Here is a 115,343-nt window from a genome sequence, read left to right as displayed (position 1 = left end):
ACTTAAGAGCATATTCTAAATTACCCTCTATAGCTTCAAGTACATCAAGTAACATTTCATGATATTTTTTAAAATTAATAAAATCTATTTCTACTCCACTATCTAAGCTTCTAAGCATCTCATTAGCATTATGAATACCAAAACCTTGTGACATAACTTGGTTATAGAATATTAAACTTCCTTTACAATCACCATTTATTATCTTGAACCATATAGATAACATTGGATCACCTTTTTTAGACTTCTTAAGCTCTAACTTATTCACTTCTACTTCATAAGTTCCAAGTGGCACTTCTTTAAAGTCTCCACCACCATTAGCTGCAGCTTCTTCAGCATCCTTTTTTAATCCTTCAGTATCAATTTTCTCATCAAATTCATCCCATATTTCTTTAGCCATATTTTTAATCCTCCGTTTATTATAATTTTTACTTGAGGGATTATGGCTCCCTCGTGCCCTAATTAACTATTCTTGTGTTCTTCTTGACCTTCTACTTCTTTTAGGCTTGTCTTTATTTACTTGAGCATCTATAACTTCACCAGCGGGTGGATTAACTTCAACTATCTCAGCATCTACTTTTGGAGTAATATCTGTTGGCACCTCATCCTTTTTAGTTTCTTCAGAAGGAGTTTTTTCTTTTCTACCTCTCCTTCTATGTTTATCTTCTGATTCACCTTGGGTACTTTCTTCAACTGAAGTTTCGTCCTTAACTTCTTCTGATTTTTTAGACCTTCTTGAAGATTTTTCTTCTATTTTAGGAACATCTTTCTTACCTGCATTAGCTTCATCATAAACTTTCATTAATTCATCCCATGATAACGGTATACTTGTCTTACTAATACCTTTCAGTCTTCCTCCACCAAAAATCACTTCATCTGATTTAAAGTTTAATGTTCTTTCATCACCATCAACTATTACTCTTGCAACTATATCAACCATTCCAGCTACCTTATTAGATATGGCTTCTTGAATATTAGGTGCTATTCTAGTAACATTTTGACCATTCTTTTTAGTAATATCCTTAGATACATCCTCATGTGATAATACAACTATATTTTCATAATCTAAGTTAAATAATCTTCTAATTGTTGATAGATATTCAGTTTTAATAATGTCCCAACCTTTACCGAAACCTCCATCTGATTCGTGAGTAATTCCCATTTCGTTATACTTATAAAGTCTACACATCTCTCTAGTATCTTCCAATAAATCGACTATAATGGTATTGAAGTTATTTTGTTTCTTCTCAAGTTCAGATATAGTATCTTTAAATACTTCCCAAGCGTATTTACGATTAGTAATTCTTCCATTAACAGTTACCTCATCCTTAATAGCAATGTATGGCATGGTAACAAATTGAACATTTCCATCAGTATTTAAATTTAATGGGTTAGGTGCGTCATCTAGCATAGTTGTTTTACCACTAAACGCCGGTCCATAAATCCATATCTTTCTTTTCTTAGCCTTCTTAATATCTCTTCTTTCAGTACTTGGTAATTGCATATCTTTTATCTCCTTTAAATTTAAAATTTCGTAGTCAATACCACGTAAACAATAATTTTCATAGTCACACCAGTGACATAAATTAGTTGGTATTTTCTTAAACTCTGTATCTTCAGTAATATTTATTATGCTATCCATATACTCAATTACCTTAGATGCGTCATACTTAACTTCCATGATTTTAATCTTGCTACTATTTAGTTCTTCTTGTATCCTTTTTCTAAACTGATATAATGATTCTTGTTTCTTTTGTTTAATACTTATTTTAGGAATAAATATAAATCCTAATTTTCTAACCTTAAATCCTATTTGCTCTAAAAAGTACTTATAAAGATGTAATTGAGGTGATTTTGAATACTTTTCATAATTGTTACTGTACTTATAATCAAATACATCAACTGTACCATCTTCATTTTTAGTTATAAGGTCCACTATTCCAATAAACCTAGAAGTATTTATTTTGAACTCTTTCTTATATACATTTATTCCATCTAGTAACTCATGTATCTTAGGTATTAAATACTCGAATTTTATTACTTCTTCAATGTGTCTATCATTAATTATTGGATAGTTGCTATGATACCAGCTAATAGCTTCTTGTAAGTTTTTTTCAGCTCCTAAATGAATTGTGTTACCACATATTAAAGCATTATCAGCTTCAGGTGCTGGAATAGTTTTAAGCTTGTCTACATATCTTAGTTTGTATTTGTAAGGGCAACTAATATGACATTCTACCCTTGAATGTGAGTATTGCATATCTAGTCACCTACTTCTTATCATTTGCATCATTAAGAACTTTCTTAGCTTGTTGTAACCCCATTACAAATTGTGGCATACCACATCCTTTAGCAAATTCTATTTCTTTATCTAATAATTCATTTATTTTCTTGATATCCATAGCTCTTACCCCTCCACACTGAAATTAACTTCTAACATCTTACGACTAGCTAAGTAATCACATAAGTGAGTAAATTTCTCCATTTCAGTTTCAGGCTTAGGAAGTATTTCTTCGCCTGATTTATAATCAGTGTTCCATTGGCCCATATGAGATTTTATACAAGATTCTATATTATCCCATAAATCTGATTCCATAATTTCTATTACTTCAACTGGAAGTTCATCCTCATCAACGTCATAATATCTATCTACTAAATAATCAACAACTACTAATGGATGTGTATCTACTGTATGACTAGAGCCATCTAACCCATGTTTAACTCCATCATGTAGCAATAATGAAACCCTTATAATATCTTTTTCAGTATCATCAAAGTGTTGTATAGTTTCACATTTAAATAACTCATTTGCTATTCTTAAAGCTGCTTGAGTATGTCTTATTAATCCACCTTCCCCTAATGCATATGCTGGATGATATTTTCCTGTAGAACTTGCTGCAACTTCATAAAAATATTCTGGTAATTGTTCTAATCCCCACTTAGCAAATTTTTTTAATGGTTCATATTTAATATTGTCTAATTCAGCTTTAAAATCATATTTAGGAGCTACATAATCTTGATCTACATCTTCTGATATATTTAAATCGCTAAATAAGTCTTTTAATTTATGAATAGCTTGTAATGGCATGTCCCATGATTTATTACTTGGATTGTATTTTCTTCCTGGTATTGTTTTAATTTTAGCTACTGTTCCAGCATCATAATCAAAGCTAACATTTAAAGTATCATTTATTTTAATAACTTTAATCACACAAATACCCCCCCCTAACATTTATGAAGTGAACTTTAATTTCTTTCGTTAAGTCCTTCATATTAATGCTTTTAATTTTTCCTTTATTAACTCCATCTACAGTTTCAACTACATTGTCTTTAACCAAGCCTTCTCTTTCAAAATCAACAAAGTTTACTTTTCCATTTTTACCTATATACTCTGTTACATTATGCTGCTCAAGTAAGCTTGCTAATTCACATTTGGCACTATCTAAATCCTCCTGAGTACGTTTTGACTTTTCTTTAAAGTCAAGTATAGTGTCGATTAACTCTTCAGCTTCTTCATTCCATTTTTCCTTAGTCATTTGCCATTATTCCTCCTTCTTATTTTGTTTATATTTTCAAAAATATGATTATCAGCACCTTTAAGCTTTTCTCTTTCAGTATGTTGTTTATCATATTTATCATTTATAACCTTATGCATAAACTGGCTTTTACTTAGCTTTCGCATAACTCCATAAGCTCCTTTTTAAGCCTTTCAAAATCTTTAGGATAAACTATACGAGCAAATCCACCACACTGTTCTATAAGCCTAATATTACGTTTCTGTAACTCACTAGCTCGTCCACTATCTGCTTTAACTTCTAGTGCTATAAATCTTCCATTAACTACTCCAATAATATCTGGAATACCTGATTTACTATAAGGCCCTGCCCAAAATTTAAAGTACCAAGTCTTAGGTAGTTTATCTAAAAATTTTTTAATCTCATTTTCAAACTGTTTTTCTGGTCCTACTGTCATTATTCTTCTTCACTTTCAACTGGCATAAATCCATCTTCTAATGGTGATGTATAAATAACCTCATTATTTTCTTTAACATCCACTGTATATAAAGTTTCCATAATTACTTATCCCCCTTTAATTTAATTCTTATAGAGCTCTTAACGTTTGATGTTTTACTATATTTTGCAAACACATCTGGTAATTCTTCCTTAAGTTTTTTGCTATCTATTGATGTTTTAGTAGTTGGAGCTGTATAAGTTACTGTCATAACCTCGTTATCCCACTTCTTAACTCCATGAGTTTCCATAGCTTTAATTAAATCCACTCTAAGTTTTTCTTGTTGTTCTTTAATGTTTTTAGATTGAATTTCTAACTCTTCAAGTTTCTTTAATACTGGCATAGTTTCAATTGGTAATGATGGTACTGCCGCTTTAAATGTAATACCTACTAAAGCTTTATCCCAACACTTTATACAATTCTCTATATCACATTCTTCTGAACCTATATCCATCAACCCTAAGTTGCCAGGACACAACTCTTCAACCTCTGTGAATTTATCAAATTCCCCTCTAGTCATTTCTTTTGAATACTCTTCCACTGTTTTTAATTCCATTAATTTATCCTCCTTAGATTTTTATAATTATAAATTTAATTAGTTATCATCCAGTTCTTCAAATAACTTATTAGTAAAATCCCTACGTTGTCCTAATACTTCATATATCTTTTCTTCAATACTACCTTTAGTAATTAAGTAGTAATAAAAGCAGCTCTTCTTTTGCCCTATCCTGTGAATACGCTTTTTACTCTGCTCGAATAACTCACTAGATAGAGGTAAACTAAAATATATAATCTTATTAGCTTTCTGTAGATTTAATCCCATGGCTCCTGCCTGGTATTGAATAAGAGTTACTGAGTCATTATCTTCTTCATAACACCTTAAGTCTTTACGCTGACCATTAACTACTGATACTGTTCTTTCCATCCTTATACACATATCTTCTATCTTTTCTAACTCATCATTGAAGTTATAGAATATTATCACCCTATCATTTGTAGACTCTAATAAATCTCTTAACATAGTTGTCTTATTACTGTTGTATTGTGAACTAAGCTGTCTTTGATATAAGAGTTTAGTTAAACTTGTATCTCCTACTAACTCTTTGTCTTCAATCTCAATGAGTCTATTTTTAACAAACTTCTTATATTCTTTAGTTGACTCTATTTTTATTATGTTATCTAATTGTTCTGGAAGATCTATAACTTCTTCAGTTTTCATAAATACAGCTCCATACTCACGTAATTTTGCTTTAAGCCTGTCTATATTTTTATATCCAATTACTATTGGTACACTAAATCCGTTAATATCCATCTTTTTAGTAACTATATAAGTTTCCCAAAAAGCTTTTTTACTAATTTTCCACCCTAGTAATTTACATTGGCTATATAGCTCTTCATATTTCCCTCCGGTAGGCGTTCCACTTAATAAAATCACACTACTAGGTTTCATTTTAAGTATGAACTTAGTTCTATTAGACTTTTCATTTTTAATACATGAACTCTCATCTAACATTAATGTGAATTCTGATAACTCTAATAATTCTGGTCTACGCCATACTAAATCATAATTTATAATTATTATTGTTTTATCAGTTATATTTTTCATTGGCTTAGAATATATAATAGTGGTATAATCTTCATAGTAAGTTTTACAATGCTCATACCAATCTTGTATTTTTGATTTTTGGCAGATTATCAAATTTACTTTGGTATTGAGCTCTTTCATTTTTTCAGAACCAGTGAAAGTTTTTCCTAATCCCATGTCCAAATAATAAGCACATCTATTAAATTCTTTAGTGGCAGCTAAAGCTTTATTTTGATGTGGTAATAATTTAACTTCTATTTTAATCAACTCCTTTATAATCTTTCACATCTTCTAGCAATTCTTTTTAACCCTTGTTTTTTAGTAAAATCTATAGCTTGCTTAGTCGTATTAAACTTATCTCCAATTTCTTTTAAAGTTAAATCTTCAAAATAATATAATTCTATATATTTTCTTTGTAATTTAGTTGTTTCTTTTAAAAGTTCATTGACCAAGATCATGTTCTCTACTTTTTCAAAGCTGTTATCATCAACTAGATAAAATTCAATTAATCTTGTATTTTCATTAATTAAATCATCTAGTGATACTGTCTCTGCATTTTTCAAACTATCTTTTATATATTTAAGGATTATTCCCCATATATTCATAAAAGCATAGCTTGAAAATACTCCTCTTTTCTCATCATAAGTATTGCAAGCTTTTATTAACCCAACACATCCCATTTGAAACAAATCATCATATTCAAAATTACCTAAATAATTACTGAATTTTTTTCCTATAACATAACTCACTAACTTAAGATGATCTTCAGGTCTAATCATTTTCACACCTTCTTACAATTAAAATTGATGTTTCAACCAAGCTTATAACTTGATCTATATTTGTTCTTTTACCGAACCTGATATTATTAAATTTAATATAATCCATTGTCATATCTAATGCTTCATTAAATTCATCTTTAGTACAGCTAATTTTTAATTGTTCTCTTATGCTGCACTTCATTTTATTTAAACCTCCCCTAAATAGTTTCATCTATATATGCATAAACTGCATTATATTTACTAGAAGGAACATCCTCCCACTTTGTAACCTTAAACTCTTTAAAAACCTTATTCTTAGCATTTATATACTGTAAGCTTGATGCAGTTATATATTTTCCATGCGCTTCTGATAATCTTTCTTTTAATTTATCTGTTAATTTTTTTGTATTAACAGCTCTTAATCCTATCAATGCTTTTAAGTCTTCTCTATCTTGATCATATATGATAGATTGATCATACATTAATTTAGTCATTGTATTTACTTGATTTTTAGTTTCTACTATTATTGGTGCAAATTGCTTTGTTATTTCAGTAACTAATGTTGGTACTATAGATTTAACAGTTTGTCCAACTAAACTTGCCACTTCATTATTACTAACTATTAATTCACTACGCTCTCTTTTCTCATCTAATGTAACCAAGAAATTTTTAAATTTATTAGCTTTTTCACTATGACACTCTACTGCTAATCTCTTAGCTAACCAACTACTTATATAAATACTGTTACGGTCATCTGTATTTTCTATTTCATCTAGAATGTAATTTATTTCTTCTAAATATTGTTTCGGAATATCTTCCGAAATTATCTTTTTAAACTTTTTAACTACTCCACCTGCCTGTTTCCAATTTACATATTCCTTATTTCCCTTTACTTCAAATAACCCACAAGACTTAGCTACGTGAACTAAATTTATTAATTTTTGACCTTTATCAGTAATAACTGATATTTCTTGTCCCTCAAACACTGTAATATCGTTCATTTTTTCTCCTTTCTAGTTACAAAATTTATAGAGTATAATGTAGAGTGTTTAGTTTTTGCCTACTAAATTAATTATTTTAGAACTTTCAACTAGTATATTACCTAATACTTTTCTAAGATTTGCATTTTGCATTTTTAATTCTTCTAATTCTTTTTCTAGTCTTTTCTTTTCAATAGGCGAAAATCTTTCTAATTCGACACCCTCTAGCTGTTCTATATATCTAGGGTGAAACATCATCCCAGGAACACCTTTACAAGGAGTCAATATTCCATCCCTGACATATCTTCTTACTGTACCTTCATCTTTCCGCCATCTAATAGATAAATCTTTAATAGAAAACAATTTTAATTCCATATTTCATCCTCCTTTCCTTATCTAGTGTATGTTATCTTTTCATACATCAAATCTTATTTTGATATTAAATTTTAAAAAATAAATTAGATTTATTTTTTTATTTATCTCAACACTCATAAAATTTAACAGTTGGCTTCATTTTTATAACTATTACTGATTTAAATATTCCATTGTACATTTGAGTTTGAATACACTTCCCAAACATTGTAGTTTGAATTAAATTTTGTTCTTTTAAATCCACAATATCTATCCCATCTTTAAACCTAATTCTATTTCCTTCAATATTTTGGTTTATAACTTTTAACTCTCTTCCATGTATATTAGAAATCTCTTTACCAAGAATTGCATTTCTACTTTCTCCAAATTCCCCTTATATATCATGAAATTTCATTCCATCAATATTTTTAATTTCTTTGACTAATAATTGATTATTCATTTTTACTTTTCTCCCTATTTTTCAATTTGTCCCAATTCTTCAACTTTCTTTATTAAATGAGAAACAGGTACTCCAATCCCTTTTGCTATCTTTTCTAAAGTTTCAATTGTAGGATTTGAATTTTTTCCATTTGTAATTTCACTTAATGTTGTTTGTGACATATTAGCGTTTTTAGCAATTCTATATTTTGTAATTTGTTTTTCTTGTGCTAAAACATTAATTGCTTCTCCAATTGACATATTAATTTAACCTCCCTCATTGGTTTTTTATTACGAAGTACTTCGTTGAATTTATAATACTACGTAATTAAGTTTCTATCAAACGTAGTATTCCGTTATAATTGATTACTTATCTAAACTAACCTCCACTTTCTTAAAATTACTTCGTTTTACTTGACATATCGTTTAAACCGTTGTATACTTCGTTATATAGAAATACATATAAAGGAGCTAATTTTATGTTTAATAAAGACTTAATTTTAAAATCTATTAACAATAAAGGGTGGAGTAAATATAGATTATGTAAAGAAGCTAACTTGGCACAATCTACATTGAGTGATATTATTAACGGAAAAAATTCAAATCCTAGAATGGACACAATACAAAAAATTGCAACTGCTTTAAATATGGACGTACATGAATTTTTTGATGAAAGCTTCTCATTAAAGAATGGAGATATAGAGAAATTTGACTCTACAATAGATACTAATAAATTAGCAAATGAAGGTAAATTAATAGATTCAATTCAAAAAACTTATGGTAAACAATCAGTTGAACTTTTAGAAAACTTTTTAAAATTAAATGATTTAGGAAAAAAGGAAGCTACTAAAAGAGTTTCTGAATTAAATTGTATTCCAATGTATTCAAATCAGAATGAACTATCTGCTACATTAGAAGATATGTTTACAACAGTTGCTGCACATAATGATAATTTGACAAATGAAGAGGCAGAAGAAATGGATAGAAGAATACTGACTGAAATAAAGAGACTTAAATAACTGGGGTTGATTACATTGACTAGATATGAAAAACTATTAATTGAAGCTGAAAAACAGACTGTTATAGTATTAGAACTTGATCTTGGTACAAATAAAAAATGTGGAAAGTATATTAGCAATAAAGAAAAAAATATTATCATTATCAATTCTAATATGACTGAAATTGATAAATACGAAGTATTGGCAGAAGAATTAGGTCATCATCATACTACTTTTGGTCATATAACTAATCAAAAAGATATTAGAAATAAAAAATTAGAACTTATTGCTCGTAAAGATAGTTTTAAAATTTTAGTTGAGCCTAATGATGTGGTTGAAGCTATGAGGTATGGTGTTACTACTATATATGAAATGGCTGAATATCTTAACATTACTATAGACACTCTTTTAAATATTCTAAATGAGTGGAAAAAACAATATGGAATGGGGATTTTTGTTGGTAATTATTATTTACAATTAGAACCCTCTTTTGGAATCATTAGGGACTTCGGTGGATTATTTAATTATAATAATTTTTAAATATATTATAAACTTGCTAGATACCTAAAGGTCACTAGCAAAAAAGAAAGGAGGATTTAGTGAGAATTGGTGCTTATTAATATATTTCTCACTAAAAATATATTATGGAATATAATGTTACTTATAGAAAAAAGGATAATGGTATTCAAGTAATTATAAGTTACAAAGATAAGTTGAGTAAATGGAAGCAAAAAAGTAAACAAGGATTTCCAGATACAAGAGAAGGTACTAAAAAAGCTAAAATTGCTGCTGATAAAATGTTACAGGAATTGAAAGAAAAACAATCTCTCAATATCGTTGAAGGTAGTGAAAATTTAACTATTGGTGAGTTAAAGAAAGACTATTTAAATCATATTAAAACACACAGGGAATATAATACTTTTAAAAATTATGAGCAATCTCTAAATTATTTTTCTTTAGATGATATAGAAGTTGCAAAACTTAAATTAGCTGATGTACAAAAATGTGTAAATGCATTAGCTAATAAATATTCTTTGGCAACAATACAGAGAAGAACTACTATTTTTAAATGTATGCTTAACTTTGCACATAGACAATATAATATTCCAGTAGCTAGTATTGTTAATTTAACTTTACCATCCACTAAAAGCTCTACTGACAAGAAAGCCTTAACAAACGAAGAACAAATTAAATTATTGAACTTTTACGAAACAAAAGGTAATGATTACTATCTCGTAACATTATTGGCTCTGAAATGTGGCCTAAGGGTAGGTGAGATATTAGGACTTACATGGCGGGATATTGATTTTGAAAAATCAATAATTGACATTAATAAGCAATGGAAAATTGATAAATTGACAGAAAAATATAATTTTGGAGATTTAAAATCCAAGAATTCATACAGAATTGTACCTATCCCTCCAAAAACATTAAATCAACTAAAAGAAATTAAATTAAAACTAGAGAATGATAAGGTTGTTGATTTTAATTTAAATAATTCCCGTCTAATAGAATCCACTAGCACTTATAGCATGAGTTCTAATTTAGGTAGACAATTACAAAGAAAATTCGGTATCTGCATACATGAATTAAGGCACACTTATGCTACTAATTTAATTAGCAACGGGATTGATTTTAAAACAGCTGCTAAATTGTTAGGTCACGATATAGAACAGACTATGAAAACTTATTCTCATGTAACTGATGATATGATGAAAAAAGCTACTGATTTAATCAGTAAAATTTTTTAATTTGAATTTTTGACGAATTTTTGACGAATTCATTTTTCGACAAAAACAAAAGTCCTCGCAACTTAGTAATTGCAAGGACTCAAAGGCTTAATGCCAATTATTCATAACGTTATCCCACATCATCTTACCACACTTAGCTAATGTAACCGTACCATAGACTGAGTTTGGTATACCTGTAGACATCACACTAAATGTAAAATTTCCTTTGTGTAGATGTATAAGTGCTGTATCATTTTCAACACCTTGCTTATCACCTGTTTTACTAGATATATCATATTTCAAATCATCTGGTATATATAGAGCTAATTTGTTCTTAATTTGTTGCCTACTTAAAATATCAATAAGCATAGTACTATTTTTTTCATTTAAATATGTTGTTTTATAAAGATGCCTCCAAATTCTAGCTAAATCACTAGCTGATGTAAGATTCTCAACTTCTGGTTTAACATTTCTTTCATCTGTAGTTTTTCTATTTAAAACTGTATTAGTTAAACCCATTTCTTTTATAATTTCATTTATTCTTTCTATAGAAACTATATCTATAATTTTATTAGCAGCAGTATTATCGCTTTGTATAAGCATCGCAACTAATAATTCAAATATAGTATATTCCCTTTCATCAAATTCGTGAATTATTCCTGTTCCATAAACCTTATCTTTACCTTCTATTTTTACTTTATCTAAAAAGTTTATCTTTCCTTCTTCTTCATTTTTTATTAAAGCTATTGCTATGGGGAGTTTCATACAGCCTGCCGCAACCATTGGAACGTTTTCATTGTAGCCATATATAAAACCGCTTTTAAGATCTTCAAAGAAAAAACTATATGACCCAATTCTTGTTTCTAAATATTTCTTTATCTCTTTCATAATACCCTCCAGCTTTCTTTTATAATCTATACCTCTGATAAAATTATATCATATTTTCAGAATATTTTGAAGTGTTTCGCATATTAATTTGAAAATTTTTCTTATATATACCATCAATGGTCTTTTAATTATATTTTATCAAATATAACTTATTTTATTAAATATAACTTATTTTATAATAACATTATTATAAACATATTTTTAATTATTTATTAAAAAGTAATTTTACAATATTCCAATGTTTGCTTTACAACTTACAAAAAATTCATTCTTATATATATTTACACAAAACATATAACCTATGCTTAAGTTAATTCTTAAACATAGGTTATTACAATCTATATTATTCAGCAAATGATATTCCTATCTTCTTAGCAGTTTGAACTATTTCTCCATCTGGATCTACACACTTAGTTTGACCTATAACATCTTCTAAACTTACATAACTAGTTGTGTCTCCCTTTAGGCAAACCATATTACCAAATTTGCCTTCATGAATTAATTCAACAGCTTTAACACCATATCTTGTAGATAAAATTCTATCATATGTTGAAGTATTTCCACCTCTTTGTAAATGTCCAAGAACTGTAGCTCTTACTTCATGATTTTTAATTAATTTTTCTAAATCATCTGCTAGCTTGTGAGCAATCCCACCTAATCTAATAGGATCTGGACTATCTTCAACTATTTTTGAAACTACAACTTCTCCATTTTTTGGCTTAGCTCCTTCGGCAACAACTATAATTGAATATTCCTTGCCTAATGCTTCTCTCTGTCTTATTTTGTCAACTATTTTGTTAATATCATAAGGAATTTCTGGAAGTAAAATTACATTAGCAGAACCTGCAATACCTGCTTCCAAAGCAATCCAACCTGCATTTCTTCCCATAACCTCTAAAAGCATAACTCTATGATGAGATGCTGCTGTTGTTTGAAGTCTATCCAATGCTTCTGTTGCAATATCTATAGCAGTATTAAATCCAAAAGTTACATCAGTTGCTAAAAGGTCATTATCTATTGTTTTAGGAACTCCTATAACATTTACTCCCTTTCTAGCAAAATCTCTAGCTGAAGTTAGTGTACCATCTCCACCTATAACAACTAAAGTATCTACACCTTCTCTTTTTAGGTTCTCAACTGCTACATCTGAAACATCCTTCTTAATAATTTTCCCATTTTCCTCTACTTGATAATCAAATAAATTATCTTTATTAGAACTATGAAGTATAGTTCCACCTCTGTGTAGGATTCCAGATACAGTATCAAGGGTTAGAGGAATAAAATCATTATTATATAGTCCTCTATATCCAAATTTGTAACCTATAACTTCATATCCATATTGTAGAATTGCTGTTTTAGTTACCGCCCTAATTACTGCGTTTAATCCTGGACAATCTCCACCTCCAGTAAGTAATGCTATTTTTTTTGTTTTCTCTGCCATCTCACATTTCCCCCTCTACCATCAATGGTTTTTAATATTATTTGAAGTTTTTAAAGTTAAATTACGACAAAATACTGCAAATGTTTTCAAATAATCTTAATAGGATTAGTACTATTTAATAGTAGCATAATTTTTTAATAAAGAAAAGTAGTATTTTGCTAATATTTAAAATTTTATATAATATTCTAAATATTGCTTTAATTTCACAGTATTTTCTAAATAACTATCTAATCTTTCATTATAACTAATATAAAGTCAAGTAAATCTCTAAAACTTGATTGTCCAAACTGGCTTCATAAAAGCACTTCTAAAATAAAAGTTTTTTCTAATACAAAAGAGCAATGAAGTTATTTCATTACTCTTATCTTTCGTAAAATTTATTTAATTATTCCTGCAAATATAAACCCTACTAGGATTAATCCTGCAATTACTCTATATATTGCAAATATTCTCATAGGTTTTTTCTTTAAATAACTTATAAATCCATCAATTACTAACATTGATACTATAAATGCCACTATAAAACCTATAATTAAGGCTAACCAGTAATTAAGTGTCATTTGATTGTAATATTGAAATTTTTTAAGATCAAGTCCTGAAGCTCCAACCATAGCTGGTATAGCTAAAAAGAATGAAAACTCAGCTGCTATAGTTGTATTTAATCCTGATACCCATCCACCCATTATAGTAGATGCACTTCTCGACATTCCAGGCCACATTGATATACATTGAAAAAATCCTACTTTTAATGCTTGAGCTGGAGTTATTTTATCAATATCTCTAACTACTTTAGATGATTTAGCATTTTTTCTAAAATTATTTTCTATTACTATTAATAATATACCTCCAACTATAAAACCTATTGCAACTGTTTTTACTGAAAAAAGATACTGTTTTATATATTTATGTAATCCTAAACCAAATACCATAGCTGGTAAAGTTCCAACAATTACATTTATACCAAATCTAAATCCTATCTTTGTATTTTGTGTTTTCTTACCAAAAATAAATTGAAAAAATTCCACTACTGAATCTTTTATTTTTTTCCAATATAAAACTACAACTGCAAGTATAGCTCCTAGCTGTATTACAACTTCAAATAAATCTGCAAAAGCTTTTGTAAACTCTGTATTTCCGTCAAACCCTATAAGTTGACCTACAAGTATCATATGTCCTGTTGAAGATATAGGGATAAATTCCGTAAGACCTTCAACTATAGCTATTATAATAGCTTTTAAAATATAGAAAAAATCAATTCCCATTTTTTACACTCACTTTCTGTTATTAAATTATATACCTTATCTATTATAAAATTTAATAGAAATATTGTCCAGTCCATTAATATTAATATTATGTAACTAACCTAGTTAAAATTCATAAAACAAATTTTTTGAAATTATATTATAAAAAAATAAAGAGGCAATTTGTTGCCTCTTTAAAACTTTAGTAGAACAATGTAAAATCAGGTATTTTTATAGAATTACCTTGTTCTTTATTATATTCATCATATAAAGTCTTTGCTTTTTGATAATTTTCAGTAATAGTCTTCTTAGTATATTCATCAGTTGTATCTGTAAGTCCAGTATATGCAGCCTTTAAATTTACCATACCACGTTCAACTTCACCTTCTACTGAAATATAATAGCACCCTGCATTATTTAATGTTAAAATATCATTTTTATCAACTGCATAGGCTGCCCTTATTTCTTTCAGCCCATCAACCTTTTTATCTGCTTGAACATATATAGTTCCAAGTGTTCTATGATATTTAGGTATAGCTTCATCAATACTTATACATTTTTTTAGAAGCTCTACCGCTTCATCGTTTTTATTTTCTTTAAGTTTAATTAATGCCATATTATATACAACTTCTGCATCTTTAGGTTTTATAAGCGACGCTAAGCCAAAATATTCTAATGCTTTATCAGAGCTTTCAGTTGTATACCAATAATAGTTTGCGATTCCTATCATTATATTATAATTAAATGGCTCTTTTAATAGTGCAGTTCTAAAATAAGGTTCTGCCTCACTACTCTTATTAGTTGCTTGCATAATTTCTGGCATTAAGAATCCATAGTTATCAGGATATTCCTTATTCTTTAATATACTTTTATCACAATATTCTAAAGCTTTTTTATAATCTTTTTTATTAAAATAATACCATGCTGCTGTATGATATACTCTATAATCATCCTTATTTTTTTCTATTATACTTTGCAAAAGTTCTTCTGATTCTTTAATTTTACCTGTATTTTTAAGTGCTGAAGCTCTTATAAGTTCTGTTGCAAATTTACCTAAATCCTTTCCTTTTAAGCTATCTAAAATATTTAGCGCTTCTTCTGAAGATTCTTCATTCATAGAATGTATTTTTGCAATCCATATTTTATACGCTATATTCTTATCATCTTTTTGTGATAATACATAAAGTTTTTCTAAAACAAAATTTCTATTATAAGCTGAAGTTTGAGCTATAACATCATAAACTTTATATTCATCTTTATCTAAATTATAAGCTTTTTCTAAAAGCTTATATCCTTCATCCCAATTATCAACTAACATATTCATTCTAGCATAGACAGCTAAATCATATGCTGTATTATCAACCTTATACTCCTTTAAAAGTTTCATTGCCTTATCTGCTTGTCCATTAGCCATATAAACTGTAAACATAGTTCTTATTAATGGCTTATTAGTAGGATATTCTTTTAAATATTCCTCTCCATCTTTAAGAGCCTTATTAAAATTTTTATTCATAAACTCAGTAAATACTATATAATTTGTCAGTTCTTCATCCTTAATTTTTATATCATTGCCGTTATTTTTCTTTTTATAATTTTCTCTGTCTTTTATAACTTCATCTATTATATCATTAGACTTAACAATATTACTTTTTACAGAATACACTTCAGCTTCTTTAATCTTCCAAATTGGCCAACTTTCATCTTTTGCAAGCTTTGAGTATTCATTTATAGCATCATCGTATTTATTCTTATAAAAGCATTCTTCTGCTTTGTTATTAGTTATTTTTATCGTATTTATTTTATGTATATATCCCCCAATACAAATAGCTATAACTATTACGCCTAAACCTATCCCCGTTCCAATTATAAATTTCTTTTTCTTACTTTTGTCCCATTTTTTAACCTCTGAAGGTGAAAAATTCTTTAATTTTATATTTTTGAAATCTATTTTTAGACTCTTATTTTTAACAACTTGTAAAACGTTATCAATTATCCCTTTAATTTTCTCTCTATTTTTTTTCATAATTCCTCCTAATTATTCTCTCCTATTTTAATATTAACAAATATTTTGATATAAATCTACATTTTTTATCATAAGAAGAATTCTAAATTTTAATTTTTTTATTAAAACCTATTTCTATGAAAATATGATGGTATTACCTCACTTACAGGCATAATATTATAAACTCAAACAAATAATATTTTTAAATTTTTATAAAATCATATTGCTTATTCTAACCTTTGGAAGCTGTCACATTTCTTACTTTATTGGTAGTTTTATCACTTTATGATATAATAGTTTTTATAAATTATGTAGTCACTAGCTAGGAGGGCTAAAATTGAAAACTATAGATATCTCAAAAAAAGTATTGATATTATGTATAATATTCATAATAGCTTTAATTTCAAGTACACTATTAATGCTTTTTAATAAAAATGTATTTATTCGTGTAAACTACGAATTTTATTCTATTACTTCAAAACTAAATAAAGCGCCTAAAAAAGCTACTCCAAAAGTAGCTTCTGAAATATATATATCTGCTATAGGAGAAAATCTAAATCGAGATAATTTCAAATCATCTTTAATTGAGCAAGATTTTATTTTTATACCTCAAGCTACTAAAGCTTTAAAATCACAAAATAATTTAAATCTAGTAATGGGTGATTTAAATGATACTGATAAAAAATCCTTAGGTAAAATTCCTTTAGCAAATACTAATACAATGTATTCCTCAGATTTTAAAAAAAATAAAATAGCTTATTTATATTATGGAGGAAATTTTGAACCCAAAGAATTAGCAGCACTTATTAATTCTATAAAAACCTTGAAAAAGGAGAATTTTTCCATAATGCTTAGTTTGAAAAACTTTCATAGTAAAGAATCCTTATATTTATTTGCAGATCTTGGTGTTAACGTAATATTTACAAATTATAATTCTGGGTTAAGCCTTGAAAGGTATGAAAATTCATTAATAGTCTATAATTTAAATAACGATGATACTATGATGTTAAACTTAAATTTTGTTTTTTCAGAGGATTTATTAGCTGCTATAGGTATAAAAATAACACCTTCTACAGCAATTCAAAATAAAACTGAGCTTTTAGCTAATATAAATAAGAATTCAAAAGGTTTTTTATTTGAAATAAAAGAAACTTTCAATTTTATAAGCTTATAAAATTTGCCTTAATTTAAAATTTAGTGTATAAAATTTAATGATAACAATTTAGTAAGGTGGTGTCTAAAATAAAATTCAAATCAATTATAAGTATCTTATGTTCAAAGCTTACACAATTTCTTTCTAAAAAGTTTTTGAAAGGTGGTAGCAACTTCCCTGGAAAAATTGCTTTGAAGATAGATAAAGATATTTTAAAAGTAATTGCTAAAAATTACAAAGTCATATTAGTTACTGGTACAAATGGTAAGACCACCACGACTTCTATGATATATAATGTTTTAAAAGAGCAAGGTTTAAATGTAATTACAAATAATACTGGTGCAAATATGTTTCCTGGTATTGTTAGCTCTTTTATCTCTAACTTCAAATTTTCTGATAAAAATTTAAAATATGCTGTTATAGAAGTTGACGAAGCTAATGTTAAATTTATTACGGAATATATAAATCCTGAAATAATAACAATAACAAATCTTTTCAGAGATCAACTTGATAGATTCGGAGAAGTTTATACAACATTAAATAAAATATTAGAAGGGATTAATAAAGTTCCAAACTCTAAGCTATTATTAAACGGAGATGAGTCTTTACTTGGAGGTTTATCACTTCCTAATCCTATTCTATATTATGGGTTTAATGATTTAGAAAACAAGAATACAACTATAGAAGTAAATGCAGACGCAAAATTTTGTAAATTCTGTAAGGCCCCATATAGTTATGAGTTTATAACTTATAATCATTTAGGTAAATTCTATTGTCCTAATTGCGGATTTAAACGTGCTGATTTAAAATATGCTGTAAATAAAGTTTTAGAAACTACATCTGAAGGTTCTAAGGTTATATTTAATGATGCTACATTTACTATTACTCAAGCTGGTAGCTATAATATTTATAATGCATTATGTGCATATTCTATAGCTAAAGAATTTAATATAAGTGATGATGTTATAGAAACCTCTTTCTTAAAACAGACTTCTACATTTGGTAGACAAGAAATACTAAATATAGAAGGAAAAGAAGTTAAAATAATTTTAGTTAAAAATCCAGCAGGTTATAATCAAGCATTAGATATGCTATGTTTAAATAAGGAAACTTTTTCAGCAGCCTTTTTATTAAATGATAACTATGCTGATGGAACAGATGTCTCTTGGATATGGGATGTAGATTTTGAAAAACTACAAAAAATGCCTATGAACAATATATATATATCTGGTAAAAGACTTTATGATATGGCTGTTCGTCTAAAGATAGCCAACTTAAATGAAGAGAACTTTATTATTTCTGAAAACTATGACAGCCTAACTAAAAATATTATTTCCTCAAGCTCTAAAAAAGTTTATGTTCTTGCTACTTATACTGCTATGATAAATTATAGAAAGCACCTACATAATAAGGGCTATATAAACAAACTTTGGTAAAATAAAGGAGATTATTTCATGGAATTAAATATATGTCATCTTTACCCTGATCTTTTAAATGTATATGGCGATATGGGAAATATTCTTATACTTAAACATAGGGCAGAAAAAAGAAATATAAAAGTTAATATTATAAATGTATCAATTGGAGATGAATTTAAACCAGCATTATATGATATAGTATTCTTTGGTGGCGGTCAAGACTATGAACAATCAATAGTATCTCCTGACCTAATAGGCACCAAAAGAGATGCTATTAAACAGTATATTGAAGAAAGCAAAGTATTCCTAGCAATTTGTGGTGGTTATCAACTATTAGGTAAATACTATACAACTCCAACAGGTGAAAAACTCGATGGGTTAGATATTCTAAATATTTACTCTGAAGGTGGACAAAAAAGGTTCATAGGAAATACTGTAATTCATAATGAAGATTTTAATGAAACTTACGTTGGTTTTGAAAACCATGCTGGAAGAACTTATATAAATGATCTAAAGCCACTAGGAAAGTGCATTAATGGTTTTGGAAATAATGGTGAAGATGGCTATGAAGGTTGTATCTATAAAAATACATTTGGTAGTTACTTTCACGGTTCATTATTATCAAAAAATCCTGAACTTGCCGATAGACTATTAATTCTAGCGCTTAAAAATAAATATGCTATTGAAAAATTAGAACCTTTAAATGATGATTTCGAGTTAAAAGCTAAAGAAGCTATTATAAAAACTTTAAATAATTAAAAAACAAACACCATTATTTAAAATTTTATTTAAGTTAATGGTGTTTATTTTTCTAATTTGCATTTATAACCTTTGCTTTAACTAAATAATTATATTCAACGTCATTCATTTCCCCTAAACTTTTAAATTTATATCCCCTAGCTTTATAATAATCTATAATTCCTTGAAGTGCATCTACACTACTTTCTTTACCATAAGCATCATGAATAAGTACCACCGAGATATTATAAACATCTCCATGACTTTCTATATTCTTTATTATGTTTTCTTTAGAACATTTCTTTGAACTGGCATCACCAGTTGAAACATTCCAATCGATATAGCTAATACCTTTAGCTTTTATCATCTTTCTTATATTGCTTATAATTGTATGAGAAGCATTTCTATTATTAGAACCTCCTGGCATTCTTAAAAATCTATTAAATTTATTGCTATTTAAACTATTATTTATAGTATTTTCACAAAACTCTAAATCCTTAATATATTCTGCTTCACTTCTATATATTTTATTATATACATGACTTTCACTATGTGGATATATATCTACTCCATAGTTATAAGCCTCCTTTAGTATTTCACCATTTCCCCTTGCCATATTTAATTTAACATTATTTCCTACTACAAAAAAACTAGCTTTAACCTTATTATTCTTAAGTATATCAAGAATCTTTCTTGTATTTGTTGTCGTAGGTCCATCATCAAACGTTAAAAAAACCACTTTTTCCTTCAATTTAGAAGAAGAATTCGTTCCCTCTCCCATATCATTTATTACAAAAGGTCTTGAAATACTATTCGCAAATACCATGGTGTTAAAAAATATAATAAAAACAATAAAATTAAAGCCAACTTTTACCAACAATTTTCATATTAACCATCCCCTTTCTATTTAATATTAATTTGTCCATATATAGAATCAATATTACAGTAAACTGTTGGTAATTTAAAAGTATTTTATGTAAATTAAGTACCCAATTATACTATTTAACATAATAGTATAATTGGGTACTTATGTATTATTCATCAAAATATATTACATTATTTCCCAGTAAATATTTACAAGTAATTATAAATCTATTTTATCTATTATCTCTAAATTAAATCTTTTAGCAAAATCTAATCCCATATCTAAATCCCTCATATCAGAAGGTTTATGAGCATCAATTCCTATAATAACCTTAACTTTATATCTTCTTACTAAATTCCAAAAATCATCCATTGGATATTTATATCTTTCACCATTATTATATTTAACTCTAGGTTTTCTTAATCCATTTACATTTATTTCTACAGGCATATCTAACTCTTCAGCTACTTCCAATATTCTTTTAGAAGCTTTAATAGACTCTTCATCCCAATCTACATATTTAAGTCCAAAAAGATCTGGGTGTGCAATATATTTAAATAGTCCTGTCTTCATAGATTCTATAACATAATCTACATAACTTTCTAATTTCTCCCCTGTTAAATTAGTACCACCTACATAATACCATTCACCTTTATATGGAAAAAAGTGAACTCCTAATATAAGATAGTCTACATTATGTTTATTAATTAATTCTTCATAAAGCCATCCATAATCTCTAAAATATTCACACTCAATTCCTTTTCTTATAGAAATTTTATTTCCATATTTCCTAATAGCATTATCTATATCATTAAAATATTCTGGTAACTCTTCATATTTCATTCTAGATAAATTATCAATATCTTTTCCAGGATGAGGCATATGATCTGAAAATCCTATTTCATCAAATCCTTCCTTTATAGCTTCCTTCACATAATCTTCAATTGTTCCTACTGCATGATTACATCTATAATTATGTGTATGATAATTACTCTTCATAACTTTCCTCCTAAGTAATATTGTAAAAATAAGTTTAAAACCGTACATCAAGTCTATGATGCACGGTCTTTTACCTTAAATATATTATATCACAAATTTAAAATTTTTTCTAATTCAACTTTTCAACTTTTCTTTGTATTTCTTGCATTTTCCTATCAGTACTAGCAATAACATCCGCACATTCCTTCAAATCACTTGTTATACTTATAGGAACATCTTCAAATGTTTTATAATATAATTTATGTTCTAAGCTTGCCCAAAAATCCATCGCTATTGTTCTTATTTGCACTTCTACAGGTACATATTCAACATGCTCTGAGAAAAACACAGGTATTTCTAGAACTAGATGCAAACTTCTATATCCATTTGGTTTAGGATGCTTTATATAATCCTTTTCTGCAATAACTGTAATATCATCCTGACTTTTAAGCATTTCCGCAATTTCATATATGTCACTTAAAAATGAACATACCACTCTTACTCCTGCTATATCATTTAAATTGCTACGTGCTGATTCGCAACTAACTTCTAAGTCCAACCTCTCAAGTTTTCCTATGATACTTTTTAAGGATTTAACTCTAGACTTTATATATTCTATAGGGTTTCTTTTTCTCTTTACTTTAAATTCTCCATCTAATACTTCAAGCTTTGTAGTAATTTCCTTTATAGCCGATCTGTATATCATTGACATCTCTTGTACTTTTTCCATCTTTGTCTCTACTTCATTTGAAGTTATAATTATATCATTCGTCTTAACTATTTTATTCTCTATTTCTCTCTCTTTTATCATAAATCCTTCCTCTTTACTCTTTCTATACTTAATAATAAAATTTATCCCTTACACACTCCAATATAATAACATAAATATAATTGTTTTTCAAAGCTCATAAACGTAGTAAAAAGTAAGTATATATTTTTTTAATACATACTTACTTTTTATACTATAACAATGCTATTATTTCATTTTTATCTAGTTCTTGATTATTTTTAAACTCTTTTATAACCTTAGTAGGTGTTCCCCCTAGAACATATATTTTTCCTTTTAAGAAAAATGCCTCATCTATATCATGTGTTACAAATAAAACAGTTCTATTTTCTTTTTGAAGCACCTTATTAAAAGCCAACATTATATCAACTTTATTTTTTATATCTATAGATTTAAATGGCTCATCCATTATAATAATCTTTGATGGTTTAGCAAAAGCTCTTGCAATGTTTACCCTTTGTCTCATGCCTCCACTAAGCTTTTGAGGATAATAATTTGCACAATCTTCAATACCTACTAATGTCAAGTATTTTTCACATATTCCATCTAATTCATTTTTCTTATAATCATTTTTAATTACTAACTTTATATTTTCTTTTACAGTTAGCCACTCTACAAGTCTATCTTCTTGAAAGATATAGCTTATTTCATTACTATCTCCAATAAAAATTTCGCCACTATCTTTTTTTATGATTCCACTTATTATCTTAAGTAACGTAGTTTTACCACAGCCTGACTTTCCTAGGATTATATTAACTGCATCTTTATTAAAAGAAATATTGAAATTTTCAAAAATCACCTTTTTTTCAAACTTTTTATATAGATTGTTTATTTTTATCTCCATACTAAGCTTTCCACCCAAACATCGTTTTACTAATTATTCTTTGCACTATTTGCAATAAAAATGAAATTATAGCTATAATTATTATCCATGCAAATATTGCGTCTGTATTAAAGTTCATTTTTTCGTATTGTATTACAGTACCTATACCATATTGTGGCTGACCGTGAACCTCACCTGCTATTACAACCTTAAAAGCTAAAGAAAAAGTAGACACAAGCAAATTTAATATTTGAAACTTTATAGCTGGAAAATATACTTTTAATAACTTATCCCTTAATTTAACCTTAAAAACATCTGTCATCTCTATTATATTTTTATCTATATTTAAGATACCACTTAGAACTCCATCATAAAGTATAGGGAATACTATAAAAAAGCCAACTATTAAAGGTGCCTTATCTTTATTAAACCATATAAGTGCCAATACTACCAAAACCATAGTTGGGATTGAAGTTGCTAATGCATTTATAGGTCTTAACATATTTCTAATTATCTTATTTAAAGAAGCAACTAGCCCTAATACAAGAGCTATAATTAATGCTAGCAGAAAACTTATTATTGTTCTATTTAATGAATTATATACATTCAAAAAAAAGTCTCCACTTTTAATTATGGTATTTAAATTCTTAAAAACAGAATCTACTGTCGGTAAATATATAGGATTATCTAATTTTAAAGCTACTATCTGCCAAACTATAACTAGTATTATGCTTGATAAAAGTACCTGAATTTTATTTTTCCATGAAGATTCCTTCATCTGGCATAGTTCCTCCTACTGACTTAGGGTTAAAATCAAATAACTTTTTATAATATTTCTTATATTCTTCTATTGTATTTTTTACAAATGCATATTTTATATTAGCTCTATCTAACGAATTTTCAATTATACCTTTTTCAGTAGATACTCCTATGTTTTCACAATAAGCAGCTAAATCTTTTTTATTTTTATTAGCCCAAATAACACTCTTCTCTACATTTGATAAAAAGCTATTTACAAATTCTTTGTTCTCAGCTAAAAAACTCTTCTTTACTATTAATGTAGCTTGAGGATATCCGTATTCTGAATTATTTAATGTTTTGTATTCATCATTCAAGCTTTTAAATATTTTAACATCTTTCTTCTTTTCCATAAGTGCAGTTAGAGCTGGTTCTGGTACTACAGCTATTTTTTCTTTTCCTGATACTACCATAGGAACTAATTCAGGAACTCCATTTACATAGTTAAATGTAACATCGGATGTTATATTTATGCCTCTGTCTTTAAGAATTGATTGTGCTGTTATATCAGGAGTTAGCCCTTTTCCCATATTTAATATTGTCTTCCCTTTTAAATCATTATAACTTTTTAAATCTTCAGTTGAAATTATATAAAATGATCCAAATCCAGTTGTTGCTGCTATTTGGTAATTCTTAGTTTTATTATAAGCAATCGATGCCATATTTGACGGTACTATTGCTATATCTGGTTCTTCTTTCATAACACTTGTTGAAAGAGTTTCTGGCGTTTTTTCAATAGAATATTTAACTTCATAGTCTTTACTTATTTCTGGGTTTTCTTTTATTAGCTTAGCTACAGACATTGCAGGTAATCCGTCTGGAACTGTTACTTTTACAGTTTTATTTTCTTCTTTCACTTTAGTATCGTTTGTCTTATTGGAACTACATCCAGTTAATAAACCTAAAGACAATATAATTATTAAAAAAATACTACTAATTTTTTTCATTATGTTACCTCCAAAAATTCATTTTTGTCTTTTAAAATACTATATTTGCATTTCCTTTATAGCACTACCTTCTACAAATTTAAAACTACCCCATATAATCTACAAAAATCCTCCATATTCTTTGTTTATTAAAATAATAATATGCGCTCAAAAAAAGATATGCAATTTAAGTATACACCTAAATCGCATATCTTTCCAATCTAATTTAGAATAATTATCAATTATATCACTATATATTTTACAGGTAATTCTGTCTTATGCCTATTATATTCATTCTTTAATTTTATTTTTTTATCTATTTCTATATCACCACAAGAACCTTGTTCTATATATTTATTTATTTGTTCATAAGAAAAACCTAACTTTTCTTCATCTGATTGTCCTGTTAACCCATCACTTGGGGTTTTATGAACTAATTCATATGGCAAACCTAAACTATCCCCAACAGCTATAACCTCTTCTGTTGTTAAATCCCCTATAGGATTAAAGTCAAAAGCATTATCTCCCCATTTCGTTGTATATCCTACAAAGCCTTCTGACTTATTTCCTGTTCCACATACTCTATAGTGAATATTAGATCCTAGTGCATATAAAGTAGCCATTCTTAACCTCGGTGGGATATTTATTTTAGCATCAATTGATAAATCCTCTTCATTTATTCCTTCTAATAATCCATTATAAGCCTTTTCTATATTAACTATTTTATATTTAATTTCAAGAAGTTTTACTACCCTTAAACTATCACTTATATCCTTTTGATCTCCATTAGGCATTAGAACACCAAACACTCTATCTTTCCCTAAAGCTTCTACTAATAATTTTGCTACTATTGTACTATCTTTTCCACCACTAATTCCAATAATAGCTCCCTTTGCATTAGGTTGATTATCAAAATATTCTTTAATCCAATTTATAATATTTTTACTTTCTTTATTTACATCAAAATTATCTCTCATTTTATAACACCTCTTACATTTTAGAAATTTTCATGTAGTCTATTTCTTATTTCCGCTAAAGAATAATCTTTTATTAATTTTCCATCCTTAAAAACAACTTCTAATAGATTATCTTTACGCTCCTCTTGCTCTTTTATAGTTAGTTCATCCTTATATAAAATATCTTGCCCCTCTTTATATACATAGCACATTCCCTTTTGTGACTTTTTAAAGTTTCCTGTATCAGTTTTAGGATCTTTAAAAATGAATCTTTCCTCACCATTTATTACAGCATGTGTCGCTTTTAGAGCAAAGCCAAAAGTATCCCTAGTATTATATTGATATGTGTATGAACCTATTCCAAATACACAATTACTTACTGCAAATCCCTTTTCCTCTAACCCCTTGCAAATCTCTTCACATCTTTCTACAGTTATACTATCACCATAAATAGTGCCTACTTTACTATTTAGAACCTTGTATCCCTTTGAATTAATTTTCCCTCCAAATATATACCATAATAGTTCAACAGTTCCCTTATATTCTGGACTATCTTTTTTAGCGTACTTATCACCACAAATTATTTTTACTGGGTCTCCACTATCTCCCCTAATAACAACTTTTCCATCTCTATTTAATATTTCTTCTTTTAATCTTGGAAGAAGACTTGTTATAACATTAAAGTAATCATAAGTATCAGATACTATACTTATAACTCCACTTGGAAACACTTCAGTTATTAACCTTTTATATGCTTTAAATTCATCAGTTCCATAGCTACACATTACACTGTGTTCTGTAGATGGGGTTCCAAGTCCAACTATTTCATCATCTATATTACAATTATAATATTTCTCTAAATAAACAATTGAAGGTATTGTGGCAGTTCCTACAAAAGAAAGTAAATGTGCGGCACTACTAATCTCTGCACTTTCTACAGAACTAAACCCCCTCATACTAAAATCTCCACAAGCTTTTTTTAACTCTCCATTTTCTACAGTAAGTTCAAAATACTTATCCACTATTTCTCTATATCTATATGCAATAGTTGCACTTGTCATTGGTTGCCATATATTACAACTCATAAAAGTTTCTAAATAATTTACAAGCCAAGCAAAATCTTCATGAGTATTAGTAATCTCAATCATAGGTGTTTTTATATTTACTCTTAACCCCTCTTCTACTGCTTTAATTTGTATCGGTAAATATCCTAAATCATGAAGAGCTTCAATATGCTTTGTATCAGCTGCTATATTTCCCATAGTTCTAGAAATAACTCTTTTATATTCAGTAACTACTTCTTCCTTAGATTTATTGAAAAAGTGTTCATTAAAATAATTAATTAGATTTTTCTTTATAAAAGGTTGTAATCCAAACATAACAACCTTATTCATATCTTCTTTTCTAGACATTCTTGGAGTCCAATAACTTACTAACTTTGTCATCCCTTCTGCATAACACATATGATGAATTGTTTTGTAAAAATCAGTTAATAATAATGGATTTGTCATTATTTATCCCTCCCTAAATGTTATAAACCTTAATTTTTTCATGTTCTCTATTTAAAATACTATTAGTTGTATATACTTTTTTTATTAAATCAGTTTTTAATATATCACCTTCAAAAATTGTATTTTCGCAATGTGTTATTACAAGATATATTTCTGTTGCACCCATTTCCTTTAACTTAGAAGCTGTTAATATAAATGTTCCACCCTTTGAACATAAATCATCTATTATAATAGCCTTAAAACTCTTACCTTGAACATTACCATTAATCTCAAGATTCTTTATAAAGCCAGTTTTAAAATCACGTTCCTTATTAGCAGTTAAAATTTTTTCATAATTAATTTGTTTTGAATATCTCTTTGCAGCACCAGCATCTGGATAAACTAAATACACTTCCTCTTTTCCACCATTTACCTTTACCAAAAGCTCTTTTGCTAAATTTCTTGACATATCTATAACTTTGACTCTGTTCAATAATGCAACAGAAACCTCTGAGTGTGGTTCATAAATTGTTACACTCTCAAAATTCAAATTATTAATTATTCTACATAACTGTTTTAGTGTAAAAACAGTAATACCTTCTGTTCTATCCATTCTGCTATATGGCATATATGGTAGAACTAAATTACATTTTAATCTTAATTCATCTAAATGCCCCTTTAAGAATATTAAATGAGTTATATCTTCATCATTTTCAAACTTAAGCTTAATTTCATTAGTAGTATCCTTTAAGATAAAGCTCTCACTATTCATTAGAACTTCTCCATTTGGAAATCTTTTAATCTCAACAATTCCTTCATTTAAAAAAATCATTTTTTTACCTCCTTAGTGGCTTTATTTATATTTTAAAATTTATAGCCCACATATATTATCTTTCCGATATTATTAATTAGATATTATCTATTTAATACTATGTCTTTATAATACACCCTTCACTATTAATTGTCAACATGTATTTAGTTTTTTTAGTATTTTTTTACATACGTGATATTAAAATAAAGTATATAAATTGGTATTTATGTATTAAACCAATTTATATACTTTTTATAATTATAAAAAATCCAAGTCCAATAAAAATTATAGGGACAAGAATGTGACTATATCTATCTATACTTTTTTGTATGAATAATTTTCCTGTTAGTTTAATAGCTAATAAACACCATAACGCAACAAGTATTATAAATACTATAAGCATTATTAAAATTTCAATTAGACTCTTACATACAAAAAGAGGTATATAAATTCCTATATTATCTCCACCACCTGCAATAGTTAAAGTTGCTACTGCTAAAATACCTGTACTAACTTGATTTTTAGTAAATTTATCTGTTTCCTTTTCTTCATCAACATTTTCTTTAATATCTCTATATGATAAATTAACATCGTTTGTTTTTTTTCTTTTATAATCAATATAAGTCTTTATCCCTAAATATATCGGTACTAACCCTAGAAATCCCACATATCTACTGTTAATACTTGCTACACCTAGCGCTCCTATGATACTTATTATAATCAAAATAGCAACTCCTAAATATTGTCCAATAATAATATTCCTCTTTTTAATATCACTATCAGCTTGTGAAAAAAGTAGTATAAGTACTACTATATCATCAATATTTGTACTTACAAATGCAATAAATGCTGTTATTAATGTACCAATCAATAATTTATCCTCCACAATATACTCTTTTTACTTTCAAGAAATATTAAAATCGTAATCTCCACCCAATATCAAAATACCCATCAACCTCTTCATAAATCATTGGCAGACATATATCTATAATTTCCTCTTCATCTAATAATGTCCAATTTTCAAATTCACTCCAGTCTTTATTCCATTTTGTTTCATCAAATTCATTACCTTCATTAAGAGATTCCACTAATTCATAAAAAAATGGCTTAAATATTTCAAAATTATCATTTGCTTTCAACTTACCACACAACCATGGAAAATCACTATCTGTGTATATAACCTCTCCAAGGCAAATATTCTTATAAACCAACTTTAATTTACTTTCATTTTGAATTAACATTTTACACTTCCTTTAATATTATAATTTACATACTAATCCATTCTTCTATATAATGATAATCCTATATTATCAAATTCATCCATATTTCCTTTTCTATAAACACCAAGTTCTTTTAATATCATATTAATAGCCCTCTCTCCTTTAGGCGTAGTAATATAAGAATTACTTTTTCCATCCCATAAAGTTTTACTTATATTAGGTCCTATTTTAATTAATCCTTTCTCAAATAAAATTGCTGCCTGTACACCATCCCCTCCAAAATAATCCGTCTCTATATATGCTATTTTGCCATGTGAAGATTTAATTTCTAGTAAATTATAAATAGCTGGTGAAAAATACCCAAACTCATCATCAAATTCTATCTTATAATTACTATTAACTAATTCATTAATATCATCATAAAGTTTATCAACTAAAAAAATCATTGAAAAGCCTTGATTTAATAGTGTAACATCTGCATATACAAAATCATTTGCCAAACTTTTTATAATTTTATTTTTAGCAATAAAACCTCTTATATTATGCATACTTCATTCTCCTATCTTTTTAAAATTACTCACACCAAATATTAATAAGTTTTCTTATATAACACGAATTCTCATCTTCATCCATATATTCAATTCCTTCATCTCTTATAATATTATTTTTAATTAAATCAATAATTACTTCTTCAGTTACATCTTTATAATTTTTAAATTTATCATTTTCTTTAAAATACTCTTCATCTGAAACAAATTTAATTTCATCTCCACTATTGTTTAACAAATACCAAGTCGTTATGGATGCTGAAATAGTATTTCCAGCAAGCTCTCTTTTTTTACTTGCTGGTATATGAATATACGTTATTATTTCTTTTTTTGTCTTATTTACTAATTGATACTCTATCCCCATAAAAAACCTCTCTAATTTTAGTATTATCAAAAAAACTTTATATTCTAATTATATATCACACAATAATTTACATCCATATTTTTTAGAACAAATAAAGGTGCATAAGCTTTTAAATTACATAAAATCTTATACACCTAAATTATTTATTAGCTAATCATACTTATTCATAAAGCACTTATTTAAACTTTATTTGATACTTTAGCCAATTTTCTTTTATACACATAACTATTTTCATAAAAAAATGTAAACCACCCATAATTTAAAAAGAATATAAGCCAAAGATGACTTCCTCCATTAAATCCTTTTAATCCTATTAGTGATAATAAACCTAAAAAACCTATGTACTTGTGTTTATTGAAATCCATATTCTCGCCCCTCTTCTTTATACATAAAATCCTTTATAGCTATATATTACCACCTGGCATACTATTTTACAACTTTTTCCCGTTCTTAAATCTCTAGATTAAAAGTGTACTTATGTTCAGGCCTTCCAATATTTCCACTTGTAAGAGTAACATTAACCTTATTAGTTTCCTCTAAGTAATCCATATATTTTTTTATAGTTACATTACTTATTTTAAGCTCATAAGCAATTTCTCTTAAAGTCCATACCCTCTGTGGTCTTTCCCTTAAAAATTCTACAACCTTCTTAAGCGTTCTTTCATTAAGACCTTTTGGTAATGTAATGGTCATATCACTATCCTTTATAAAAGTATTGTCAATATCCTCCTGACTTATAACATCCTTTTTATTAAATATAGAATGTCTTGTTTTATATTTGTTAATAGCCTCTTCAAATCTATCTGCTTCGAAAGGTTTAACCAAATAATCTACTACTCCATAAGAAAAAGCTTTCTTTAACTCTTCAACTGTATTAGCTGCTGTAATCATAATTACATATTGTAAATATTGTTTTTCCCTTATTGTTTTAAGAATTTCTATACCGCTTTCTTTAGGTAAATATACATCTAGTAATATTAAATTCACAGCCTCTTTTTCCAATATACTTAAAACTTCTTCTTCTGTAGTTACAGGACCTAATATATCAGTATATCCTAAATTCTCTAAATATCTTCTATGAATCATGGCTACCATTGGGTCATCTTCTACTATTAATATCTTTATCATATGTTTTCTACTCCCTTAAAAATAGTTATAACAAATATCTTTTCTTCTTCAAATTCTTCTATTTCTATATTCCCATCATATAGTTCTACCCTACTTTTAACCAAGTGTAAGCCTGTGCCTCTATTACTTCCTTTTGAGGATATTCCTATATCGAAGATACTCTTTTTAATTTCTTCTTCTATTTCTTTACCATTATCTCTTACCTGTATTTCAATAAGAGTATTATCTTCAAACAAAGTTATCTCGACCTTTTTATTTTTACTTTCTTTTATAGTACAAGCTTCAAAAGCATTTTCTATTAAATTGCCTAATATGGTTACTAAATCATATGAATCAACATAATTGTGCTCCTTATATAAAAATGACTCTTCTGTAAGAACTAATTCTATATTTCTTTCTTTTGCAACTAATTCTCTACTTAATAATAATGCTCTAACATATGAATCTTCTATATTCGAAAATTTAATTGTATTCATTTCCTGTATCTGTTGTATTTGTTGTATATAGCTTCTAGCCTCATCATACTCTTTTATGTGTAATAATCCTAAAATAACATGTAAATTATTTTTAAATTCATGTACATTTGCTCTTAAATTTTTAACCATTTCGTCTACACCGGTTATTTCCTTCGCTATCTTATTAATATCTTCCTTAGCGATAAAAGTTATAACCATACCTAGATATTTATTATTTATAATTAATGGTTGCATTGTAACAAATATTTTTTCTCCTTGTATTATGAATTCCTTCATTTCAAAGTGTTTTCTTTCCTTAATATAAGAAGATAACTTTTGTTTTATCTTTTCTACTGAAAAGTCCGGAAATAGTTCGTAACAATTTACGCTTATCTCCGTTACTTCATCCTCCTTATTGAGAGCAATTATACCTTCTTTAACACTATTTATTATTGCTTTCTTCTGATTATATAAATTTGCAATTTCTTCTGGTTCCATACCTAATATTGCTTTTTTAACTTTCATAGCAAAAAACTTTGAAATAACTATAGCAATAGAAAAACTCATCATAAATAATAATATATATTTTCCCTTAGTCCTTTTGTTTACAAGTTCAATTTTGTCATAAAATTTTCCTACCATTACAAAACCAACTTGTTTTCCATTATAATAAACAGGTTCAAACCATCTTAATGTGTCACCCATAGACCCAACCATTCTTGAATAATAACCTTCCCCAGTTTCTAAAACTCTCCTTTTATCTTCATTTACAAACACTTCTTTAATTTGACTTTCATCTAAATGAGAATATTTTATTCCATTCATATCTGCAACAACTATAATATCGGTATTATTGTCGTTATTTATAAAGCTTTTAGTAAAATTTTGAATTGAATAATCATTTTCTCTTTTATAAAGTTTTTCCTGTACAAGTGTTGAATGGCTTACACTAAATGCAGCTTGTTTTATATTAACTTTTGCACTTTGATCAATAAATTCCAACTTGTCCTGCAAGAAAATAGAATACGATATAGTCAATGGTATAAAAGTAATAATTATAGCTGAAAGTATAATCTTATTTTCAAACTTCATTTTTTTTATCAATTTTACGCCACCTTTCGACATTTATTTTACTATAATTTAAATGTAACTTAAATAGTTTTATATTTAATTATTAAAATTGACTTCTTACAAAGATTTAATCTTACTTACACTTTTTATAAAACCTATAAATACTTCTAAAGGTAGGTTTTCTATTAAACCTACCTTTAGAAGTATTTGTTATGCTATTTGATTTTTACTTTCACCGTTCTCTTTTAAATCTTTTAAGTTTTCATAAGAAATACTTATCATATTTCTTAAAGCTTCATCTGTGTATGAACCCATATGTGGAGTTATTAAAACCTTCGGATAAAGGTTAGATAATTTTTCAAATAAAGGATTTTCTAATGTTTGTCCACCTAAATCCTTAAAGAAAACAGCTGATTCTCCTTCAAGTACATCTGTTCCAAATCCGCCTAATTTACCTGTTTCAACAGCATTTATTATGGCCTCCATATCTTGAAGTTCTCCTCTTGCTGTGTTAACTAATATAGCTCCATCCTTCATTTTTGATATAAATTCTTCATTAATAATATGATAGTTTATACCTTTTAAATAAGGCATATGTACTGATATTATATCAGCTTCTTTAAGAACTTCATCTAACTCTTTAAATTCAACTATTTCTTTAGCTGCATCACTTTGGAAAACATCGTATGCTATAACTTTAGCACCTAATCCTTTAAATAAGCTCGCTGTAGTTAAACCTATTCTACCAGCACCTAATACTCCAACTGTACAATTTCTTACTTCTTTACTAAACATAAAGCCATCTACAATAAAATTCTTATTGCTTGTTCTATCTACTGTATACGCAGTATGTCTTAAAAGCATCATTGAAAGTGTTACTGCTAATTCACTTATAGCATTTGGTGAATATCCTGGCACTCTTGCTACTTTTATTCCTAATTTTTTAGCTGCTTCTAAATCAACATGATCAAAACCAACTGTTCTAGTTAATACATAATTTATCCCGTTTTGCTTAAAGAATTCTAAATTTTTTCTGTGAGCCTTACAATTACCTCTAACCATAACTGCATCTGCTCCAACTGCTCTTGTTACATTTTCATCGTTTAAACCTAATGTTACTAATTCTAAATCATATCCAAAGTCTTCATTTAATTTATGAAAATATTCTACTTCACTATCTCTTACTCCATAACAAACTAATTTTAACATTCCTATTACCTCCATTTATAATATAGTGGAAATGCCACTCCATATGTAATAGAGTGGCTTTACACTTTTTACTTAGCAAATAATCCTATCATTTTAACCACTTCTAAAACTACTATCCAAACTGGTATAGCTGCTACTGCTACTATAGTTGATAATAATGAACAGTTTGAAGTAAATACCGATTCTTTATCAAAATTAATAGCGTATGCCGCTGCTACTGTTGCTGTAGGTGCTGCCATCATTATTACTGTTGTTGCAAAAGCTGCAAATGAAATTGTTAATATTCCTGTACTATTTAAAACAACTAATAATGCTATATTTATTATTGGAATTAGCATTACTTTTATTAAACTATAGCACCATGCATCCTTTTGTCTTATTGCTTTAGCAAATGGAACTTCTGCTAAAGTAGCTCCAATTGAAATCCATGCAAGTGGTGACGCTAATGCTGATAAATAAGTAAGTGGATTGTATAACCATGGAACTGTTTGATCAATTCTTAAGAATGCTACATTTTTTGTACCATTCTTAGCAGGCATAGCTACTTGTGGTAACATATCTTGGAATAGCCATATAAATAATCCTATAAACGTTGCTAATATTATTGGATTTAAAAATATTTCTTTCATGTTCTTTTTGAAGTTTTCTTTGTCCATTTTTGTTCCAGACATTTTAATAAATGCATATGAATATAAGAAAACTCTATAAGCTATATTAAATATATTCGCATACATTACTCCTAATGTACCATAAACTGCTTTAACTATTGGTGTTCCAAAAAATGTTGTTGAACCGAATATTGTTAATACTCTATAAACATCCTGTTTATCACCTTTAGCTTTTAGATATATGAATTTTGTTATTGGTATTAATATTATGTAAATTGCAAAGCCCCATATAAGTATACTTAACCCTTCCTTTAACTCTTTTCCATTTATATCTTTCATAAATGATGTAAATGCAAGAGCTGGCAGTGAAACAGTAAGAACTACTTTTGTTAATACCTTTGATGCTGTGCTATTTAATATTTCCTTTTTTCTTAAATAGAAACCTAAAAATATAATTGATACAGAAGAAACTATGGCACCAATTATCTCATTATTTGTTAGCGTATTTTTTATTATTTCTAACATTTTATAATTTCTCTCCTTTTGTGTTTTTTTTAACATTTGTAAATATAATGCCTCTTTAGTACATTTTTATTGTACAAGCTTCCTATTCTCGCCTCAATTTATTTAAATTTTTAAATAGTTATTTAAGTTATTTAAGTTTGTTTTTAACATTTGTAAGTCATCTATGCATTTAAATTCAAAAAATCCAATATATTATTACATAATAATAAAAATAGAGTTACTTAAATAACTTTGTTATTTAAGTAACTCTATTTTTGTTCTCCTAAAATTGAAAATATTATTTCATCATTTAACCTACTATTCTCAATTTGTTTGATATTTAACTTACAATCTTTCATCATATACTCTTTTAATGGATCTTCAATATAGGTAATTTCATTTACATTAAAACTTTTATTACTATATAGATACATGTTAATATTACTACTATATTGAAATTCTTTAAAATTTCTAAGTACTTCTAACACAATTTCTCCAATAGCATTTGTACCTCTTTTTCTTCCTATTAGCATTGTTCTTTTAACTTTAATATCATCATTAATTTCTTTCTCATTAAATAAAGTAATCATAAACAATACACTCTCTATATCTATACTTTCTATATTTTTTAAAGCTATTTGAGGAAATAAATTTACACTTTTAAAATTATATTTGCTAATATCAATTTTAACTTCTCCAACAACAATTATTAGGTTCTTTTTTAATTTATAAATATCATTTAATATATTTATATTTTCATCATTTATTTCATGTAATACTATTAAAAATCTTTCATTATTTATTAAATTAGCCCTAGTATATTGTAAAAAGTCTTTTTCATTAATACAATTTAACTCTATTATTTCATTATTACTCTTATAAAATAATTGCTTTAAAACATATTTATCTTTTATCATATTTTCAAATAATATATTTGTATTATTAAACCTAACCTTTGAAGATATAAAAGAATTATAACCGTATAGTATTTTCAACTTCATAATTTTCTCCAATTACCCAGAAACTCATTGTTAATATTATATCATTCTTCAATATATTCAACAAGTTTTCCAGCATCAATAAGCAAACTTGAATTTATTTAACTATATTTTACTCTCCCTTAATTTAAAAAACTTTCTTATTTTTTAATGTTAAAATATAATTATGTATTATATTTAAATTTAGTTAATATATATAATAATAAAACTATACTCTTAAAATTAGTTTTATATGAACACTTTTAGTTTTAATTATACTAACCTTATATACATAATTTAGTTAATTAACTTCTACTTATTTGTATTGTATGCTTACTATTTGGAGGAATGCTTAATGACTTTACTTAATAACTATAATGAATTTCAATTAACAAGAGAATTAAATATTAAAATAGATTCTAATGGAATTATTGTTTCAATATCACCTAATTGTTACGATATTTTAGGTTTTCATTTAAATGAAATAATAAATACTTATATTAATAATTACTTAGATCAAAATTTAGATACTACAGTCATAAATTCAAGTATTCAAGTTTTATCTACAAAAAAAAATGGAGAAAAACTATATCTTGATATTTTTGCAAAACCTTTAATTGATAATAAGGCCAATAATATAGGATTAGAACTTTCTTGTTTTGATATAAGTAAATACATTAATTTAGAAAGAAATCTCACTAACTTTAGTAAAATACTTGAAAAGGGGAAAGATATTATTTTTAAATATGAACTTAAACCTACGCATAAATTTACTTATATAAATCCAGCTATTAAACATGTTTTGGGCTTCGATGCAAATGATTTTTATAATGACTTATATCTACCATTTAAACTTGTACATCCTGATGATTTTGAAATTCAAAAAAGTAAAACTGATAAAAACTCTGATTTTAGTAAAATGTTTTGTACAAGATTTAAACATAAAAATGGCAACTATATTTGGATTGAAGATTATATTATACCAACTTTTGACATTAATGGTGACTTGATATATATTGAAGGAATTAGTAGAAACGTTACTGAAAGAAAAGAACTTGAAAAAAAATTAGAAACACTAAGCTACCATGATGGTTTAACAAAATTATATAATAGAACTTATCTTAATAAACAAATAGAACTACTAATTACAGATTCTGACACCCCTATAGGTATTATAGTATGTGATTTAGATAACCTTAAATATATTAATGATACTTTAGGTCATTCATCAGGTGATTTGTTAATAAGAAATGTTTCTAAATTTTTCAAAAATACCTTCAATAAAGATTCCATACTTGTTAGAAATGGCGGAGATGAGTTTATTATTATTCTTCCAAATACAACTCTTAAAGAATCTCAAAATATGTATAAAAAAATGCTACATGAAATTGAAGAATATAACATAAATTCCAAAATGCCTATCCACCTTTCATCCGGTTTTTCATATTCTTCTTCATCTAAAAATATTCTTAACTTATTAAGTGAAGCTGATAAAAATATGTACAAAAATAAATATATGAAAAAACATTATATGCTTTATTAATAAAATTAAAAAGTCCAAGCCATTTAAAAATAACTTGGACTTTTACTTTATAACTTAAACTTTGATATACTTTCTGACAACTCCTGTGATAAATTAGATAAATCCTCAGTCATCCTTCCGAGTACTTCCATTATAGATAATTGCTCTTCAGATGATGCTGATATTTCCTCAGTAGCAGCTGAACTTTCTTCAATTCCAGAAGCTAGCGAGTCTAATTTTACTGATATCAGTTCTTTTATCTTTACCATACTTTCATTAAGTGAAGCAATAGTATTGACAGCACTATTTAAATTTAAAATCAAATCTGCTGTATCTTTAAATCTACATTTTGTATCTTCTACTGCATTATTTTGTTTTTCAATAGCATTCTTAATACTGCTTACTTCCACTTGAATGCTACTTGTCTTGTTATTCATATTATCAATCATAAGCTTTATTTCTTCTGTAGCCTTAGAACTTTCATCTGCAAGATTTCTTATTTCATTTGCAACTACTGCAAAGCCTTTTCCAGCTTCTCCTGCTCTAGCTGATTCAATAGAAGCATTAAGTGAAAGTAAATTGGTTTGTTCTGCTATTGACTTAATTACTTCAACAAATGAATTAATTTCCTTCGAACTGCTTATAACTTCGTTCATATTATGTGTGACGGATTTTAATACTATATTATTTTCTTCTGTGGTATTAATTAAATTGTCTACTGTATTTAATCCTGAATCTACTACTAATTTAGCATTATCACATATTTGTTTAATACTTGTAATATTATCAGACACATTTTTTATTGCTTTATTTAAGGATTCATTTTCTGATAATATATCATTTATTTCTGAAGTTTGATTCTCACTTGTTCGTGCAATTTCTGTAATACTTGCTGTAACCTCTGTAATTATCTCAACTGATTGATTAAAGTTTTGACTCATATTTGAAGTATTTTCTTTTATTGATGATGATGCCTCTGTATTTTTACTAACTAATATATTTAAATCATCTATCATCTTATTAAATGCACCAGATAAAATTCCTATTTCATCATTTGCTACCACTTTACTTCTAATAGTTAAATCTCCATTCCCTATTGAAACCATATCATCGCTTAATGCTTTAATATTTGTTGTTACTTTTCTTACAAATATTGATACTATTACAAATGATAAAATTATTATTATTAAACTATATATTATTACTCTTATTAATAATTCCATTGATGTTTTAGTTATTTCTTGATTATTTATAGTCGTTACTATGTAAATTTGTTTATCTATAACAGGCGTAATTGTAATTTTCTTATTTACACCATTTATATTTTCATCATAAGAAATCGTATTATTACTATTAAGATTTTTAATAACAGATGCTATGTTAATTTTTTTACCTGTTAACTCCTTATTAGTATCTGCAATTGTATACCCCTTTGCATCTACAACACTAAAAGTACCTGTTTGTCCAAATTTAAAATCACTCATATTCTCATTTAAAACTGATAAATCTAAATCTACTCCAATAATACTATTAGTATTATCTGAATTTTTTACTCCCATAAAAATAGAAATCATAAACTTCTTAAAACGTTTATCATAGTATGTAGGGGTAACCACTGCGCTTTTACTCTCCATTGCTATTTTACCATAGTTACCCATATCACTAGGTGTTGGAATATCTTCTGTATTATCATCTTTTTCTGGAGCTTTAATATCTACTTCAGGATAAATTAAATATGTCTTTCTATCCTCACTTGCAAAATATGCAGATAATACTTTACTATTTGATTCTTTTATTGATTTAAGGCTGTCTATCATTAATGATTTACTAGCCTCATCACTAGTTACCTTTTCTACTAAATTTTTATTTCCACCTATAGATTTTAAAATGTTTTTATTTTCCTCAATAAAATTAATAATAAAATCCTTACCATTTTTCAAATTGGCATTAGAATTCTGTTCGTAATAATTCTTACTTTGTTTATAATTTGTACTTATACTAAAAGCACCTTGAATTAAAATAGTTAAAATTAAAATTAAATTAATAAAAATTATAAGTTTAAATTTCAAACTATTTTTCCACTTGAATTTATTCTTTTGCATCATTTTCTCCCCTTTTCTCTTTTGCAAATTGCTTAACTTTATTCAATTTTATAAGTTTTAATAAAGAATATACTATCAGGCTTATTATATATAATAAAACCAATTGTGTCCATAATTATACAATATATATGGAATTATTAAAATTTGTTATTATTTTTATAAAAGTATATATATTAGTTATATACTAAAGATTATCTAAAAAATTAGACTGTACCCTATTAAAAAATAGATACAGTCTATAGCTTTAAATATTATATTTTTTGTATATTAAATAATTCATTCACTACATTTTTAGCAAAATCGGCTACCTCTATCTTATCTTCTTCATTTCCTTCATATATTAGGGGAAGATTATTATTTCTACACAGTCTATTAATAATCTTAACATTTGATATTAGCCCACTATGCGCATTACTTTTTTGTTTATCAAGTTTATCAACATATTTCCTATATTCATCTCCATCTTTATTGTATTTACCAACCATAAGTCCTATTTCCAATACATTAACTCTTCTTACATAATCTGAAGCAGATTTTATGAGTTCTTCCATGATATCCAGACATTCAAAATCATCAGTTTTAGAAACAACACTAATGAATTCATTAATTTTTTCTCTAAACATAATTTATCCTCCAATTCTCAATTGCATTACTTATTTATATTCTAACATAATATTTATTATTTTACAAAATTTTCCTGATAATAAATTAAATAATATTCTGCTTTAATACCTTTTATTTTAATAATTCTAAAAAATAGTAGATTTTTTATTATAAATTAAGGTTATTTATAACAAAAAACATATGAAACAAAAAACTATTATTATCAAATCTTAATAATAATTTTTTAGAACTATAATATTTATTTTCAACAAAAAAGAGGGTTCTCCCCCTCTTTACATTTTCTATATACACCACTATAATACAGTACTTCTTTCTACAAGCTTAGGATCTAAATATATTATTTTTTCTTCTTTCTGTTCATCAATCATCTCAATCAAAAGCTCACATGCTTTCTTACCCATTTCATAAATTGGCTGAGCAATAGTAGTTAGTTCTGGCTCTATTAATGAAGCTATATTTATATTATCATAGCCAAGTACTGATATATCTTCTGGAACTTTATATCCATTTCTAATCAAATACTTCATTCCTCCAAGTGCCATAACATCAGAGCTATAAAATATAGCATCTACTTTTTCCTTTTTTTCCATCAATTTTTGGGTACTATTTTTACCACCTTCTATTGTAAAGCTTTCTTCTTCTACTAAGTTTTTATTGAATATTCCAAGATCCTTAGCTGTTTTTTCAAAAGCATTATATCTTAAATTAGCAGCTGTTAACTCCTCTTCTCCTCTTATAAATGCTATATTTCTTTTTCCTTTATCAAACAAATATCTAACCCCAATATCTATTCCTTTATCATTATCACAAAAGACTCCACTATATGATTCTTCACTTTCTATATATCTATCTACTACCACAAAAGGAATTTTATTTTTCTTTAATGTGTCTATAGCTGTACTTCCTTTTCCTCCAGATAAAACTATAACCCCATCTACTCTTTTACTTATTAAAAGTTTTAAGTATTTTTCTTCTTTTTTATAATCATTATAACTATTACAAAGTATAATGCTATATTTATAATACTCAGCCTTCTTCTCTATAGCTTTTACCATTTCTGAAAAAAATGGATTTTCAATATCAGGATTTATTATACCTAATATATTTGTCTTTTTAGTACTTAAACTTCGTGCTACTGTATCTGGTATGTAATTTAACTCTTCTGCTATCCTTTTTATGTTCTTTCTAGTTTCTTCTGAAACATTTATATTTTTATCATTTAATACCATTGAGACCGTTGTCTTTGAAACGTTAGCCATCTTTGCTATATCTGCTAATCTTACCTTGCTCATAAATTATCCTCTCTCTCCTGATTTTGTAACCCCATTATATCAAACAACTTCCAATTTGTAATTACTTACTTAATACTAAAAAATCGAATGGGCTTATAAATTTTATAGCTAATTTAACACCCATTCGATTTAAAATCAATTATTTATTTTTTAAATATTTTTAAATCAGCTGGAATAAATTTATCAACTTTTTCTGCTTTTGCAAATTTATCTCCATATTCTACTGCTAAAGATCCCATCAAATCTGGCTGTTGTGCAATTGTTATAGTCATATCTCCATTTTTTACAGCCTCTTTTGCATCATCATTTCCATCAAAGCCTATTACCATTGTATTGGTCTTATTTGCTGCTTTTAATGCCTTTATAGCTCCCAAAGCCATTTCATCGTTATGTGCAAATACTACATCTATTTCTGGATTTGCCTGAATTATATTCTCCATTACTGTTAACCCTTTTTGTCTATCAAAATCTGCAGCTTGAACTGACACAAATTTAACTTTTGGATCTTTATCTAAGATATTATGAAATCCTTTTCCTCTATCTCTTGTTGCTGAAGCTCCTGGTACTCCTTGAAGTTCTACTACCTTTATTTCACTTTTTTTCACATTATCTAAAACATATTTACCAGCCATTTCTCCACCAACAATATTGTCAGAAGCTATGTGTAAATCAATATCTACATTATTTACACCTCTATCTAATGTTATTATTGGAATTTCCTTTTTCTTTAATACATTTGCCGTATTTTCTGCTGCATCTGAATCTGTAGGATTTAAAATAAGTGCTTTTATCCCAAGTTGAACTAAATCTTCTACATTTGATCTTTCCTTAGCTGGATCATTTTGAGAATCCAAAACTACCAAATTGTATCCCATTTCTTTAGCCTTCTTTTCAGCTCCATCTTTCATAGATAAGAAGAAAGGGTTATTTAAAGTTGATACTACCATACCTAAAGTTGGTTTATCCTTTTTACTACATCCTACAAAGCTACCTAATGATATTGTGGCAACTAAGGAAAGGGTTAAAATCTTCTTTATTTTATTTTTCATTTTAACTTCCTCCTTATTTTCTACCTTTCTTATCCATAAGTACAGCTATTAATATAACTGCTCCTTTTACTATTGATTGATAGAATGGTGATACGTTCATTAAATTTAGTCCGTTGTTAAGTACCCCAATTATAAGAGCACCAATTATTGTTCCAGTTATTTTACCTTCTCCACCTGAAAGACTTGTTCCACCAATTACTACGGCAGCTATTGCATCTAGTTCATAACCTACACCAGCATTTGGTGAAGCTGAACCTATTCTACTTGTTACTATAATTCCACTTAATGCAGCTACTAGACCTGATACTGCATATGCAGTTGCCTTTATTTTATCTGTATTAATTCCTGATAATCTAGCTGAATCTTCGTTCCCACCTAGTGCATATAAATATCTACCAAATCTTGTTTGTGTTAATGCATAATATGCTATTATAAATACTAAAGCTGTTATTAAAACTGGCACTGGAAGTACTGCTATTTGTCCATTTCCTAAAGAAGTAAATCCTTTTCCAAGTCCTGATATTGGTGTTCCATTTGTAAATACATAAGTAAGTCCTCTTAATATTGTCATAGTTGCAAGAGTTGCAATAAATGCTTGAAGCTTCCCTTTAGAAATTATTATACCGTTTACAAGTCCTATAGCTGTACCTATTATAGCTGCTACTATAAATGCTAAGAATACATTTCCTGTTGATTTTACAATACTAGCTGCTATCGCTCCTGTTATAGCTAAAGTTGAACCAACTGAAAGATCTATTCCCCCTGTTAATATTACGAAAGTCATTCCTACTGCTATTATCGCATTTACTGATACTTGAGTAAGTACATTTGTTATATTTGCAAATGTTAAAAAACTTGGTGTAATAATAGATATTCCCACACATAATACTATTAGAGCAATTAGTGATTTATATTTTTCCATTGTTTTTAAATTGATGTTCATCTTGTTCACTCCTTATTACTTTTACTCTTATGCTAAGGCTAATTTCATTATATTTTCTTGATTAGCTTCTTCTCTTTTTAATTCTCCTGTAACTCTACCTTCACTCATGACAATTATTCTATCGCTTATTCCTAGTACTTCTGGAAGGTCTGAACTTATCATAATTATTGCTTTACCTTTGGCTTTTAATTCATTTAATAATTCGTAAATTTCTTTTTTAGCTCCTACATCTATACCTCTAGTAGGTTCATCTATAATTAAAACACTTGGAGATAACATAAGCCATTTTGCTAAAATAACTTTTTGTTGATTACCACCACTTAAATTTTTAATAAGCTGATGTCTATTAGGAGTTTTTATATTTAATTTTTTAATATAACCTTCTATCTCTTTAGCTTCTTTCTTCTTATCAATTCTTTTTAATACGTTTTCATAAGAGGAAATATTGGAAAGAGTCATATTCTCTCCTACTGAAAGATTAAGAACACAACCTTCTTTTTTTCTATCTTCAGAAAGATAACATATACCTTTATCTATAGCTTCTCTAGGACAATTTATTTTAATTTCCTTTCCTTCAAGCTCTATAGTTCCTTCTATTGCCTTGAAATCTCCAAAAATAGTTTTAGCAAACTCTGTCCTACCAGACCCCATAAGTCCTGCAACCCCTAAGATTTCACCTTCTTTAACATGCAGTGAAGCATTTTTTACGCCTTCTTTGCATGATATGTTTTTAGCTTCAAGCAGTACTTTTCCTTTTTTAACTTCCTTATAAGGAAATTGATCTTCTATCTTTCTTCCAACCATCATAGCTATAAGCTTATCATTATCTATATCTTTAATTTTTGCATCTCCAACATATCTTCCATCTCTTAATACTTCAACTCTATCACATATTGCAAAGATTTCTTCCATTCTGTGTGATATATAAATGATAGCTATTCCTTTTTTCTTTAAGCTTTCTATAACATTAAATAAATGCTTAGTTTCAACATCTGTAAGAGCTGTAGTAGGCTCATCCATTATAATTATTCTTGCATTCTTAGTTAGAGCTTTAGCAATTTCTATCATTTGTTTTTCTCCAACATTGATATCCTTAACTAAAGTTGAAGGATCTATCTTACATCCTATTTGATCTAAAAATAGTTTACTTCTTTCTTCCAACATCTTTTTATCTACTCTTCTTGAAAACTTAGAAACTTTTTCATTACCTAAAAATATATTTTCTGCTACTGTTAAATTTGGTATAACACTTAATTCTTGATGTATTATAGTAACTCCATAAGACTCTGCTTCTTTAATATTTTTTACTTTTACTTCATTTCCTTCTATAAATACACTACCTTCATCCTTCTGGTAAACACCACTAAGAATCTTCATAAGTGTTGATTTACCAGCTCCATTCTCTCCCATAAGTGCAGTAACTTCTCCACCATAAGCTTTTAAGCTTACATCTTCTAAAGCTTTTACTCCTGGAAAGCTTTTTGATATATTCTTCATTTCAAGCATTGGTATTCTTTTATCCATAGGTTATACCTCCTAAAATACAACTCCTGATTTCAATATTATATTTGCATATGGAGTTTGTTCTCCTGTTCTTACTACTGCTTTACATTTCTTTAAATTCACCTTTAATTGTTCATGAGATACAAAAGTCACCTTTTTATCTCCTAATAAATTGTTTATTTCTTCATATAATTTAGGACTTACTTCTCTAGTTTCAGTTGCTAAAATTATTTCTTCAACTTGTAACTCTTCTAATACAGCTTTTAATGTATCAATAAATGTAGGTAAGTTTTTTATTAATGCTAAATCTATTCTTCTTGTTTCATTTGGAATAGGCAAGCCACAGTCTCCTATGGCAAGCATATCAGTGTGTCCCATCTTTGATATTACTTCTGATATTTCTGAATTTAATAATGTTGTTTTTCTCATTTGTTTATACCTCCCCATAAAGCTCTTTTACTTCTTTTAAATATGGTATTGAAGGTTGAGCTCCTTTTCTCGTTACTGATATTGATGATACTCTGTTTCCAAAAAGAACAGCTTTTTTTATATTTTCTAAATTTAAGTTTTTACAATCTAATTTTGAACTTAACCCACCTATAAAGCTATCTCCAGCAGCTGTTGTATCTATTGCATTTACCTTAAATGCTGGTATCACTTCTGCCTCTTCTTTTCCTATAACAGCTGCACCCTTTGAACCAAGAGTAATTATTACATATTCTACTCCTTTTTCATTAAATACCTTAGCTGCATCTTTTGCTGTTTCTAGATCTTCTACTTTAACTCCTGTTAAAGTTTCAGCTTCTGTTTCATTTGGTATTATAATATCGGTATATTTTAACAATTCATCACTTATTTGTTTTGCTGGTGCTGGATTTAAGATTGTTACTTTTCCATTATTCTTAGCAAACTTGAAAGCTTCTATTGCAGCTTTTTCTGGAGTTTCTAATTGTGTTATAAGTATATCTCCATTTAGTATACTGCTTTCCCACTTTGTAACTTCATCTTTAATATCCATATTTGATGCTGGTATAACTACTATCGAATTATTTCCAGTATCACCAACCATTATCATTGCCATTCCTGTTGACTCATTCTCACTTATTGTTATTTCACTCGTATTTATTCCATCCTTATTTAATTCATCTACTAAAATTTGTCCATTTTCATCTTTTCCTATTTTACCAAGCATAGTTACTTCTGCTCCTGATCTTCTAGCTGCAACTGCTTGATTTGCACCTTTACCCCCAGGTATTTTTTCAAATGACTTTGATAATATGGTTTCACCAACCTTAACTATATGATCTACTTTTAACACCATATCCATGTTTAAACTTCCTAAAACTACTACCTTATTCATATATATCACCTCTACTGAAACGTTTTACTAAATCGGTTAACTATATAATAATACACTTGAAAACGTTTTGCAAGAGTTTTCTGAAAATTTTTTCTTAAATGCTATCAAAAAAAAATTAGTATACTTATTCTTGTATACTAACATTTCTTTAAAAATTTAATTTTAATTATCATTTATATTATAAAATTGCTCAAATTTCTCTTTTTTTGTTTTCAAATCACATATATTCTTTATTATCTTTATATTATTTTCTTCAAATTGACGCATCTTATCCTTCAATTCTTTATATGTTTTAATTGTTAAATTTTCAGAATCAATTATATTATCAGCCACCAAGGCATGTTCAAAATTATAAATTGTTTCAAGTTTTAATATTTCTTTATTGTTATTATTTAGTTTATTTGTTTTCTCATTCAATTCTTCTATTATTCCATTAAATATTTCTTTTATTGCTATAGGTAACAATTTTTCGTCATTTAATTCTTTTACTATTTCATTATCCATAAGTAAGTCCCCCTAAATTATATTTCATTTCCCTTTTTATATTATAATAGAAGTTAAGTCTAACAGTCTACTAAAATATGTTTATTCAATGTGTATTTGTATAGGTTAATGGATATACTAAAATCAAAATTATTGTAAATTATTTAATGTAACCAAAAAGTTAAAGCATCCTATATTAAATAAAACTATAACTACAATATACAACTACTATTTGTAAATATAATATTTTCACATAGAGAATGGAGGAAGATTAATACGTTAAAAAAACCATTTAAAACTACTAAAAATCAACCTATAATCGTCAAAAAGCTAGATTCAGAAGTGCACATAATAGAATTTAATGGACTTAAATGGATTGATATTATTAGACCTACCAATAAGGAAATTAAAATGCTTAAAGACATGTATGACTTTCATGACCTTCTGTTAGAAGATTGTATGACTGAACATCAGAGGTCAAAGGTAGATTCATATGAGGATTATAGCTTTATTGTGCTACATCTCCCAAGATATAAAAAGGAACTTTTTAGACTTGACTCTGAAGAAATAGACATCTTCATAGGTGAAAACTACTTAGTTACACTTCATGAAGGAGAACTTAAACCATTAGTAGAACTTGCACATAATTGCAACATAAAAGAAAATCTAAAAATTAAGTACATGGAAAAAGGCTCTGCATTACTCCTTTACGAAATAATTAAGACTTTATTTGATTATTGTTTTCCTATGCTCGATAAAATTGGAAATATAGTTAACGCAATAAATAAACAAGTTTTTGCTACCCGATCAAAAGCAATGCTTGAAAATATATCAAGAACAAAAATGCAAATAATAAATTATAGAAGTGTTATTAAACCATTAAGACCAGTTATTTTAACTTTAGAAAAAGTTATCAAAAAATATCTTCCTAAGGATATGGATATATATTTTGATGATATTACTGATAAAATAGAGAAAATATGGGATATGCTCGAAAACTATAAAGAGGTTATTGAATCTGCTGATAGTACTTTCGCATCCCTTACAAATCATACAATAAACGGTTTGATGCGGACTTTTACTATTATTCAAGTTGCTATATTACCAATGACTCTTGTTAGCGGACTTTTTTCTATGAACGTACAAGGAATTCCAATGCATGATTATTCTATGGCCTTTTGGATAGTATTTGGAATGATATTTATTCCAACAGTTATTATAGGAGTAGTCTTACTTATAAAAAAAGATGAATGGTTTTAATAATTTCTTAACTAAATATATATATATACAATTTCTAAGTTTTAATACTCTTTATATACTTAAAAAAAAGCGAAAACATTTTTATTGTTTTCGTTTTTTCTGATACTTATAACACTTTTATTACTAGTTTAATTTGTAAGAATTCTCTCGCTTATTTATTTTATGAATACAATAAATATATAATATTACAGCTATTAATTTATTTGTTTCGTTATTAATGAAATCTTTGTTTTCTAATAATCCATTAATAAAATTATCAACATCTGAATAATTTGCATTTTCTATAAATTTTTCTAGTTCATCTACTATTTCTTTTCCAAAATTAAGATATATATATATATCAAGTTTTTCTAGTAATGTATATGAAATAAGATTTTTTTTTATATCTGCTATACTATCTATAACTGAAGGATTTTTAACAAAGCTAAATATTTGATTAAGTTCTTCAGTAGTAAATGTTATATTTAATTCTTTTCTAATTAAACTATCATCCATAATATATCGCCTCATATGCAATTAAATCATAACTATACTCCTACTATACTCTTAATCAAATTTATGCGTTACATATATTCAAAAATTGATCATAATTTATTCTTGCATATAACAACTTATTAATACTATTTACCACTTACTTTATTAGAAAGTTAAATCATCATATTCTGTTGCTATATCATCACTAACCTTTTCATATAAAGTGTCTTGTTGTAAATCTAATATATATGTTTTTGAATTATTTGTTGTAATCCAAAAATCTATTTCATGTGGATAAACAACTACTATATCATCTATTTTAATACTTATAGTTTTACTAACTATTGAATCATCTTCTATAGCTATATTTTTTAAACCCTTTAATATCTTTTCTAGCATTTCTTTCATTCTAATATTCCTTATCATTTTTTAGCCTCCATTATATACCTGCTCATGTTTTTTTATTACTCTATAACTTTGTATTCCCCAATTTTATTTAAATATATTCTTTTTATTTTTATAGTGGATTCATATTCGTTTTATTTTTGATTGCTTGTCCAATTATTCATATAATAAATGCCAAGGTCGATTTTACCTATAAACATTTAGTTTTAACTATTCTATAATTTACATATATAAATGCACCAAGACTAACTTAGTGCATTTACTATTATTATTATTTTAAATTTTGTTCATAGCTTTGAACCATTCTCTTAACCATTTCTCCGCCAACACTTCCATTTTGTCTAGAAGAAAGATTTCCCTTATCAGTATTTTCATAATTTTGTAATCCAACATCTGATGCAACCTCATATTTCCATCTGTTTAAACCTTGTCTTGCTTGTGGAACTAAAGTTCTATTACTTCTATTATTTGAAGCCATATTTAACTTCCTCCTTTATATTTTATTTTTTGGTATTAATATCTTAACCATTTTAAAAACTAATAATCTATAGAATCATTACCAATACTAGTATTTAAAACCTCCTTTTACTCTTTTAACCAATATATACATAACATAAAAAAGCCTTGTACTTAGATTATTTTCTAAACGCAAAGCTAATTTTATATTTATTTTAAATTTTTTATTAATCTTCTACCTTCTTTTTTACTATTTCTTCATCAACATTTGTATTCTCTTTAGAATAAAAGTTTTCTTTATAGTTTTCCAATTCTACTTTTGATGTAACTTCATTTCTTGGTCTATATAAACCTTCCCTTAGTTGTGGTACTAACCCTTTATAATTTCTATTATTTGGAGACATATTATTTCACTCCTTTATAATATTTATTATTTTTTTAATAGTAATATATTAACCTTATTAATAAATAATAATCTATAAAACTATTAACAGAGCTAGCATTGAAAAACATTGTTAACTAGCTTTACCATTTTTCTTTGATAAAATTAGTTTTATGTTCTATATACTTTATAATTGTTAATTTATTTAATTATACAGCATGTAATTTTATACCTATAAATTCTCTTATTTCTTTAAGTAAAATTTCTTTTATCATAATAGAAAGATTTAACTCGCGAATAAGTTTTATTATATTTTCATTCTAAACTTTTTATTAAACTTAAATAAAAAGTTTTAACATCATATTCTTGTAATCCTGATACTTGTCCATCTCCTAATTCCATAACAATCCATTCTCCATTAGATTTTTTAGCAATATCAACTGTGAAAAAATTACTTTTTATATTTTTTATTTTTTCTATTATGTCATCTACAAATTCAGGATATTCATTAATATTTTTACCATTCCAATACCCAACTACACATACCACTTTATAATTAAAAATAAATAATCTTAATTCATTCGAAATCGGCATTCCACTTTTCCCATGAAAACCTATAGACTCTAATTCAATAAATTTCCTTAAAACAACACCCTGATTTAAATATTCTCCTTGACCTTTAATAAAGTTATTAACCACTTTTAATGCTTTTTCTGTTTCTTTAGGATTTTCAATATAACAGCTCTCATACCATTCATGCTTACGAGATTTAACATAATCCTTAACTATTATTGGTTCTTCATTAAAATCTTTTAACATATTTATTATCTCTTCTTTATTAGGAACATTTTCACTCCAAATTGTTTTAGGTGTTAAGACTTCAAAATGCTGATACCAATTAGGTAAATAATGAGTATTTACATATTCATCTGGAGTATTTATAAGATAATAATTTTTATCCTCAAGATTATTATAAAGACATTCATACTCTTTAGGTTTAAGCATCCACCCTCTATAAATCACCCTATTAATTTGTGGATTTAATGATACATTTACTTTTCCAAACTCAGTTAAATCCTCATAGCTAAATAAAAGTACATTAATCCCATTACTCTTTGCTTCTTCATATTCATCTATATAATCCATATCAGGCTTATTCTTATTTAATGGATCACTACAAAATAAAAATGTAGTATTATAACTTCTAAAAAGCAATTTATCTTTAAACACTTCCTTTTTAAATTCTTTCCACTCAACTAATAATCCTATTCTTTCATCATAATTCCCTTCAATAATTCTCAGCATTTCTATTCCTAAGACTTTAACTTTTTCTCCTGTTAATGTTATTAATATATCTCCTACTTTAACAATTCCTTTATATTTTCCAGCTATAACTGTTCCACGTCCTTTAATATCAAATACCTCTTCCACTTTTAATACAAAATTATCCTTCATTTCTTCACCCCCAACAATCTAATTTTAATTTCATGTCCACTTATATTTATTTTTCAGTTTACTTTTATATATAATTCCATCCATTCTTCAATAATATCTCTTATTTCAAATCTATTTTTAGAATGTGCTTTTTTAATTATATCCCAACTATGATCTTTATTAACTTTAGCCAAAACCAATCCATATTCCCCATTTATATCTCCATCTGGATACCATCCTAAATCAATTACAATACAAGTGGTATAATCACAACACCATTGACCATTCTTTAAAATCATTTTATTTATTTGTAAAATATCCTCAGTAAAACACCCCCAATTATCTATTATATCTGTTCCATCATCAGAAATTTCAGGTTCAACATCATAAAAATTATTATGACAAATTGCATAACCTGTTGGAATTTTTAAAGCCATTAGTTCCATTTTTCAATACTCTCCACTCATATCTATAATACCGTTAAGATTATATTAACAACTTTTTCACTAGTTGCATCATCCGATTTCACTTTAACCCTTAACTTGTCTTTTTTTCATTTATCCATTCTTCTATATTCTTTCCACTGTTTATATCTTTTACTTATAATAGGTGCAATTTTATCATAATTTTCCCATGTATTCTCCAAGGCATAAAACGTTTCCTTGGCATCATTGTCAAATATCTCTAAATAATCATTTATATATTCTCCATAACCTTCCCCATTATCTAAATAATAACTTAATGTAAACTCTAACTCTTTTTCCCCTCCTTCATGTAATTCTTCGCCTTCTAAATTATTTAATATTATCCATGCTAAATACATCCCAATATGTGTACCCCCATTTTCATTAACCCCCATAATTACAAGCATAACACCCAAAACATGTTAGTAACATTTTGTGTTTTTCACATACAGGAAATCCTTGATTTAAAGGATCAGACTCATCTGATGCATCAAGCCACTCTTTGTAATTATTTTCATCTATATATTTTGGATCAAATTCAACTATCATATCTAATAAAATATCAATATTAGGGATTATAAACTCTTCATTTGGATTATAATTTAAAGTTTTCCATCCAACTCTCTCTTTAACTTTTTTTATTACATTAAGCAAGAATTTTTTTTCTTCTTCGAAAGTATCAATTTCCCAAGGCATATCACATATATCAAATCCAATTGCTCCACGCCCTATATATTTTTGATCCTTTTCTAATAGCCATATTATAATTTCTTTTTCTTTCTTACTTTTAGCAAGTCTTGACCCACTTAATCCTAGCACAGTAAAAAACACGGCAGAAGTACCGTTACTCATACCTAAAGATTTATTATCTTTTATAATTATATTTTTTATAAATTCTAGTTGAATTACTAACTATCTAATAAATTAAACAACTTCACTCAGTATTTTGAACCCATGATATTCTATTAATGCTCTAAAAGCACTAGAGCCACCATAAGGCCAAGCCCACGGATTAAATTCGATTTTTCCTTTTCCATTTGATATTCGCTCACAAGATACAAAGTCATATTCACCATTAGAAAAGGCATCTATCATTGATTCAAAATCCCATGGACGTTGTAACTTAGGAGATGTAAATCGTTCATTTATCGGAGTTTCTTTCCATTGTTTTGCATACTCATTAAGTTCATCAGAAGTTGGCCACCAGAATTTCACAAGAACGTCTTCTTCAAAATAGCCAATCCACTTTGAATCATCTGCTATAATATTCTCTTTCGATTTCTCTTCTTTTATCACATAAAAAAATTTCTGTAGTTTACTAAATCTATCATTATTATTAATTTCAAATTCAAAATAACATTTTCCCATTTTTCTCCCTCCTCAAAATCTTCTTCCATGATGCTTCTTTATTTTACCTATACTATACAGAGCCAATTTCACTTTTAACTATTTATAATAACGCAAGTTCTTTATCTAAAAAATAGCCTGTACTAACTCATCTGAATCAATCCCCCATGTTCCACCTATTCCACAAATTCCAGTAATAGCAATATGATCTTCAGCCCATAATGTTGGTCTATTTGTAGAAAAACATTTATTCACAGTACTTCCCCCATTTCTAGTTTTTATTAATTCTATATATGCTTGAGGTAATTTATATCCTAATAATTTTTCTGCATTTTTTATCATTTCATCTGTAACTGCTTCTTTATTAATATAATAATCTGATCCACTACAAAATTCATCCAAATTAAAATTATTGAAATACACCTTTTACATCTATTTTCTCTATCTGCTTTCTACCATTTATATTACATTACTACAAATCTACCTTCTGGATAACTTCCATCCCATGAACATGGCCATCGACCTTCAGAAAGAACTTGTAAAACCTCATTGAAGAAATCTTTCTTACCTATAACAAACTCTATACATGCCCAAGCGATATCTCTTTTAATAAAGTCCATGACCTCATACTCTAACCCACATCCATCGCTATCTAATCCCATATCTTCAAGTCTTTCTTGAAACCTTAATAATCCATCTGATATTTTAGGACCACTTGCCTGTGCAACTCTATCAAATATCAAATCAATTGATTCATCGCCAATAATATCAATTGCAACAACTTCAATATTATGAGTTTTTATGCTCCACAATTCCATCATCCTATCATTCCAATCATCCCATGCTTCAGTAAAAGATACCGCCACTGTATATTTACCACTATTTTCTCCTGCATGTATAAACCAACAAATATTTTGAATTTCTTTTAAATAAATCTTAATTTTTTCTTCAATTAAATTCTCTTTCATTTTTATCTCCTTCATATTAATTACATCCAAACCCAACTTCATTAACTTTAATTCCTACTACCCCATTTAATAATATTCCTGGTATACTAGGATTAACTTTCTTTAATTTGTAAATCTGAACTTTAGTTAGTTCAGGTGTATATTGAATACTTTTACTAACAAACTCTCCATTAAATATTTTCCCATATAGATAACTAAGAAAACTAAACCATTCTTTCAAGTTCGCTGATTCATCTTCATTATTTCCATTTAAAAATGCATACCCATCTGCATCATAAAATATCATCGAGGCCGTACCCAAATCACAATTTTTATTTTCTATAATTAGTTTAGGAATATTAAACCCATCATCCCAATTATATTTACATGCTATAATATGGAGCGCTATTGGATCATTTATTTTATTAATTTTCTCCTCTAATTTTGAAATATCATCATAAAGCAACTCTCTTATCCATTGATAATTATCATCCATATACTATCTCCTCATCTTATATCCCTATTCAAATATATTATCAATTAACTCTTCAAATTTTTTATAATAACTTTCATACCTACTAATTGCATCTTTAAACTGAATTACTACTTCATCTAAATCACCATAAGTACCACTTTGAGCCAAATAATAAGAATCATCTAATCCATATAAATCATAATATTCATCCTCATAAGATAGGTTTGTGTGAATTAATAATGTATCCGTACATTTAATTGCTTTTACAATACCTATTTCATTATTACTATACTTTTTATAAATAACCGACAATATAATTTTAACTATCTCATCTCTATTAATCTCACTATAACAATTTAATTCACTAAGTTTATTCTCAATATCATTAATTTTAGCCTGTGACATTAAAGATACTTCTATAATTTCATATGGTGGATTTTCTAGATATTCAATTAATTTATCACAAAAATTTATAGTTTCTTCAATTGTAAACATTCCACAACCAATTCCCTCACTGTATACCTCTACAAGCAATTGTAATGAGTCCATATAATCCACCTCACTTAATATAATTTAAAGTTGTAAGATTCACATATTACCTCAAATACATCATCATATGTTTGTACTAAAAAACTTTTAAGTTTTTGATTTCTTATTTTTTCAGCATGATTTAATTTTTCTGAACATTCTATTTCTAAAAAACTTGCTACAGAAAAATCATTCCCTACTAATTTATAACTTAAATCTAGTTCAACCATATTGAATATGTATACCCCTTTAAACTCTAATGAATATTTAATAAACTTATCATTTCTATTTTCACAAAGTTCCCCATTTATTTCTCCTAGTAATTCAACTTTTTTATTAACATAGTCATAATTAATTTCATCTAAATATATTGAGTCTCTACCTTTAATAACCCCAAGTTCTGTTTCTATTGGTTTAAATTCTATTTTAATACTCATTTTTAATCACTTCCCCTAAAGTATCATACAGTCTTGTTCTAGGATAGTTTTTACTATCTTCACTTTTACCTGACCATGTCAAATGAACAACTGCATATCTATTTGAACCATCAAGCAATAAAAATAAGACATCATCACAATCTTCCCTACGTGCTATTTCTTTTACTTCTATACCATATAGAATATGCTCTTTATTAATTTCTTTAATTAACTCACTTTTGAAATATTCCTTGCCATTTTCTATCCATTCCCATATATCGTTATCTAATTTAAAGTTACTTCCATTAGACATTTACATCCCCACCTTATTTTCTAATAATAGTCGCTTATTCCCCTCTATCTTAATTTTAAATATTTTATTAATCATTAGCAAATGAAATTCATATTATTTTTTACCGCTTATAATAATACCCCTAACTTTCCCTTATATCCATTTTACCATTAAAACTGCCATTTTCCTTACATCTTGTCCCTACTATGTCCACCAGCAATAAAATTGCGTTATGAATGAAGTTTTTCCCTTCATTAGCTTTGCTTCTACCCGATTTGGTACCTGCAGTACATTTCATGGATTTATTTGGTTTTTCTTTAGTATTAAACTCAGAAATAAAAACAGGAGCTCCATCAAGGGCTCATACCTTACCTACCCAAACCGTTGATTTTACTTAGATTATGGAGTGTGGATGAAACGTTTTTGAGGGTGTTTTTGGGTATGAAAAAGCCTTGTACCTAGATTATTCTCTAAGCACAAGGCTAATTTATTTATACCAATACTTGACCATGAATGGTTTCGTATTTGGTTTTCATACATATTTGCTCTTACATTGTTCAGAACTTTGTTTTTATGTTCAGAACTTTAATATTAAGAAACAATACTTTGAATTATTTGTTCATTGCTTCTTCTATAGCAACTGCAACAGCAACTGTAGCACCAACCATTGGGTTGTTACCCATTCAAGCTTTCAAGAAATTTAGTTGCATTTACGAAAATTAATTATCCTCTAAAAGCATTGGTATAACTGGGTTTATCGCAAACGTGTAAAATTTATAAACATCCATTTACATTTAAAATACTTTAGAAAAATTTACTCGGCGTTGACAAACCGTTGACAAAGTAGAAGATAAATTATATGTTAAATGTAAAACTTTTTGATTAATGTATATAAGGCCAGGAGAAATAAGTTCTGGTTTTATAATAATTCTAATATAATAAATTATTCTTAAAAGTTTTATTTATATTTATTTTTTACTCCTATAATTTCATCTAGTTCAGGTTTAAATGTAATTTCACATTCAGGCATTACGGCTCTCAATAACTCTTTTGTTTTATCTTCACCACTTGAAACTCTAGTAATTATTACTTTTGTCTTTCCATTAGTAAACTCTGTTATCTTTCCTATTATATCTTCCATAAAATAACGCCTTCCTTTTAATTGTAACTAAAAGAGTATGCACCCTAATTTGTACATACTTTTTTTCTTTATTGATTTAAATTTACTTTTTTATTCTTGTTAACTGTTCCTAATATTACTCCAGTTATTCCAAACACTATTTCTAAAATCATAGTTATTAGTAGGAATGCCATAGCGCTATCTGGAGCAAAATATTTACCAAACTCATTCATATCATCTTTTATATTTAATCTTATAGTAAAAAATACTATTATAGGCATTAAAATAAATACTGCACTTGATATTATAGCTAATAATTTATTAGCCTTTAATCCTGATACAAAATATAAAATTGATACAACTAAACTCGCTACTGCAAATATTAATAATATTTTACTAGTGGTACTTCCTGCTGGTAAACTCATGCTTGTTACAAATAAAAGTATATCAGCCAATAAAATTAAAATAAAACCTATTATTCCTGTTATTTTCATTTACTCTCCCCCTATTCACGTCTATATTATCAAAAATTTATTTTTAATGCAAATTAATGTATCTTTATATATAATTTTCTATCACATCAAATCCCTTATCAGTATCTAATATTAGTGAATTTTTATCTGCTCTAATTAGCCAAAAAGCCATTAATAAATCCCCTGTACTCCCTAATAAATTTATAAAAAATACTAACCCACCTACTACTGGTATAAATAATGATATAATAGATATTAATGTTACTGGAGCTAATAATACTATAGTAAGTTCTATAACTGTTAATCTTATCCCTGTAGTTTCTTTTGTATAAGCAAATATCCCTTTGAATCCTATTTTAAATTTACCACCAAGCATCTTATAAGTTAGTCCATGTATTAGTTCATGTATAAGAGTATTTATAGTAGCTATTATCAATAACATTAAATAATACTTTAAAACTACATGAGATTGAAATAATTCAATTATATTAGCGTTGATAAGAATTATAGTGTTCATTTGTAGAACAACTATTATACAAGCTATTACAAGGCATAATATATGAGTTTTCTTTGTAATTATAAAAGACATGTCCACACCTCCTAATTGAAGTATTGACATGTCTTGTTAGGTTTAAACTTTATTTGTTATTTTTAAAGTAAATATTAATATTTTTAAGTTGTTCCTCTAAGTTCCAGTTTTCCTTTTTCTTTTTCTCCCTAAACCATTTAGCATTTTTATTCAACCATTTTGTACGATAACTTTCAAAGCTCTCACCTTCACTATCATCATCAAATCCAAATTCAAAGCCACAACAGCTACATATTTCATATGAAGGATTTCCATCTAAATCGTATGGTTTTTCATCAAGTTCATTATATCCACAAACAGGACAAATATACATATTATCAACTCCAATCACATTTTATTGTAATAATTAATTCCATCCTTTGGCTTAAAATAAGTTTTTATATTGCCAAGTCTATCTTGTGCTACAAATTCATTTGCAGACTCCTTATACAATAATTCATCTCCATTTTTACGTTTTTTCTTTAATATAGTATTCTCACCCTTAGACTTAACAATATCTTGTGCCCCCTCTAAATATTCTTTCTCAGTTATATTACCAAATTCCTTTTGGTCTACTACATGCTTATCATAGTGCTCTTTTAATAATTCTTCTGTTTTAAAATTAGGTCTTGTTTCTTCAGTATCTTTTTTTGGATTACTATCTGTATTAGCAGGTATAATATGTGCTCCATTGACTCCATATATTATAACACCCATAGTAGTATCCATAAAAGTTTTCTTACTAGCATCGTAATATTGTCCTATAGTATATTGAAAGTCCACCAACTCAGTATAATCATTAATTTTATATCCTGTCCCTGAGTAATAATCAAGTAATTCACTAGCATCTTCAGTTAACAAACTTCTGGTTATACCTTTTGCTATATCTGCTTCATATGCCTTTGTCCCTTTTATATGTGCATCTTGTAATGATTGATTTATTACTACTGGTCTACCATTTATATATCTTTGCACTGTTAAGGAATCAGTTGTTGGTTTTATATTTTCTTGTGCTTCTTCTGTTGGTGAGCATATATCATCAATTTTAGGAAAAGCATCCTCAAATGTATTATCTTTAACCCTATCTAAAGGAATAGCAGTAGATGGAATAGCCTGAACTGATTTAGGTAATGCTATATCATTAATGTTAGGAAAATGTACTGAAGTATTACGGGCATAATCATTCAAGCTAGGATTAAAAGGTATAGCTATAGAGCCAGTATTAGGCAGAGCATCAATACCTTTTTGAATTGTTGGGTCATAACAAATAGATGGAGTTGTATTAGAACCAAAATTAGGAATAGAAGGACAACCATAAATATTAGAAAAAGGATATTTGGGATTATAATAACTAATAGAACTAGAACTTAAAATAACTGGAAAGACAGTTGAACCTGAACTTGGAAAACAATAAGGCGCTCCTTCTTTCAAAACAACGCTAATACCATTATTAGGAGTTGAATTAACCGATATGACATCTACAGGATTAACAAAAATAATTACATTACCATAATCAGTGTGTCCCCCAATAAAAGGCTGTAATCCAGTAGTATTAACAAGCTTAGTCAAATCAAAATTACTAGGAATACCAGGACTAATACTAATACTATCAGTAATATTATGATAAGTTTTTTTCAAAGCCTGTATAGCATCTTGAGTCATATATATAGTTTGAGTTTTTACATCATAAAAAGTATTTTGCATAAAGGTAGTACTACTACAAAGGCCATCATAAACTTTTGCCCTAAAATCAGCGCTCAAATCAACAGGTTTAGATTGTTCCATTGATATTCTACTAAACTCTTTAAAATCATGTTTCTGAAAAGCATCTATAGCTTTCATACTCTCTGTATTATCTTGATGAGCAACAGCATAGCCTAAAGTAGCTATCATAAGTATTTCACCGATGACAGGAACTGGAGCTAGTTCAGGAGCTAGAGCAGCTGGATTAGCCTGAGCTTCCTTATTCTCTCCTATGTATTTATTATTAAATTGTGTAGGTAAAGTATATGTACCTATAAGACTAATGAAAAAGAAAATTGTAAATACAAATGTAAAATGTTTTAATTTATTATATATTTTGATTTCCCCCTTTAAAATTAAAATCATTTACTATTTTAACATATTATTTACAATTATGTAATTATACTCTTAATATTGATATATAAAACAAAAAACACAAGGCTAAGGATTTTATTTTTGAACACTAGCTAAAAAAATTTGTTAAACTGAAGATTATATAAATAAATTATAAATTAATTCAGTTGTAAGAATAAAAAAGTAGTATAATCTCTTATTACAGCTTTACCTGATTTATTTTGTGATATATGTAAAGAATGTAATTTAGAAACTTGTAAAAAATGTATAGAGAAACAGAAGTAACGTAAGACATCTTTAGTTACATTAAAAAAAGCGTAGAATTTCTACGCTTTTTTACTTGGGGTAATACCAGTATCTGTGCAATGAAGTGTAAAGTAATTTGTACTTATTAGATAATTGTCATTTTATTTTGCCCCTGGTAAATAGGCATACATAAGATTTTGAAGGTTTTTATATATAGCATCTATTTTAATAAATAAAATGTATGTAAAATAGGTTTTTAAAATTAATTGTATAAATTTTTCTTTAAACTTTTTTTTGATTTTCCAATGTAACCTTTCTGTAACTTTTATGTAACTTTTTTGTATCCCTTCAATATATTTACATCAGACAAGTTCAATGATATTCTATTTATGTAATCAAAATAAATTTATGGAGGATTAGAAAATGAAAAAAATCTTATTAACATCAATTTTAACAGGTACATTATTGGTATCTGCTTTAACATTTAATTCAACAACTGTTAAAGCAAATGAAATTCAAAAGGATGGAATTCAAGCAACGTATGCAACTTCATCTAATTCACTTACCCCTATTCGTGAATTAGCTGAAAATGCAGGACTTAAGGTTGTTTATTTTTCTGGAATTGTACAAACAGTTGACAGCAATTATGGTACAAAATCTATGCGAATAACTGACATATTAAGGAAATACCCTAAATCATTATTTAGAGATGGGGTACTATATATGACAAAAGCGGATTTTGAGGATGCATTTCTTTACTATAATTAAAAAATATAATATTATGTTTTAATGATTTGGAGCTGTCTTCTAATAGAATTTAAATCTGTTAGTGATAGCTTCTTTTCTTAGTTTTATAGTTTTTTAAGGCAAGAATATAGCTATAAAGTCGTATGAGGAATTTTAAAGGTTCTTATATAAGCCTTCTATTCTATATACAAATAGGTTTAAAATCGCCCGTATGGGGTAATAATCCTACCTAGAGGTGATTCTATGATTAAAAAGTTATATTCGAATTAATTTATCTATATATTTATGTATATTTTTTACAATAAGTTTAATTTTACTTGCGATTTAATACAAGGAAGAATATTAGTTTTTTTTGGGTGGAACACTACAAACTATGCTTGAAGCTGAAATGGACAACCATTTGGGTTACGCTCCATATGAGCGCACCGATAATTTGAATTCAAGAAATGGTAAGAAATCAAAGGTTGTGAGAAGTAAATATGGTGAGATGGAAATAGATGTGCCTCAAGATAGGGATAGTTCCTTTGAACCTAAAATAGTAAAAAAGAGACAAAAAGATATATCAAATATTGAAGATAAAATAATTTCTATGTATGCTAAGGGTCTTACAACACGCCAAATCTCTGAACAAATAGAAGATATATATGGATTTGAAGTTAGTGAAGGAATGGTATCGGATATCACGGATAAACTATTACCTGAAATCGAAGACTGGCAACAGCGCCCTCTTTGCTCTGTATATCCTATAGTTTATATCGATGCTGTACATTTCTCCGTTAGAGACAATCATGTTATAAAGAAACTTGCTGCATATGTTATTCTTGGCATAAATGAAGATGGTAAGAAAGAGGTTTTAAGCATCAATATTGGTCAAAATGAAAGCAGTAAATATTGGCTTACTGTGTTAAATGAGCTCAAAAACAGGGGCGTAAAAGATATTTTAATACTTTGTGCCGATGGCCTTACAGGTATTAAGGAGTCAATTTCAGTAGCATTTCCCAAAAATGAATATCAACGTTGTATTGTACATCAAGTTAGAAATACTCTAAAATATGTTGCAGATAAGGATAAGAAAGAATTTGCAAATGATTTAAAGACAATATATCATGCATCCTCAGAAGAGATTGGTCATAACCGTATGGTAGAAATTGCGGAGAAATGGCAAAGCCATTATCCGAATGCAATGAAAAGTTGGTCTATAAACTGGGATGTAATAAGTCCTATATTTAAGTTTTCTGCTGATGTAAGAAAGGTAATCTACACAACTAATGCAATAGAAAGTCTGAATAGTAGCTATCGACGTTTAAACCGTCAAAGAAGCGTATTTCCAAGTGATACAGCACTACTTAAAGCTTTATATTTAGCTACATTTGAAGCTACAAAGAAATGGAATTTACCGCTTCGTAACTGGGGTAAAGTCTATGGAGAGTTGTCTATAATGTTTGAAGATAGGTTAGATAACTAATAGTGTAGCAACCAAAAAATATACCCTTTTATAGGGTGTTATTGACATGCTCTTTATTATTTACTATATTAAAATTAAGGTATGGATGCTATTTCATAAACTCCATACCTATAAAATAATTATCATAAAAAGCTATTTACAGAAAAGCCTTCACACACTCATATAAAAACTTTTTAGTATAGACATTGCAGGTAAAATAATACAAGCCTAGTTCATTTAACTAGGCTCTGTTCAAACTTATCTAATAAAAAGGAGAAGTCTACACTTCTCCTAATTCAAATATTATTTAAACCCTTGTATATTTGTCATTTTAATGCTTATTCCTTTTGTGTCAGCTAATGCAAGATAAGCTTTTAATTCAAATATATCTCCTTGCTTACATTGTTTTTGATACCAATCGAAGCCATTGCATATTTTTTCTCCATTTCTTAAAACCTCCCATTGGATATACACTTTATTGAAACTATCTGCATTATTATTAGTTATAGCCATTAAAGCGTGGTTATCTTCTACTCGAACATTTGAATATTCAAAGTTATTAATTACATTTTCTTTCTTTACTTGTTCTTGCTTAACCTCTGCTTGTTTAATTTCCTCTTTAGAATCTGATTTTTTTACTTCTTGATTTTCCATCTTTGAAACCTCCTTAGATTCTTCTTTTTTAGATTCAGCCACTTGTACTTTGTTTTCAGTCGGTTTAGGTGTTGTAGCTTGGTTATATACTACTGCTCCACCTCCTATAGTGCCTGTAGTAACTAATAATCCTATGATTATCTTTTTTAATGATACTTTTTTCATTTTTCTCTCTCCCTTTTTAATTAATTTATTTTAAATTATTGTTGACTTTGTTGCTTTTAAAAGTATTATTGAGGAATTGTGGACACGTTGCAAGTGATATAGTTAACCCTAAGTTTTTACACCTAGGATTCTATTATTGAGTTTATTGAATTGTATCGCTCGTTTAATACTCTACTTGTATTTAAAGCTTTACCAAACTATAAAATGTTGCCCTATAACTTGTCTATTATTACTTTAAATCCCCCACAAATATGGCATTTCCCTTACACCCATCTAATTTATATACAAGTCAGATGTACCTTGTTAAGGAGTATATCTAATAAGTAGAGTAATTAAATATAACCCAATAGACTTTATGCATCGGCTCTACCACACCACTATAATTATTTAAAGTTGCTATAGTGCATAAACAACTACTTGAAACCACTATAAAATAGATTTATAATAGTAAGTACAAGATTTTCTATATTAAATTGTTATGGGTTTTCTATGGGTCTTGTAACGGTGTTAAGGTATTCCCGTACCTCAACACCATTTTTTTATAACTTTATATGAGTTTTATTAAATTCTTGTAATATATTAAATTGATTAATATCTTTCTTTAAATCTTCTACTAATAAATTGATATAATTTTCAGTAATATTTAAAGAAGAATGACCTAAAATTTTTTGCAATACAGTAACCGAACCACCTGCAAGTATCCACTTCTTAGCAAAAGTATGTCTATAGCGGTGTATTCCAGTTTTGGTTATTCCTCTATTAGAATTGTAGTTATTTAAACTACTATTGACTGACCTTTTATTCATTTGGTCACCATATACTGTGCAAAACAAATAGTCTTCTGTATTTTGATATTGTCTTATTCTTAGATAGTCCTTTAAAATCTTAACTATTATTTCATTTAAAGGTATTATTAATGGTTTTCTATTCTTAGTTGTATTTACATAAACAACATTATTTTCAAAATCTATATCCTTAACTCTTATGTTTATAAAACTATTAAGTCTTACTCCTGTACTTAAAATGAAGTTAATTAATGTCCAGTCACGAATTTCTACAAAACTACAAGTTTTTATATTTGGCTTTTTTAATAAAATCCTCAACTCTGCATCTGAATAAGTTTCAATTGGAACTTTATCAACCTTTGGTAAGGTAATCTTAAAAGTTTTCATATAATCAAGTTTCATAAAATAATAAAGTATTGTTTTCAAATCCCTAACGTATGAATGTATAGTTTGAGTTTTCAAATCTCTTTTTGTTAATGCAATTACATAATTATCTATAAAACTTTTATCAATATTTTCTATTGGTATATTAACATCAATGTACTTTTCCATAGTCTTGTAACTTTCCATATAATGATTAATTGAATGAGGTCTTAAATTCATAGCCCTTTTACTTAAAATGAACTCTTCAAACCCATCTGAAAATATCTTTTTAGTTTGTTGATTTAACTTTAATTTTTTTCTCATTTTTACCTCCTTTTTTGTGTATAAAAAAACACACATTACTCTATATTTCTATAAAATAATGTGTGTCGTATTTTTTGTGTTTTAAGCGTTGATATTACTACTTGTTCATTGCTTCTTCTATAGCAACTGCAACAGCAACTGTAGCACCAACCATTGGGTTGTTACCCATTCCGATAAGACCCATCATTTCAACGTGAGCTGGAACTGATGAAGATCCTGCGAATTGAGCATCTGAGTGCATTCTTCCCATAGTATCTGTCATACCGTAAGAAGCTGGACCTGCTGCCATGTTATCTGGGTGAAGAGTTCTTCCAGTACCACCACCTGATGCAACTGAGAAGTATTTCTTTCCTAGTTCAACCATTTCTTTTTTGTATGTTCCAGCAACTGGGTGTTGGAATCTTGTAGGGTTAGTTGAGTTACCAGTGATTGATACATCAACACCTTCATGATGCATTATAGCAACACCTTCTCTAACATCGTCTGAACCGTAGCATTTAACTGCAGCTCTTGGACCGTTTGAGTATGGAGTTTCTTTAACTATTTCTAATTTTCCTGTGAAATAATCAAACTTAGTTTGAACATAAGTAAATCCATTGATTCTTGAGATTATCATTGCAGCATCTTTTCCAAGACCGTTTAATATAACTCTTAATGGCTCTTTTCTTACTTTGTTTGCTTTTTCAGCTATTTTGATAGCTCCTTCAGCAGCAGCAAAGCTTTCATGTCCAGCTAAGAATGCGAAACATTTAGTTTCTTCTCTTAAAAGCATAGCTCCTAAGTTTCCATGTCCTAAACCAACTTTTCTGTCATCTGCAACTGATCCAGGGATACAGAAAGCTTGTAATCCTTCTCCGATTGCTTCAGCAGCTTCAGCAGCTTTGTGACATCCTTTTTTAACTGCTATAGCAGCTCCTAGGATGTAAGCCCACATAGCGTTTTCAAATGCTATTGGTTGAGTTGATTTTACGATTTCGTAAACATCTATTCCTAAATCTTGAGTTACTTTTCTAGCTTCTTCTATTGAAGCAATTCCGTACTTAGCAAGTACAGGAGTAATTTGATCTATTCTTCTTTCATAACTTTCAAATAATGGCATTATTCTTCTCCTCCTTCAATATTAAAAATTAAGCGTGTCTTGGATCTAAAAGTTTAGCAGCATCGTCAACTCTTCCGTATTGTCCTGATGCTTTTTCTAAAGCTTCATTAGCATCCATTCCTTTAGCTACCATTTCCATCATTTTACCTAGGTGAACGAATTTGTAACCAGTGATTTGATCATCATTGTCTAAAGCAACTTTAGTTACATATCCTTCTGCCATTTCTAAATATCTAGGTCCTTTAGCTAAAGTTCCGTACATAGTACCAACTTGGCTTCTAAGTCCTTTTCCTAAATCTTCAAGACCAGCTCCTATTGGAAGTCCGCCTTCTGAGAATGCAGTTTGAGTTCTTCCGTATACTATTTGAAGGAATAATTCTCTCATTGCAGTGTTTATAGCATCACAAACTAAGTCTGTGTTTAAAGCTTCTAATATAGTCTTTCCTGGTAATATTTCAGATGCCATAGCAGCTGAGTGAGTCATACCTGAACATCCTATAGTTTCAACTAGAGCTTCTTGTATAACCCCATCTTTTACGTTTAAAGTTAATTTACAAGCTCCTTGTTGTGGTGCACACCAGCCCACTCCGTGAGTTAATCCTGAAATATCTTTTACTTCTTTAGACTGTACCCATCTACCTTCTACTGGTATTGGTGCTGAACCGTGATTTGGTCCTTTAGCAATTACACACATTTCTTCAACTTCTCTTGAATACATCATACTAAATATTGCTCCTCCCTAAAAATTACTTCATAAAATTAAACCTTGTCCAATTTTATGACTTATAATCATCTATTGTGGGGTCTTATTTGCCCCAGTGGGTTAATATTTTAACTACCCCATGTATATTCTAGCAAATGTCTGGACGACTAACAATATATTTCTAAAAAAAATTCTAATTTTTTCACTTTTTTTATTGTAAATGCTGTAATTACTAATTTTTGTTTTGAAATTTCTTCTTTTAATTTATTCTATCACCTATAAATTGTAAAATTTTATTATAATTGATACTTTATTTTACTTGATACTAATTGTCATTATCGTTAATTATATAACATTCTAACTTAATATTAGTAACTTTAAATATCTAAAATTAGCTTATGATTCAATTTTCAGTTATTTATTATATATAAAAAAATTACAATTTATAAGATTTTCTCAAAACTTATGTAAACTAACTTTAAAAAAGTAATACCAAGTTAAGAAGAAACAAAATTTTATTTCTTCTTAATTTGGTGATTCGGTTTTAATATATTATTGAATTTTTATAGTTCCAAAATCGACGTAATTATCTTTGTATAATTCCGGATATTTCTTTTTGACATCTTCCTTTGTTGCACCATTCATAGCTTCTTGCATTGCTTTTCCAAGATTGCTATAATCTTTTAGATTGTATTTCAATTTAATTTCTCCAGCATTTAATTTTTTCTCAACTACTATTTTTACTTGTGCATCAAAAGAATACTTAGAAGGCACTTCTTCATTATTTAGCTTATCATTTACCTTTATATCTTTTAGCTCATATCCATCCTTCATTGTTGCATTCCATCCAGTTTGAAATAACTTAACCACTTTATCTGTAGTATTTTCCACTTTTACATTTACAACAACATATTCATAATCTATAGCTTTTTTAATATCTAATCCTGATTGAAAATATTCTCCACTCTCTTTATTGATTTTCCCATCAGAGTTCATGTCACCTTTTATTTCTTCCTTAGATATTTTTCCTATAGCAAACTTAACACCATCAACAGTTTTCTCATTTTCTTTATCTTTGCTCTCTTCTTTCTTAGTTGAACCATCATTTACACTCTTAGACGATGCTTGACTATTTCCACATCCTATAAAACTAAACACTATTAATCCACTTAATAATACACTAATTACTTTATGTTTCATTTAAAATCCCCCTTATCAATTGATTATTATGTAATTATAACACTCAATTGGAATAATGTTAAAATCACTATATAATTTTACAATCAAATAGACTATTTAAACGTCATTTTTTATAACAATACTCATATATATTATTAATTTCAATATAAAAAAGCACCTTAGAAAAATATTCTAAAGTGCTTTTTTATATTTATGGTGCCGATGGCGGGAATCGAACCCGCACGGTATTGCTACCGACGGATTTTGAGTCCGTTGCGTCTGCCAATTCCACCACATCGGCATAATCCTAAGATCAACCTATAGGCTGTCTCTATCGACATTTTTTATTATACTTACTAAAATACCCAATGTCAACTTTTTTTTATATTTTTATTTTTTTATTATGTCAAATATGGAGGGAACTAATCCCTCCAGTATTTTATTAAACTGATATTTCAGCTTTTTCTCCTAATAAATCTTTATTTTGTTCAAGTATTGGATTTACATATTCATTTATAAATTCTACTACTTGACTTGGAGCTCTTCCTACAAATTTAACTGGATCTATTATATTAATTATTTCTTCTTTAGATAATTTGAAACTATCATCTGATATTATTCTATCTATCAAATCATTATTTAGACCTTCACCTTTTACTCTTTGAGCTGCAGCCATTGAATGAACTCTTATACTTTCATGTAGTTCTTGTCTATCTCCACCCCTTTTTACAGCTTCCATCATTATATTTTCTGTAGCCATAAATGGAAGTTCATTTAATACATGAGCTTTTATTACCTTTTCGTAAACTACCATATTTTCTGCTATGTTCATGTAAAGATTAAGAACTCCATCTAATGCTAAGAAAGCTTCTGCTACTGCTATTCTTTTATTCGCAGAATCATCTAATGTTCTTTCAAACCATTGTGTTGAAGCTGTTATTGCTGGATTTAATGCATCTACAATAACATACCTTGCAAGTGAACCCATTCTTTCACTTCTCATAGGATTTCTCTTGTATGCCATAGCTGATGAGCCTATTTGATTTTTTTCAAATGGTTCTTCAACTTCTTTCATACTTTGAAGTAATCTTAAATCATTTGAAAATTTATAAGCACTTTGTGCTATTTCTGATAATCTATTTAATACTATTGAATCTAATTTTCTTGGATAAGTTTGACCTGTAACTCCATAGCTTTTTTCAAATTTCATTTTCTTAGCTACCATATGGTCTAGTTCTTTCACCTTTTCCTCATCATCTTCAAATAGATTCATAAAGCTCGCTTGTGTTCCTGTTGTTCCTTTAACACCTAATAATTTTAAAGTATCTATAGTATGTTCTAAATTCTCAAAGTCCATAACTAAATCTTGAATCCACAATGTAGCCCTCTTACCTACTGTTGTTAATTGAGCAGGTTGGAAGTGAGTGAAGCCCAAGCATGGCATATCTTTATATTTTAATGCAAATTCTTTTAAAAGATTTATTGTGTTTATTAATTTTTTCTTTATTAATAATAAGCCTTCTCTCATTATAATAATATCTGTATTATCACCTACATAACACGAAGTTGCACCTAAATGTATTATACCCTTAGCCGTTTTACATTGAAGACCATAAGCATATACATGACTCATAACATCATGTCTGACTTCTTTTTCTTTTTTTGTAGCTTCATCATAATTTATATCATAAATATGTTCTTTTAGCTCATTTATTTGCTCTTCAGTTATATTTAATCCTAATTCTTTTTCACATTCTGCTAATGCTACCCAAAGCTTTCTCCAAGTAGAAAATTTCATATCATCTGAAAATATGTAGCTCATCTCTTTTGATGCGTATCTTGAGTTTAATGGTGTACTGTATAAATTTCTCATTTAGAACCTCCATGCGAATAAAATTTTATATTTTAGTATTATAATTCGTATTATAACATATTTTTATTATAATAGTCAGTTATATTTTATACTTTTTTTTAATATAAATTACTATGTTAAGTAAATTTTTATGGATGGGAGAGATAATTTATGTACAAAATCAATATTTGGGACAAGATATCCTTTATCTTAGTTAGTATAGGTGCTTTAAATTGGGGACTAATTGGACTTTTAAGATTTAATCTAGTTAAATTTGCAAGTTTCGGTAGTTCTTTTGTTGAAACAATCCTATATATATTAGTCTTTGCAGCAGGTATAGAGCTTGTTACAGTAGTGTTGAGAAGTAAATTTCTTAACAGATAATAAAGACCATACATAGGGTTCTCCCTCTGTATGGTCTTTATCTTAAATTAAGTTTCTACTTATGTAAAATTATTACTTTTCACAATCGTAAATAGAATATCTATTTGATTGAGCCTATGTCATAAAAAACATCACTTACTCATATAATAAATAACACTTTGTTTTATTATGTACATTTAAACATAAAAGGTTCCAAAAATTTGGAACCTTTATGTATTATTCTTCTAAACCTTCGATTAATTTAACTATTTCTTCAACAGCTAAAGTTTCATCATCACCTGAAGCTACAACTTTTATGTTAGCATCTTTAGTTACTCCTAGTGATAAAACACCAATTAAACTTTTGATGTTAGCTTTTTTACCATTAAATTCTATGCTTACATCTGATTTGAAAGATGAAGCTTTCTTTACTAATAATGTTGCTGGTCTAGCATGTAAACCAGTTGAATTTTTAACGATTACCTCTTTACTTACCATTACATCCACCTCTTTAATCTAATTTAATTGTAAATATAATTTTACATTTAACTACTTTATTATAAACATAATTTACTGAAATTTCAACTCTTTAATTTCTAATTAAGTAAATTTAGCTAATTCTAGCTATAAAATTCTCTATCCTGTCTATACCATTTATTATATTCTGTAAAGACATTGCATAAGAAAGTCTTATATAATTATCTAGTCCAAATGCTATTCCTGGTATTACAGCAACTTTTTCTTCCTCAAGTAAAAACTCAGCAAAATCTAATGATCCCTTAATTTGATTACCATTTACTTTTTTTCCTATGAAGCTATCTATATTTAGCATAACATAAAAAGCACCCCTAGGTTTTATATAAGTTACTCCATTTATTCTTTCTATTTTTTCTATCATATAATTTCTTCTTTTTTCAAATTCAATTATCATATCTCTTATTGTATCTTGGGGTCCAGTTAAAGCCTCTAATGATGCATATTGAGCTATTGTATTAGGATTTGATGTTACATGACTTTGAATATTTGTCATAAGTTTTATTATTTTTTCATCAGCTGCAGCATAGCCAATTCTCCATCCTGTCATTGCATACGACTTTGATACCCCATTAATAACTATAGTTCTTTCTTTTGCATCCTTGCTTAAACTAGCTATGCTTACATGTTTCTCATTATCATATATTAGTTTTTCATAAATTTCATCCGAAATTATTATTAAATCATTTTTAATTGAAAACTCCAAAATTTGTTTAAGTTCTTCTTCAGTATAAACTACCCCACTTGGATTATTTGGACTATTTATAACTATAGCTTTTGTTCTTTTTGTTACTGCCAGATTTAATGATTCTACTGTAAGTTTATAGTCATTCTCTTTTGCGCATTCTATAAACACAGGAATACCATCAGATAATTTTATAAGTTCAGGATAGCTAACCCAATACGGTGTAGGTATTAACACTTCATCATTCGGATTTAATATTGCTGTAAATACATCTGCTAAACATTGCTTGGCGCCTGTACTTATTATTATATTATTCCTATTATATTCTAAATTATTATCATTTCTAAATTTATTTATTATAGCATCTTTAAGTTCATTTATACCAGATGTTTGAGTATATTTTGTCTCTCCACCATTCATAGCCCTAACAGCTGCTTCTATTATATTTTGAGGAGTATTAAAATCTGGTTCACCCGCTCCAAAACTTATAACATCAATACCTTGAGCTTTCATTTCTTTAGCCTTTGCTGTTACTTTAAGTGTAATTGAAGGACTTATTTCTAACGCCTTTTTTGATAGTTCCATTAAATTATCTCCTTTGCTTTAAATGATATGCTTTTATTTTATTCATTAGAATTTCATCTATCCCATAACTTCCCAAGAGAATTTCATCGGTTATATTTTTCATTCCATGACAGTCTGATCCACCTGTTATTAAAAGTTTATGTTTTTTTGCAAGATTATAAAAATAACTTATTTGTTTAGAGTTATGACTAGGATGATAAACTTCAATTCCCTGTAAACCATAAAATTTTAAATCTTTTATAAGGTTTTCTATATCTATCCCTATTTTTATTTTTCCAGGATGTGATAATATTGCTATTCCTCCTGATTTTCTTATTATATCAATGGTCTCCCTATAAGAAAACTTATACCTTTCAACAAAAGTATCTTTACCTTCTAATAGATATAAATTAAAGGCTTCTTTATAATTGTTAGAATAACCTTTCTTTACAAGAACATTAGCTATATGAGCCCTACCTATTGTACTATCTTTAAACTCCGAAAAGTCATCCATACTTAAATATATACCCTTATTATTTAGCCTACATATAACTTCCTTGAATCTATTTTCTCTTGACGTTTTCAGTATATCTATAGCCCTTTTAATATTTGATTCTTCAATATTTATATAATACCCCAATATATGTATTTCATTTTCCTTATATTTACTACTTATTTCAATACCAGAAATTATATCCAAATTTTCTAAATTAAGCTTTGTAACATATTGAGAACTTAATGTATCATGATCCGTTATAGCTATAGTTTTTAAGTTTTTTTCTAGGGCCACTTTAATAATTTTTTCTGGGGTTAATACCCCATCCGAATAACAGGAGTGTATATGAAGATCCGAATATTTCATAATTTACACCTTTTTCTTTAAAATATATATTAAAAATATAACATTTTTATTTTTAAAAGTAAATATTACCATAAACAAAAGATTCTCGTACTAATATCTTAAATATTTAAATTAATTTTATACATATTAAATCAAATATCATATTTATAATATGATTTCTACAAATTAAATTTAACATTTTCTTTCTTTTATATTTAACAAGTATATTAATATAGGTGTAGATTTTAAATTGCAACATATATGCTCTAACCAATCTTATATTTTTCAGAACAAAAAAAGAGCCTTTTAGGCTCTTCTCTTTATCTTGGCTGAACTATTAATTTAATAGCAGTTCTTTCTTCTCCATCAATTTGGATATCAGTAAACGCTGGAACGCATACTATATCTTTCCCACTTGGAGCCACAAAACCTCTTGCAATTGCAATAGCTTTTACAGCTTGATTTATAGCACCTGCACCTACTGCTTGAATTTCAACAATATTTTTTTCCTTTATAATTGCTGCTAGCGCTCCTGCTACCGAATTAGGATTTGATTTAGTTGATACTTTTAATACTTCCATTACTATTTTCCCCCCTAGAAATAATGTGTAGGATATCGTTTACAAAAAATACTTTAAAAAATCCTTGATATTATATACTATTCTATAAATACTTATAAAATCCTTCTTTTAAAATTAAAATTCTAAAAAAAGAAGTTTTTTATTTTTCTAATACAATATTTATATAATTTATTTATAATTATATGTATTTTTTTAATCTGTTCACAAATTAAAAAAATACATTTTGCTTTCAACAAAATGTATTTAGTACTTTTAATTATTTTGCATAGTCAACTGCACGGGTTTCTCTTATAACATTGATCTTAATTTGACCTGGATATTCTAATTGTTCTTCTATTTTTTTAACTATATTTCTTGCCATTTCAATAGCCCCTGCATCGTCAACTTGGTCTGGTTTCACCATAATTCTAATCTCTCTTCCAGCTTGAATGGCATATGACTTTTCTACACCTTCGTATGTGTTTGCTATTTCTTCTAACTTTTCAAGCCTTTTAATGTAAGCTTCTATTGTTTCTCTTCTAGCACCTGGTCTAGCTGCTGATATAGCATCTGCTGCTTGAACTAATACTGCTTCTAGAGATTGCATTTCAACATCACCATGATGTGCTGAAATTGCATTAACAACTATTGGTGACTCATGGTACTTCTTAGCTAAATCTCCACCTATTAAAGCATGTGGTCCTTCAACTTCTTGATCTACAGCTTTACCTATATCATGCAAAAGTCCAGCTCTTCTTGCTAAAGCTACATCAAGCCCTAACTCAGAAGCCATAAGACCCGCTAAATATGATACCTCTATAGAATGCTTTAAAACATTTTGACCATAACTAGTTCTATACTTAAGTCTACCTAGAAGTCTAACTATTTCTGGATGTAATCCATGAACACCAGTTTCAAAGGTCGCTTGTTCTCCCTCTTCCTTAATGTCATTTTCAACATCCATCTTGGCTTTTTCTACCATTTCCTCGATTCTAGCTGGATGAATCCTACCATCCACTATTAACTTTTCAAGTGCTATTCTTGCTACTTCTCTTCTTATAGGATCAAAGCTCGAAAGAATAACAGCTTCAGGAGTATCATCTATTATTAGGTCTACGCCTGTTAAAGTTTCTAAGGTTCTGATATTTCTACCTTCTCTTCCTATGATTCTACCCTTCATTTCATCATTTGGCAATGAAACAACATGCACTGTAGATTCTGAAACATGATCTGCCGCGCATCTTTGAATAGCAGTGGTAATGATTTCTCTGGCTTTTTTATCAGCCTCTTCTTTTGCTCTTGTTTCAATTTCTTTAATCATCATTGCCGACTCATGTTTAATTTCTTTGCTCACTTCATCAAGCAAGATTGCTCTTGCTTCCTCACTTGAGAGATTTGATATTCTTTCAAGTTCTTCTCTTTGTCTTCCATATAATTCTTGCACACTTTGCTCTAGCTGCTCTATTTCTTGAAGCTTTTTATTTACAGTGTCTTCTTTCTTTTCAAGAAGATCACTCTTTTTATCTAGCGACTCTTCTCTTTGAATAAGTCTTCTCTCTAATCTTTGTATTTCATTTCTTCTTTCACGAGATTCTTTTTCAAAATCAGCTCTCAATTTGTGTACTTCTTCTTTTGCTTCTAAAATTGCTTCCTTTTTTAAAGCTTCTGCTTCTTTAACAGCTGTTTCAAGCTTTAATTCTGCTTCCTGCTCTAGTCCAGCCACCTTATTTTTTGAAGCTTTTTGAACTAAATTATATTGTACTATTCCTAAAACAATTAATAATACTACTCCTATTACAGGAATTATTATGTTTTCCATACTAACACCTCCATCGCGTTTTACACTTTATTTTTTAATATAAAAGCGCAGAAAGGTGTCATAGTATTCTCACTGTTATTTCTTGAATATGATAAACCAGTATTTGTTATTATTGTATATTAAAAATTCACTTATGTCAAGTTGAGTGTTCCCAAACCTTATTGAATTTATAATTATACTTGTAGTATTTCCAAATACGCATAAATTATAACATTTAAAAGAAAAAAATCGCAAAATTTTGCGATTTTTTCATTATTATTAAAAATTTTATTTTTCTTTTTTAGTCTTCTTATCTGCTGCAACTTCACTCATAGCCACGTTCAAAGGCAAATCATACTTAGCTCTTATTTTATTTTCTATTTCAGTTGCAAGTTCCGGATTTTCCTTTAAGTATTGCTTTGCATTCTCTCTACCTTGACCAAGTCTTACATCTCCATAAGAGAACCACGCTCCACTTTTTTGAACTATTTCTTCTTTAACACCAACATCTATTATATTACCTGTTCTTGATATACCTTCATTATACATTATATCAAATTCTGCTTGTCTAAATGGAGGTGCAACCTTATTTTTCATAACCTTAACTCTAGTTCTATTACCCACAATACTTTCTGCTTGTTTTATAGAATCTATTCTTCTTATATCCATTCTAACGGATGCATAGAATTTTAATGCTCTTCCACCTGGCGTAGTTTCAGGATTACCAAACATAACTCCAACTTTTTCTCTAAGTTGATTTATAAATATAGCAACACACTTTGATTTACTTATAGATCCTGCCAATTTTCTAAGAGCTTGAGACATAAGTCTTGCTTGAAGTCCTACATGAGAATCTCCCATTTCTCCTTCTATTTCAGCTCTTGGAACTAAGGCTGCTACTGAGTCAACTACTATTACATCTATAGCACCTGAACGCACTAAAGCTTCTGCTATTTCAAGACCTTGTTCTCCTGTATCTGGTTGAGATACAAAAAGATTGTCTATATCTACTCCCAACCTACCTGCATAAGTAGGATCTAAAGCATGCTCTGCATCTATATAACCAACAGCTCCACCTTGTTTTTGTGCTTCCGCTATTATATGAAGCGCTACTGTTGTTTTACCTGAACTTTCTGGCCCATATATTTCTATTATTCTACCTCTTGGCACTCCACCAATCCCCAAGGCTATATCTAAATCTAAACATCCTGTAGAAATTGCATCTACATTAGTCTTATCATGGTCACCCAATTTCATTATAGAACCTTTACCAAATTGTTTTTCTATCTGCCCCATGGCAGCTTCTATAGCTTTTAATTTTTCAGCGTCAATAGTTTTCATAAAATTCTCCTCTCCCTTCAACGAACATTTGTTCTAATTAAATTATAAATCACTATTATTATTATGTCAACACAAAAGCGCTTATATTATTACTTTAAGTTAATAGCATAAGCATTTTAAAAGTTCCACTTTTAAAATGGAACTTTTATTATAATTATTAACAACTATTCTATTTTTAATCACTATTTATCAGTATTTATAGCCTCTTTATTCTTAGCAAAGTAATCTATTCCAGAAACTATAGTTATAATAACTGCCATATATAAAAATATTGTTGGACAATACTTAAAAAAGTTATCTATATATATATTATTATTAACCATATTTTGAAGAAATGCAGATTCACTTATATTTACTTTTAATAATAATGCTATTATTGCTATTATTTGTATAACAGTTTTTATTTTTCCCCACCAACTAGCTGCGATTACTATACCATCAGCTGCCGCAATAGTTCTAAGTCCTGATACTGCAAATTCCCTAGCTATTATAACTATGGCAGCAAAGCTAGGAACTACTTGAAGCTCTACCAAAGATATCAGTGCCGCTGTCACTAAAAGTTTATCTGCTAATGGATCCATAAACTTACCAAACCTAGTTATTTGATTTCTACTTCTTGCTATATATCCATCTAATTTATCAGTTAAAGATGCTAATATAAATATAAAAGTAGCTATAAAAGTACCATAAGGTAAACTTTTAAATGCTATAAAAATTAGAAATATAGGGACTAAAAATATTCTTATAAGGGTTAGTTTATTTGCTAGATTCATTATCTACAACTCCTACTAAATCGTATTCCAATGCACTATTTATATTTACTTCATAAAAATTGCCTATTATCAAATCTTTTTCCTTTACAAAAACTGCGCCATCAACTTCTGGTGCCATTTCGAAATTTCTTCCAATATAGCTTCCATCTTCTATAGCTTCTATTAGAACCTTATATTTTTTTCCTATTTTATTATTATTTATTTCTTTTGAAACTTCGCGTTGAATTAACATAAGTTCTTGCTCTCTTGAAACCTTAACATGTTCATCTACTTGATTATCCATTATGCTTGCTGGTGTATCCTCTTCTTGTGAATATGTAAATACACCAACTTTATCTAATTTTATTTCTTTTATAAAATTCTTTAATTCTTCAAAGTCCTGTTCAGTTTCTCCTGGAAAACCTACAATAATAGATGTCCTAAGTGTAACATCATTCATATAACTTCTAATTTTATTTATCTTAGATATTATCTCTTCCTTTGTTGTTCTTCTACCCATTCTTTTAAGTATTGAACTGCTTATATGTTGTATAGGAATATCCATGTATTTACACACTTTCTCATTTTCAGCCATTTCTTTTAACAATTCGTCTTCTATAGCTTCTGGGTACGAATACATAAGTCTAATCCACTCTATACTATCTATTTTACTTAACTCTCTTATAAGCTCGTGAATTCTTCTTTTACCATATAAATCAACACCATAGTTTGTAGTATCTTGAGCTATAACTATAAGTTCCTTAACCCCTTGAGATGCTAATATCTTAGCTTCATCTATTATACTTTCAAAGTTTCTGCTTCTATATTTTCCTCTTATTTTAGGTATTACACAATAAGTGCAGAAATTATTACAACCTTCAGCTATTCTTATATATGCTGTTGACTTTCCAGTAGTTATAACCCTTTCCCCCTCATTTATTCCTGTATCTTTATAGCTTACTGCTAAAGCTCTTTTATCTTCTTTTATAAAAGCAATTATTGATTGATTTATCTTATCATAATCATTAACACCAAGCATTACGTCTATTTCAGGCATCTCTTCTTTAAGTTCTTCTCCATATCTTTGAGTTAAACAACCTGTCGCTATAAGTAGTTTGCAATTATATTTTTCTTTATACTTTGCCATATCTAAAATAGTATTTATAGATTCTTGTTTTGCTTTCTCTATAAATCCACAGGTATTAACTATTATAATATCTGCTTCCTTAGGATTATTTGTTATTTCATAATCACTTTTTACTTTACCTAAAATTATTTCTGAATCTACTCTATTTTTATCGCAACCTAAACTTACTATTCCAACTTTATATTTCACTAATGTATTCCTCCTATGTTGTTAACTATATACTTAATTGTAAAACTGTTTTCAAATTAACACAAGACTTTTTTAATCCATATTTTCCATATCTTCTCTTGATACAAGCACCTGTCTAGGTTTCGAGCCATCTCTTGGAGAAATTATGTTGTTTTCCTCTAATTGGTCCATTATTCTAGCAGCTCTATTAAATCCAATCCTAAGCCTCCTCTGAAGATATGATGTAGATGCCTGTCCACTTTCTACTACTATTTTTATAGCTTCATCTAAAAGTTCATCTACATCTTGGCCTTGCGCTGTAGTTTTAACTTCACTATTTATATGCTCTAATATTTCGTTTTCATATTCATTCACTTGTGTTTTGTCACCATCTTTTATAAAGTTTACTACATGTTCTACTTCTTCTTCCGAAATAAATGCTCCTTGTATTCTGACAGGTTTCGCTTCACCAACAGGATAAAATAACATATCACCTCTTCCAAGCAACTTTTCTGCTCCTGAAGAATCTAATATTGTTCTTGAATCTATCTGACTTGATACTGCAAATGATATTCTAGATGGTATATTTGCTTTAATTACTCCAGTTATTACATCTACTGATGGTCTTTGTGTGGCTATAACTAAATGCATTCCTGCTGCTCTTGCCATTTGAGCAAGTCTAGCTATATAATCTTCTACATCATTTGGACACACCATCATAAGATCTGCAAGTTCATCAACTATTATAACTATAAAAGGAAGTTTCTCATTTACAATACCCTTAAGATACAAAGCATTATAAGATTCTACATTTCTAACCCCATTATCAGCAAATAACTTATATCTTCTAGTCATTTCATTTACAGCCCAATTTAGTGCTGCTGCCGCTTTCTTAGGATCTGTAACAACAGGGATCAATAAATGAGGTATTCCATTGTAAACATTAAGTTCAACAACTTTAGGATCAACCATTAAAAGTTTTACATCCTCTGGTGAATATTTATATAAAATGCTTATTATTAAAGCATTTATACAAACACTCTTTCCTGAACCAGTAGCACCAGCTATTAATAAATGTGGCATCTTACTTAAATCTGTAGCAACACATTTACCTGCTATATCTTTCCCTAAAGCAAAACTTACATTTCCATTCTTATTTTTGAACTCATCTGAATCTAAAACTTCTCTTAAAAATACAGGTGTTTGTTCCTTATTCGGAACTTCAATTCCAACTGCTGCTTTACCTGGTATTGGTGCTTCTATTCTAACACCACTAGCAGCAAGTCCTAAAGCTATATCATCTGAAAGGTTAACTATTTTGCTTACCTTAACTCCTGGACTTGGTTGAAGCTCAAATCTAGTTACAGAAGGGCCTTTAGTAACTTGAACTACCTTTGCATCCACACCAAAACTACCTAATGTTTCTTCTAATTTACTAGCATTTGCAATTAAATCTTTTTTATCTTCTTTATTCATTTTTGAACCTTGATTTAAATTTAATAGGTCTATATTAGGATGAATATATTGTATACTTTCTCCTTTTCCACTTAATACTTCCTCTATTTCTTTACTCACAGTCTCCTTAACCTCATTATCTAATCCTTTCTTTTCTTTAGTATGAGGTTTATTATCTTCACTTGTAATTATTTTCATATTCTCTAAGTGTTTATCTGTAGCTATTTCTTCTGTAACAGCACTATTTTTCATGAAATCCAATATTTTTATTTTGTCATCTATATCTCCTATAAAACTCTTATGTTCATTTTCATTTTCTGTAGCTTCCTTAAGAGTTAAATATTCATCTCCAACTTTAACTTTTTCAGTATCACCTTTGTCCTTCATTGTAGGCTTTAATCCTTTTAGCCTTAGTCTAAAATCCTCCAATGTAAAATTGAAAAGTATAATTGAGGATATAAAATACATAGCTATATATAAAATATATGATCCAGTAGATCCTATTAACTTATAAATAGGTAAAGCTATTGAAAATCCTATAATTCCAGCATGAAAAATGGATTTGGAACCTATTATTAAATTTATTGAATTAGAAAAACTTGAACTATCATAATATTCTTCTATATTTAATGCTTGAATAAATAATAAAGTGTTTATAATAAGAAGTGTTACTCCAACTAATACTTTATTTATAGGAACTGTGCCCTTATTAACAATATAACTAATAGCTAAATATATAATATATATAGGTATTATGTATGCTCCTATTCCAAATAATGATATAAATATTTTCTTTGATAAATAACTTAAATAACCAACCGAATCTGTATAAATTCCAAGTGATATTATCAATGATACAGCTATAATAATTATTCCTCTTATATCTGTATTATAATCTTTTTGCTTTCTTGCTTTTCTCTTGACTCTTTTTCTAGTTTTTGCCATTTTTTTCACCTCTTTTATATTGTTCTACACAACTATCAAATATCCTTTAAGTGAGAATCCAAATTTTAATTTGGTTATTCGAACTTACTCATGTGAGTAATAACGAACAGGAGTGTCCTTCTAAAAATAAATCTTCGATTTAGTTAATGGAACTTACTCCTATGAACGATAGCGGATAGGAGTTTCTTTTTAAAACAAATTTTAATTTGTTTTATACAATATTATGTACTTCGTATTTAAATTTTTTCTTTGATTAATTAAAATTACTTCTTTGAGATATAGTCACTAGCAATTATTTTTTAACAAATCTTTACTTTAATTAATATAATTTTTCCATAAAAATGATTATAAAAATTAGCCTGTCCATTAAAAATACTCCCAGTTTAAATAAAGAGACCATAGGATACTTCCTATGGCTCTAATTCTTCATCACTTTCTATCATTGAATTTAGCTTTGCTAAAGCCTCTTTAACTCCACCAACTTCATCAATAAGTCCACATCTAACAGCCTCTTCACCTATAAGTATGGTTCCCATATCATTTAAAAGTTCATCTGTTCGTAACATTAGCCTTGTTAATTCTTCATTACTTATACGGGAAGTTCTAACTATAAAATTATTTATTCTTTCTTGCATTTTAGTAAAATATTTAAAAGTTTGAGGCACACCAATTATAAGTCCATTCATTCGAATAGGATGTATTATCATAGTAGCTGAAGGCGATATAAAAGAATAATCAGCAGCTGTTGTAAGTGGTACTCCTATAGAATGGCCTCCTCCAATGACAAGTGAAACAGTTTTTTTACTAAGACTTCTTATCATCTCAGCCATGGCAAGACCAGCCTCTACATCACCACCTACAGTATTTAATATAAGTAAAATACCTTTAACATTTTTATTTTGCTCCATTTCTATAAGCTGCGGTATTACATGTTCATATTTAGTAGATTTAGTTTGGGGTGGAAGCACTCCATGCCCTTCTATCTGACCTATAATAGTAAGAATTTGTATTTTTTTATCTGGTTCTACTTCAGAAGTATTTCCAAGTTCTTTTATCGCTTCAATCTTCTCATCCTTAGGTTTCTCATTAATTTCTTTATTTTCATTTTCCATATAAAAACCTCCTATACAAAAGATATTTTGTACATAAAGGTTTATTATTATTCTAGATATACTATTCTAAAAAAACTTTATGAATTGAATTAATAGCTTTTGCTACTTTATCATCTTCTATTAAACACCAAATAGTCATATGTGAGTCTGCTGTTTGTAAAACCTCAATATTTTCTTTATCCAAAGCATTTAATATCTTAGCCATAACTCCAGGTATTCCTTTCATTTTTGAACCTACAACAGCTATTTTACTTAATTTTTCTCTTATTTCAAAATTAAGACCTTCATTTTTCAATGTACTTATTAATAATTCCCTATCCACCGCATCAACTGTAAATATTTTTTCATTTGGAAAAATATTTATAAGATCTAAACTTATGTTATTATTAGCCAAGGTATCTAATATATGTTTATACCCTTCATTATTTCCATTAGAAGACTTATTTATAGTAACTTGAAGCCTATTATCCTGATAAGTTATACCTACTATATAATTTTTGGATTCTGTATTTCCCATAACATCTATAACAGTACCAACAGCATCTGACATAGTGTTCTTTATTACTAGTGGTATATTGCCTTTCATAGCCATTTCTACTGCCTTAGGATGTATAACCTTAGCACCTTGATCAGCTAATTGAAATACTTCATTATAACTTATCTTATCTATAACCTCTGCTTTCTCTACTATTCTAGGATCTGCTGTCATCATACCATCTACATCTGTATATATTTGTATTTCTTTAGCATTAAGTGATACTCCAAGTATTGAAGCAGATGTATCACTACCTCCTCTACCTAATGTAGTAAGAAATCCATTAGAATCTACTCCTTGGAACCCAGTAACAACAGGTACTTTTCCCTCATTTAATATTTCCTTTATATTTTTAGGATTCGTGTGTATAAGCGAAGCGCTAGTATAAGAACTATCTGTTAATATACCAGCTTGTCCTCCAGTTAAAGGAACTGCTTCTATGCCTCTATTCTTAAGTTCATTACACATAACTACACTACTTATAATTTCTCCACAACAAACTATAAGATCAGAAGCTAATTTATTTTCATTTTTAAAATCTTCATCTAAAAGGGAAAGTAATGTGTCTGTTGCATATGGTTCACCCTTTCTTCCCATTGCAGATACTACAACTACAGGAGCAAATCCATCATCTATAGCCTTTTTAATTTTATTTATAGCCATACTTCTTCTTTCTTTACTAGATACTGATGTTCCTCCAAACTTTTGTATAATAATATCCAAAATACCACTCCTCTTGACTTCACCTAAAGTTTACTTCGTTTAATCATATCTTCTTCTACATCTAATATAATAGTTTTCGAACCTATTTTTTTTACATACTCCCAAGGAATTTCTAAGAATTCACTACCTTTATCAAAAAAACTAAATTTGCTTGATTGCATATGAATAACTAAAAGTTTTAAATTCCCTTCTTCATCAAAAACTATATCATTATTTGATAGTGCATTATATTTTTCACCATCATTAACATTTATTATCTCATATCTCTCCATTTCACTCAACATTTTTATATTATTACTCATAAAAAAATCCCTCCTTTACCATTTAAGTTATGATAAAGATGTGGGATTTATGATATTTATTTTATTAAGTTTTTAAGCTCCTCTACATTTACATTATGCCCTACAAAAGCTCCATTCATTACGCCAGGCTTTATACAATCTAAATATACTTCTTCGATACTCTCTAAATCTATATTATCTATCTTTTCTATTATTTTATCTGGAGTACTTATTTTATTTAAAAACAACATAGACTTACCATTACTAAACATACGACTACTAGTACTTTCTAACCCTAATATATAACTTGCTTTGATTTTTTCTTTATTTATTAATAAGCTTTCATGGTTTATATCATTTATTGAAAATTTTGAAAGTATATCTCTTGTTTCTTCTAATGCAACTTTAGCATAACTAGGTCCAAGCCCTGCATATATATTTAAAACTCCTATATTTTTATAAGCTAATAAATATGAATATACTGAATAGCATGCACCCAAATCTTCTCTTAATTTTTGAAATAATATAGAAGAAGCTCCTCCACCTAATATGTTGTTTAAAAGTATCAAAGAATATCCTCTATCATCACCTAACGCTGTACCTTTAAGTCCTAGATTTACATGTAACTGTTCTATCTTTTTATCTTCACCTAGATAAAATTTCTCTTGTCTAGGAATTGAATATTTAATATGTACATTATTTTTATTTTCCCATACACCAAAATATTTATCTACTAAGGCTTCTATATCTTTTTGATTAAACTTACCACAAATTGATATAACAGAATTAGTAGGAGTATAGTATCTACTTAAATAATCTATTATGTCTTTTCTACTAAAGGAATTAATATTTTCTTCATAACCTAATATAGGATATGCTAAAGAATCTTCTCCAAAAACCGCCTTTGCATGAAGATCTGTCAAAACTTCTTCTGGTGTATCTTCACTCATATTTATTTCTTCATTTACTACTCTTTTCTCTTTTTCTATTTCTTCCTCATTAAAAACACTATTAAATAACATATCCGAAATTATATCTAAACAAAGATCTATATGAGTATCTAAAGATTTAACATAATAGCATGTAGATTCTTTACTTGTATAAGCATTTAATTGCCCACCTACATTCTCTATTTCTTCTACTAATTTCTTAGCAGATCTATTCTTAGTTCCTTTAAAAAGCATATGTTCTATAAAATGAGATATACCGTTTTCAACTTCAGTTTCATTTCTAGAACCATTTTCCACAAAAAGTCCTACACTTATAGAATTCACATGTTCTATATACTCAGTAACAATTCTTAATCCATTTTTAAGGGTATATAAATTATACATTTAAACCTCCTTTTAGATAAAAAAATAAAAAGGCAAGTTAATTTGCCCTTCTATCCTATTTAGCTTCTTCTTTGTTAGATTCGTCTTTGTTTTCTTCTGAATCTTTTATAGCATCTTTTCTTGAAAGATTTATTCTACCTTGAGAGTCTATTTCGGTTACTTTAACTAATATCTCATCTCCAACAGATACTATATCTTCAACCTTATTAACCCTATTTGCATCAAGTTTAGAAATATGAACTAAACCTTCTTTGCTTGGTAATATTTCAACAAAAGCACCAAACGTAGCTATTTTAGTTACTTTTCCTAGGTATATTTCTCCCGCTTTAACTTCCTTTGTTAAACCTTCTATTATTTTAATTGCATCCTTAACACCTTTTGAATCAGATGATGAAACAAATACTTTACCATCTTCTTTTATGTCAATCTTAACACCAGTGTCTGCAATTATTTTATTTATAACCTTACCACCAGCACCTATTACATCTCTTATTTTTTCTGGATCAATTTGAAGTGTTGATGTTTTTGGAGCATATTCTGAAACTTCTTCTCTTGGTCCCGGAATGCATTCATGTATCTTATCTAAAATCATAAGTCTTGCTTTTCTTGCATCAATTATAGCATTTCTTATAACATTTTTTGATAAACCAGTAAGCTTAGTATCAACTTGAATTGAAGTTATACCTTCTACTGTTCCAGCTACCTTAAAGTCCATATCTCCAAAGAAATCTTCTATTCCTTGAATATCAGTTAAAACTTCTTCTTCAGTTAGGTCTTCTGATGTTATAAGTCCCATAGCAATACCTGCTGCCGGTCTTTTTAGTGGAACCCCTGCATCTAAAAGTGCTAATGTACTACCACAAACAGATGCTTGCGAAGTTGAACCGTTCGAACTTAAAACTTCTGATACAAGTCTTATAGTATATGGGAATTCATCTTCTGAAGGTATTAATGGTTCTAACGCTCTTTCAGCTAAAGCTCCATGACCTATTTCTCTTCTACCTGGACCTCTTAGCGGTCTAACTTCTCCTACGCTATAAGCTGGGAAATTATAATGATGCATATACCTTTTAGATTCTTCTTCACTTATACCATCAAGAATTTGTATATCTCCAACTGCACCTAATGTTGCAACTGTCATAACTTGAGTAAGTCCTCTAGTGAAAAGTCCTGTTCCATGAGTCCTTGGAAGTAATGAAACTTCACAAGATATAGGTCTTACCTCATCAAATTTTCTTCCATCTGGTCTTCTCTTATCTTTTAATAACATATATCTTACAACTTCTTTTTGTATTCCATATATTATTTCACCTATATCACTCTTATTTTCTTCATATTTCTCTGCAAATTGTTCAGCTATTTTTAGCTTTACTTCATCCATAGCTGCATTTCTTTCATCTTTTTCTTTTATATACATTGCAGTTTTTATCATATCATAAGCAAAATCATTTATTTCTTTTTCTAATGTTTCATCAACATGGAAAAGTTCAACTTCTTTCTTTTCTTTTCCCATAAGCTTCATAGCTTCTTCTTGAAAATCTATTATCTTTTGACATTCATCAAAACCAAAATCTATAGCTGATATCATTTGCTCTTCTGGAATTTCATTTCCACCTGCTTCTATCATAACAACTTTTTCTCTAGTTGCACAAACTGTTAAGAAAAGTTCACTAACTTCTCTTTCTTTAGCCACTGGATTTACAACAAATTTATTGTCTATAAGCGCTACTTGAACAGCTGCTACTGGCGTTGTGTATGGTATACTTGACAGACATAATGCTGTTGAAGCTGCATTTACAGCTAAAATTTCAGGTAGATTATCATTTTCTACAGAAACAACTGTACAAACTACTTGAACATCATTTCTAAGCCCTTTTTTAAATAACGGTCTTATGGTTCTATCTACCGCTCTACCATTTAAGATAGCTTTTTCTGAAGGTCTTCCTTCTCTTTTTATAAAACCTCCTGGTATCTTACCTACAGCATAAAGTCTTTCCTCATATTCAACACTTAAAGGAAAAAAGTCTATACCATCCCTTGGTGATTCTGATATATTTGCATTAGTTAATATTACTGTGTCACCATAGCTCATTAATGTTGCCGCATCTGATAACATACCTATTTTACCGAATTCAACTTTAAGAGTTCTTCCGGCAATAACTGTTTCATGAACTTTATTCATTTAAATACCTCCTTTCGGTATCAAAAAACTAAATTTTAGCAAATTTAATATTTTTAAAATAATAGAGCGGTAAAACCCGCTCTATTAATTATCTTCTTAAACCTAATTGTGCTATTATAGTTCTGTATCTTTCGATATCTTGTTCTTGTAAGTAATTTAAAAGACCTCTTCTTTGTCCAACCATCATTAAAAGACCTCTTCTTGAGTGATGGTCTTTCTTGTGAGTTCTTAAGTGATCAGTTAAATAGTTGATTCTTTCAGTTAATAACGCGATTTGAACTTCTGGTGAACCAGTGTCTCCTTCGTGTCTTCCGTATTTAACTATAATTTCTTGTTTTTTTGCCTTATCCATTATCGTGCACCTCCAAAAATTATCGCCTAATTCCAAGAATAAAGACGGCAACCCTTATATCTTAGGACTAGGTTCTTCAAGGCTTATTATATCAAATGTATTTTTTTTTGTAAATAAATATTATAAAGAAATTTGTAATTTTCTTGTTTCTGCAAATTCTTTATCTTTAAAAAGCTGTTCTTTTAGAGCGGTTAAAGAATCATACTTTTCATTATCTCTTATTCTTTCAATAAAATACACTTTCAATTCATCCCCATAAATAAATTTATCAAAATCTAAAATATATGTTTCCACTGTTACAGTTTTACCATAAAACGTAGGATTTAAACCTACTGAAGTTATACCTTTGTATATTTTTTTATCGTATTCTACATTAGTATAATATACTCCAAGTTTTGGAAGTATAATATCTTCGTCTATTTTTATATTTGCAGTTGGAAACCCTAATGTTCTTCCATTCTTTTTACCATGTACTACAATTCCTCTTAAAAGAAATTTTCTTTCTAACATCTCGTTAGCTTCCCCTATATCAGCATTTGAAATCAAGTTTCTTATTTTAGTTGAACTTATTATATCCTCTTCTGATTTATAAGCTTTCATAATATATAGTTCAAATCCTAGCTGTTTACTTAATTCCTTAAGTAAATTTACATCACCCTTATTTTTATGCCCAAATTTATAATTAAATCCCACTACTAATCCCTTTGCATTATACTTTTCAAGAAGCATTTTCACAAAATCTTTTGGCTCTATTTGCATAAATTCTTTTGTAAAATCTATAAGGCAAACAATATCTATACCTAGCTTTTCTAAAACTTCTACCTTAGTTTTATTATCCATAATAAGTTTAGGCGCTATATCTTTATTCACAAGATTTAATGGATGATTTTTAAATGTATAAACCATACTTTGACAATTATTTTCTTTACTTAATTCAATTGCTTTATTTATAAGAGTTAAATGTCCTTTATGAAGACCATCAAAGCTACCTAATGCTATATAAGTTTCCTTAAATATTTCATTATTATAAGTACCATCAAATAAAATCATTGATATTTACCTCTACTCTTTTAATAACTTCTCTAACTTAAACCCTTCCTTACTAGCCTTTCCAAGCCCTAAAAAGGTTTCATTTTTATCATAAACCCTATAAAGTTTATTTTCAACTATTTTTGTATTTGTTAACCTTCTATCCTGTACCTTAACACCATTTATAAGCAATTTATCAAAACCAGCATTAACATATAATTTATCAAAACTATCTAACGCATCTTCTATAGAAATAATATAGGAATCTATATTCTCTTCAGTAAGCAAATTTACATCAATAGCTTTTTCTTCTCTAAACACTCCATTTGCTGTCCTTCTAAGCTCAGTCATAGTTGCTCCCACTCCTAGCTTTTTACCTATATCATAACAAAGGCTTCTTATGTAAGTACCTTTTGAGCAAGTAACACTCATAGATATATATGGAAGATTTATCATAATATCTTCTATATTATATATTGTTACTGGTCTTGCTTCTCTTTCTACCTCTATTCCCTGTCTTGCTAGGGTATAAAGCCTTACACCATTTTGCTTCAAAGCTGAATACATAGGCGGAATCTGCATTATATCACCTTTAAAACTATCTATTGTCTTTAAGACATCTTCTTCATTTATATGACTCCACTCTGTCTCCTTAAGAATCTTGCCTTCTAAATCATAAGTATCTGTAACAACACCTAACTTATAGGTTACATGATATGTCTTTCTATTTTCCATAATATAATCTATTATTTTTGTGGCTTTACCTATACATATGGGTAAAACACCAGATGCCTCTGGATCTAAAGTTCCTGTATGCCCTACCTTTTTTGTCTTAGCAGCTTTTCTAACTTTAAAAACTGCGTCAAAAGATGTTATTCCTTTGGGTTTTAAAATATTTATTACACCATTCATTATATCAACTCTTTTTCTAATTCAAATAATATTTTATCCCTTGCTTCTAATATACTTAAATTTTTAATTAGAATACCAGATGCCTTTGTATGTCCACCGCCACCAAAAATTTCCGCAATTTTTCTGACATCAACATCATTTTTAGCTCTAAGACTTACCTTTATTCCTTTTTCAGATTCTTTTAACACCATAGAAACTTCTACCCCTTTTATTTGAAGACCAGTAGAAACTATATCTGAAGAATCATCATTTTCAGCATTACATTTCTTAATAAGTTCGTCTGTTACCATCATTACAGCTACTTTATCATTTAAATTTAATTCCATATCGTTTATTACAGCACCTAAAAGTTTAACTTTTGCATAAGATTTATTATCAAAAAGATTACTATGGACTGCTGAATGGTCAAACCCTAAATCTACTAATTTAGAAGTTATAATATGAGTTCTTTTTGTAGCATTAGAATGTCTAAAAGAACCTGTATCTGTTACTAATGATGTATATAAACATTTGCCTATACTATCATCAACTTTAACAGCCATTTCTTGCAATAACAAATAAATTATTTCAGCTGTAGCAGCTGCTTCTGTATCAATATAATTAAAATCACCATAATTATCGTTTGATAAATGATGATCTATATTTATAACTTTTCCCTTATAATTTTCTAAATCTGCTGAAATTCTTTCCTCATTTCCACAGTCTAAAACTATAACAACACCTGTATCTTCAGTAGGACTTGTTATTTCTCCAGTTATTTCCTCTGTATAAGGCAGAAAGCTTAGGTTATCTGCCACCAAATCCTTGGAGATAACATAAGCTTCTTTCCCATACTTTCTAAGGGCCTGAAGTAGTGCAAGAACACTACCTAAGGCATCACCATCTGGAGAAACATGATATGTTATTCCGATTTTATTAAAATCTAAAATAATTTTACAAATATCACGTAATTCCATAAGTTTATTTCTCCTTTATTTTGTTTAATAACGCATCTATATGCATACCATGCTCTATAGAATCGTCAAGCTCAAATATAATTTCTGGAGTATATCTTAAATTGATTCTCTGACCAATTTCTTTTCTAACAAAGGAAGCTGAACTTTTTAAAGCTCCAAAAGATTCTGTTTTCTCAGTCTCATTTTTACCAAAAACACTTACATATACTTTTGCATATCTTAAGTCTTTTGTAACTTTAACATCTGTAACACTAATCATGGCAGTCATTCTTGGATCTTTTATGCCATTTCTTATAATATCACTAACTTCTTTTCTAACTTCTTCGTTTATACGTCCACCTCTATAATTTGCCATGTTTTTCCACCTCTTTTACAGTTCTTTTCTGGCAATTGTCTCCATTGCAAAGGCTTCAATAATATCTCCTTCTTTAAGGTCATTGAACTTTTCAATACTTAAGCCACATTCATAACCAGCATTGACTTCCTTTGCATCATCTTTAAATCTCTTAAGTGAAGATAATTTAGATTCAAGTATTACTATTCCCTCTCTAACTAATCTTATTTCAGCATTTCTTACTATCTTACCTTTTAAAACATAACAACCAGCTATAGTTCCAACTGAAGAAAGTTTGTAAATTTGTCTTATTTCTGCACTTCCTAATACAACTTCCTTATATTCTGGTTCAAGCATACCTATCATAGCAGATTTAACATCTTCTATAGCATCATAGATTACTCTATATGTTTTTATGTCTACTTTTTCTTTTTCAGCAGCTGTTATTGCATTTTCATTAGGTCTTACATTAAAACCTATAAGTATAGCATTTGATGCAGTTGCAAGTGTAACATCTGTTTCTGATATTGCACCAACTGCTCCATGTATAACTCTAACTTTTACATCATCAGTGCTTAATTTTTCAAGAGAGGCTTTTATAGCTTCAACTGAACCTTGAACATCAGCTTTTACTATAATTGAAAGTTCTTTAACTTTACCTTCTTTAATTTGACTATAAAGATCTTCTAAAGATACTCTATGACTTGAATTAAAACCTTCTTGTCTTTCTTTTTCTTTTCTTGTTTCAGCCATTTGTCTAGCAGTCTTTTCATCTTTAACCATGTGGAATCTATCACCAGCTGCTGGTACATCTGAAAGGCCTAATATTTCTACAGGTATTGACGGACCTGCTGATTTTATCTTTCTTCCTTTATCATCGAACATAGCTCTTATTCTACCGTAAGTAGAACCAACTACTATTGCATCACCAGCACGAAGTGTACCACTTTGAATTAATAATGAAGCAACTGCTCCTCTACCTTTATCAAGTTTAGCTTCAACTACTGTTCCTTTTGCATTTCTATTAGGATTTGCTTTAAGTTCTAACATTTCTGCAGTAAGAACAACCATCTCTAATAAAGTATCTAAATTTTCATGAGTTTTAGCTGATACTGGAACACAAACTACATCTCCACCCCAGTCTTCAGCAACTAAACCATGCTCAGTTAATTCTTGTTTTACTCTATCTGGATTAGCTCCAGGTCTATCCATCTTATTTATTGCAACTACCATAGGTACATTTGCAGCTTTACAGTGATTTATAGCTTCAACAGTTTGAGGCATTATACCATCATCTGCAGCAACAACTAATATAACAACATCAGTAACTTGAGCCCCTCTAGCTCTCATAGCTGTAAAAGCTTCATGTCCTGGTGTATCTAAGAATGTAACTTTTTCTCCATTTACATTAACTGTATATGCACCTATATGTTGAGTTATTCCACCTGCTTCTGATTCAGTAACTTTAGCTTTTCTTATAGCATCTAATAAAGATGTCTTACCATGGTCAACGTGACCCATAACTGTAACTATAGGAGGTCTCTTTTCTAAATTTTCTTCTAATTCAATTTCTTCTTCAACTTCTTCTAAAACTGCTTCTTCTTCTTTTCTTTCTAAAACAACTTCAAATTTTTCTGCAACCTTTTGAGCTGTTTCAAAATCAATTTCTTGATTTATAGCTGCCATAACACCAGTAAAGATAAGTGTTTTTATTACTTCATTAGTTGGCTTTTCTAACTTTTCTGCTAATTCTTTTACTGTTATAGTATTTCCGATTTCTATGATATCACCATTCTCTTTAGACGAATCTTTTTCATCTTCTTCATGAATTTCATCTAAAGAGCCTTTCTTTTTCCTCTTCTTATTTTTCTTAGAAGCTTTATCAGCTTCTTTGAAAGTCATTTCTTCATATTCTTGAACAATATTTTCTTGTTTTTCTACAGTTTCATTTGAAGTTTTATTAGAAGTTTCTTCTTCATCCTTAGTTACAGCTTCACCTTTATTTGATAAAAGTTCTTTTATTAGTTCAGCATCCTCATTTTCTATTACACTCATGTGATTTTTAACTTCAACGCTGAATTGATCCATTAAAATATTTATTAAGTCTTTACTTGATACTCCAAGCTCCTTAGCAAGTTCATATACTCTAATTTTTGACATATACTCACCCCCGAAAAATTATAGATGAATTTATTTAATATCATCACAAAGTGACAACAGCTTTTTTGCCATATTGCCATCTACAACTCCCAGTACGTTGATTTCAGTTCTACCTAATATAAATCCTAACTCATTTTTTGAGAAGCAATCCACGTATGGAATATTTTGCTCTTTGCAATATTTAACAAATTTATCTTTAGTTTTAGGAGATACTTCTGTAGAAAATATAAATAAATATATTTTCTTTTTACTCATAACCTCTTCGCAACGATTATATCCTTCAAGTAAATTACCTGAACGCTTAACCATTCCTAAAAATTGAAGGAATTTATTATTCATTTATTATCTCTTCCCTTAACCTTGAATATATCGTTTCATCAATATTAGTTTCAAGATTCTTATTTAGTCTTTTAGCTTTAAAAGCTTTTTCTAAACACTCTATGTTCTTACAAACATAAGCTCCTCTTCCTGATTTTTTCCCTGTTAAATCAACAGATACTTCACCTTCAGGACTTTTTACAACTCTAATTAATTCCTTTTTTGGTTTCATCTCCATGCAGCCATTACACATTCTCATAGGAATTTTTTTAGTCTTCATCTAAAAACCTCCTAATTAAATTTATTCTACTTGAGATTTACTTTTTATATCTATTTTCCATCCTGTAAGCTTAGCTGCAAGTCTTACATTTTGGCCTTCTTTACCTATAGCTAAAGATAATTGATTATCATCAACTATAACTTTAGCTGATTTGCTTTCTTCATCAACCTCTACTTCTAAAACTTTAGCTGGACTTAAAGCATTTGATATATACACCTCTGGAAGTTTACTCCATTTTATTATATCTATCTTTTCATTTTTTAGTTCATTTACTATATTTTGAACTCTTACACCTTTAGGACCAACACATGCACCCATAGGATCTATAGATTCATCTGTAGAATATACAGCTATTTTAGTTCTTGAACCAGCTTCCCTAGAAATTGACTTCACTTCAACTACACCTTCAAATATTTCAGGAACTTCTAATTCAAATAATCTTTTCACAAGACCTGGATGGGTTCTTGAAACTAAAACTTGTGCACCTTTAGATGTATTTTTAACTTCAACTATATATAATTTTAATTTTTCATTAAAGTTATAATCTTCACCTGGCATTTGTTCATTTTGTCCAAGAATAGCTTCTATTCTTCCTAAATCAATAAAAACATTTCCCTTATCTTTTCTTATAACTGTTCCTGTTATAATATCAAATTCTTTTTCTATAAATTCATTATATATTATATTTCTTTCAGCCTCTTTTATTCTTTGAACAACCATTTGCTTAGCAAGTTGAGCCGCAACCCTTCCAAAATTTTTAGGTGTTACTTCTATCTCAACAATATCATCTAAGTCATAGATAGGTTTTATTTGTTTTGCATCTTCTAACCTTATTTCAGTAACATCATCATATACATCTTCTACTACTACTTTTTGAGAATAAACATGAATTTCTCCATTATCTCTATTTAGGCTTATTCTTACATTTTGAGCTGATGATCCTACTGCAGCATAATTTTTTTTATAAGCTGCAACTAAAGCTTCATCAATAGTTTCAAATAATGCATCTGCACTTATTCCTTTTTCTTTAACTATTTCTCTCAATGCTCCTATAAATTCTTCATTCATTTTTTTAATACCCTCCTTGTTAAATCTCCCCTTCAAGGTTAACTGTTTTAATTTTGTCTTTAGGAACACAGATTTCTAATTCTGTTTCTTGCTCTTTTATAATTAATGAATCTTCATTAACTGCCTCTAAAATACCTGTAATACTTTTCTTTCCTTCAAGTGACTTTGTAAGTTTAATTAATACTAAACTTCCTACAAATCTTTTGTAGTGTTTTTCAGTATATAAACCTCTATTAAGCCCTGGTGATGATATTTCTAAATAATATGGATCTTTTATAGGGTCTTCAGTATCCAACATATCACTTATTTGCCTACTAACAGTTTCACAATCTTTTAGTGAAATTCTATCTGGCTTATCTATATATATTCTTAAATAATATTCGTCATTTTCTTTAACATACTCTATATGATATAATTCATAGTTAAGCCCTTCAACTATAGGTTTTGCTAAAACTTTTATTTGTTCAATTAAAGCTTCTTTATTCATAGTTTACCTCCTTATGACTATATTTAATTTTAGTATCTCCTATTATATATATACCTATTTACAGATATACAAAAACGCAACTATAAATAAGTTGCGTTACAAATAGAAAGAGCGGGTTTCTTTGCCCACTCTCAAACTTTAGCTATTAGTAATACTGTATTTTTATATTATCACAGTAATCTATTTATTACAAGTAATTTTTAATATTAACCAAATAAACTTATTTAATTAGTCTTTTAAACCTAGTTTAACAATACATTTAATCTTTTATTTTCATTATACTTTTAATAAATTAAAACCTTAAAAACTTCACTGTTTCTACCTAAATCTATTTTTCCTTAATTTATAATTTGTATTAACTTCAAAATATTTTAATTATTTTTATACTTATAAACTACAAAAAACAGAAAAAGCACTTCTTTATAAATATAATATATTTTTAATACATTTCTATTTCCTTTATAAGTTCACTAACTAAATCTTCTTCCTTAACTTTTCTAATTATTTGACCTTTTTTAAATATAAGGCCTTCACCTTTTCCTCCAGCAATTCCAAGATCCGCTTCTCTTGCTTCTCCTGGACCATTTACCACACATCCCATTATAGCTACTTTTATATTTTTTTGACAAGTAGATAATTTATCCTCTACTTCATTTGCTATTCTAATTAAATCTATTTCAGTTCTACCACAAGTCGGGCATGAAATAAATTCAATACCTGATTTTATCATTCCGAAGTTTTTAAGTATTTCCCTTCCAACCTTTATTTCCTCAACAGGATCACCTGTTAAAGAAACTCTGATAGTATCACCTATTCCCTCGGCCAAAAGTGTTCCTATTCCTATACTTGATTTTATAGTTCCTCTCCATGGTGTTCCAGCTTCTGTAACACCTAAATGAAGTGGATAATTTACTTTTTCTGACATTAATCTATAACTATTTATCATAGTATCTAATTCTGTAGATTTTATAGATATTACTATATCATTAAAATTCATATCTTCTAAAATCTCAACATGTCTTAATGCACTTTCAACTAAACCTTCTGGAGTTGGTTTTTTATATTTTAATAAAAGATCCTTTTCTAAAGAACCTGAATTAACACCTATCCTTATTGGAATATTTTTAGCTTTGGCAGCCTCAGCTACTATTTTAACTCTTTCACGACTCCCTATATTACCTGGGTTTATTCTTAATGCTGAAACCCCATTTTTAATCGATTCAAGGGCTAACCTATAATCAAAATGAATATCCGCAACAAGTGGAATGCTTATTTCACTTGTTATCCCCCTTATAGCGCTTGCAGCTTCCATATCTGGTACTGCAACCCTAACTATATCACATCCAGCCTCTTGAAGTCTTTTTATTTGCTCAACTGTTGATTTTATATCTCTAGTATCCGTATTGGTCATAGATTGAACCGATACTCTAAAATCGCCACCAACATAAATATCTCCTACTTTTACTTTTCTAGTTAATTTTCTTTCCATCTCAAATTCTCCTATATTTTAATTGGAAAAAGCACATCCTTTAAAGTTACTAGAATCATAAGTCCAAAAAGAATCATAAGTCCTATGAATTCTACATATTCAGCAATCTTATTCGGAACTTTTTTCCCACTTATTAGTTCTATAAGTACAAATAAAATTTTTCCTCCATCTAACGGTGGGAATGGTAATAAGTTAAGCACTGCAAGTTGAATACTTATAAATGCTGTTAACCACATTAAATTCCAAACTCCCGCCTTTGCAGCAGCTCCTGTCATTTTTATTATTGTAACCGGACCTCCTACATCCGTTTTTAAATTTCCTTTACCAGTAATTAAATTCTTAAGTCCAAGGTAAGTTTCCTTAATAAAACTTAAATTTTCATTTGAAGCATATTTAATAGACTCAAAAACAGAAGGATTGTTAAGCCATTCATAATTAACACCTACTATCAATGACTCCTTATCTTCTTTTTTAGAATCATCATCTTTTCCTTGTTCAGGAATTTTCATCATCTTAGGTGTTACTGTCTTTTTAAATATCTGATCTCCACTTTTATATTCTATTTCGATAGGCTTCCCTTTAGTTCTAAGTATTTCATATGCTAAATCATTTGCAACATATACTTTATGAGAATTAACTCCTAAAATTTCATCACCTGCTTTAATTCCAGCTTCTTTTGCTGGAGAATTATCTCTAACATCTTTTACTATAGATTTTGAAAATCCAAAGTTATAAGCTAATATTGCAAATAATGATATTGCAAGAATATAATTCATAGCTACTCCTGCAATCATTACACAAAATCTTTGAAGAGGTTTCTTTTTATTTAGCGATCTGGGATCGTCAGATTCTTCTGTTTCTCCAAGCATTCCTACATATCCACCTATAGGAAGCATCCTAAGGTTATAATCTGTTTCCCCAATTTTAAAACCAAAAAGCTTAGGTCCCATTCCTAACGCAAATTCATGAACTTTTACACCATTTAACTTAGCCAAAATAAAATGTCCTAGCTCATGAACTATAATAAGCAAACTAAAAGCAATTACTGCATAAAGTATATACACTTAAAAATCCTCCTAACTCCATTTTGAATAAACAAATTTTCTAACTTCCTTATCTATATTTATTACATTTTCCAAGGTAACTTCTTTATTATAATCAAAATTTTCCATACATTCTTCTATAGTATTAACAATATCTAAATATCTTATTTTTTCATTTAGAAATAAATCTACACAAGCTTCATTTGCACCATTCATAATTGCTGGTAACAGTTTTCCAATTTTACCAGCTTTATAAGCTAATGCCAAACATTTAAATGTTTTAAAATCTGGTTCTTCAAATGTAAGCTCTTTAAGTTTATAAAAGTCAAGATTTCCAGCAACGTTCCCCTTTCTTTCCTTATAATTTAAAGCATATTGTATAGCAAGCCTCATATCTGTAGTACCAAGTTGAGCTATTACACTTCCATCTGTATACTCTACCATAGAATGAATAATACTTTGCGGATGTACAACTACCTGAATATTGTCATAGTCACAATTAAATAAAAAATGTGCTTCTATTACCTCTAACCCCTTATTCATAAGAGTAGATGAATCTATAGATATTTTAGCTCCCATAGTCCATTTAGGATGCTTTAATGCATCTCCTACCTTAACTGATTTTAAAAACTCTAAGTTTTTCCCTCTAAAAGGACCTCCTGAAGCGGTTAGAATAACCTTGGATATCTTATTATTTTCGTTTCCCTGCAAACATTGATAAATAGCACTATGTTCTGAATCTACAGGTAATATTTTAACTCCAAAATTTTTTGCTTCCCTCATTATAAGCTCTCCAGCTACAACAAGAGTTTCTTTATTAGCAAGGGCTATGTCTTTTTTATGTCTTATTGCTTCTAAGGTTGGTTCTAATCCTATCATACCTACTACAGAAGTTACAACCATATCTACCTCATCTAATGAAGCAACTTTTTTAAGTCCCTCCATTCCAAAAACTAAATTACAACTTAAACCTTCCTTTATCAGTCTATTTTTTAACTCTTCATAAGCTTCTTTTTCCGTAATAGCCACAACCTTTGGCGAGAATTCTTTGACTATCCCTATAACCTTATCTACACTTTTATGTGCTGATATTCCAAGCAGCTCGAACTCACCCTTATGAAATCTAAGTACCTCTAATGTTTGAGTTCCAATTGAGCCAGTAGCTCCCAAAATAGAAATTTTTCTCATATTTCTCCTCCTAAGTTCCATTAAATAAAATTTCCTTGGCTAACAATATATATAATGGCCCTATAATAAGACCTACAATACCAAAAAGCTTCATTCCTATATATATAGCAACCAAAACTATAAATGGATGTAAGTTTAGCTTATTACCTATAAATTTAGTCTCTAATATTTCTCTAATTATTAAAACCAAAATATATAAACTTATTAAACCTATCACAACAAAGTATTCCTTTAATACAATATTGTATATTATTAAGGGAATAAATACAATAATTGTTCCTACATAAGGTAATAAATCTAATACTCCACATAACATCGCAAGTGCCCCAGCCTCTTTAATATTAAGTATTTTAAAACCAATAAATAATTCTAATGTATTTACAATTATTAATACAGCCTCTATAGTTAACATTCCCTTTAAATTTTTCAAAGTCTCCCTAAAGCTATTATAATAACTTTCTGGAATAAAATTCAATATACCTTTAAAAATTTCTTTTCCATCATAAAGCAAAAAATAAACACAAATATTAGCTATAAAATATGATATTATTCCTTCGCCTGTATAAAAAGCCCCCTTTTGAACTATGTTGCCACTAAAAATGCCATCACCTATTTTATCTATATTAAAGGTATCTAAAAAACCATTATTCTTTATAATATCAAATATCTCATGAAATCTTTGAGTATTATTATAATAAAGCTTGTACCCCTTAAATATTATTGTAGATCCTAAATAATAAATAAAACATATAAGAATAATATTCATTAATAGTATAGCTAATCCAGATGCTATTCTTTTACTTTTTATAATTTTATTAATAATAAGATATATGGGTTTACTTAAGAAATAAAAAAATAAAATAAATAAAAATGGTTTAAAATATAATTTTATTGATATTACTAGAAAAATTATTATTATGAACAATACTACACAAGCTATTAATGACTTATATTTTTTCTCCAATATTTTTTCTCCTAAAAAGTTCTTTATATAATTTATATTATGAAAATCAATAATCTATTAATAAAAATGTAAAGTTATATAAAAAAAAGAAACCCGACTATTTATTATTAGGTTACTTCTAAAATAAATAATCCAGTTTCTTATTTTTTAATTCTTATTATTAAAGTTATAAATATTTTTTAAAGCACTCATATGCAATTTATAAATGTAAATTCATATGGTAAACTTTAAGATTTAAATTATTTATAAATACACTTACATTCATTTATATTCAAACTTATATACAAACTATTAAAGTCAAATAAAAATAAACTACAGCTCCCGAGAATAATATACTGTCAAACCTATCAAGTATACCACCATGCCCAGGAATCAAATTGCTATAATCTTTAATTCCAACAAATCTCTTTATAGAAGATGCAACTAAATCACCAAATTGAGAAAACACTCCACAAAATGCTCCTATTATGAAGTAATGATATATTGGAATGACATTAAAATACTTAAATATGATTATTCCAAAAATCCCACAAAAAACTGTACTTCCAAGCATTCCACCTAACGAACCTTCTATAGTTTTTTTAGGACTTACTTTTGGACAAAGCTTATGTTTTCCAAATAATCTTCCTGCATAATAAGCTGTAGTATCACAAAGCCATGAACCTATAAAAATCAGCCAAACTAAATATTGACCACCATCTTTAACATTTACAAGATGTATGAAGCTAAAAAATATTCCAACATACATAAATCCAAGTAAAGTTAATGATACATCTATAAATGTATATTTAACATCTAAAACAGGTGCACATAAAGTTAAAAATGTTGCTATTATAATTATATAGGAAAGTAATTTAAAATCATTATTTGTAATATAATAAGCAATAAGCATCAGATATCCCATAGCTTCAATAGGTCTAAAATCCTTTGTTTTTACGCTTTTATAAAACTCATACATTCCAAGCACTGAAATAGCTATAGTAAATCCCTTTAAGTATATACCTCCAAGAAATATAAAAATTATAAAAGGTGCTATTAAAAGCGCTCCTAAATATCTACTATTAGATTTCATAAAATTCCCCCTATTTTTTTATTCCACCAAACCTTCTATCTCTGTTTTGAAAATCATAAATTGCCTTATGTAAATCCTGCTCACTAAAATCGGGCCAATTTATGTTTGAATACCAAAATTCTGAATAAGCACATTGCCAAAGTAAAAAATTACTAATTCTTTGTTCTCCGCTAGGTCTTATTATAAGATCTGGATCTGGCATTCCTTTTGTAAATAAATAATTAGAAAATACACTTTCATCTATTTTATTTATATCTAATTTAGAATCTTTGACATCTTTTATTATACCATTAACAGCATTCAAAATTTCATCTCTTCCACCATAATTAAGCGCTAAATTCATAGTTATTCCTGTATTATGCTTTGTTTTTTCATAAGCAGCTTTTAATTCTTTTTGGCACTCTAAAGGAAGCTTTGATATATCTCCAATATTATTTATTACAACATTACTTCTGTTAAGTTCATCAAATTCTTTTTTTAAATATTCAACTAAAAGCTTCATAAGTGCTGAAACCTCATCTTTAGGTCTTTTCCAGTTCTCAGTTGAAAAGGCATACAAAGTAAGATATTTCACACCTAATTTATCACATTCTTTTATTATTCTTCTAATAGTTTCAACGCCAGCTTTATGTCCCATTGTTCTCGGAAGATTTCTTTCCTTAGCCCATCTTCCATTTCCATCCATAATTATAGCTATATGTTTAGGTACATTATTAAAATCAATATCAATGCTAGCTGTTTTTAGTTTATTATTTTTACCTTTAAAAAATTTAAACATTATTTAAATACCCCCGGTATAGAATAAGAAAAAACCTGCTAAAAAGCAGGTTAAAACTAAATAGCCAATACTTCTTTTTCCTTAGCTGCTACGATAGAGTCAACTTCTTTTACAAAATTATCTGTAATTTTCTGAACATCTTCTTCAGCTTTCTTAAGTTCATCTTCTGATATTTCGCCATCTTTCTTTAACGCCTTAAGTTTATCATTTGCATCTCTTCTTATAGCTCTCATAGCAACCTTAGTATCTTCACCTGTCTTTTTAACATTTTTAACAAGATTTTTTCTTGTCTCTTCTGTTAATTCTGGAACTACTAATCTTATTACAGTTCCGTCATTTGATGGATTAATACCTAAGTCTGATTTTAAAATAGCTTTTTCTATTTCTTTTAATAATGATTTTTCCCAAGGTGTTATCATAAGTATTCTTGGTTCTGGAGCTGATACGTTTGCAACTTGTGCAAGCGGACATAAGCTTCCATAATAATCAACTTGTATTCTGTCAAGCATTGTAGGATTAGCTCTTCCAGCCTTCATTGTAGAAAGGTCAGAATTTAAAACTGCCTTTGATTTGTTCATTTTTTCTTGTAAAGTTTTAATAATATCTTTTATCATGATAAACCTCCTTATTTTTTAGTAACTAATGTACCTATTTCTTCACCCATTAAAGCCCTTTTTATGTTTCCAGGTTCGTCTAAAGCAAAAACTAAAATTGGAATATCATTATCCATACATAATGATGTAGCTGTTGAATCCATAACTTGAAGTCCTTGTTCTAAAACCTGCATATGAGTTAATTTATCAAACTTTTTAGCATCTGGATATTTATTTGGGTCTTTATCATATACTCCATCAACTTTTTTTGCAAGTAGTATAAGTTCTGCATCTATTTCAGCTGCTCTTAAAGCTGCTGCAGTATCAGTTGAGAAATATGGATTACCTGAACCAGCTCCAAATATTACAACTCTTCCTTTTTCAAGATGTCTAACAGCTCTTCTTCTTATGAACGGCTCTGCCACTTCTTTCATTTCTATTGCGGTTTGCACCCTTGTTAGTACTCCTATATTCTCAAGTGAATCTTGAAGTGCTAAAGCGTTAATACAAGTAGCAAGCATTCCCATATGGTCTGCAGTAGTTCTATCCATGCCTTCGCCTTCTCTACCTCTCCATATGTTTCCTCCACCTACAACAGCACCTACTTCTACTCCCATATCAACTAATTCTTTTATTTCTTCCGCAATTCTTGTAGCCACATTAAAATCTATTCCAAATCCAGTAGATCCAGCTAAAGCTTCTCCTGAAAGTTTAAGCATAACTCTTTTGTATTTACATGCTCCCATAAGTGCACCTCCATAAATATATATTCATCCTCTAACTATATTATTTTAAAAAAAGAGAACACACAGTGTTCTCTTATGTTATTATTTTGCTCCGATTTGTTTTGCAACTTCTTCAGCAAAGTTTTCTTCCTTCTTTTCAATACCTTCTCCTCTTTCAAATCTAACAAATTTGTTGATTTGTATTGGAGAACCAACTTCTTTTGATTTTTCTTCTAGGTATTTAGCTATTGACTTATCGCCATCTTTAACCCAAGCTTGATCTACAAGACATACTTCTTTGTAATATTTTTGAATTCTTCCATTAACCATTTTATCAACGATTTTTTCTGGTTTTCCTTCATTTAAAGCTTGTGCTCTGTAAATTTCTTTTTCTTTTTCTAAAGCTTCGTTATCAACAAATTCTCTTGTTAAGAATAATGGGTTAGCTGCTGCTACTTGCATACAAACATCTTTAGCAACTTCTGCTAAAACGTCGCTTTTAGCTTCACAACCTAATTCTACTATAACACCTATTCTTCCACCACCATGAATATAGCTTTCAACTACTCCATTTTCAACAGAGAATTTTTCAAATCTTCTAACGTTCATGTTTTCACCGATCTTAGCTATAAGCTCAGTTAAAACTTCTGAAACAGTCTTATCTCCATCAATCTTTTCGTTTACAAACTCTTCAACAGTTTTAACATTTGTAGTTGCAGCTAATTCAGATAATTTTCCTGCAAATTCAACGAAGTCAGGATTAATTGCAACGAAATCAGTTTCACAGTTTAATTCAACTATTCCACCATTCTTTTTATCTTCTGAAATGTAAGTTTTAATTATTCCTTCTGCTGCTATTCTACCAGCTTTTTTAGCTGCAGCTGCAAGACCTTTTTCTCTTAAAACTTCAACAGCTTTTTCAATATCTCCACTAGTTTCAGATAATGCCTTTTTACAGTCCATCATTCCTGCGCCAGTTCTTTCTCTTAATTCTTTAACCATTTGAGCAGTTATATTTGCCATGTTAGAAATCCTCCTTTAAATGTTAAGTTAAAAGGTAAATGGAGACATGCTCCACCTACCTCCAATTTTAAAAATTATTCAGCTAATTGTTCACCTTGTCTTCCTTCTAGTATAGCATCAGCCATTTTTGCAGTTATTAATTTAACAGCTCTTATAGCATCATCATTACCAGGGATTACATAATCAACTTCATCTGGATCACAGTTAGTATCAACGATAGCTACTACTGGAATTCCTAAAGTTTTAGCTTCTGCTATAGCATTCTTTTCTTTTCTTGGATCTACAACGAACATAGCTCCTATGTTATGTGAATCTAAGTTTCTCATTCCACCTAGGTTCTTTTCTAATTTTTCTTGTTCACCTTTTAATTTTATAACTTCTTTCTTAGGTAACACTTCGAAAGTTCCGTCTTGTTCCATAACTTGAAGTTCTTCTAATCTCTTTATTCTTGTCTTTATAGTCTTGAAGTTTGTAAGCATTCCGCCTAACCATCTATTGTTAACGAAGTGCATGTTTGATCTTACAGCTTCTTCTTGGATAGCTTCTTGAGCTTGTTTCTTAGTTCCAACGAAAAGAACATCTTTTCCTTCTGCTGAAACTTCTTTTATGAAGTCATAAGCTTCTTCAACTTTTTTAACTGTTTTTTGTAAATCTATTATATAGATTCCGTTTCTTTCTGTGAAGATGTAAGTAGCCATTTTAGGGTTCCATCTTCTTGTTTGGTGACCAAAGTGTACACCAGCTTCTAATAATTGTTTCATTGAAATTACTGACATTAGTTTGTTCCTCCTTAAATTTGGTTAATTCCTCCATTATCTTCATTTTTGTAGACTCTCCAAGAATAATTCTTGGCACCAATCTATAAATTAGACAATGTGTGTATTTGTTACCTTTGATAGTATAACATAAGCTTTTAATTATGGCAATATATATATTTTTTTATTTTTAATAAATATATATTTATTAATAAAAAGGTGACTTTTAAAATTATAACATATAGTCTTTTATTTATTAATTCTCCTTTTTTATAATTCCCCAAAAATTAATATAATTATAAATACTTTTATAATTTTCTATAAATAAAAAACAAGCTGAAGATTTCTATTAAACCTTCAGCTTATTTTCTATTTTATTTTTTTTAGTTCATCAACAAGCTTTTCATTTAAAATTCTTATGTGAGTCCCTTTCATCCCAAGAGATCTTGATTCTATAACTCCAGCACTTTCAAACTTTCTTAAAGCATTTACTATAACAGATCTTGTTATACCAACTTTGTCTGCAATTTTTGAAGCTACTAAAAGTCCCTCATTACCATTTAATTCATCAAAAATATGCTCTACAGCTTCAAGTTCAGAATATGAAAGTGTTCCTATTGCTAATTGAACAACTGCTTTCTTTCTAGCATCTTCTTCAAGTTCATCTTGTTTAGCTCTTAACATTTCCATACCTACTATAGTTGCACTATACTCAGCTAAAACTAAATCATCATCTGTAAACTCATCGCTAAATCTTGCCAAAAGCAAAGTTCCTAATCTTTCTCTATTCCCTATTATCGGAACGATTGTAGAAATTTTGTCTGATATTATACATTTGCCTTCAAATATACATTGACCCTTGTTAGGTAAGTTAGCTAAAGTTTCTTGTATGTTAAGTAATTTTTTGTTGTAGTCCTCTGGGAATCTTTTATCTTCTACAACCTTACATTTCATAATATCACATTCAAATTTTTCCGAAAAAGTATATCCTATTATCTTACCTTTTCTACTAGCTATATAAACATTACAAGCAAGCACTTCACTTAATAACTTACAAATATCTTCAAATGCTACTGGATCACTCCCAGATTTTTGTAATATCTTGTTTAGCTTCCTAGTTTTACTTAATAAAGTTGACATGTAGCTCCTCCTCATTTATCTATGTTATCTTCTTGTATATTATAATTTTTAGAATATTTGTAATTTTAAAAATATTCTAAAACATAGTTGCACAAACTAATAGTAACATAGACAAGGATGTATTTCAACTAAGATTTTATTTTATTCGACATATAAATTAAATTATTCTTCATTTTTTTCTTTTTCTGTTTCTATAATCTCTTTATTTTTACACTCTGCATTAGTACATTCTAAATATTTCCCATTCTTTTTTGAATATCTTATAACCATATTTGAATTACATTTCTTACATTTTTCTTTAGCTGGTTCATGCCAACTTACAAAATTACATTCAGGATAATTTGAACATCCATAAAATTTATTTCCTCTTTTACTTCTCTTTAAAGCAACCTTACCACCACATAAAGGGCATGGTACATCTATTTCCTCAACTATTGGTTTTGTATTTTGACATTCAGGATATCCTGGACATGCTAAAAAGTCTCCAAACCTACCATGCTTTATGACCATTAATTTACCACATTTGTCACAAGGTACATCACTTACCTTATCTTCAATAACTATTTTAGATACTTCCTTTTCAGCTTTATCTATAGCTATCTTTAATGGCTCAAAGAATTCTTTGACTACTTCAGTCCACTCTTCTGCACCTTCTTCAATTTTATCAAGCTTAGTTTCCATATCAGCAGTAAAATCTGCATCTACTATTTGCTTGAAATATTCAGATACTATTGTATTTACAATAAATCCAAGGTCAGTTGGTATAAGTGTTCTTTTTTCCCTAAGTACATATCTCCTAGCTACTAAAGTAGATATTGTTGGAACATAAGTACTAGGTCTTCCTATGCCCTTTTCTTCAAGAAGCTTAACAAATGAAGCTTCTGTATATCTTGCTGGAGGTTGAGTAAAATGTTGTTTTCCTTCTATACTATTTAATTGAAGTTCTTCATTTTCTAGTATTTCAGGAAGTATTACACTATCTTCCTCTTCTTCAGTAGTATATTCATAAATTTTCATAAATCCATCAAACTTTATTGTAGATCCACTTGCTCTTAACTTATATTTTCCATTTTCTATTTCAATAGAATTTGTATTTAATATACAAGCTTCCATTTGACTTGCAATAAATCTTTTCCAAATAAGTGAATATAGCTTATATTGCTCTGATGTCAAATTCTTCATAGCAACTTCTGGTGTTATTTCAATGAAAGAAGGTCTTATAGCTTCATGCGCATCCTGTATATTCTTTTTGCCTTTAAAATTCCTAGCTTCTTTTGGAATATACTCTTCACCATAGTTATCTCTTAAAAAGTTTGCAGCTTTTTCTTGCGCTTCTTTTGATATTCTTACAGAGTCTGTTCTCATATAAGTTATAAGTCCTACAGTTCCATATCCCTTGATTTCAACACCTTCGTAAAGTTGTTGAGCTATAGACATAGTTCTTTTAGTCATAAAATTAAGTTGTTTTGCAGCATCTTGTTGTAATGTAGAGGTTGTAAAAGGAGGTAATGGATTCTTAACTTTTGTTCCTTTTTTAACCTTTTTTACCACAAAAGAATTTTCTTTAAGTTCTTTTATTATTTCATTTGCTTGAGCTTCATTTTCAATTTCTAATTTTTTACCATCTTTAGCTACCAATTTAACATTAAAGCTCTTTCTATCTTTCTTAAGCTTTGTATCTACAGTCCAATATTCTTTTGCTTCAAATTTCTTTATCTCTTCTTCTCTTTCACAAATTATTCTTAATGCAGCAGATTGAACTCTACCAGCACTTAATCCCCATTTTACATTTCTCCATAAAATAGGACTTATTTCATATCCAACAAGTCTATCTAATACTCTTCTTGCTTGTTGCGCATCTACTAAACTTGTATTTATAGTTCTAGGTTTTTTAAGTGAATTTTTTACAGCATCCTTAGTTATTTCATTGAATTCTATTCTGCATTTTTCACCATCATTTATTTTTAATACCTTTGCCAAGTGCCATGAAATAGCTTCCCCTTCCCTATCAGGGTCTGTTGCAAGATATATTTTATCACTTTTTTTAGCTAATTTTCTAAGTTTGTCTAAAAGTTCACCTTTACCTCTTATAGTTATATATTTAGGATTAAAACTGTTTTCTATATCAACACCTAGTTGACTTTTAGGCAAGTCTCTTACATGTCCCATTGATGCCTCAACTACATAATTCTTTCCTAAATATTTTTCAATGGTTTTTGCTTTCGCTGGTGATTCAACAATTACAAGATTTTGACCCATTGCTAGCTCCGAGATTTTCGGAGCCTTCACCCCCTTCTTTATACTATGTTAATCATTCTATTACAAACTATTAAATTCTCATTTTAATATTAAATAATTTTAGCGTAATAATTACCTGTTAAACTAATTATTTCTTTATTAAATTGCATTTCAAATAATAACTCATATATAACTGATGTGTCAATATGCATTAATCTTATAATTTCATCAATATGCATAGGTTTATCTTCTAATAACTTTAAAATGTTACCTTTTAAAGACCTATTTATGTTTTTTGTTTTTTCTTGCTTTTTTGGTATTTTAAGTATATAAAGCAAATCTTCTATTGTTGTAAAAATTTTGGCCCCATCATCTATTAATTTATTGACACCTAAACTTAAAGGAGAAAATATAGAGCCAGGAACTGCTATAACTTCTCTCCCTTGTTCTGCTGCATATCTAGCAGTTATTAGAGAACCTCCTTTACTTGATGCTTCTACAACTATTACAGCATCACTCAGTCCGCTTATAATTCTATTCCTCATAGGAAAATTATAGGAATAAGGCTTTGTTTGTGGAGAAAACTCTGATATTATTAAACCATTTTCCTTTATTTTTTCATATAATAATTTATTACTTGCTGGATAATTAATATTAATGCCACATCCTAATATAGCTATATTATAAATATTTTTATTTATTGAAGTTTTATGAACAATGGTATCTACTCCATAAGCACCTCCACTCGTCAATACCAAATCTAAGCCTTCAAAATTCGACACTATATATTCCGTTGCTTCAATACCATAACTTGAACACTTTCTAGACCCTACAATTGCAATATTCTTCTTGTTTTTAGATTTTTCTAAATCCCCCTTATAATATAAAACATATGGATAATCATCTATACACTTTATATTTTGTGGGTATTTAGCATCATTATAAAAGATTAAACTATATATTTCTTTTTGAATAGCTTCTAACTGTGAATATATAATTTCACTATCTATATTAAACTGCATTAACATTTCTAGTTTTTTATTAACTTTACATATATCTTTTCTATTTTCATATATACTCTGTTCATCCTTAAATTGTTCCAATAATATAAATTTTATTCTATTTGAAATATTAATATTAGCAAACCAAAGTTTAAATTCCATGTTATCCATATTATATTACCTCTCCATTTATATTTTTTCTATAATTTAAGGCTTCAATAATATGAGGTTTAGTAACATATTCACTTTCATAAATATCTGCTATTGTTCTTGATAACTTAATTATTCTATCTAGCGCTCTAGTACTTAATCCATAATTCTTATATATAGCATTTAAAAATTCGTCACAATTCGACTTAATTTTAGCAAAATTTAATATATCATTATGTTCCATTCTAGAATTATATCCTATTTTAGTATTTTTAAATCTTTTATTTTGCATTTCTCTAGCATTCAAAACTAATGCTTTAAGCATTTTAGAATCTATATTAACTGTGTTTTCCTTTAAATTTTCATATGGCACATAACTTACAAATATATGCATATCAACTCTATCTAAAACAGCTTTTGATAGTTTAGATAAATACCTTATTCTATCCCTTTCACTACAGGAACACGGTCTTTTGTCTATCCTGCTTAAATAGTTACCACAAGGGCAACCGAGAAAGAAACAAGTTTGACATAGTAAAAGAAAAGGAGTTCTTACCTATTATATGTACAAAAAACACTTATGGATCTAAACTCCGTAGATTAAGGCTAAAAAAAGGGTTGACTCTTAAAAAATTAAGTTTTTTAATGAATATTTCATCAGCTACATTGAAAAATTTAGAAAAGGATAGAATTCCATCTCCCAATTGCTATTACTACTATTATATATATTGTAATAAATTAAATGTAAATCATATTGACTACTTACAATTATTGACACTCTCTGAAACTTCTATACAAGATAAATTGTTAAAAATACGTGCTTTTTGTGGTCATAAAACTTGGAAAGAAACTTCATATTATATTAATGTCCATTCTGATACAATTCACAACTGGATTAATAATGAATCCAAACCTACATTAATTAATGTAAAAAGAATAGATTTACTTTTATCAAAATTAAAAGGAGCTTATAATTAAGCTCCTTTTGAAATCTCACTATTTCCCTTTTCAATGATTAATTTTTTCTTTCCATTTATGTATTCCCAGTAAACGACCATTATTCTCCCTCTCTTTCTACTTCTACACTTATTATATCGAACGTGTGTTCTTATGTAAATACTTTTTTGTTCGTATTTTTATTTAGAATTTATCATAAAAGCCTTGCAAAACCTTATAATTCAATTATATTTAGAAAGTTTTTTTGACATAAAATCGTTCGCCTTTTTGTTCTCATATTCGACATAGAAGTTTTTATGCTTTTATTTTTAAATATAAAAAATTAAGATAACAACTAAATTAATAGTTACTATCTTAAAACCTAAAGATTATACTTTATTCAAAACAACAATATTTTTTATTACATCAAAACCTTTGTCTGTATCTAATATTAGTGAATTTTTATCTGCCCTAATTAGCCAAAAGGCCATTAATAAATCACCTGTACTTCCCAATAGATTAATATAAAATATTAATCCACCTACTATTGGTATAAATAAAGATATAACAGATATTAATGTTACTGGCGCTAATAATACTATAGTAAATTCTATAACTGTTAATCTAATTCCTGTAGTTTCTTTTGTATAGGCAAATATACCTTTAAATCCTATTCTAAACTTACCACCAAATATCTTATAAGCTAAACCATGCAATAACTCATGTATAAGAGTATTTATAGTAGCTATTATCAATAACATTAAATAATAATTTAAAACTACATACGATTGAAATAATTCAATTATATCAGCATTAATTTTTATTACTGTATCCATTTGTAAAACCACTATTACGCAAGCTATTACAAGACATAATATATGAGTTTTCTTTGTAATTACAAAAGACATGTCCAACACCTCCTAATTGAAGTATTGACATGTCTTTTGGGTCTTAAACTTTATCTATATTATTTATTAAATTTCAACTTCAAAAGAAAATATTTTTTGATTTGCTTTATTAATTTTAAAGTCACTTTCCTGTCTAGCTTTAGGTATTTCTTCTTCTTTCATACCATTAGTATATAATTCTAATGCTTCTTTTGCCATTTTTAGAGCTTCATCAGTTGTAAATCCACATGAAATACAGCCTGGTAAATCTGGAAATTCAATACTAATGCCATCATTTTCGTAAGTAAAAATTGAACTAAATATATATTTTTTCTTCATTTTCTCACCACTCTTTAATTAAAATCCGGCTTGTTTTTTAATACTATTTAATGTACCTCTCGGTAAGCTTCTATTTCCATGTACAGGAACTATAACAATTTCTCCGTTTTCTCCTTTTAATTTTAAATGACTTCCATTTTGACTTTCTTCTTTAAAGCCATGTTTTTTCAAAAAGCCTACAACATCTTTTCCACTTACTGCCCCAGATGGGAAACTATCTGTATTTTTATTAGGCTTAGTATTAGGTTTTGCAGCTACTATATGAGCCCCATTAACACCATATATTATAACCCCCATAGTAGTGTCTACAAAAGTTTTAGTACTTGTATCATAATATTGACCTATTATATCTTCAAAGTCTACTAATTCCGTGTAATCATTAATTTTATAACCTGTGCCTGCATAATAGTCAAGTAAATCCTCAGCATTTTCGGTTAATAAACTTCTGGTTATACCTTTTGCTATATCTGCTTCATATGCCTTTGTCCCTTTTATATGTGAATCTTGTAATGATTGGTTTATTACTACTGGTCTACCATTTATATATTTCTGCACTGTTAATGAATCAGTTGTTGGTTTTATGTTCTCTTGAGCTTCTTCTGTTGGTGAACATCCTTCATTAGTTATACTATCTTTAATATCTTGTAGACTAATAACATTAGTAGGAATATCTTTATCTGCTATTGCTTTATATGATGGAATATCAGTATCTTTTGAAAACTCAATGCTTTGATTATCTGCCCAATTTTTAAATTTATCACTTACAGGAATACACACAGAACCAGTTGAAGGTAACGAATTAACTACTTTTTCTAAGTTGGAATTAGATGCTGGAACAGAATCACCAATATCAATATAAAAACAATTACCAGTAGAATGCTCTTGCCAGTATCCTTGGTGAATATTAACAGTTGTATTAGATAACCACTGAACGCTATCAAAATAATTAACAATACCTATACATTCATTATGTTCGTTATAAACCTTATATTGACCTTTAGGACACGGAGAACCTGCAGGCCATTGATTAGGATATACAAATTTCATCATATGATTTTGAGTATTAAAATATTTCTCCTTTAAAATTTTAATAGCATCTTGAGTTAAATAAAGTTTTTGAGTGGCTTGGTCATATAAAACATTTGACATAAACTTAACATCCTTACAAAGTTCTGTTGCCTTATTATAAGCGTCTTGTCTTACCAAATTCCAATGTTCTTTATTATTTTGAATATCCGCTGCTACAGAACCAATAGTACCACCTACAATAATAGCTCCACCAATCGCAACAACAACAAGAGCTCCACCAACCAAAACAACTGGAACTGCTAATACAGGAACAATAGCCTGAGCTTCCTTATTCTCTCCTATGTATTTATTATTAAATTGTGTAGGTAAAGCATATGTACCTATAAGACTAATGAAAAAGAAAATTGTAAATACAAATGTAAAATGTTTTAATTTATTATACATTTTGATTTCCCCCTTTAAAATTAAAATCATTTACTATTTTAACATATTATTTACATTTATGTAATTATAATCTTAATATTGCTATATAAAACAAAAAGCCACAAAGCTAAGAATTTCTCCCTAACCTTGTGGCTTTAAATTTAAGCTACAGTATTTTGAATTGTAGCTAATTTACTTTTTAATTGTTCGTTTTCTGCCTGTAGTTGAGTATTTATTTGTGCTTGTTGTTTAGCTTTATCTTCTGCAAGAGCTTGTTTACCTTTGTTAAATTCTCCTGCTATAGTTTGTCTTAAATAGTCTAGTTGCTCTTGTGTAAGTCCTGGTACTTTCTTTAATAGTAAATTATTAAACATAGTAATCTTAAGTTGAATAGTATCTCCTATAACCTCATTTATTCTGAAATGCTCTTCTACTATATTCCATACCTCTAAAGCTGTTTTGACTTGTGCTTCATGATTACCTTGTATAATTTTTTGAGTTGTTTCTTCTTTTTTAGTTTTAATTAATTCTATTACAGCATCCCCTACAATTTTGATTACAGTTGCTATAATACCTACTATAGTAGTTATTAAAATTGGTACAATTTGATTTAAAAGTTGTTCTTCCATAATATACTCCTTCTTTCTAATTAAAATTTATTAAAGTGATCGTTATATTTTACAAAACCATTCTTTGTGTTTGTACCTTTGCTTGTACTATACACAACACATAGCTTACCATCTTTACGATATAAAGGTGTCACACTCTCCCAACTATCTAATGAACCAAATCTTGAATTTAAATTACTACATATATAAGAAGGTTCTCTAGTGCTACCATTAGAATATTGACCTTGATAATAATACTTAATTAGACTAGGTACATTCTTTACATAACCCTGCCTAACACCTGTAGATGTTGGATATTCTACAAGAACTAGTTGTTTACTATAGCTTATATCTAGAACTGTAATGTTATCTCCATCACTTACCCATCTACCAGCTATTCTATTTCCAGCAGAATCTCTGATATAAAGGTCGTCCCCTTCTACTTTTGCATTATTAGCATAAGTGAATCCTGTTGTAGGTTCTGTGTTAACTTGCTTACTTTCTTCTTTAGGACTAGTTATATTTATACTTTGTCCATTAATAGCATTCTGAATATCTTGACATAAAGTATTCCAAGACTTACCGTATTGAATTAGAAAAGAATATGGGTCCTGATGGTCTGTCTGTCTATAAGTATCACTTATATATTTATGACTAAATATATTATTAGCTGAATTCCATCCATGTTCTTTGCAAATGCTTGCTGCTAATTCAACTGTATTTTTATACACTTGATTAAACTGTTCCATATTTCCACTCTTAGGATTACACATTTCTATACTAAGATAATTTCTATTTGCATAACCTCCAGCGTGCCATGCCTGCTCATTACTTGGAATAGTTTGTATTACTCCATTCCAATCTACAAAATAGTGTGCTGAAGCTCCTACATATACTCTATTAAAATAATCCCTGTTATTTTGTGCTGTTGCTCCACTATTTGCAGTGTCATGGATTATAATTCCCTTTGGTTCTAAAACTCTGTAACTTCTATTATTATTTATGAATTGTTTGTTAATAGGTACAGCCTGTACCATAATTGAAGAAAAAGAAAAGGTAGCTAATATAGCTACCAATAATGATAAGATTTTAAATTGTTTTTTCAAAACTCCCATCTCCCTTTTATTTTTTAAATATATGATTTTTTATTTCTTTAACATCACTTTGAACATTTTCAACTATATTGAAATTCTCACTCAGTTTATCTAATAAATCCTGATACCTTTTTTCTCTTTCACCTGTTGTTTTTAGGACATACAGGAGTAGAAAAACAAAAAGTCCATAACCTAGTCCTTGATTTACTGCTGCTCTTAATAATTCATCCATGTTACACCTGCCTTTTTCTGATTTTTTTATATAAAAAAAGAACTTTCTTATATTGAAAGTTCTTAGTCTCCTAATAATACTTCTCTTATATTACCTGTCCCATCTTTAAACCAAAACTTGGTAGGTGCTACACTTCTAACAAACATACTGAAATTAGGCAATGACAATGCAGTTTCATCTGCTATTGGTTCAAATGTAACTGCTGGCAATTCTACATGGTCTTTGTAAACTGATAAAACTCTATTATTAATATTTTTAACAGTAAATAATTTATTTCTATCTTCTACTGAAGCTACTTGTATACCAAATTCTGTTTTAGGATTTCCTATAGCAAACTGTCCTGAAGGTTCTACTAGCCACGCAATTTTAGTTTTAGGTTCTCCATCTGGTAATTTTTCAGAAGAATCATTGTACCAACATTCTATAAAATTACCAGTTCCTACGAAATCTGAATTTTTATCATCTCTTCTAATAGGATTCCATGCATTTTTAAGCTTTAATATTGCTCCATTTCCAACATTATCTATTTGTTGGCATACATTATCACTATAGTTATGAATTACTGATGCTATAATACGATCTTTGTAGTAGTTTTC

At 28.3% G+C, this 115,343-nt stretch carries 130 protein-coding genes, 1 tRNA gene and 2 pseudogenes (1 of these 133 running past the window's edge); 12 read left to right on the top strand and 121 right to left on the bottom strand.

All coding sequences use genetic code 11. The annotated features are described in order from the left end of the window. The 15 genes from BUB01_RS18320 to BUB01_RS18265 form a co-directional block, all read right to left on the bottom strand. A protein-coding gene (locus BUB01_RS18320) for a DUF669 domain-containing protein (RefSeq protein WP_072991565.1) crosses the window boundary here: on the bottom strand, positions 1-397 show its 5' portion. It extends 59 nt beyond the left edge of the window; only the first 397 of its 456 coding nucleotides appear in the window; the start codon lies at positions 395-397; its stop codon lies beyond the left edge, outside the window. 66 nt (positions 398-463) lie between these two features. Next, the gene (locus tag BUB01_RS18315) at positions 464-2,257 is read right to left on the bottom strand and encodes an AAA family ATPase (RefSeq protein WP_072991562.1); all 1,794 of its coding nucleotides are present in this window, start codon (positions 2,255-2,257) and stop codon (positions 464-466) included. Positions 2,258-2,267: 10 nt separating this feature from the next. Continuing rightward, positions 2,268-2,399, bottom strand: coding sequence for a hypothetical protein (locus BUB01_RS23865; RefSeq protein WP_278337152.1), 132 nt, complete (start codon positions 2,397-2,399; stop codon positions 2,268-2,270). Positions 2,400-2,404: 5 nt separating this feature from the next. Beyond that, positions 2,405-3,208, bottom strand: coding sequence for a hypothetical protein (locus BUB01_RS18310; protein WP_072991559.1), 804 nt, complete (start codon positions 3,206-3,208; stop codon positions 2,405-2,407). Then, positions 3,201-3,533 (bottom strand): hypothetical protein, encoded by a 333-nt coding sequence (locus BUB01_RS18305; RefSeq protein WP_072991556.1) that lies wholly within the window; start codon positions 3,531-3,533, stop codon positions 3,201-3,203. Before BUB01_RS18305 ends, BUB01_RS18310 begins: the two co-directional genes overlap by 8 nt. Further along, positions 3,530-3,679: a hypothetical protein gene (locus tag BUB01_RS23310; RefSeq protein ID WP_159433274.1), complete on the bottom strand. Its 150-nt coding sequence runs from the start codon at positions 3,677-3,679 to the stop codon at positions 3,530-3,532. The genes BUB01_RS18305 and BUB01_RS23310 overlap by 4 nt, the downstream gene beginning before the upstream one ends. Then, the gene (locus BUB01_RS18300) at positions 3,667-3,969 is read right to left on the bottom strand and encodes a VRR-NUC domain-containing protein (RefSeq protein WP_072991553.1); all 303 of its coding nucleotides are present in this window, start codon (positions 3,967-3,969) and stop codon (positions 3,667-3,669) included. Before BUB01_RS18300 ends, BUB01_RS23310 begins: the two co-directional genes overlap by 13 nt. A gap of 103 nt (positions 3,970-4,072) precedes the next feature. Then, positions 4,073-4,564: a hypothetical protein gene (locus BUB01_RS18295; protein WP_072991550.1), complete on the bottom strand. Its 492-nt coding sequence runs from the start codon at positions 4,562-4,564 to the stop codon at positions 4,073-4,075. A gap of 39 nt (positions 4,565-4,603) precedes the next feature. Continuing rightward, the gene (locus tag BUB01_RS18290; protein ID WP_242958440.1) at positions 4,604-5,860 is read right to left on the bottom strand and encodes a DEAD/DEAH box helicase; all 1,257 of its coding nucleotides are present in this window, start codon (positions 5,858-5,860) and stop codon (positions 4,604-4,606) included. Positions 5,861-5,865: 5 nt separating this feature from the next. Then, positions 5,866-6,372, bottom strand: coding sequence for a sigma-70 family RNA polymerase sigma factor (locus tag BUB01_RS18285; RefSeq protein ID WP_072991548.1), 507 nt, complete (start codon positions 6,370-6,372; stop codon positions 5,866-5,868). After that, positions 6,365-6,553 (bottom strand): hypothetical protein, encoded by a 189-nt coding sequence (locus BUB01_RS18280; RefSeq protein ID WP_072991545.1) that lies wholly within the window; start codon positions 6,551-6,553, stop codon positions 6,365-6,367. The genes BUB01_RS18285 and BUB01_RS18280 overlap by 8 nt, the downstream gene beginning before the upstream one ends. 16 nt (positions 6,554-6,569) lie before the next feature. Next, positions 6,570-7,352 carry a hypothetical protein gene (locus tag BUB01_RS18275; RefSeq protein ID WP_072991542.1) on the bottom strand — a complete coding sequence of 261 codons (783 nt, stop codon included), beginning with the start codon at positions 7,350-7,352 and terminating at the stop codon, positions 6,570-6,572. Between the two features lie 48 nt (positions 7,353-7,400). Next, complete coding sequence (locus BUB01_RS18270; RefSeq protein ID WP_072991539.1) at positions 7,401-7,706, bottom strand: histidine kinase; 306 nt, start codon at positions 7,704-7,706, stop codon at positions 7,401-7,403. Between the two features lie 106 nt (positions 7,707-7,812). Further along, positions 7,813-7,947 carry a hypothetical protein gene (locus BUB01_RS23860; RefSeq protein WP_278337151.1) on the bottom strand — a complete coding sequence of 45 codons (135 nt, stop codon included), beginning with the start codon at positions 7,945-7,947 and terminating at the stop codon, positions 7,813-7,815. A gap of 209 nt (positions 7,948-8,156) precedes the next feature. Then, entirely contained in the window at positions 8,157-8,381 is a 225-nt protein-coding gene (locus BUB01_RS18265) for a helix-turn-helix domain-containing protein (RefSeq protein WP_072991536.1), read from the bottom strand. 218 nt (positions 8,382-8,599) lie between these two features. Between BUB01_RS18265 and BUB01_RS18260 the strand changes: the two genes are divergently transcribed. The 3 genes from BUB01_RS18260 to BUB01_RS18250 all read left to right on the top strand — a co-directional run bounded on the left by BUB01_RS18260 (position 8,600) and on the right by BUB01_RS18250 (position 10,869). Next, on the top strand, positions 8,600-9,139 hold the full coding sequence (locus tag BUB01_RS18260; RefSeq protein WP_072991533.1) for a helix-turn-helix domain-containing protein: 540 nt from the start codon (positions 8,600-8,602) through the stop codon (positions 9,137-9,139). A 15-nt stretch (positions 9,140-9,154) separates the two neighbouring features. Further along, the gene (locus BUB01_RS18255; RefSeq protein WP_072991530.1) at positions 9,155-9,658 is read left to right on the top strand and encodes an ImmA/IrrE family metallo-endopeptidase; all 504 of its coding nucleotides are present in this window, start codon (positions 9,155-9,157) and stop codon (positions 9,656-9,658) included. A gap of 104 nt (positions 9,659-9,762) precedes the next feature. Continuing rightward, positions 9,763-10,869: a tyrosine-type recombinase/integrase gene (locus BUB01_RS18250; RefSeq protein WP_072991527.1), complete on the top strand. Its 1,107-nt coding sequence runs from the start codon at positions 9,763-9,765 to the stop codon at positions 10,867-10,869. An 87-nt stretch (positions 10,870-10,956) separates the two neighbouring features. On the opposite strand, the gene BUB01_RS18245 is transcribed toward BUB01_RS18250, so the two are convergent. The 4 genes from BUB01_RS18245 to BUB01_RS18230 form a co-directional block, all read right to left on the bottom strand. Continuing rightward, positions 10,957-11,736 (bottom strand): serine hydrolase, encoded by a 780-nt coding sequence (locus tag BUB01_RS18245; RefSeq protein ID WP_072991524.1) that lies wholly within the window; start codon positions 11,734-11,736, stop codon positions 10,957-10,959. A gap of 343 nt (positions 11,737-12,079) precedes the next feature. Then, positions 12,080-13,177, bottom strand: coding sequence for a 6-phosphofructokinase (locus BUB01_RS18240; protein WP_072991520.1), 1,098 nt, complete (start codon positions 13,175-13,177; stop codon positions 12,080-12,082). A 377-nt stretch (positions 13,178-13,554) separates the two neighbouring features. Then, positions 13,555-14,439, bottom strand: coding sequence for an undecaprenyl-diphosphate phosphatase (locus BUB01_RS18235; RefSeq protein ID WP_072991517.1), 885 nt, complete (start codon positions 14,437-14,439; stop codon positions 13,555-13,557). A 181-nt stretch (positions 14,440-14,620) separates the two neighbouring features. Next, positions 14,621-16,441 (bottom strand): tetratricopeptide repeat protein, encoded by a 1,821-nt coding sequence (locus tag BUB01_RS18230; RefSeq protein WP_072991513.1) that lies wholly within the window; start codon positions 16,439-16,441, stop codon positions 14,621-14,623. Between the two features lie 316 nt (positions 16,442-16,757). Here BUB01_RS18230 and BUB01_RS18225 point away from each other — a divergent pair, with 316 nt between their 5' ends. From BUB01_RS18225 to BUB01_RS18215, 3 genes are read left to right on the top strand one after another with little or no spacing between them, the layout of a single operon-like run. After that, the gene (locus BUB01_RS18225; protein ID WP_072991510.1) at positions 16,758-17,594 is read left to right on the top strand and encodes a hypothetical protein; all 837 of its coding nucleotides are present in this window, start codon (positions 16,758-16,760) and stop codon (positions 17,592-17,594) included. Between the two features lie 59 nt (positions 17,595-17,653). Next, positions 17,654-19,009: a Mur ligase family protein gene (locus tag BUB01_RS18220; protein ID WP_072991506.1), complete on the top strand. Its 1,356-nt coding sequence runs from the start codon at positions 17,654-17,656 to the stop codon at positions 19,007-19,009. Positions 19,010-19,027: 18 nt separating this feature from the next. Beyond that, positions 19,028-19,750: a type 1 glutamine amidotransferase gene (locus BUB01_RS18215; protein ID WP_072991503.1), complete on the top strand. Its 723-nt coding sequence runs from the start codon at positions 19,028-19,030 to the stop codon at positions 19,748-19,750. Between the two features lie 52 nt (positions 19,751-19,802). Here the strand turns inward: BUB01_RS18215 and BUB01_RS18210 are convergent, their stop codons facing one another. The 19 genes from BUB01_RS18210 to BUB01_RS18120 all read right to left on the bottom strand — a co-directional run bounded on the left by BUB01_RS18210 (position 19,803) and on the right by BUB01_RS18120 (position 36,271). Further along, positions 19,803-20,555 carry a polysaccharide deacetylase family protein gene (locus BUB01_RS18210; protein WP_207650003.1) on the bottom strand — a complete coding sequence of 251 codons (753 nt, stop codon included), beginning with the start codon at positions 20,553-20,555 and terminating at the stop codon, positions 19,803-19,805. Between the two features lie 258 nt (positions 20,556-20,813). Further along, a complete protein-coding gene (locus tag BUB01_RS18205) occupies positions 20,814-21,593 on the bottom strand; it encodes a histidinol-phosphatase (protein WP_072991498.1) in 780 nt (259 codons plus the stop codon). Between the two features lie 109 nt (positions 21,594-21,702). Then, positions 21,703-22,302 (bottom strand): GTP pyrophosphokinase, encoded by a 600-nt coding sequence (locus BUB01_RS18200; RefSeq protein ID WP_423231130.1) that lies wholly within the window; start codon positions 22,300-22,302, stop codon positions 21,703-21,705. A gap of 232 nt (positions 22,303-22,534) precedes the next feature. After that, positions 22,535-23,203, bottom strand: coding sequence for an ABC transporter ATP-binding protein (locus BUB01_RS18195; protein WP_072991493.1), 669 nt, complete (start codon positions 23,201-23,203; stop codon positions 22,535-22,537). Position 23,204: 1 nt separating this feature from the next. Further along, entirely contained in the window at positions 23,205-23,960 is a 756-nt protein-coding gene (locus BUB01_RS18190) for an ABC transporter permease (RefSeq protein ID WP_072991491.1), read from the bottom strand. Further along, positions 23,935-24,927, bottom strand: coding sequence for an ABC transporter substrate-binding protein (locus BUB01_RS18185; RefSeq protein ID WP_072991489.1), 993 nt, complete (start codon positions 24,925-24,927; stop codon positions 23,935-23,937). The genes BUB01_RS18190 and BUB01_RS18185 overlap by 26 nt, the downstream gene beginning before the upstream one ends. 221 nt (positions 24,928-25,148) lie before the next feature. Next, positions 25,149-25,883: an NAD(+) synthase gene (nadE, locus tag BUB01_RS18180; protein WP_072991486.1), complete on the bottom strand. Its 735-nt coding sequence runs from the start codon at positions 25,881-25,883 to the stop codon at positions 25,149-25,151. Positions 25,884-25,903: 20 nt separating this feature from the next. Beyond that, positions 25,904-27,373, bottom strand: coding sequence for a nicotinate phosphoribosyltransferase (locus tag BUB01_RS18175; protein WP_072991483.1), 1,470 nt, complete (start codon positions 27,371-27,373; stop codon positions 25,904-25,906). Between the two features lie 13 nt (positions 27,374-27,386). Next, the gene (locus BUB01_RS18170) at positions 27,387-28,184 is read right to left on the bottom strand and encodes a ribose-phosphate diphosphokinase (protein ID WP_072991480.1); all 798 of its coding nucleotides are present in this window, start codon (positions 28,182-28,184) and stop codon (positions 27,387-27,389) included. Between the two features lie 220 nt (positions 28,185-28,404). After that, positions 28,405-29,034 carry a cadmium resistance transporter gene (locus BUB01_RS18165; protein WP_072991476.1) on the bottom strand — a complete coding sequence of 210 codons (630 nt, stop codon included), beginning with the start codon at positions 29,032-29,034 and terminating at the stop codon, positions 28,405-28,407. Positions 29,035-29,077: 43 nt separating this feature from the next. Further along, entirely contained in the window at positions 29,078-29,404 is a 327-nt protein-coding gene (locus BUB01_RS18160) for a hypothetical protein (RefSeq protein WP_072991473.1), read from the bottom strand. A gap of 32 nt (positions 29,405-29,436) precedes the next feature. Beyond that, the gene (locus tag BUB01_RS18155) at positions 29,437-29,931 is read right to left on the bottom strand and encodes a hypothetical protein (protein WP_072991468.1); all 495 of its coding nucleotides are present in this window, start codon (positions 29,929-29,931) and stop codon (positions 29,437-29,439) included. Positions 29,932-29,956: 25 nt separating this feature from the next. After that, entirely contained in the window at positions 29,957-30,295 is a 339-nt protein-coding gene (locus BUB01_RS18150) for a hypothetical protein (RefSeq protein WP_072991465.1), read from the bottom strand. A 179-nt stretch (positions 30,296-30,474) separates the two neighbouring features. Beyond that, positions 30,475-30,660 carry a hypothetical protein gene (locus BUB01_RS18145; RefSeq protein WP_072991462.1) on the bottom strand — a complete coding sequence of 62 codons (186 nt, stop codon included), beginning with the start codon at positions 30,658-30,660 and terminating at the stop codon, positions 30,475-30,477. Between the two features lie 85 nt (positions 30,661-30,745). Beyond that, positions 30,746-31,423 carry a response regulator gene (locus tag BUB01_RS18140; protein ID WP_072991459.1) on the bottom strand — a complete coding sequence of 226 codons (678 nt, stop codon included), beginning with the start codon at positions 31,421-31,423 and terminating at the stop codon, positions 30,746-30,748. Next, the gene (locus tag BUB01_RS18135; RefSeq protein WP_242958439.1) at positions 31,420-32,982 is read right to left on the bottom strand and encodes an ATP-binding protein; all 1,563 of its coding nucleotides are present in this window, start codon (positions 32,980-32,982) and stop codon (positions 31,420-31,422) included. Before BUB01_RS18135 ends, BUB01_RS18140 begins: the two co-directional genes overlap by 4 nt. 177 nt (positions 32,983-33,159) lie before the next feature. After that, positions 33,160-34,158, bottom strand: a complete 999-nt coding sequence (locus tag BUB01_RS18130) for a 2-hydroxyacid dehydrogenase (RefSeq protein WP_072991453.1) — start codon at positions 34,156-34,158, stop codon at positions 33,160-33,162. A gap of 68 nt (positions 34,159-34,226) precedes the next feature. After that, positions 34,227-35,291: an AEC family transporter gene (locus tag BUB01_RS18125; protein ID WP_072991656.1), complete on the bottom strand. Its 1,065-nt coding sequence runs from the start codon at positions 35,289-35,291 to the stop codon at positions 34,227-34,229. Between the two features lie 248 nt (positions 35,292-35,539). Next, on the bottom strand, positions 35,540-36,271 hold the full coding sequence (locus tag BUB01_RS18120) for a hypothetical protein (protein WP_072991447.1): 732 nt from the start codon (positions 36,269-36,271) through the stop codon (positions 35,540-35,542). A gap of 331 nt (positions 36,272-36,602) precedes the next feature. On the opposite strand from BUB01_RS18120, the gene BUB01_RS18115 reads away from it, so the two are divergent. Continuing rightward, positions 36,603-37,790: a diguanylate cyclase domain-containing protein gene (locus BUB01_RS18115; protein WP_072991444.1), complete on the top strand. Its 1,188-nt coding sequence runs from the start codon at positions 36,603-36,605 to the stop codon at positions 37,788-37,790. 47 nt (positions 37,791-37,837) lie between these two features. On the opposite strand, the gene BUB01_RS18110 is transcribed toward BUB01_RS18115, so the two are convergent. The 9 genes from BUB01_RS18110 to BUB01_RS18070 all read right to left on the bottom strand — a co-directional run bounded on the left by BUB01_RS18110 (position 37,838) and on the right by BUB01_RS18070 (position 47,146). Next, complete coding sequence (locus BUB01_RS18110) at positions 37,838-39,871, bottom strand: methyl-accepting chemotaxis protein (RefSeq protein WP_072991441.1); 2,034 nt, start codon at positions 39,869-39,871, stop codon at positions 37,838-37,840. A gap of 251 nt (positions 39,872-40,122) precedes the next feature. Beyond that, a complete protein-coding gene (locus tag BUB01_RS18105) occupies positions 40,123-40,494 on the bottom strand; it encodes a DUF3232 domain-containing protein (RefSeq protein ID WP_072991437.1) in 372 nt (123 codons plus the stop codon). Positions 40,495-40,788: 294 nt separating this feature from the next. Further along, entirely contained in the window at positions 40,789-41,787 is a 999-nt protein-coding gene (locus tag BUB01_RS18100; protein ID WP_072991435.1) for a LacI family DNA-binding transcriptional regulator, read from the bottom strand. A gap of 143 nt (positions 41,788-41,930) precedes the next feature. Continuing rightward, positions 41,931-42,836 (bottom strand): ribose ABC transporter substrate-binding protein RbsB, encoded by a 906-nt coding sequence (gene rbsB, locus BUB01_RS18095; protein WP_072991431.1) that lies wholly within the window; start codon positions 42,834-42,836, stop codon positions 41,931-41,933. Between the two features lie 13 nt (positions 42,837-42,849). Further along, positions 42,850-43,779 carry an ABC transporter permease subunit gene (locus tag BUB01_RS18090; RefSeq protein ID WP_072991428.1) on the bottom strand — a complete coding sequence of 310 codons (930 nt, stop codon included), beginning with the start codon at positions 43,777-43,779 and terminating at the stop codon, positions 42,850-42,852. A gap of 27 nt (positions 43,780-43,806) precedes the next feature. Next, on the bottom strand, positions 43,807-45,303 hold the full coding sequence (locus BUB01_RS18085; RefSeq protein WP_072991425.1) for a sugar ABC transporter ATP-binding protein: 1,497 nt from the start codon (positions 45,301-45,303) through the stop codon (positions 43,807-43,809). A 12-nt stretch (positions 45,304-45,315) separates the two neighbouring features. Continuing rightward, positions 45,316-45,711, bottom strand: coding sequence for a D-ribose pyranase (gene rbsD, locus BUB01_RS18080; RefSeq protein WP_072991422.1), 396 nt, complete (start codon positions 45,709-45,711; stop codon positions 45,316-45,318). 4 nt (positions 45,712-45,715) lie between these two features. After that, the gene (rbsK, locus tag BUB01_RS18075) at positions 45,716-46,642 is read right to left on the bottom strand and encodes a ribokinase (RefSeq protein ID WP_072991419.1); all 927 of its coding nucleotides are present in this window, start codon (positions 46,640-46,642) and stop codon (positions 45,716-45,718) included. A gap of 162 nt (positions 46,643-46,804) precedes the next feature. Next, the gene (locus tag BUB01_RS18070; RefSeq protein ID WP_072991416.1) at positions 46,805-47,146 is read right to left on the bottom strand and encodes a hypothetical protein; all 342 of its coding nucleotides are present in this window, start codon (positions 47,144-47,146) and stop codon (positions 46,805-46,807) included. Between the two features lie 321 nt (positions 47,147-47,467). On the opposite strand from BUB01_RS18070, the gene BUB01_RS18065 reads away from it, so the two are divergent. Then, complete coding sequence (locus BUB01_RS18065) at positions 47,468-48,385, top strand: magnesium transporter CorA family protein (RefSeq protein WP_242958438.1); 918 nt, start codon at positions 47,468-47,470, stop codon at positions 48,383-48,385. Positions 48,386-48,508: 123 nt separating this feature from the next. Here BUB01_RS18065 and BUB01_RS18060 read toward each other — a convergent pair whose 3' ends face one another. The 21 genes from BUB01_RS18060 to BUB01_RS22785 form a co-directional block, all read right to left on the bottom strand. After that, a complete protein-coding gene (locus BUB01_RS18060) occupies positions 48,509-48,880 on the bottom strand; it encodes a hypothetical protein (RefSeq protein ID WP_072991411.1) in 372 nt (123 codons plus the stop codon). Between the two features lie 144 nt (positions 48,881-49,024). Then, on the bottom strand, positions 49,025-49,285 hold the full coding sequence (locus tag BUB01_RS18055) for a hypothetical protein (protein WP_072991409.1): 261 nt from the start codon (positions 49,283-49,285) through the stop codon (positions 49,025-49,027). A 250-nt stretch (positions 49,286-49,535) separates the two neighbouring features. Further along, positions 49,536-49,742, bottom strand: a complete 207-nt coding sequence (locus tag BUB01_RS18050; protein WP_072991407.1) for an alpha/beta-type small acid-soluble spore protein — start codon at positions 49,740-49,742, stop codon at positions 49,536-49,538. 205 nt (positions 49,743-49,947) lie between these two features. Next, the gene (locus BUB01_RS22980) at positions 49,948-50,124 is read right to left on the bottom strand and encodes a small acid-soluble spore protein (protein WP_143152530.1); all 177 of its coding nucleotides are present in this window, start codon (positions 50,122-50,124) and stop codon (positions 49,948-49,950) included. Positions 50,125-50,417: 293 nt separating this feature from the next. Beyond that, positions 50,418-51,557 carry an ATP-grasp domain-containing protein gene (locus tag BUB01_RS18045; protein WP_242958437.1) on the bottom strand — a complete coding sequence of 380 codons (1,140 nt, stop codon included), beginning with the start codon at positions 51,555-51,557 and terminating at the stop codon, positions 50,418-50,420. 53 nt (positions 51,558-51,610) lie between these two features. Next, positions 51,611-51,982, bottom strand: coding sequence for a hypothetical protein (locus BUB01_RS18040; protein WP_072991405.1), 372 nt, complete (start codon positions 51,980-51,982; stop codon positions 51,611-51,613). A 107-nt stretch (positions 51,983-52,089) separates the two neighbouring features. Then, positions 52,090-52,407 (bottom strand): DUF7832 domain-containing protein, encoded by a 318-nt coding sequence (locus BUB01_RS18035; protein WP_072991403.1) that lies wholly within the window; start codon positions 52,405-52,407, stop codon positions 52,090-52,092. Next, complete coding sequence (locus BUB01_RS18030) at positions 52,385-52,852, bottom strand: hypothetical protein (RefSeq protein WP_072991401.1); 468 nt, start codon at positions 52,850-52,852, stop codon at positions 52,385-52,387. Before BUB01_RS18030 ends, BUB01_RS18035 begins: the two co-directional genes overlap by 23 nt. A gap of 72 nt (positions 52,853-52,924) precedes the next feature. Continuing rightward, a complete protein-coding gene (locus BUB01_RS18025; protein WP_072991399.1) occupies positions 52,925-53,368 on the bottom strand; it encodes a hypothetical protein in 444 nt (147 codons plus the stop codon). A 105-nt stretch (positions 53,369-53,473) separates the two neighbouring features. Then, positions 53,474-53,749 carry an SMI1/KNR4 family protein gene (locus BUB01_RS18020; protein ID WP_072991397.1) on the bottom strand — a complete coding sequence of 92 codons (276 nt, stop codon included), beginning with the start codon at positions 53,747-53,749 and terminating at the stop codon, positions 53,474-53,476. Between the two features lie 62 nt (positions 53,750-53,811). Beyond that, on the bottom strand, positions 53,812-54,315 hold the full coding sequence (locus BUB01_RS18015; RefSeq protein ID WP_072991395.1) for a hypothetical protein: 504 nt from the start codon (positions 54,313-54,315) through the stop codon (positions 53,812-53,814). A 16-nt stretch (positions 54,316-54,331) separates the two neighbouring features. Beyond that, positions 54,332-54,790, bottom strand: a complete 459-nt coding sequence (locus BUB01_RS18010; RefSeq protein WP_072991393.1) for a DUF4274 domain-containing protein — start codon at positions 54,788-54,790, stop codon at positions 54,332-54,334. A 24-nt stretch (positions 54,791-54,814) separates the two neighbouring features. Then, positions 54,815-55,318, bottom strand: coding sequence for a hypothetical protein (locus BUB01_RS18005; RefSeq protein ID WP_072991390.1), 504 nt, complete (start codon positions 55,316-55,318; stop codon positions 54,815-54,817). Positions 55,319-55,332: 14 nt separating this feature from the next. Continuing rightward, positions 55,333-55,734, bottom strand: a complete 402-nt coding sequence (locus BUB01_RS18000) for a hypothetical protein (protein WP_072991386.1) — start codon at positions 55,732-55,734, stop codon at positions 55,333-55,335. Then, entirely contained in the window at positions 55,724-56,026 is a 303-nt protein-coding gene (locus tag BUB01_RS17995; RefSeq protein WP_084108993.1) for a hypothetical protein, read from the bottom strand. The genes BUB01_RS18000 and BUB01_RS17995 overlap by 11 nt, the downstream gene beginning before the upstream one ends. Positions 56,027-56,147: 121 nt before the next feature. Then, positions 56,148-56,303, bottom strand: a complete 156-nt coding sequence (locus BUB01_RS23610) for a hypothetical protein (RefSeq protein ID WP_207650002.1) — start codon at positions 56,301-56,303, stop codon at positions 56,148-56,150. A 660-nt stretch (positions 56,304-56,963) separates the two neighbouring features. Beyond that, complete coding sequence (locus tag BUB01_RS17990; protein WP_072991382.1) at positions 56,964-57,146, bottom strand: hypothetical protein; 183 nt, start codon at positions 57,144-57,146, stop codon at positions 56,964-56,966. Between the two features lie 68 nt (positions 57,147-57,214). Then, positions 57,215-57,619, bottom strand: a complete 405-nt coding sequence (locus tag BUB01_RS17985) for a hypothetical protein (protein ID WP_072991379.1) — start codon at positions 57,617-57,619, stop codon at positions 57,215-57,217. Positions 57,620-57,683: 64 nt separating this feature from the next. Continuing rightward, the gene (locus BUB01_RS17980) at positions 57,684-58,187 is read right to left on the bottom strand and encodes a DUF3267 domain-containing protein (protein ID WP_072991376.1); all 504 of its coding nucleotides are present in this window, start codon (positions 58,185-58,187) and stop codon (positions 57,684-57,686) included. Between the two features lie 49 nt (positions 58,188-58,236). Then, the gene (locus BUB01_RS17975; RefSeq protein WP_072991373.1) at positions 58,237-58,500 is read right to left on the bottom strand and encodes a hypothetical protein; all 264 of its coding nucleotides are present in this window, start codon (positions 58,498-58,500) and stop codon (positions 58,237-58,239) included. Positions 58,501-58,514: 14 nt separating this feature from the next. Then, the gene (locus tag BUB01_RS22785) at positions 58,515-60,275 is read right to left on the bottom strand and encodes a polymorphic toxin type 50 domain-containing protein (protein WP_084108987.1); all 1,761 of its coding nucleotides are present in this window, start codon (positions 60,273-60,275) and stop codon (positions 58,515-58,517) included. 657 nt (positions 60,276-60,932) lie between these two features. Between BUB01_RS22785 and BUB01_RS17960 the strand changes: the two genes are divergently transcribed. Continuing rightward, positions 60,933-61,277 (top strand): hypothetical protein, encoded by a 345-nt coding sequence (locus BUB01_RS17960; RefSeq protein WP_072991370.1) that lies wholly within the window; start codon positions 60,933-60,935, stop codon positions 61,275-61,277. A gap of 331 nt (positions 61,278-61,608) precedes the next feature. Continuing rightward, positions 61,609-62,721 (top strand): annotated as a pseudogene (locus BUB01_RS17955) (IS256 family transposase); the annotation flags it as partial. Positions 62,722-63,003: 282 nt separating this feature from the next. Here BUB01_RS17955 and BUB01_RS17950 read toward each other — a convergent pair. The 7 genes from BUB01_RS17950 to purB form a co-directional block, all read right to left on the bottom strand. Next, positions 63,004-63,519 carry a hypothetical protein gene (locus tag BUB01_RS17950; protein ID WP_072991363.1) on the bottom strand — a complete coding sequence of 172 codons (516 nt, stop codon included), beginning with the start codon at positions 63,517-63,519 and terminating at the stop codon, positions 63,004-63,006. Between the two features lie 539 nt (positions 63,520-64,058). After that, the gene (locus BUB01_RS17945; protein ID WP_072991360.1) at positions 64,059-64,991 is read right to left on the bottom strand and encodes a tyrosine-type recombinase/integrase; all 933 of its coding nucleotides are present in this window, start codon (positions 64,989-64,991) and stop codon (positions 64,059-64,061) included. Between the two features lie 97 nt (positions 64,992-65,088). Next, a complete protein-coding gene (locus tag BUB01_RS17940; RefSeq protein ID WP_072991357.1) occupies positions 65,089-66,090 on the bottom strand; it encodes a GGGtGRT protein in 1,002 nt (333 codons plus the stop codon). Between the two features lie 28 nt (positions 66,091-66,118). Next, entirely contained in the window at positions 66,119-66,811 is a 693-nt protein-coding gene (locus BUB01_RS17935) for an iron-sulfur cluster assembly scaffold protein (RefSeq protein ID WP_072991353.1), read from the bottom strand. 534 nt (positions 66,812-67,345) lie between these two features. Beyond that, positions 67,346-67,993 (bottom strand): hypothetical protein, encoded by a 648-nt coding sequence (locus BUB01_RS17930; RefSeq protein ID WP_072991350.1) that lies wholly within the window; start codon positions 67,991-67,993, stop codon positions 67,346-67,348. Positions 67,994-68,186: 193 nt separating this feature from the next. Next, positions 68,187-68,273: transfer RNA gene (locus tag BUB01_RS17925), tRNA-Leu, on the bottom strand. A gap of 141 nt (positions 68,274-68,414) precedes the next feature. Then, positions 68,415-69,845 carry an adenylosuccinate lyase gene (purB, locus tag BUB01_RS17920; RefSeq protein ID WP_072991347.1) on the bottom strand — a complete coding sequence of 477 codons (1,431 nt, stop codon included), beginning with the start codon at positions 69,843-69,845 and terminating at the stop codon, positions 68,415-68,417. A gap of 150 nt (positions 69,846-69,995) precedes the next feature. Between purB and BUB01_RS17915 the strand changes: the two genes are divergently transcribed. Next, positions 69,996-70,208: a DUF378 domain-containing protein gene (locus tag BUB01_RS17915; protein WP_072991344.1), complete on the top strand. Its 213-nt coding sequence runs from the start codon at positions 69,996-69,998 to the stop codon at positions 70,206-70,208. 216 nt (positions 70,209-70,424) lie between these two features. Here BUB01_RS17915 and BUB01_RS17910 read toward each other — a convergent pair whose 3' ends face one another. From BUB01_RS17910 to BUB01_RS23855, 39 genes and pseudogenes are all read right to left on the bottom strand, one after another. Then, entirely contained in the window at positions 70,425-70,685 is a 261-nt protein-coding gene (locus BUB01_RS17910) for an HPr family phosphocarrier protein (RefSeq protein ID WP_072991341.1), read from the bottom strand. A gap of 112 nt (positions 70,686-70,797) precedes the next feature. Next, positions 70,798-71,991: a pyridoxal phosphate-dependent aminotransferase gene (locus BUB01_RS17905; protein WP_072991338.1), complete on the bottom strand. Its 1,194-nt coding sequence runs from the start codon at positions 71,989-71,991 to the stop codon at positions 70,798-70,800. 4 nt (positions 71,992-71,995) lie between these two features. After that, a complete protein-coding gene (locus tag BUB01_RS17900; RefSeq protein WP_072991335.1) occupies positions 71,996-72,832 on the bottom strand; it encodes a PHP domain-containing protein in 837 nt (278 codons plus the stop codon). 299 nt (positions 72,833-73,131) lie between these two features. Further along, positions 73,132-73,392 (bottom strand): stage V sporulation protein S, encoded by a 261-nt coding sequence (locus BUB01_RS17895; protein ID WP_072991331.1) that lies wholly within the window; start codon positions 73,390-73,392, stop codon positions 73,132-73,134. 256 nt (positions 73,393-73,648) lie between these two features. Beyond that, a complete protein-coding gene (gene rny, locus BUB01_RS17890) occupies positions 73,649-75,190 on the bottom strand; it encodes a ribonuclease Y (protein ID WP_072991326.1) in 1,542 nt (513 codons plus the stop codon). Between the two features lie 267 nt (positions 75,191-75,457). Continuing rightward, positions 75,458-76,510: a recombinase RecA gene (gene recA, locus BUB01_RS17885; RefSeq protein ID WP_072991323.1), complete on the bottom strand. Its 1,053-nt coding sequence runs from the start codon at positions 76,508-76,510 to the stop codon at positions 75,458-75,460. 182 nt (positions 76,511-76,692) lie between these two features. After that, positions 76,693-77,283, bottom strand: coding sequence for a CDP-diacylglycerol--glycerol-3-phosphate 3-phosphatidyltransferase (gene pgsA / locus BUB01_RS17880; protein WP_072991319.1), 591 nt, complete (start codon positions 77,281-77,283; stop codon positions 76,693-76,695). After that, a complete protein-coding gene (gene rimO, locus BUB01_RS17875) occupies positions 77,267-78,598 on the bottom strand; it encodes a 30S ribosomal protein S12 methylthiotransferase RimO (protein WP_072991316.1) in 1,332 nt (443 codons plus the stop codon). Before rimO ends, pgsA begins: the two co-directional genes overlap by 17 nt. 72 nt (positions 78,599-78,670) lie before the next feature. Next, positions 78,671-80,977: a DNA translocase FtsK gene (locus tag BUB01_RS17870; RefSeq protein WP_072991313.1), complete on the bottom strand. Its 2,307-nt coding sequence runs from the start codon at positions 80,975-80,977 to the stop codon at positions 78,671-78,673. A gap of 410 nt (positions 80,978-81,387) precedes the next feature. After that, a complete protein-coding gene (locus BUB01_RS17865) occupies positions 81,388-82,089 on the bottom strand; it encodes a ClpP family protease (RefSeq protein WP_072991310.1) in 702 nt (233 codons plus the stop codon). A 61-nt stretch (positions 82,090-82,150) separates the two neighbouring features. After that, positions 82,151-83,347 (bottom strand): aspartate kinase, encoded by a 1,197-nt coding sequence (gene dapG / locus BUB01_RS17860; protein ID WP_072991307.1) that lies wholly within the window; start codon positions 83,345-83,347, stop codon positions 82,151-82,153. Positions 83,348-83,370: 23 nt separating this feature from the next. Then, positions 83,371-83,649 (bottom strand): YlmC/YmxH family sporulation protein, encoded by a 279-nt coding sequence (locus BUB01_RS17855; RefSeq protein ID WP_072991303.1) that lies wholly within the window; start codon positions 83,647-83,649, stop codon positions 83,371-83,373. A 56-nt stretch (positions 83,650-83,705) separates the two neighbouring features. Continuing rightward, the gene (locus BUB01_RS17850; protein WP_072991300.1) at positions 83,706-84,962 is read right to left on the bottom strand and encodes a M16 family metallopeptidase; all 1,257 of its coding nucleotides are present in this window, start codon (positions 84,960-84,962) and stop codon (positions 83,706-83,708) included. A 55-nt stretch (positions 84,963-85,017) separates the two neighbouring features. After that, a complete protein-coding gene (locus BUB01_RS17845) occupies positions 85,018-87,144 on the bottom strand; it encodes a polyribonucleotide nucleotidyltransferase (protein WP_072991297.1) in 2,127 nt (708 codons plus the stop codon). Positions 87,145-87,232: 88 nt separating this feature from the next. Continuing rightward, positions 87,233-87,496 (bottom strand): 30S ribosomal protein S15, encoded by a 264-nt coding sequence (gene rpsO, locus BUB01_RS17840; RefSeq protein WP_072991294.1) that lies wholly within the window; start codon positions 87,494-87,496, stop codon positions 87,233-87,235. A gap of 120 nt (positions 87,497-87,616) precedes the next feature. Beyond that, positions 87,617-88,546 (bottom strand): bifunctional riboflavin kinase/FAD synthetase, encoded by a 930-nt coding sequence (locus BUB01_RS17835; RefSeq protein WP_072991291.1) that lies wholly within the window; start codon positions 88,544-88,546, stop codon positions 87,617-87,619. A gap of 12 nt (positions 88,547-88,558) precedes the next feature. After that, a complete protein-coding gene (gene truB, locus BUB01_RS17830) occupies positions 88,559-89,437 on the bottom strand; it encodes a tRNA pseudouridine(55) synthase TruB (RefSeq protein WP_072991288.1) in 879 nt (292 codons plus the stop codon). Then, positions 89,437-90,393: a DHH family phosphoesterase gene (locus BUB01_RS17825; protein ID WP_072991285.1), complete on the bottom strand. Its 957-nt coding sequence runs from the start codon at positions 90,391-90,393 to the stop codon at positions 89,437-89,439. Before BUB01_RS17825 ends, truB begins: the two co-directional genes overlap by 1 nt. 4 nt (positions 90,394-90,397) lie before the next feature. Next, positions 90,398-90,748: a 30S ribosome-binding factor RbfA gene (gene rbfA / locus BUB01_RS17820; protein ID WP_072991282.1), complete on the bottom strand. Its 351-nt coding sequence runs from the start codon at positions 90,746-90,748 to the stop codon at positions 90,398-90,400. Between the two features lie 15 nt (positions 90,749-90,763). After that, entirely contained in the window at positions 90,764-92,887 is a 2,124-nt protein-coding gene (gene infB / locus BUB01_RS17815) for a translation initiation factor IF-2 (protein WP_072991279.1), read from the bottom strand. A 30-nt stretch (positions 92,888-92,917) separates the two neighbouring features. Further along, on the bottom strand, positions 92,918-93,226 hold the full coding sequence (locus tag BUB01_RS17810) for a 50S ribosomal protein L7ae-like protein (RefSeq protein ID WP_072991276.1): 309 nt from the start codon (positions 93,224-93,226) through the stop codon (positions 92,918-92,920). Continuing rightward, complete coding sequence (gene rnpM, locus BUB01_RS17805; RefSeq protein WP_072991273.1) at positions 93,219-93,485, bottom strand: RNase P modulator RnpM; 267 nt, start codon at positions 93,483-93,485, stop codon at positions 93,219-93,221. Before rnpM ends, BUB01_RS17810 begins: the two co-directional genes overlap by 8 nt. A 21-nt stretch (positions 93,486-93,506) precedes the next feature. Continuing rightward, positions 93,507-94,553 carry a transcription termination factor NusA gene (gene nusA / locus BUB01_RS17800; RefSeq protein ID WP_072991270.1) on the bottom strand — a complete coding sequence of 349 codons (1,047 nt, stop codon included), beginning with the start codon at positions 94,551-94,553 and terminating at the stop codon, positions 93,507-93,509. A gap of 19 nt (positions 94,554-94,572) precedes the next feature. Further along, positions 94,573-95,040 (bottom strand): ribosome maturation factor RimP, encoded by a 468-nt coding sequence (gene rimP / locus BUB01_RS17795; RefSeq protein WP_072991267.1) that lies wholly within the window; start codon positions 95,038-95,040, stop codon positions 94,573-94,575. Between the two features lie 439 nt (positions 95,041-95,479). Further along, positions 95,480-96,529: a flavodoxin-dependent (E)-4-hydroxy-3-methylbut-2-enyl-diphosphate synthase gene (ispG, locus tag BUB01_RS17790; protein ID WP_072991264.1), complete on the bottom strand. Its 1,050-nt coding sequence runs from the start codon at positions 96,527-96,529 to the stop codon at positions 95,480-95,482. An 11-nt stretch (positions 96,530-96,540) separates the two neighbouring features. Further along, the gene (rseP, locus tag BUB01_RS17785; protein ID WP_072991261.1) at positions 96,541-97,593 is read right to left on the bottom strand and encodes an RIP metalloprotease RseP; all 1,053 of its coding nucleotides are present in this window, start codon (positions 97,591-97,593) and stop codon (positions 96,541-96,543) included. A 12-nt stretch (positions 97,594-97,605) separates the two neighbouring features. Then, on the bottom strand, positions 97,606-98,760 hold the full coding sequence (gene dxr, locus BUB01_RS17780; protein WP_072991258.1) for a 1-deoxy-D-xylulose-5-phosphate reductoisomerase: 1,155 nt from the start codon (positions 98,758-98,760) through the stop codon (positions 97,606-97,608). A gap of 10 nt (positions 98,761-98,770) precedes the next feature. Next, positions 98,771-99,724 carry an AI-2E family transporter gene (locus BUB01_RS17775; protein ID WP_159433273.1) on the bottom strand — a complete coding sequence of 318 codons (954 nt, stop codon included), beginning with the start codon at positions 99,722-99,724 and terminating at the stop codon, positions 98,771-98,773. A 277-nt stretch (positions 99,725-100,001) separates the two neighbouring features. Then, positions 100,002-100,796, bottom strand: a complete 795-nt coding sequence (locus tag BUB01_RS17770; protein WP_072991252.1) for a phosphatidate cytidylyltransferase — start codon at positions 100,794-100,796, stop codon at positions 100,002-100,004. A gap of 10 nt (positions 100,797-100,806) precedes the next feature. Next, entirely contained in the window at positions 100,807-101,574 is a 768-nt protein-coding gene (locus tag BUB01_RS17765; protein ID WP_072991249.1) for an isoprenyl transferase, read from the bottom strand. Between the two features lie 56 nt (positions 101,575-101,630). Then, positions 101,631-102,188, bottom strand: a complete 558-nt coding sequence (frr, locus tag BUB01_RS17760) for a ribosome recycling factor (RefSeq protein WP_072991246.1) — start codon at positions 102,186-102,188, stop codon at positions 101,631-101,633. Positions 102,189-102,199: 11 nt separating this feature from the next. Continuing rightward, positions 102,200-102,913, bottom strand: coding sequence for a UMP kinase (pyrH, locus tag BUB01_RS17755; protein WP_072991243.1), 714 nt, complete (start codon positions 102,911-102,913; stop codon positions 102,200-102,202). 81 nt (positions 102,914-102,994) lie between these two features. Continuing rightward, positions 102,995-103,915 carry a translation elongation factor Ts gene (gene tsf / locus BUB01_RS17750; RefSeq protein ID WP_072991240.1) on the bottom strand — a complete coding sequence of 307 codons (921 nt, stop codon included), beginning with the start codon at positions 103,913-103,915 and terminating at the stop codon, positions 102,995-102,997. A 74-nt stretch (positions 103,916-103,989) separates the two neighbouring features. Beyond that, positions 103,990-104,691: a 30S ribosomal protein S2 gene (gene rpsB / locus BUB01_RS17745; protein ID WP_072991237.1), complete on the bottom strand. Its 702-nt coding sequence runs from the start codon at positions 104,689-104,691 to the stop codon at positions 103,990-103,992. Between the two features lie 348 nt (positions 104,692-105,039). After that, entirely contained in the window at positions 105,040-105,810 is a 771-nt protein-coding gene (gene codY, locus BUB01_RS17735) for a GTP-sensing pleiotropic transcriptional regulator CodY (RefSeq protein WP_072991230.1), read from the bottom strand. A 162-nt stretch (positions 105,811-105,972) separates the two neighbouring features. Further along, positions 105,973-108,069, bottom strand: coding sequence for a type I DNA topoisomerase (topA, locus tag BUB01_RS17730; protein ID WP_072991227.1), 2,097 nt, complete (start codon positions 108,067-108,069; stop codon positions 105,973-105,975). A gap of 89 nt (positions 108,070-108,158) precedes the next feature. Further along, entirely contained in the window at positions 108,159-109,220 is a 1,062-nt protein-coding gene (dprA, locus tag BUB01_RS17725; RefSeq protein WP_084108981.1) for a DNA-processing protein DprA, read from the bottom strand. Between the two features lies 1 nt (position 109,221). Continuing rightward, positions 109,222-109,593 (bottom strand): magnesium chelatase subunit ChlI family protein, encoded by a 372-nt coding sequence (locus BUB01_RS17720; protein ID WP_072991224.1) that lies wholly within the window; start codon positions 109,591-109,593, stop codon positions 109,222-109,224. Then, a pseudogene (locus tag BUB01_RS23855) lies at positions 109,573-109,695 on the bottom strand (ATP-binding protein); the annotation flags it as partial. The gene BUB01_RS17720 and the pseudogene BUB01_RS23855, both read right to left, overlap by 21 nt. Positions 109,696-109,730: 35 nt before the next feature. On the opposite strand from BUB01_RS23855, the gene BUB01_RS22975 reads away from it, so the two are divergent. Then, on the top strand, positions 109,731-110,177 hold the full coding sequence (locus BUB01_RS22975; RefSeq protein ID WP_341423288.1) for a helix-turn-helix domain-containing protein: 447 nt from the start codon (positions 109,731-109,733) through the stop codon (positions 110,175-110,177). Positions 110,178-110,524: 347 nt separating this feature from the next. Here the strand turns inward: BUB01_RS22975 and BUB01_RS17710 are convergent, their stop codons facing one another. The 7 genes from BUB01_RS17710 to BUB01_RS23300 form a co-directional block, all read right to left on the bottom strand. Continuing rightward, the gene (locus BUB01_RS17710) at positions 110,525-111,043 is read right to left on the bottom strand and encodes a DUF3267 domain-containing protein (RefSeq protein ID WP_072991218.1); all 519 of its coding nucleotides are present in this window, start codon (positions 111,041-111,043) and stop codon (positions 110,525-110,527) included. Between the two features lie 66 nt (positions 111,044-111,109). Beyond that, positions 111,110-111,361, bottom strand: a complete 252-nt coding sequence (locus BUB01_RS17705; RefSeq protein ID WP_072991214.1) for a type II toxin-antitoxin system HicB family antitoxin — start codon at positions 111,359-111,361, stop codon at positions 111,110-111,112. Positions 111,362-111,379: 18 nt separating this feature from the next. Continuing rightward, on the bottom strand, positions 111,380-112,834 hold the full coding sequence (locus tag BUB01_RS23530) for a polymorphic toxin type 50 domain-containing protein (protein ID WP_072991211.1): 1,455 nt from the start codon (positions 112,832-112,834) through the stop codon (positions 111,380-111,382). Between the two features lie 140 nt (positions 112,835-112,974). Continuing rightward, positions 112,975-113,442 (bottom strand): hypothetical protein, encoded by a 468-nt coding sequence (locus BUB01_RS17695; protein ID WP_072991207.1) that lies wholly within the window; start codon positions 113,440-113,442, stop codon positions 112,975-112,977. 20 nt (positions 113,443-113,462) lie between these two features. Further along, positions 113,463-114,527, bottom strand: a complete 1,065-nt coding sequence (locus BUB01_RS17690) for a peptidoglycan recognition protein family protein (protein ID WP_072991204.1) — start codon at positions 114,525-114,527, stop codon at positions 113,463-113,465. A 16-nt stretch (positions 114,528-114,543) separates the two neighbouring features. Beyond that, positions 114,544-114,747: a BhlA/UviB family holin-like peptide gene (locus BUB01_RS17685; protein WP_072991201.1), complete on the bottom strand. Its 204-nt coding sequence runs from the start codon at positions 114,745-114,747 to the stop codon at positions 114,544-114,546. 62 nt (positions 114,748-114,809) lie between these two features. Then, a partial coding sequence (locus tag BUB01_RS23300; RefSeq protein ID WP_159433272.1) for a hypothetical protein occupies positions 114,810-115,343 on the bottom strand: 534 nt, incomplete at its 5' end.

Source organism: Clostridium cavendishii DSM 21758 (assembly GCF_900141845.1).
GTDB lineage: Bacteria > Bacillota > Clostridia > Clostridiales > Clostridiaceae > Clostridium_AG > Clostridium_AG cavendishii.
The sequence above is the reverse complement of the archived record's forward strand: the minus strand, read 5'-3'. Positions and strand labels throughout refer to the sequence as shown.

Excerpts from the sequence above, each read along its gene's own strand:
- BUB01_RS18315 (WP_072991562.1), bottom strand. The coding sequence starts at position 2,257 with ATGCAATACTCACATTCAAGGGTAGAATGTCATATTAGTTGCCCTTAC.
- BUB01_RS23865 (WP_278337152.1), bottom strand. The coding sequence starts at position 2,399 with ATGGATATCAAGAAAATAAATGAATTATTAGATAAAGAAATAGAATTT.
- BUB01_RS18305 (WP_072991556.1), bottom strand. The coding sequence starts at position 3,533 with ATGACTAAGGAAAAATGGAATGAAGAAGCTGAAGAGTTAATCGACACT.
- BUB01_RS23310 (WP_159433274.1), bottom strand. The coding sequence starts at position 3,679 with ATGCGAAAGCTAAGTAAAAGCCAGTTTATGCATAAGGTTATAAATGAT.
- BUB01_RS18300 (WP_072991553.1), bottom strand. The coding sequence starts at position 3,969 with ATGACAGTAGGACCAGAAAAACAGTTTGAAAATGAGATTAAAAAATTT.
- BUB01_RS18295 (WP_072991550.1), bottom strand. The coding sequence starts at position 4,564 with ATGGAATTAAAAACAGTGGAAGAGTATTCAAAAGAAATGACTAGAGGG.
- BUB01_RS18285 (WP_072991548.1), bottom strand. The coding sequence starts at position 6,372 with ATGATTAGACCTGAAGATCATCTTAAGTTAGTGAGTTATGTTATAGGA.
- BUB01_RS18280 (WP_072991545.1), bottom strand. The coding sequence starts at position 6,553 with ATGAAGTGCAGCATAAGAGAACAATTAAAAATTAGCTGTACTAAAGAT.
- BUB01_RS18275 (WP_072991542.1), bottom strand. The coding sequence starts at position 7,352 with ATGAACGATATTACAGTGTTTGAGGGACAAGAAATATCAGTTATTACT.
- BUB01_RS18270 (WP_072991539.1), bottom strand. The coding sequence starts at position 7,706 with ATGGAATTAAAATTGTTTTCTATTAAAGATTTATCTATTAGATGGCGG.
- BUB01_RS18265 (WP_072991536.1), bottom strand. The coding sequence starts at position 8,381 with ATGTCAATTGGAGAAGCAATTAATGTTTTAGCACAAGAAAAACAAATT.
- BUB01_RS18260 (WP_072991533.1), top strand. The coding sequence starts at position 8,600 with ATGTTTAATAAAGACTTAATTTTAAAATCTATTAACAATAAAGGGTGG.
- BUB01_RS18250 (WP_072991527.1), top strand. The coding sequence starts at position 9,763 with ATGGAATATAATGTTACTTATAGAAAAAAGGATAATGGTATTCAAGTA.
- BUB01_RS18245 (WP_072991524.1), bottom strand. The coding sequence starts at position 11,736 with ATGAAAGAGATAAAGAAATATTTAGAAACAAGAATTGGGTCATATAGT.
- BUB01_RS18240 (WP_072991520.1), bottom strand. The coding sequence starts at position 13,177 with ATGGCAGAGAAAACAAAAAAAATAGCATTACTTACTGGAGGTGGAGAT.
- BUB01_RS18235 (WP_072991517.1), bottom strand. The coding sequence starts at position 14,439 with ATGGGAATTGATTTTTTCTATATTTTAAAAGCTATTATAATAGCTATA.
- BUB01_RS18230 (WP_072991513.1), bottom strand. The coding sequence starts at position 16,441 with ATGAAAAAAAATAGAGAGAAAATTAAAGGGATAATTGATAACGTTTTA.
- BUB01_RS18215 (WP_072991503.1), top strand. The coding sequence starts at position 19,028 with ATGGAATTAAATATATGTCATCTTTACCCTGATCTTTTAAATGTATAT.
- BUB01_RS18210 (WP_207650003.1), bottom strand. The coding sequence starts at position 20,555 with ATGGTATTTGCGAATAGTATTTCAAGACCTTTTGTAATAAATGATATG.
- BUB01_RS18205 (WP_072991498.1), bottom strand. The coding sequence starts at position 21,593 with ATGAAGAGTAATTATCATACACATAATTATAGATGTAATCATGCAGTA.
- BUB01_RS18200 (WP_423231130.1), bottom strand. The coding sequence starts at position 22,302 with ATGGAAAAAGTACAAGAGATGTCAATGATATACAGATCGGCTATAAAG.
- BUB01_RS18195 (WP_072991493.1), bottom strand. The coding sequence starts at position 23,203 with ATGGAGATAAAAATAAACAATCTATATAAAAAGTTTGAAAAAAAGGTG.
- BUB01_RS18190 (WP_072991491.1), bottom strand. The coding sequence starts at position 23,960 with ATGAAGGAATCTTCATGGAAAAATAAAATTCAGGTACTTTTATCAAGC.
- BUB01_RS18185 (WP_072991489.1), bottom strand. The coding sequence starts at position 24,927 with ATGAAAAAAATTAGTAGTATTTTTTTAATAATTATATTGTCTTTAGGT.
- nadE (WP_072991486.1), bottom strand. The coding sequence starts at position 25,883 with ATGAGAGATAATTTTGATGTAAATAAAGAAAGTAAAAATATTATAAAT.
- BUB01_RS18175 (WP_072991483.1), bottom strand. The coding sequence starts at position 27,373 with ATGACAAATCCATTATTATTAACTGATTTTTACAAAACAATTCATCAT.
- BUB01_RS18170 (WP_072991480.1), bottom strand. The coding sequence starts at position 28,184 with ATGATTTTTTTAAATGAAGGAATTGTTGAGATTAAAAGATTTCCAAAT.
- BUB01_RS18160 (WP_072991473.1), bottom strand. The coding sequence starts at position 29,404 with ATGTTAATTCAAAATGAAAGTAAATTAAAGTTGGTTTATAAGAATATT.
- BUB01_RS18155 (WP_072991468.1), bottom strand. The coding sequence starts at position 29,931 with ATGCATAATATAAGAGGTTTTATTGCTAAAAATAAAATTATAAAAAGT.
- BUB01_RS18150 (WP_072991465.1), bottom strand. The coding sequence starts at position 30,295 with ATGGGGATAGAGTATCAATTAGTAAATAAGACAAAAAAAGAAATAATA.
- BUB01_RS18145 (WP_072991462.1), bottom strand. The coding sequence starts at position 30,660 with ATGGATTTCAATAAACACAAGTACATAGGTTTTTTAGGTTTATTATCA.
- BUB01_RS18140 (WP_072991459.1), bottom strand. The coding sequence starts at position 31,423 with ATGATAAAGATATTAATAGTAGAAGATGACCCAATGGTAGCCATGATT.
- BUB01_RS18130 (WP_072991453.1), bottom strand. The coding sequence starts at position 34,158 with ATGTTAAAATTAGTTTGTTATGGAGTAAGAGATAGTGAAGTAGAATAT.
- BUB01_RS18125 (WP_072991656.1), bottom strand. The coding sequence starts at position 35,291 with ATGTTAGAAATAATAAAAAATACGCTAACAAATAATGAGATAATTGGT.
- BUB01_RS18120 (WP_072991447.1), bottom strand. The coding sequence starts at position 36,271 with ATGAAGTTGAAAATACTATACGGTTATAATTCTTTTATATCTTCAAAG.
- BUB01_RS18115 (WP_072991444.1), top strand. The coding sequence starts at position 36,603 with ATGACTTTACTTAATAACTATAATGAATTTCAATTAACAAGAGAATTA.
- BUB01_RS18110 (WP_072991441.1), bottom strand. The coding sequence starts at position 39,871 with ATGCAAAAGAATAAATTCAAGTGGAAAAATAGTTTGAAATTTAAACTT.
- BUB01_RS18105 (WP_072991437.1), bottom strand. The coding sequence starts at position 40,494 with ATGTTTAGAGAAAAAATTAATGAATTCATTAGTGTTGTTTCTAAAACT.
- BUB01_RS18100 (WP_072991435.1), bottom strand. The coding sequence starts at position 41,787 with ATGAGCAAGGTAAGATTAGCAGATATAGCAAAGATGGCTAACGTTTCA.
- rbsB (WP_072991431.1), bottom strand. The coding sequence starts at position 42,836 with ATGAAAAATAAAATAAAGAAGATTTTAACCCTTTCCTTAGTTGCCACA.
- BUB01_RS18090 (WP_072991428.1), bottom strand. The coding sequence starts at position 43,779 with ATGAACATCAATTTAAAAACAATGGAAAAATATAAATCACTAATTGCT.
- BUB01_RS18085 (WP_072991425.1), bottom strand. The coding sequence starts at position 45,303 with ATGGATAAAAGAATACCAATGCTTGAAATGAAGAATATATCAAAAAGC.
- rbsD (WP_072991422.1), bottom strand. The coding sequence starts at position 45,711 with ATGAGAAAAACAACATTATTAAATTCAGAAATATCAGAAGTAATATCA.
- rbsK (WP_072991419.1), bottom strand. The coding sequence starts at position 46,642 with ATGAATAAGGTAGTAGTTTTAGGAAGTTTAAACATGGATATGGTGTTA.
- BUB01_RS18070 (WP_072991416.1), bottom strand. The coding sequence starts at position 47,146 with ATGGATAATGAAATAGTAAAAGAATTAAATGACGAAAAATTGTTACCT.
- BUB01_RS18060 (WP_072991411.1), bottom strand. The coding sequence starts at position 48,880 with ATGGATGATAGTTTAATTAGAAAAGAATTAAATATAACATTTACTACT.
- BUB01_RS18055 (WP_072991409.1), bottom strand. The coding sequence starts at position 49,285 with ATGATAAGGAATATTAGAATGAAAGAAATGCTAGAAAAGATATTAAAG.
- BUB01_RS18050 (WP_072991407.1), bottom strand. The coding sequence starts at position 49,742 with ATGGCTTCAAATAATAGAAGTAATAGAACTTTAGTTCCACAAGCAAGA.
- BUB01_RS22980 (WP_143152530.1), bottom strand. The coding sequence starts at position 50,124 with ATGTCTCCAAATAATAGAAATTATAAAGGGTTAGTACCACAACTAAGG.
- BUB01_RS18045 (WP_242958437.1), bottom strand. The coding sequence starts at position 51,557 with ATGAAGGATAATTTTGTATTAAAAGTGGAAGAGGTATTTGATATTAAA.
- BUB01_RS18040 (WP_072991405.1), bottom strand. The coding sequence starts at position 51,982 with ATGGAACTAATGGCTTTAAAAATTCCAACAGGTTATGCAATTTGTCAT.
- BUB01_RS18035 (WP_072991403.1), bottom strand. The coding sequence starts at position 52,407 with ATGCTTGTAATTATGGGGGTTAATGAAAATGGGGGTACACATATTGGG.
- BUB01_RS18030 (WP_072991401.1), bottom strand. The coding sequence starts at position 52,852 with ATGAGTAACGGTACTTCTGCCGTGTTTTTTACTGTGCTAGGATTAAGT.
- BUB01_RS18025 (WP_072991399.1), bottom strand. The coding sequence starts at position 53,368 with ATGGGAAAATGTTATTTTGAATTTGAAATTAATAATAATGATAGATTT.
- BUB01_RS18015 (WP_072991395.1), bottom strand. The coding sequence starts at position 54,315 with ATGAAAGAGAATTTAATTGAAGAAAAAATTAAGATTTATTTAAAAGAA.
- BUB01_RS18010 (WP_072991393.1), bottom strand. The coding sequence starts at position 54,790 with ATGGATGATAATTATCAATGGATAAGAGAGTTGCTTTATGATGATATT.
- BUB01_RS18005 (WP_072991390.1), bottom strand. The coding sequence starts at position 55,318 with ATGGACTCATTACAATTGCTTGTAGAGGTATACAGTGAGGGAATTGGT.
- BUB01_RS18000 (WP_072991386.1), bottom strand. The coding sequence starts at position 55,734 with ATGAGTATTAAAATAGAATTTAAACCAATAGAAACAGAACTTGGGGTT.
- BUB01_RS17995 (WP_084108993.1), bottom strand. The coding sequence starts at position 56,026 with ATGTCTAATGGAAGTAACTTTAAATTAGATAACGATATATGGGAATGG.
- BUB01_RS23610 (WP_207650002.1), bottom strand. The coding sequence starts at position 56,303 with ATGAAATGTACTGCAGGTACCAAATCGGGTAGAAGCAAAGCTAATGAA.
- BUB01_RS17990 (WP_072991382.1), bottom strand. The coding sequence starts at position 57,146 with ATGGAAGATATAATAGGAAAGATAACAGAGTTTACTAATGGAAAGACA.
- BUB01_RS17985 (WP_072991379.1), bottom strand. The coding sequence starts at position 57,619 with ATGAAAATAACAGGAATAATAGGTTTTATTTTAATTTTATTGGCTGAT.
- BUB01_RS17980 (WP_072991376.1), bottom strand. The coding sequence starts at position 58,187 with ATGTCTTTTATAATTACAAAGAAAACTCATATATTATGCCTTGTAATA.
- BUB01_RS17975 (WP_072991373.1), bottom strand. The coding sequence starts at position 58,500 with ATGTATATTTGTCCTGTTTGTGGATATAATGAACTTGATGAAAAACCA.
- BUB01_RS22785 (WP_084108987.1), bottom strand. The coding sequence starts at position 60,275 with ATGATTTTAATTTTAAAGGGGGAAATCAAAATATATAATAAATTAAAA.
- BUB01_RS17960 (WP_072991370.1), top strand. The coding sequence starts at position 60,933 with ATGAAAAAAATCTTATTAACATCAATTTTAACAGGTACATTATTGGTA.
- BUB01_RS17950 (WP_072991363.1), bottom strand. The coding sequence starts at position 63,519 with ATGAAAAAAGTATCATTAAAAAAGATAATCATAGGATTATTAGTTACT.
- BUB01_RS17945 (WP_072991360.1), bottom strand. The coding sequence starts at position 64,991 with ATGAGAAAAAAATTAAAGTTAAATCAACAAACTAAAAAGATATTTTCA.
- BUB01_RS17940 (WP_072991357.1), bottom strand. The coding sequence starts at position 66,090 with ATGCCATTATTTGAAAGTTATGAAAGAAGAATAGATCAAATTACTCCT.
- BUB01_RS17935 (WP_072991353.1), bottom strand. The coding sequence starts at position 66,811 with ATGATGTATTCAAGAGAAGTTGAAGAAATGTGTGTAATTGCTAAAGGA.
- BUB01_RS17930 (WP_072991350.1), bottom strand. The coding sequence starts at position 67,993 with ATGAAACATAAAGTAATTAGTGTATTATTAAGTGGATTAATAGTGTTT.
- purB (WP_072991347.1), bottom strand. The coding sequence starts at position 69,845 with ATGAGAAATTTATACAGTACACCATTAAACTCAAGATACGCATCAAAA.
- BUB01_RS17915 (WP_072991344.1), top strand. The coding sequence starts at position 69,996 with ATGTACAAAATCAATATTTGGGACAAGATATCCTTTATCTTAGTTAGT.
- BUB01_RS17910 (WP_072991341.1), bottom strand. The coding sequence starts at position 70,685 with ATGGTAAGTAAAGAGGTAATCGTTAAAAATTCAACTGGTTTACATGCT.
- BUB01_RS17905 (WP_072991338.1), bottom strand. The coding sequence starts at position 71,991 with ATGGAACTATCAAAAAAGGCGTTAGAAATAAGTCCTTCAATTACACTT.
- BUB01_RS17900 (WP_072991335.1), bottom strand. The coding sequence starts at position 72,832 with ATGAAATATTCGGATCTTCATATACACTCCTGTTATTCGGATGGGGTA.
- BUB01_RS17895 (WP_072991331.1), bottom strand. The coding sequence starts at position 73,392 with ATGGAAGTATTAAAAGTATCAACTAAATCAAATCCTAATTCGGTAGCA.
- rny (WP_072991326.1), bottom strand. The coding sequence starts at position 75,190 with ATGGAAAACATAATAATTCCTGTAATAGGAGTAGTATTATTAATTGTT.
- recA (WP_072991323.1), bottom strand. The coding sequence starts at position 76,510 with ATGAAAACTATTGACGCTGAAAAATTAAAAGCTATAGAAGCTGCCATG.
- pgsA (WP_072991319.1), bottom strand. The coding sequence starts at position 77,283 with ATGAATCTAGCAAATAAACTAACCCTTATAAGAATATTTTTAGTCCCT.
- BUB01_RS17870 (WP_072991313.1), bottom strand. The coding sequence starts at position 80,977 with ATGGCAAAAACTAGAAAAAGAGTCAAGAGAAAAGCAAGAAAGCAAAAA.
- BUB01_RS17865 (WP_072991310.1), bottom strand. The coding sequence starts at position 82,089 with ATGGAAAATGAAAATAAAGAAATTAATGAGAAACCTAAGGATGAGAAG.
- BUB01_RS17855 (WP_072991303.1), bottom strand. The coding sequence starts at position 83,649 with ATGAGTAATAATATAAAAATGTTGAGTGAAATGGAGAGATATGAGATA.
- BUB01_RS17850 (WP_072991300.1), bottom strand. The coding sequence starts at position 84,962 with ATGTATAATTTATATACCCTTAAAAATGGATTAAGAATTGTTACTGAG.
- BUB01_RS17845 (WP_072991297.1), bottom strand. The coding sequence starts at position 87,144 with ATGAATAAAGTTCATGAAACAGTTATTGCCGGAAGAACTCTTAAAGTT.
- rpsO (WP_072991294.1), bottom strand. The coding sequence starts at position 87,496 with ATGGATAAGGCAAAAAAACAAGAAATTATAGTTAAATACGGAAGACAC.
- BUB01_RS17835 (WP_072991291.1), bottom strand. The coding sequence starts at position 88,546 with ATGATTTTATTTGATGGTACTTATAATAATGAAATATTTAAGGAAACT.
- truB (WP_072991288.1), bottom strand. The coding sequence starts at position 89,437 with ATGAATGGTGTAATAAATATTTTAAAACCCAAAGGAATAACATCTTTT.
- BUB01_RS17825 (WP_072991285.1), bottom strand. The coding sequence starts at position 90,393 with ATGGAATTACGTGATATTTGTAAAATTATTTTAGATTTTAATAAAATC.
- rbfA (WP_072991282.1), bottom strand. The coding sequence starts at position 90,748 with ATGGCAAATTATAGAGGTGGACGTATAAACGAAGAAGTTAGAAAAGAA.
- infB (WP_072991279.1), bottom strand. The coding sequence starts at position 92,887 with ATGTCAAAAATTAGAGTATATGAACTTGCTAAGGAGCTTGGAGTATCA.
- BUB01_RS17810 (WP_072991276.1), bottom strand. The coding sequence starts at position 93,226 with ATGAATAATAAATTCCTTCAATTTTTAGGAATGGTTAAGCGTTCAGGT.
- rnpM (WP_072991273.1), bottom strand. The coding sequence starts at position 93,485 with ATGAAGACTAAAAAAATTCCTATGAGAATGTGTAATGGCTGCATGGAG.
- nusA (WP_072991270.1), bottom strand. The coding sequence starts at position 94,553 with ATGAATGAAGAATTTATAGGAGCATTGAGAGAAATAGTTAAAGAAAAA.
- rimP (WP_072991267.1), bottom strand. The coding sequence starts at position 95,040 with ATGAATAAAGAAGCTTTAATTGAACAAATAAAAGTTTTAGCAAAACCT.
- ispG (WP_072991264.1), bottom strand. The coding sequence starts at position 96,529 with ATGGAAAGAAAATTAACTAGAAAAGTAAAAGTAGGAGATATTTATGTT.
- dxr (WP_072991258.1), bottom strand. The coding sequence starts at position 98,760 with ATGAGAAAAATTTCTATTTTGGGAGCTACTGGCTCAATTGGAACTCAA.
- BUB01_RS17770 (WP_072991252.1), bottom strand. The coding sequence starts at position 100,796 with ATGAAATCTAATAGTAGATATTTAGGAGCGCTTTTAATAGCACCTTTT.
- BUB01_RS17765 (WP_072991249.1), bottom strand. The coding sequence starts at position 101,574 with ATGTTTAAATTTTTTAAAGGTAAAAATAATAAACTAAAAACAGCTAGC.
- frr (WP_072991246.1), bottom strand. The coding sequence starts at position 102,188 with ATGATAAAAGATATTATTAAAACTTTACAAGAAAAAATGAACAAATCA.
- pyrH (WP_072991243.1), bottom strand. The coding sequence starts at position 102,913 with ATGGGAGCATGTAAATACAAAAGAGTTATGCTTAAACTTTCAGGAGAA.
- tsf (WP_072991240.1), bottom strand. The coding sequence starts at position 103,915 with ATGGCAAATATAACTGCTCAAATGGTTAAAGAATTAAGAGAAAGAACT.
- rpsB (WP_072991237.1), bottom strand. The coding sequence starts at position 104,691 with ATGTCAGTAATTTCAATGAAACAATTATTAGAAGCTGGTGTACACTTT.
- codY (WP_072991230.1), bottom strand. The coding sequence starts at position 105,810 with ATGTCAACTTTATTAAGTAAAACTAGGAAGCTAAACAAGATATTACAA.
- topA (WP_072991227.1), bottom strand. The coding sequence starts at position 108,069 with ATGGGTCAAAATCTTGTAATTGTTGAATCACCAGCGAAAGCAAAAACC.
- dprA (WP_084108981.1), bottom strand. The coding sequence starts at position 109,220 with ATGGATAACATGGAATTTAAACTTTGGTTTGCTAATATTAATATTTCA.
- BUB01_RS17720 (WP_072991224.1), bottom strand. The coding sequence starts at position 109,593 with ATGCATATATTTGTAAGTTATGTGCCATATGAAAATTTAAAGGAAAAC.
- BUB01_RS17710 (WP_072991218.1), bottom strand. The coding sequence starts at position 111,043 with ATGTCTTTTGTAATTACAAAGAAAACTCATATATTATGTCTTGTAATA.
- BUB01_RS17705 (WP_072991214.1), bottom strand. The coding sequence starts at position 111,361 with ATGAAGAAAAAATATATATTTAGTTCAATTTTTACTTACGAAAATGAT.
- BUB01_RS23530 (WP_072991211.1), bottom strand. The coding sequence starts at position 112,834 with ATGTATAATAAATTAAAACATTTTACATTTGTATTTACAATTTTCTTT.
- BUB01_RS17695 (WP_072991207.1), bottom strand. The coding sequence starts at position 113,442 with ATGGAAGAACAACTTTTAAATCAAATTGTACCAATTTTAATAACTACT.
- BUB01_RS17685 (WP_072991201.1), bottom strand. The coding sequence starts at position 114,747 with ATGGATGAATTATTAAGAGCAGCAGTAAATCAAGGACTAGGTTATGGA.